At 38.3% G+C, this 115,343-nt stretch carries 105 protein-coding genes, 12 tRNA genes, 1 other RNA gene and 2 pseudogenes (2 of these 120 cut by a window edge); 71 read left to right on the top strand and 49 right to left on the bottom strand.

The genetic code is table 11. The annotated features are described in order from the left end of the window. The 8 genes in view from L3V46_RS16290 to L3V46_RS16255 are tightly spaced (at most 49 nt apart) and all read left to right on the top strand, a layout consistent with a single transcriptional unit that may run on beyond the window. A protein-coding gene (locus L3V46_RS16290; RefSeq protein ID WP_239046251.1) for a phage minor tail protein L crosses the window boundary here: on the top strand, positions 1-589 show its 3' portion. It extends 200 nt beyond the left edge of the window; only the last 589 of its 789 coding nucleotides appear in the window; the start codon falls outside the window, past its left edge; the stop codon is at positions 587-589. A gap of 2 nt (positions 590-591) precedes the next feature. Further along, positions 592-1,335, top strand: coding sequence for a Mov34/MPN/PAD-1 family protein (locus L3V46_RS16285; RefSeq protein ID WP_239046250.1), 744 nt, complete (start codon positions 592-594; stop codon positions 1,333-1,335). Continuing rightward, positions 1,328-1,957, top strand: coding sequence for a tail assembly protein (locus L3V46_RS16280; RefSeq protein WP_239046249.1), 630 nt, complete (start codon positions 1,328-1,330; stop codon positions 1,955-1,957). The genes L3V46_RS16285 and L3V46_RS16280 overlap by 8 nt, the downstream gene beginning before the upstream one ends. 49 nt (positions 1,958-2,006) lie before the next feature. Next, positions 2,007-6,407: a phage tail protein gene (locus L3V46_RS16275; RefSeq protein ID WP_239046248.1), complete on the top strand. Its 4,401-nt coding sequence runs from the start codon at positions 2,007-2,009 to the stop codon at positions 6,405-6,407. Further along, complete coding sequence (locus L3V46_RS16270) at positions 6,404-6,943, top strand: DUF4376 domain-containing protein (protein ID WP_239046247.1); 540 nt, start codon at positions 6,404-6,406, stop codon at positions 6,941-6,943. Before L3V46_RS16275 ends, L3V46_RS16270 begins: the two co-directional genes overlap by 4 nt. Before the next feature lie 44 nt (positions 6,944-6,987). After that, on the top strand, positions 6,988-7,254 hold the full coding sequence (locus tag L3V46_RS16265; protein WP_239046246.1) for a holin: 267 nt from the start codon (positions 6,988-6,990) through the stop codon (positions 7,252-7,254). Further along, positions 7,238-7,744: a lysozyme gene (locus L3V46_RS16260; RefSeq protein WP_239046245.1), complete on the top strand. Its 507-nt coding sequence runs from the start codon at positions 7,238-7,240 to the stop codon at positions 7,742-7,744. Before L3V46_RS16265 ends, L3V46_RS16260 begins: the two co-directional genes overlap by 17 nt. After that, positions 7,741-8,244, top strand: coding sequence for a hypothetical protein (locus L3V46_RS16255; protein WP_239046244.1), 504 nt, complete (start codon positions 7,741-7,743; stop codon positions 8,242-8,244). Before L3V46_RS16260 ends, L3V46_RS16255 begins: the two co-directional genes overlap by 4 nt. A gap of 129 nt (positions 8,245-8,373) precedes the next feature. Here the strand turns inward: L3V46_RS16255 and L3V46_RS16250 are convergent, their stop codons facing one another. Further along, complete coding sequence (locus L3V46_RS16250) at positions 8,374-9,597, bottom strand: integrase arm-type DNA-binding domain-containing protein (protein WP_239046243.1); 1,224 nt, start codon at positions 9,595-9,597, stop codon at positions 8,374-8,376. 346 nt (positions 9,598-9,943) lie between these two features. Between L3V46_RS16250 and coaD the strand changes: the two genes are divergently transcribed. The 4 genes from coaD (at position 9,944) to L3V46_RS16230 (ending at position 11,245) form a co-directional block, all read left to right on the top strand. Next, positions 9,944-10,435 (top strand): pantetheine-phosphate adenylyltransferase, encoded by a 492-nt coding sequence (gene coaD, locus L3V46_RS16245; RefSeq protein ID WP_004722475.1) that lies wholly within the window; start codon positions 9,944-9,946, stop codon positions 10,433-10,435. Position 10,436: 1 nt separating this feature from the next. Further along, positions 10,437-10,700, top strand: coding sequence for a YfhL family 4Fe-4S dicluster ferredoxin (locus L3V46_RS16240; protein ID WP_239046242.1), 264 nt, complete (start codon positions 10,437-10,439; stop codon positions 10,698-10,700). A gap of 26 nt (positions 10,701-10,726) precedes the next feature. Then, positions 10,727-11,104: RNase P RNA component class A (gene rnpB / locus L3V46_RS16235), an RNA gene on the top strand. A gap of 64 nt (positions 11,105-11,168) precedes the next feature. Then, positions 11,169-11,245, top strand: a tRNA-Met gene (locus L3V46_RS16230). Between the two features lie 80 nt (positions 11,246-11,325). Here L3V46_RS16230 and L3V46_RS16225 read toward each other — a convergent pair. Beyond that, positions 11,326-12,282 carry an RDD family protein gene (locus L3V46_RS16225; RefSeq protein ID WP_239046241.1) on the bottom strand — a complete coding sequence of 319 codons (957 nt, stop codon included), beginning with the start codon at positions 12,280-12,282 and terminating at the stop codon, positions 11,326-11,328. A gap of 240 nt (positions 12,283-12,522) precedes the next feature. Beyond that, positions 12,523-12,608 (bottom strand) — tRNA-Leu (locus tag L3V46_RS16220). 216 nt (positions 12,609-12,824) lie between these two features. On the opposite strand from L3V46_RS16220, the gene L3V46_RS16215 reads away from it, so the two are divergent. Beyond that, positions 12,825-14,591, top strand: coding sequence for an alkaline phosphatase D family protein (locus tag L3V46_RS16215; protein WP_239046240.1), 1,767 nt, complete (start codon positions 12,825-12,827; stop codon positions 14,589-14,591). 59 nt (positions 14,592-14,650) lie between these two features. Here the strand turns inward: L3V46_RS16215 and L3V46_RS16210 are convergent, their stop codons facing one another. From L3V46_RS16210 to L3V46_RS16200, 3 genes are all read right to left on the bottom strand, one after another. Next, positions 14,651-15,382, bottom strand: a complete 732-nt coding sequence (locus L3V46_RS16210; RefSeq protein WP_004722467.1) for a hypothetical protein — start codon at positions 15,380-15,382, stop codon at positions 14,651-14,653. 123 nt (positions 15,383-15,505) lie between these two features. Continuing rightward, positions 15,506-15,591, bottom strand: a tRNA-Leu gene (locus L3V46_RS16205). Between the two features lie 10 nt (positions 15,592-15,601). Then, a tRNA-Cys gene (locus tag L3V46_RS16200) sits at positions 15,602-15,675 on the bottom strand. A gap of 152 nt (positions 15,676-15,827) precedes the next feature. On the opposite strand from L3V46_RS16200, the gene folD reads away from it, so the two are divergent. Further along, positions 15,828-16,676: a bifunctional methylenetetrahydrofolate dehydrogenase/methenyltetrahydrofolate cyclohydrolase FolD gene (gene folD / locus L3V46_RS16195; RefSeq protein ID WP_004819653.1), complete on the top strand. Its 849-nt coding sequence runs from the start codon at positions 15,828-15,830 to the stop codon at positions 16,674-16,676. Positions 16,677-16,959: 283 nt separating this feature from the next. Further along, entirely contained in the window at positions 16,960-17,628 is a 669-nt protein-coding gene (locus L3V46_RS16190; protein WP_004819654.1) for a 50S ribosomal protein L11 methyltransferase, read from the top strand. A 38-nt stretch (positions 17,629-17,666) separates the two neighbouring features. Here the strand turns inward: L3V46_RS16190 and L3V46_RS16185 are convergent, their stop codons facing one another. Continuing rightward, entirely contained in the window at positions 17,667-18,092 is a 426-nt protein-coding gene (locus L3V46_RS16185) for a hypothetical protein (protein ID WP_004722461.1), read from the bottom strand. 146 nt (positions 18,093-18,238) lie between these two features. Then, positions 18,239-19,558 carry an MFS transporter gene (locus L3V46_RS16180; protein WP_034617278.1) on the bottom strand — a complete coding sequence of 440 codons (1,320 nt, stop codon included), beginning with the start codon at positions 19,556-19,558 and terminating at the stop codon, positions 18,239-18,241. A gap of 458 nt (positions 19,559-20,016) precedes the next feature. On the opposite strand from L3V46_RS16180, the gene L3V46_RS16175 reads away from it, so the two are divergent. Both L3V46_RS16175 and glpD read left to right on the top strand, forming a co-directional pair. Continuing rightward, positions 20,017-20,772, top strand: coding sequence for a DeoR family transcriptional regulator (locus L3V46_RS16175; RefSeq protein WP_239046239.1), 756 nt, complete (start codon positions 20,017-20,019; stop codon positions 20,770-20,772). Positions 20,773-20,938: 166 nt separating this feature from the next. Then, complete coding sequence (gene glpD, locus L3V46_RS16170; RefSeq protein WP_239046238.1) at positions 20,939-22,468, top strand: glycerol-3-phosphate dehydrogenase; 1,530 nt, start codon at positions 20,939-20,941, stop codon at positions 22,466-22,468. Between the two features lie 37 nt (positions 22,469-22,505). On the opposite strand, the gene L3V46_RS16165 is transcribed toward glpD, so the two are convergent. The 3 genes from L3V46_RS16165 to L3V46_RS16155 all read right to left on the bottom strand — a co-directional run bounded on the left by L3V46_RS16165 (position 22,506) and on the right by L3V46_RS16155 (position 26,202). Further along, entirely contained in the window at positions 22,506-23,216 is a 711-nt protein-coding gene (locus tag L3V46_RS16165) for a hypothetical protein (protein ID WP_239046237.1), read from the bottom strand. Positions 23,217-23,295: 79 nt separating this feature from the next. Beyond that, positions 23,296-24,174 (bottom strand): ATP-grasp fold amidoligase family protein, encoded by an 879-nt coding sequence (locus tag L3V46_RS16160; protein WP_239046236.1) that lies wholly within the window; start codon positions 24,172-24,174, stop codon positions 23,296-23,298. A gap of 195 nt (positions 24,175-24,369) precedes the next feature. Then, the gene (locus L3V46_RS16155) at positions 24,370-26,202 is read right to left on the bottom strand and encodes a phosphoenolpyruvate carboxykinase (GTP) (protein ID WP_004722449.1); all 1,833 of its coding nucleotides are present in this window, start codon (positions 26,200-26,202) and stop codon (positions 24,370-24,372) included. 407 nt (positions 26,203-26,609) lie between these two features. Between L3V46_RS16155 and L3V46_RS16150 the strand changes: the two genes are divergently transcribed. The 5 genes from L3V46_RS16150 (at position 26,610) to L3V46_RS16130 (ending at position 30,983) form a co-directional block, all read left to right on the top strand. Further along, positions 26,610-27,548, top strand: coding sequence for a diacylglycerol kinase family protein (locus L3V46_RS16150; protein ID WP_004819665.1), 939 nt, complete (start codon positions 26,610-26,612; stop codon positions 27,546-27,548). Further along, entirely contained in the window at positions 27,529-28,317 is a 789-nt protein-coding gene (locus tag L3V46_RS16145; protein WP_239046235.1) for a metallophosphoesterase, read from the top strand. Before L3V46_RS16150 ends, L3V46_RS16145 begins: the two co-directional genes overlap by 20 nt. A gap of 172 nt (positions 28,318-28,489) precedes the next feature. Further along, positions 28,490-28,780: a co-chaperone GroES gene (locus L3V46_RS16140; RefSeq protein WP_004722444.1), complete on the top strand. Its 291-nt coding sequence runs from the start codon at positions 28,490-28,492 to the stop codon at positions 28,778-28,780. Positions 28,781-28,858: 78 nt separating this feature from the next. Next, on the top strand, positions 28,859-30,493 hold the full coding sequence (gene groL, locus L3V46_RS16135) for a chaperonin GroEL (RefSeq protein ID WP_004819670.1): 1,635 nt from the start codon (positions 28,859-28,861) through the stop codon (positions 30,491-30,493). Positions 30,494-30,644: 151 nt separating this feature from the next. Further along, entirely contained in the window at positions 30,645-30,983 is a 339-nt protein-coding gene (locus L3V46_RS16130; RefSeq protein ID WP_239046234.1) for a hypothetical protein, read from the top strand. Positions 30,984-31,194: 211 nt separating this feature from the next. Here the strand turns inward: L3V46_RS16130 and L3V46_RS16125 are convergent, their stop codons facing one another. Together L3V46_RS16125 and L3V46_RS16120 are read right to left on the bottom strand one after the other, a co-directional pair. After that, positions 31,195-31,569, bottom strand: a complete 375-nt coding sequence (locus tag L3V46_RS16125) for a diacylglycerol kinase (RefSeq protein ID WP_004819673.1) — start codon at positions 31,567-31,569, stop codon at positions 31,195-31,197. Between the two features lie 140 nt (positions 31,570-31,709). Next, entirely contained in the window at positions 31,710-32,858 is a 1,149-nt protein-coding gene (locus L3V46_RS16120; RefSeq protein ID WP_239046233.1) for a glycerophosphodiester phosphodiesterase, read from the bottom strand. Between the two features lie 273 nt (positions 32,859-33,131). On the opposite strand from L3V46_RS16120, the gene L3V46_RS16115 reads away from it, so the two are divergent. Continuing rightward, positions 33,132-36,230 carry a multidrug efflux RND transporter permease subunit gene (locus L3V46_RS16115; RefSeq protein ID WP_239046232.1) on the top strand — a complete coding sequence of 1,033 codons (3,099 nt, stop codon included), beginning with the start codon at positions 33,132-33,134 and terminating at the stop codon, positions 36,228-36,230. 167 nt (positions 36,231-36,397) lie between these two features. Further along, the gene (mgtE, locus tag L3V46_RS16110) at positions 36,398-37,735 is read left to right on the top strand and encodes a magnesium transporter (RefSeq protein WP_239046231.1); all 1,338 of its coding nucleotides are present in this window, start codon (positions 36,398-36,400) and stop codon (positions 37,733-37,735) included. Positions 37,736-37,780: 45 nt separating this feature from the next. On the opposite strand, the gene L3V46_RS16105 is transcribed toward mgtE, so the two are convergent. From L3V46_RS16105 to L3V46_RS16080, 6 genes are all read right to left on the bottom strand, one after another. Beyond that, positions 37,781-38,230: a DUF2726 domain-containing protein gene (locus tag L3V46_RS16105; protein ID WP_096733454.1), complete on the bottom strand. Its 450-nt coding sequence runs from the start codon at positions 38,228-38,230 to the stop codon at positions 37,781-37,783. Between the two features lie 62 nt (positions 38,231-38,292). Continuing rightward, positions 38,293-38,368: transfer RNA gene (locus tag L3V46_RS16100), tRNA-Asn, on the bottom strand. Positions 38,369-38,610: 242 nt separating this feature from the next. Then, positions 38,611-38,686 (bottom strand) — tRNA-Asn (locus tag L3V46_RS16095). 5 nt (positions 38,687-38,691) lie between these two features. After that, a tRNA-Asn gene (locus L3V46_RS16090) sits at positions 38,692-38,767 on the bottom strand. Between the two features lie 360 nt (positions 38,768-39,127). Further along, positions 39,128-39,754 (bottom strand): superoxide dismutase, encoded by a 627-nt coding sequence (locus L3V46_RS16085; protein ID WP_004722425.1) that lies wholly within the window; start codon positions 39,752-39,754, stop codon positions 39,128-39,130. A 220-nt stretch (positions 39,755-39,974) separates the two neighbouring features. Beyond that, on the bottom strand, positions 39,975-40,733 hold the full coding sequence (locus tag L3V46_RS16080) for a Nif3-like dinuclear metal center hexameric protein (protein WP_239046230.1): 759 nt from the start codon (positions 40,731-40,733) through the stop codon (positions 39,975-39,977). 171 nt (positions 40,734-40,904) lie between these two features. Here L3V46_RS16080 and L3V46_RS16075 point away from each other — a divergent pair, with 171 nt between their 5' ends. Continuing rightward, positions 40,905-42,080, top strand: coding sequence for a trypsin-like peptidase domain-containing protein (locus L3V46_RS16075; protein WP_004722420.1), 1,176 nt, complete (start codon positions 40,905-40,907; stop codon positions 42,078-42,080). Positions 42,081-42,274: 194 nt separating this feature from the next. Here the strand turns inward: L3V46_RS16075 and L3V46_RS16070 are convergent, their stop codons facing one another. The 3 genes from L3V46_RS16070 to radA all read right to left on the bottom strand — a co-directional run bounded on the left by L3V46_RS16070 (position 42,275) and on the right by radA (position 45,746). Continuing rightward, entirely contained in the window at positions 42,275-42,622 is a 348-nt protein-coding gene (locus L3V46_RS16070) for an EF-hand domain-containing protein (protein WP_239046229.1), read from the bottom strand. A gap of 182 nt (positions 42,623-42,804) precedes the next feature. Next, positions 42,805-43,806 carry a Tim44-like domain-containing protein gene (locus L3V46_RS16065; protein ID WP_004819688.1) on the bottom strand — a complete coding sequence of 334 codons (1,002 nt, stop codon included), beginning with the start codon at positions 43,804-43,806 and terminating at the stop codon, positions 42,805-42,807. A gap of 554 nt (positions 43,807-44,360) precedes the next feature. Next, positions 44,361-45,746 carry a DNA repair protein RadA gene (gene radA, locus L3V46_RS16060; protein ID WP_004722416.1) on the bottom strand — a complete coding sequence of 462 codons (1,386 nt, stop codon included), beginning with the start codon at positions 45,744-45,746 and terminating at the stop codon, positions 44,361-44,363. 279 nt (positions 45,747-46,025) lie between these two features. Here radA and L3V46_RS16055 point away from each other — a divergent pair, with 279 nt between their 5' ends. The 5 genes from L3V46_RS16055 (at position 46,026) to L3V46_RS16035 (ending at position 50,527) form a co-directional block, all read left to right on the top strand. Then, complete coding sequence (locus L3V46_RS16055; protein ID WP_004819689.1) at positions 46,026-47,426, top strand: amino acid permease; 1,401 nt, start codon at positions 46,026-46,028, stop codon at positions 47,424-47,426. A gap of 155 nt (positions 47,427-47,581) precedes the next feature. Continuing rightward, the gene (locus L3V46_RS16050; RefSeq protein ID WP_004819690.1) at positions 47,582-47,812 is read left to right on the top strand and encodes a hypothetical protein; all 231 of its coding nucleotides are present in this window, start codon (positions 47,582-47,584) and stop codon (positions 47,810-47,812) included. A gap of 33 nt (positions 47,813-47,845) precedes the next feature. Continuing rightward, a complete protein-coding gene (gene lysA / locus L3V46_RS16045) occupies positions 47,846-49,090 on the top strand; it encodes a diaminopimelate decarboxylase (protein WP_239046228.1) in 1,245 nt (414 codons plus the stop codon). 13 nt (positions 49,091-49,103) lie between these two features. Then, complete coding sequence (dapF, locus tag L3V46_RS16040; RefSeq protein WP_239046227.1) at positions 49,104-49,949, top strand: diaminopimelate epimerase; 846 nt, start codon at positions 49,104-49,106, stop codon at positions 49,947-49,949. Between the two features lie 149 nt (positions 49,950-50,098). Further along, positions 50,099-50,527, top strand: coding sequence for a hypothetical protein (locus tag L3V46_RS16035; protein ID WP_239046226.1), 429 nt, complete (start codon positions 50,099-50,101; stop codon positions 50,525-50,527). 259 nt (positions 50,528-50,786) lie between these two features. Here L3V46_RS16035 and L3V46_RS16030 read toward each other — a convergent pair whose 3' ends face one another. The 3 genes from L3V46_RS16030 to L3V46_RS16020 all read right to left on the bottom strand — a co-directional run bounded on the left by L3V46_RS16030 (position 50,787) and on the right by L3V46_RS16020 (position 54,864). Next, complete coding sequence (locus L3V46_RS16030) at positions 50,787-51,164, bottom strand: VOC family protein (RefSeq protein WP_034617484.1); 378 nt, start codon at positions 51,162-51,164, stop codon at positions 50,787-50,789. 538 nt (positions 51,165-51,702) lie between these two features. Next, the gene (lon, locus tag L3V46_RS16025) at positions 51,703-54,132 is read right to left on the bottom strand and encodes an endopeptidase La (protein WP_004722406.1); all 2,430 of its coding nucleotides are present in this window, start codon (positions 54,130-54,132) and stop codon (positions 51,703-51,705) included. A gap of 147 nt (positions 54,133-54,279) precedes the next feature. Then, positions 54,280-54,864 carry a 5-formyltetrahydrofolate cyclo-ligase gene (locus L3V46_RS16020; protein WP_239046225.1) on the bottom strand — a complete coding sequence of 195 codons (585 nt, stop codon included), beginning with the start codon at positions 54,862-54,864 and terminating at the stop codon, positions 54,280-54,282. Positions 54,865-55,242: 378 nt separating this feature from the next. Between L3V46_RS16020 and L3V46_RS16015 the strand changes: the two genes are divergently transcribed. Both L3V46_RS16015 and L3V46_RS16010 read left to right on the top strand, forming a co-directional pair. Continuing rightward, positions 55,243-56,433: a putative solute-binding protein gene (locus tag L3V46_RS16015; RefSeq protein WP_224965497.1), complete on the top strand. Its 1,191-nt coding sequence runs from the start codon at positions 55,243-55,245 to the stop codon at positions 56,431-56,433. A 200-nt stretch (positions 56,434-56,633) separates the two neighbouring features. Next, positions 56,634-57,248 carry a YiiX family permuted papain-like enzyme gene (locus L3V46_RS16010; protein ID WP_239046224.1) on the top strand — a complete coding sequence of 205 codons (615 nt, stop codon included), beginning with the start codon at positions 56,634-56,636 and terminating at the stop codon, positions 57,246-57,248. Between the two features lie 85 nt (positions 57,249-57,333). Here L3V46_RS16010 and L3V46_RS16005 read toward each other — a convergent pair. The 9 genes from L3V46_RS16005 to pyrC all read right to left on the bottom strand — a co-directional run bounded on the left by L3V46_RS16005 (position 57,334) and on the right by pyrC (position 64,164). Next, positions 57,334-57,409, bottom strand: a tRNA-Glu gene (locus L3V46_RS16005). A 42-nt stretch (positions 57,410-57,451) separates the two neighbouring features. Beyond that, positions 57,452-57,527 (bottom strand) — tRNA-Glu (locus L3V46_RS16000). Between the two features lie 133 nt (positions 57,528-57,660). After that, positions 57,661-58,560, bottom strand: coding sequence for a hypothetical protein (locus tag L3V46_RS15995; protein WP_239046223.1), 900 nt, complete (start codon positions 58,558-58,560; stop codon positions 57,661-57,663). A 131-nt stretch (positions 58,561-58,691) separates the two neighbouring features. Further along, positions 58,692-60,116, bottom strand: coding sequence for an amino acid permease (locus L3V46_RS15990; protein ID WP_034618380.1), 1,425 nt, complete (start codon positions 60,114-60,116; stop codon positions 58,692-58,694). 335 nt (positions 60,117-60,451) lie between these two features. Continuing rightward, positions 60,452-60,527 (bottom strand) — tRNA-Glu (locus tag L3V46_RS15985). 271 nt (positions 60,528-60,798) lie between these two features. After that, the gene (locus tag L3V46_RS15980) at positions 60,799-62,226 is read right to left on the bottom strand and encodes an amino acid permease (protein WP_035370888.1); all 1,428 of its coding nucleotides are present in this window, start codon (positions 62,224-62,226) and stop codon (positions 60,799-60,801) included. Positions 62,227-62,389: 163 nt separating this feature from the next. Then, positions 62,390-62,465, bottom strand: a tRNA-Glu gene (locus L3V46_RS15975). A gap of 20 nt (positions 62,466-62,485) precedes the next feature. Then, positions 62,486-63,145: a ribonuclease T gene (gene rnt / locus L3V46_RS15970; protein WP_004722393.1), complete on the bottom strand. Its 660-nt coding sequence runs from the start codon at positions 63,143-63,145 to the stop codon at positions 62,486-62,488. Then, positions 63,130-64,164, bottom strand: a complete 1,035-nt coding sequence (gene pyrC / locus L3V46_RS15965) for a dihydroorotase (RefSeq protein WP_034618057.1) — start codon at positions 64,162-64,164, stop codon at positions 63,130-63,132. Before pyrC ends, rnt begins: the two co-directional genes overlap by 16 nt. Before the next feature lie 524 nt (positions 64,165-64,688). Here pyrC and L3V46_RS15960 point away from each other — a divergent pair. The 3 genes from L3V46_RS15960 to L3V46_RS15950 all read left to right on the top strand — a co-directional run bounded on the left by L3V46_RS15960 (position 64,689) and on the right by L3V46_RS15950 (position 66,873). After that, positions 64,689-65,720 carry a L,D-transpeptidase gene (locus L3V46_RS15960; protein WP_209826659.1) on the top strand — a complete coding sequence of 344 codons (1,032 nt, stop codon included), beginning with the start codon at positions 64,689-64,691 and terminating at the stop codon, positions 65,718-65,720. Positions 65,721-65,884: 164 nt separating this feature from the next. Continuing rightward, on the top strand, positions 65,885-66,466 hold the full coding sequence (locus tag L3V46_RS15955) for a DUF4112 domain-containing protein (protein WP_034618064.1): 582 nt from the start codon (positions 65,885-65,887) through the stop codon (positions 66,464-66,466). A gap of 53 nt (positions 66,467-66,519) precedes the next feature. Then, complete coding sequence (locus L3V46_RS15950) at positions 66,520-66,873, top strand: bleomycin resistance protein (protein WP_239046222.1); 354 nt, start codon at positions 66,520-66,522, stop codon at positions 66,871-66,873. 172 nt (positions 66,874-67,045) lie between these two features. Here L3V46_RS15950 and htpX read toward each other — a convergent pair whose 3' ends face one another. Continuing rightward, positions 67,046-67,951: a protease HtpX gene (gene htpX / locus L3V46_RS15945; RefSeq protein WP_239046221.1), complete on the bottom strand. Its 906-nt coding sequence runs from the start codon at positions 67,949-67,951 to the stop codon at positions 67,046-67,048. Positions 67,952-68,263: 312 nt separating this feature from the next. Beyond that, the gene (locus L3V46_RS15940) at positions 68,264-69,160 is read right to left on the bottom strand and encodes a lytic transglycosylase domain-containing protein (RefSeq protein WP_004819722.1); all 897 of its coding nucleotides are present in this window, start codon (positions 69,158-69,160) and stop codon (positions 68,264-68,266) included. Positions 69,161-69,653: 493 nt separating this feature from the next. On the opposite strand from L3V46_RS15940, the gene ttcA reads away from it, so the two are divergent. Both ttcA and L3V46_RS15930 read left to right on the top strand, forming a co-directional pair. Beyond that, a complete protein-coding gene (gene ttcA / locus L3V46_RS15935) occupies positions 69,654-70,562 on the top strand; it encodes a tRNA 2-thiocytidine(32) synthetase TtcA (RefSeq protein WP_004722379.1) in 909 nt (302 codons plus the stop codon). Between the two features lie 225 nt (positions 70,563-70,787). Further along, positions 70,788-71,171: an SCP2 sterol-binding domain-containing protein gene (locus L3V46_RS15930; protein ID WP_004722377.1), complete on the top strand. Its 384-nt coding sequence runs from the start codon at positions 70,788-70,790 to the stop codon at positions 71,169-71,171. A gap of 83 nt (positions 71,172-71,254) precedes the next feature. On the opposite strand, the gene L3V46_RS15925 is transcribed toward L3V46_RS15930, so the two are convergent. Then, a complete protein-coding gene (locus L3V46_RS15925; RefSeq protein ID WP_004722376.1) occupies positions 71,255-72,364 on the bottom strand; it encodes a transglycosylase SLT domain-containing protein in 1,110 nt (369 codons plus the stop codon). A gap of 554 nt (positions 72,365-72,918) precedes the next feature. Between L3V46_RS15925 and greB the strand changes: the two genes are divergently transcribed. From greB to L3V46_RS15910, 3 genes are all read left to right on the top strand, one after another. Next, complete coding sequence (gene greB / locus L3V46_RS15920; protein WP_004722375.1) at positions 72,919-73,392, top strand: transcription elongation factor GreB; 474 nt, start codon at positions 72,919-72,921, stop codon at positions 73,390-73,392. A gap of 111 nt (positions 73,393-73,503) precedes the next feature. Beyond that, positions 73,504-73,593 (top strand) — tRNA-Ser (locus L3V46_RS15915). Positions 73,594-73,761: 168 nt separating this feature from the next. Continuing rightward, positions 73,762-74,976: an integrase arm-type DNA-binding domain-containing protein gene (locus L3V46_RS15910; RefSeq protein ID WP_000235462.1), complete on the top strand. Its 1,215-nt coding sequence runs from the start codon at positions 73,762-73,764 to the stop codon at positions 74,974-74,976. Positions 74,977-75,031: 55 nt separating this feature from the next. Here L3V46_RS15910 and L3V46_RS15905 read toward each other — a convergent pair whose 3' ends face one another. Continuing rightward, positions 75,032-75,298: an AlpA family phage regulatory protein gene (locus tag L3V46_RS15905; RefSeq protein ID WP_000572501.1), complete on the bottom strand. Its 267-nt coding sequence runs from the start codon at positions 75,296-75,298 to the stop codon at positions 75,032-75,034. 177 nt (positions 75,299-75,475) lie between these two features. Between L3V46_RS15905 and L3V46_RS15900 the strand changes: the two genes are divergently transcribed. Further along, positions 75,476-76,396 carry a hypothetical protein gene (locus L3V46_RS15900; RefSeq protein ID WP_000022452.1) on the top strand — a complete coding sequence of 307 codons (921 nt, stop codon included), beginning with the start codon at positions 75,476-75,478 and terminating at the stop codon, positions 76,394-76,396. A 31-nt stretch (positions 76,397-76,427) separates the two neighbouring features. On the opposite strand, the gene L3V46_RS15895 is transcribed toward L3V46_RS15900, so the two are convergent. Continuing rightward, entirely contained in the window at positions 76,428-77,165 is a 738-nt protein-coding gene (locus L3V46_RS15895) for a hypothetical protein (RefSeq protein ID WP_000101621.1), read from the bottom strand. 184 nt (positions 77,166-77,349) lie between these two features. Here L3V46_RS15895 and L3V46_RS15890 point away from each other — a divergent pair. The 4 genes and pseudogenes from L3V46_RS15890 to L3V46_RS15875 all read left to right on the top strand — a co-directional run. Then, positions 77,350-78,453: pseudogene (locus L3V46_RS15890) on the top strand (hypothetical protein); the annotation flags it as partial. A 90-nt stretch (positions 78,454-78,543) separates the two neighbouring features. Continuing rightward, positions 78,544-79,676 (top strand): IS3 family transposase gene (locus L3V46_RS15885; RefSeq protein ID WP_225367773.1). Its coding sequence is split into 2 segments (ribosomal slippage): positions 78,544-78,796 and positions 78,796-79,676, totalling 1,134 coding nucleotides; the frame shifts between segments, so codons are not numbered across the junction. Positions 79,677-79,738: 62 nt separating this feature from the next. Next, a pseudogene (locus L3V46_RS15880) lies at positions 79,739-80,362 on the top strand (hypothetical protein); the annotation flags it as partial. 374 nt (positions 80,363-80,736) lie between these two features. Then, positions 80,737-81,687, top strand: coding sequence for an inovirus-type Gp2 protein (locus tag L3V46_RS15875; protein WP_000284561.1), 951 nt, complete (start codon positions 80,737-80,739; stop codon positions 81,685-81,687). Between the two features lie 57 nt (positions 81,688-81,744). Here the strand turns inward: L3V46_RS15875 and L3V46_RS15870 are convergent, their stop codons facing one another. From L3V46_RS15870 to L3V46_RS15855, 4 genes are read right to left on the bottom strand one after another with little or no spacing between them, the layout of a single operon-like run. Next, positions 81,745-82,398: a hypothetical protein gene (locus L3V46_RS15870; protein ID WP_000838342.1), complete on the bottom strand. Its 654-nt coding sequence runs from the start codon at positions 82,396-82,398 to the stop codon at positions 81,745-81,747. Positions 82,399-82,410: 12 nt separating this feature from the next. Next, entirely contained in the window at positions 82,411-82,638 is a 228-nt protein-coding gene (locus L3V46_RS15865) for a hypothetical protein (protein ID WP_001087629.1), read from the bottom strand. Next, positions 82,628-82,768, bottom strand: coding sequence for a hypothetical protein (locus L3V46_RS15860; protein WP_001259410.1), 141 nt, complete (start codon positions 82,766-82,768; stop codon positions 82,628-82,630). Before L3V46_RS15860 ends, L3V46_RS15865 begins: the two co-directional genes overlap by 11 nt. A gap of 2 nt (positions 82,769-82,770) precedes the next feature. Further along, positions 82,771-83,025: a hypothetical protein gene (locus tag L3V46_RS15855; RefSeq protein ID WP_000701730.1), complete on the bottom strand. Its 255-nt coding sequence runs from the start codon at positions 83,023-83,025 to the stop codon at positions 82,771-82,773. 604 nt (positions 83,026-83,629) lie between these two features. On the opposite strand from L3V46_RS15855, the gene L3V46_RS15850 reads away from it, so the two are divergent. The 14 genes from L3V46_RS15850 to L3V46_RS15785 all read left to right on the top strand — a co-directional run bounded on the left by L3V46_RS15850 (position 83,630) and on the right by L3V46_RS15785 (position 99,549). Beyond that, complete coding sequence (locus L3V46_RS15850) at positions 83,630-85,777, top strand: glycine zipper family protein (RefSeq protein WP_001009680.1); 2,148 nt, start codon at positions 83,630-83,632, stop codon at positions 85,775-85,777. Between the two features lie 215 nt (positions 85,778-85,992). Next, positions 85,993-86,280, top strand: coding sequence for a hypothetical protein (locus L3V46_RS15845; protein WP_000058781.1), 288 nt, complete (start codon positions 85,993-85,995; stop codon positions 86,278-86,280). A gap of 58 nt (positions 86,281-86,338) precedes the next feature. After that, on the top strand, positions 86,339-87,382 hold the full coding sequence (locus L3V46_RS15840; RefSeq protein ID WP_000951122.1) for a DUF932 domain-containing protein: 1,044 nt from the start codon (positions 86,339-86,341) through the stop codon (positions 87,380-87,382). A 168-nt stretch (positions 87,383-87,550) separates the two neighbouring features. Continuing rightward, complete coding sequence (locus tag L3V46_RS15835; RefSeq protein WP_001090272.1) at positions 87,551-88,594, top strand: lambda-exonuclease family protein; 1,044 nt, start codon at positions 87,551-87,553, stop codon at positions 88,592-88,594. 212 nt (positions 88,595-88,806) lie between these two features. Then, entirely contained in the window at positions 88,807-89,703 is an 897-nt protein-coding gene (locus tag L3V46_RS15830; RefSeq protein ID WP_000589670.1) for a hypothetical protein, read from the top strand. 156 nt (positions 89,704-89,859) lie between these two features. Further along, entirely contained in the window at positions 89,860-90,315 is a 456-nt protein-coding gene (locus tag L3V46_RS15825; RefSeq protein ID WP_002086797.1) for a hypothetical protein, read from the top strand. A 48-nt stretch (positions 90,316-90,363) separates the two neighbouring features. Further along, positions 90,364-91,563, top strand: a complete 1,200-nt coding sequence (locus tag L3V46_RS15820; protein ID WP_000039774.1) for a TolC family protein — start codon at positions 90,364-90,366, stop codon at positions 91,561-91,563. Between the two features lie 10 nt (positions 91,564-91,573). Continuing rightward, positions 91,574-93,049, top strand: a complete 1,476-nt coding sequence (locus tag L3V46_RS15815; protein WP_001041870.1) for an efflux RND transporter periplasmic adaptor subunit — start codon at positions 91,574-91,576, stop codon at positions 93,047-93,049. Between the two features lie 14 nt (positions 93,050-93,063). After that, entirely contained in the window at positions 93,064-96,192 is a 3,129-nt protein-coding gene (locus tag L3V46_RS15810; RefSeq protein ID WP_000460236.1) for a CusA/CzcA family heavy metal efflux RND transporter, read from the top strand. Positions 96,193-96,203: 11 nt separating this feature from the next. Next, the gene (locus L3V46_RS15805) at positions 96,204-96,575 is read left to right on the top strand and encodes a hypothetical protein (RefSeq protein WP_000181823.1); all 372 of its coding nucleotides are present in this window, start codon (positions 96,204-96,206) and stop codon (positions 96,573-96,575) included. Positions 96,576-96,580: 5 nt separating this feature from the next. Then, positions 96,581-97,294: a HupE/UreJ family protein gene (locus L3V46_RS15800; RefSeq protein WP_001165581.1), complete on the top strand. Its 714-nt coding sequence runs from the start codon at positions 96,581-96,583 to the stop codon at positions 97,292-97,294. Between the two features lie 11 nt (positions 97,295-97,305). Continuing rightward, positions 97,306-97,944, top strand: coding sequence for a hypothetical protein (locus L3V46_RS15795; RefSeq protein WP_000282061.1), 639 nt, complete (start codon positions 97,306-97,308; stop codon positions 97,942-97,944). An 80-nt stretch (positions 97,945-98,024) separates the two neighbouring features. Then, positions 98,025-99,332, top strand: a complete 1,308-nt coding sequence (locus tag L3V46_RS15790; protein ID WP_000895211.1) for an MFS transporter — start codon at positions 98,025-98,027, stop codon at positions 99,330-99,332. A 91-nt stretch (positions 99,333-99,423) separates the two neighbouring features. Next, positions 99,424-99,549: a YHYH domain-containing protein gene (locus L3V46_RS15785; RefSeq protein WP_000733641.1), complete on the top strand. Its 126-nt coding sequence runs from the start codon at positions 99,424-99,426 to the stop codon at positions 99,547-99,549. A gap of 31 nt (positions 99,550-99,580) precedes the next feature. On the opposite strand, the gene L3V46_RS15780 is transcribed toward L3V46_RS15785, so the two are convergent. Further along, positions 99,581-99,850 carry a metal/formaldehyde-sensitive transcriptional repressor gene (locus L3V46_RS15780; protein WP_000018740.1) on the bottom strand — a complete coding sequence of 90 codons (270 nt, stop codon included), beginning with the start codon at positions 99,848-99,850 and terminating at the stop codon, positions 99,581-99,583. A gap of 55 nt (positions 99,851-99,905) precedes the next feature. Here L3V46_RS15780 and dmeF point away from each other — a divergent pair, with 55 nt between their 5' ends. Then, positions 99,906-100,841: a CDF family Co(II)/Ni(II) efflux transporter DmeF gene (gene dmeF, locus L3V46_RS15775; RefSeq protein ID WP_001175951.1), complete on the top strand. Its 936-nt coding sequence runs from the start codon at positions 99,906-99,908 to the stop codon at positions 100,839-100,841. Positions 100,842-100,906: 65 nt separating this feature from the next. Here the strand turns inward: dmeF and chrA are convergent, their stop codons facing one another. The 5 genes from chrA to L3V46_RS15750 all read right to left on the bottom strand — a co-directional run bounded on the left by chrA (position 100,907) and on the right by L3V46_RS15750 (position 106,159). Then, positions 100,907-102,328: a chromate efflux transporter gene (gene chrA / locus L3V46_RS15770; protein ID WP_002040866.1), complete on the bottom strand. Its 1,422-nt coding sequence runs from the start codon at positions 102,326-102,328 to the stop codon at positions 100,907-100,909. A gap of 46 nt (positions 102,329-102,374) precedes the next feature. Then, complete coding sequence (locus L3V46_RS15765) at positions 102,375-103,313, bottom strand: chromate resistance protein ChrB domain-containing protein (protein ID WP_002065076.1); 939 nt, start codon at positions 103,311-103,313, stop codon at positions 102,375-102,377. Between the two features lie 333 nt (positions 103,314-103,646). Then, positions 103,647-104,525, bottom strand: a complete 879-nt coding sequence (locus L3V46_RS15760) for a TIR domain-containing protein (RefSeq protein ID WP_239046218.1) — start codon at positions 104,523-104,525, stop codon at positions 103,647-103,649. Between the two features lie 72 nt (positions 104,526-104,597). Further along, positions 104,598-104,885, bottom strand: a complete 288-nt coding sequence (locus L3V46_RS15755) for a hypothetical protein (RefSeq protein WP_001131666.1) — start codon at positions 104,883-104,885, stop codon at positions 104,598-104,600. 659 nt (positions 104,886-105,544) lie between these two features. After that, on the bottom strand, positions 105,545-106,159 hold the full coding sequence (locus tag L3V46_RS15750) for a DoxX family protein (protein ID WP_034617837.1): 615 nt from the start codon (positions 106,157-106,159) through the stop codon (positions 105,545-105,547). Positions 106,160-106,317: 158 nt separating this feature from the next. On the opposite strand from L3V46_RS15750, the gene L3V46_RS15745 reads away from it, so the two are divergent. The 11 genes from L3V46_RS15745 to L3V46_RS15695 all read left to right on the top strand — a co-directional run. Further along, the gene (locus tag L3V46_RS15745) at positions 106,318-106,626 is read left to right on the top strand and encodes a hypothetical protein (RefSeq protein ID WP_004819727.1); all 309 of its coding nucleotides are present in this window, start codon (positions 106,318-106,320) and stop codon (positions 106,624-106,626) included. Between the two features lie 70 nt (positions 106,627-106,696). Beyond that, a complete protein-coding gene (locus L3V46_RS15740; protein WP_004819728.1) occupies positions 106,697-107,560 on the top strand; it encodes a DUF692 domain-containing protein in 864 nt (287 codons plus the stop codon). Continuing rightward, positions 107,511-108,269, top strand: coding sequence for a putative DNA-binding domain-containing protein (locus L3V46_RS15735; protein ID WP_004819731.1), 759 nt, complete (start codon positions 107,511-107,513; stop codon positions 108,267-108,269). The genes L3V46_RS15740 and L3V46_RS15735 overlap by 50 nt, the downstream gene beginning before the upstream one ends. Then, on the top strand, positions 108,266-108,886 hold the full coding sequence (locus L3V46_RS15730) for an RNA polymerase factor sigma-70 (RefSeq protein ID WP_004819732.1): 621 nt from the start codon (positions 108,266-108,268) through the stop codon (positions 108,884-108,886). Before L3V46_RS15735 ends, L3V46_RS15730 begins: the two co-directional genes overlap by 4 nt. Then, on the top strand, positions 108,880-109,065 hold the full coding sequence (locus tag L3V46_RS15725) for a zf-HC2 domain-containing protein (protein WP_004819735.1): 186 nt from the start codon (positions 108,880-108,882) through the stop codon (positions 109,063-109,065). The genes L3V46_RS15730 and L3V46_RS15725 overlap by 7 nt, the downstream gene beginning before the upstream one ends. 397 nt (positions 109,066-109,462) lie before the next feature. Continuing rightward, positions 109,463-110,419, top strand: a complete 957-nt coding sequence (locus L3V46_RS15720) for an acyl-CoA desaturase (RefSeq protein ID WP_228128974.1) — start codon at positions 109,463-109,465, stop codon at positions 110,417-110,419. Between the two features lie 14 nt (positions 110,420-110,433). Then, entirely contained in the window at positions 110,434-111,720 is a 1,287-nt protein-coding gene (locus L3V46_RS15715) for an FAD-dependent oxidoreductase (protein WP_239046217.1), read from the top strand. A 9-nt stretch (positions 111,721-111,729) separates the two neighbouring features. Then, a complete protein-coding gene (locus tag L3V46_RS15710) occupies positions 111,730-112,524 on the top strand; it encodes a DUF1365 domain-containing protein (RefSeq protein ID WP_004819743.1) in 795 nt (264 codons plus the stop codon). Beyond that, a complete protein-coding gene (locus L3V46_RS15705; protein ID WP_239046216.1) occupies positions 112,521-113,717 on the top strand; it encodes a cyclopropane-fatty-acyl-phospholipid synthase family protein in 1,197 nt (398 codons plus the stop codon). Before L3V46_RS15710 ends, L3V46_RS15705 begins: the two co-directional genes overlap by 4 nt. Before the next feature lie 34 nt (positions 113,718-113,751). Then, positions 113,752-114,531 carry a DUF1295 domain-containing protein gene (locus L3V46_RS15700; RefSeq protein WP_239046215.1) on the top strand — a complete coding sequence of 260 codons (780 nt, stop codon included), beginning with the start codon at positions 113,752-113,754 and terminating at the stop codon, positions 114,529-114,531. Between the two features lie 8 nt (positions 114,532-114,539). Further along, positions 114,540-115,343, top strand: the 5' portion of a protein-coding gene (locus L3V46_RS15695; protein ID WP_004819750.1) for a cyclopropane-fatty-acyl-phospholipid synthase family protein. 246 nt of this gene lie beyond the right edge of the window; only the first 804 of its 1,050 coding nucleotides appear in the window; its start codon is at positions 114,540-114,542; its stop codon lies beyond the right edge, outside the window.

Raw genomic sequence — 115,343 nt, 5'->3', positions numbered from 1 at the left:
TGTTGGTACAGATAAAGTTTGGCAGCGCAATATTATTTTTAATGGTCAGACCTATGAACCAATGGCGTTGCAAGTCGATGGTCTAGAAATGCGCAGTGATGGTAAAGCGTCATCCCCAACTTTAAGTATGGCCAACAATATTAAAGGTATTCAAGGTGCGGTAACTGCATATTGTTTACAGTTTGGTGATTTTGCTGGTGCAAAAATCAAAGTCATTACTACATTAGCCAAATATCTTGATGCTGAAAACTTTAGTGCTGGTAATGCTACGGCTAATCCAAGTGAGAAGCGCGAGCAGATTTGGTTCATTGAACAAAAGACTTCTGAAAATGCTCAGCAAGTGACGTTTGAACTTTCTAATCCCGTGGATTTTGAAGGGCTAAAAATTCCTACCCGGCAAATCTCAAACTACTGCAATTGGGAATATCGAAGTGAAGAGTGCGGATATATCGGGGCTGCAATGTTTACTGAAAAAGATGAATCGACAGACAATCCAGCTTTAGATCGATGTAACTACCGAACATCAGGCTGTCGTTGCCGAGAGAATGAGCTTCATTTTGGTGGATTCCCTGCATCTTCAATGGTGTAAAAATGAAATTAAATAAAAAACTAAAAGCAGCGATTTTATCTCATGCTGAACAATGTTTCCCCGCAGAATGTTGCGGGGTTATTGTTTCTGGTACGTATATACCTTGTCGCAATGTGGCTGAAAAAGGTCAGTTTCAAATTCACCACGAAGACTTGGCGAGTGCTGAAGATCAAGGTGAGATTCAAGCCTATGTACATTCACATCCCAATGCTACAACACGTGCTTCTGATTTAGATTTATTACAAATTGAACTTCATGAAAAGCCATGGGTGATTTGTGCATATCCTGAAGTTGATTTTCAAGTCTATGAACCTTGTGGCTATAAAGCACCACTCATTGGTCGTGATTACCATCATGGATATCAAGATTGCTATTCAATTATTCGTGATTTTTATAATCGTGAGTTAGGTATTCAGTTGATTGATTTTGAACGTCAGGATGATTGGTGGAGTGATAAAGATCATCAATCCCTTTATCTAGAAAACTTAGACACAGCTGGATTTTATGAAGTCAGAGAACCTCAGTATGGTGACATGTTGGTGTGTAATGTTGGCCGTACAGAACACCCGAATCATGCTGTGATTTGGTTGGGTGATCAGTGGCAATTAAAGTCAGAAGAAAGCACAAGTTGTTTTGGTGGACCATTAATTCTTCATCACATGCCTAAAGCAAAATCAATGCGTGAATTATTTGGATCGCAATGGCAAGAGCGTGTTGTCAAAATAGTGAGGCACAAAGATGCTTAAAACGATCAAATTATATGGCGTACTCGGAAAGAAGTTTGGTAAGGAATTTAAGCTTGCTGTTGAAAGTACTCGTGAAGCTGTAAAAGCGCTATCAGTCCAAGTGCCCGGCTTTGAACAATTCATGCTAACCGCTCATGAACAGGGACTTACCTTTGCTGTTTTCCAAGATGATGAAAATATCTCTGAGGATCAGATTGATTTTGAGACTGGCGCCAAAGTTATCAAGATTTTGCCTAAAGTCATTGGGGCTGGTGGTGACAGTGGGGTTCTAAATTTAGTTTTAGGGGTTGTGTTGATAGTTGCTGGTTATTTTACTTTTGGAGCAACAACTCCTTATGGTGCAGCATTGATTGGTGCAGGTATTGGAATGTCCATTGGTGGTATTGCACAAATGCTTACCCCAAAAGTTGATGCACAAGATCAAAACCAAGATGGAAATAAGTCTAACTTTGGATTTGGTGGAGCAGTCACCACAATCGCCCAAGGCAATCCAGTTCCTATTCTTTATGGTCAGCGCGAAGTCGGTGGATTCATTGTAAATGCTGGTCAATTTGCAGTAGATACTTTCAGTTCTGCAGATGCTGGTTTTACAGGCGGTGGCAGCAGCGGTGGGAAGAAATAATTTAAGAATATAAGCGCATTAAGCGCTTTTTTATTGTGTGGGAAAAAGTATGCTTAAAATAGTAAAAGGCGCAAAAGGCGGTAGCAAAAACCAAAGACAACCAAAAGTTGCAAATGACACTACAGCCTCAAAAACCTATGCGCGCTTACAGTATGGCATGAGTGAGGGTGAAGTTGAGGGCTTGGCAAATGGCTTTAAGTCAATCTTCCTTGATGACACCCCAGTTGAAAACGATAGTGGTGCAAGAAACTTTCAAGATGTCACTCTAGATTTTCGCTCAGGTACCAATGATCAGGCATACATGGAAGGTTTTGAAAGCATTGCTTCTGAAACTGCTGTTGGTGTTGAACTTAAAAGTGATACGCCTTGGGTTAAAGGGATTACCAATCTTAATCTCGATGCCGTGATTGTAAGAGTGCGCTTTGGGGCTTTAAAACAGCAAGACCCAAGTAATGGCGATGTTTCAGGTATTGTTATTGATTACTTGATTGAAGTGCAGACTGATGGGGGATCATGGGAGTTAATGCTTGATACTCAAATGTCAGGAAAAACTTCAGCAAATTATGAACGTACCCATCGTATCGGCTTACCAAAAGCCAATAATAATTGGTTGATTCGTGTTACTCGGAAAACACCAAATTCAAGCTCTGAATATGTCAGCGATAAGATGTATATTCAAGCCATTACTGAAGTTGTCGATCTTAAGCTTGCATACCCAAATACTGCATTGATTGGCGTGCAATATGATGCTGAAACATTCTCAAATATTGCCAAAATTGCTGTAGATCTAAAGGGGGTAAAGATCAAGGTGCCAAGCAACTATGATCCTGTAAGCCGAACTTACATTGGAATATGGGATGGTTTATTTAAGCGTGCATACAGCAATAATCCTGCTTGGATTTACTATGATTTATGTACCAATAAGCGATATGCACTGGGTAATCGTTTAACCGAGCAAATGATTGATAAATGGTCATTGTATCGTTTGGCTCAATATTGTGATCAGTTGGTGCCAGATGGCAAAGGCGGTCAAGAGCCACGGTTCACTTGTAATGTGTATATTCAAAGTGCCGAATCTGCTTTCGATATTTTAAGCAAACTTGCAGGTTTATTTCGTGCTATCAGTTATTGGGATGGTGCATCGATCGTATGTGAGGCTGATTTGCCTCAAGATGCTATTTTTACATACACATCTGCCAATATTATTGATGGCGTTCTTGGTATTAATTACACTGGTACGCGTGCACGGGATCGGCATAATGCAGTCAAAGTTGCTTGGGATAATCCGCAAAATCGCTATAAGACTGAATATGTTTTTGTGCGTGATGAAAAATCAATTGCAGAGGCTAAAGCAGTACGCTTATTAGAACTAGAAGCATGGGGCTGTACATCAGAAGGGCAAGCACAACGTACTGGCCAATGGGCTTTAAAAACAGAACAACTTGAAACTCGCACTGTCACATTTAAAGTTGGGTTGGATGGCTATATTCCATTACCAGGTAAAGTGATTGAACTTGCTGATGAGTTGTTAGCTGGTCGTGCAAATGGTGGGCGTATTTCTTCAGTCAGTACTGATTTAAAACAAATCACCTTAGATCGTGATGACGTTGTATGCCGAGCTGGTGACCGTCTAGTTGTTAATGGTGAGAATGGAAAGGCACAAGCAAGAGTTGTATCAAGTATTGCTGGTCGAGTTGTTACTGTAGTATCAGCATTTGATAGTGTTGCACCACAAAATGTATGGGTGATTGATGCACAAGATTTAGCGACGATGAAATTTCGTGTAGTTTCGATCTCACAAGATGAGCCACACCAATTTACCATTACTGCATTACAACATGCTGATTCTAAATTTGATGCCATTGATCATGGTGCATTTATTGATGATCGCCCGATCTCAATCATTAATCCTACAACCCAAGCACCTGTTGAATCAGTCACGATTTCCAGTGAGCAAATGGTTCAGCAAGGAATGTCTGTTGAAACGATGGTGATCAGTTGGCCACAAGCCAAGGATGCCACCAAGTATCAAGTTGAATGGCGTAAAGATAACGGCACATGGTTAAAACTACCATTAACTGGAAGCAACTCAGCTGAGGTGGCTGGGATTTATGCAGGGCAATATGAAGCACGCGTATTTGCAATCAGTGCATATGATATTTCATCCTTGCCAACATATTCAGTTTTGACAGAGTTAAAAGGCAAGCAAGGAAAACCGCCAAAACTCGCCAATATACATGCTGAAGGTATTTTATTTGGCATGAAATTAACATGGTTGTTTCCAGCAGTTGGTGCACTTGATACTGCATATACAGAAATTGAAGTTTCACCAGACAGCACCTCAAACATTGCTCAACTGGGTTTGTTTGCTTATCCGACTACTGTTCACACCATTCAAGGGATGCAACCAAATTTACGCCAGTTTTATCGCGGACGTTTGATTGATCGCATTGGTAATATTGGCGATTGGTCTGAATGGGTCAGTGGTGTGACTTCCGCAGATGCTACCGATGTGCTTGAACTATTGAATGATCAAATCTCTGAAAGTCAGTTGAACAAAGACTTGCAGACAAAGATTGATCATATTGAAACGATTGATGCTGAAATCGGGCCAATTCGTCAAGATATTCAAAATACGAAAGATCAGATTTCGCAAGAAATTATTGATCGTCAGCATGCAATTCAGAATGCTGAAGATGGCTTATCTCAGAAAATCAATGATAGCGAAGAAGGTATATTGGAAGTCATTGATACAGTTAAAAAATCAAGTGATCAAGGTATAGCAGCTGCACAAACAGCAATCAAAGTTGTTGCTGATGATTTGAAACTGACTGCTGAAAAAACAGATGGTGTTTATGCGCAATTGAATCCTCCTTTAATTGGCTCATCAACTGATCTGATCGGTAGTGATCAAGGCTTTGCAGGAACCTGGTCAGTTCAATCAGCAATCATCGAAGGTGATCTCGCCCTTAGTAAACGAGTTGATACAACAGTTGCACAGATCAATGATGTGCAGGCTTTTGCACAGCAAGAAGTTGTTGCACGAGTCGAAGGTCAAAAGGCCACTGTTGATAAAATTGACACATATATCGCTGAGAACGATACAGCTTTAGCATCTGTACGTGATTCTGCAAAAATTGCTGTTGATACATCAAAAGCGAATGGCGAACTGATTCAAAGTATGGAATTAGAGTTGGATGATAAGGCATCAACAGGGCAATTGACGCAAGTTAAGTCTGAGATTGAAGAGGATTATAACGGCAAGATCACAGCACAAACGGCAAAGATCGACGGTGTTTATGCTCAAATCAATCCAACTTTAATTGGTTCAGAAACTGATCTGATTGGTAATTCTGGTGGTTATGCTGGCGTATGGTCTGAACAATCAGCACGTATAGAAGGAGATTTATCCCAATCGATTCGTACTGATCAGGTTGTTGCACAGATGAATCAGAACGATGCTTTATATCAACAACAGATTAAAGCAACAGCAGATGCGGTATCAGCCAATGTTTCAGCAACCACTACATTGCAAACAAAGGTTGGTGAAAATACTGCATCAATTCAGACTCAGCAATCATCTATTAATGGTATTAATCTTCAATATACGTTGAAACTACAGTCGGGTAATTTGATCAGCGGCATTGGAATGATGAATGATGGTAAAACTTCAGACATTATTTTTAATTCTAGTTCTGTGGCATTTGGTTCTGATAATTCTGGAGTTGTTACCTATCCTATTGTATTTCGGAATACAGCTTTTACTGATCCTGCAACAGGTGCAGTTTTTCCAGTAGGTGCATATATGAAGTCAGGTTTTTTTGATTATCAATCTGTTAAGACTTCACATATTGAGGATTTAGCGGTCAAGACTGCAAAGATTGATAACCTTGCTGTAACAAGTGGAAAAATAGATAACCTTGCTGTAACAACACTCAAAATCCAAGATGAAGCTGTTACTGTTCCAAATGGTATTTATAATAGTAATGTTCAGTCATGGTCATTTTCAGAAGTTAATTCACCGCAGGCTGGCCAGTTATATGGTGAAAGGATTTTGCAAGAATTTAACGTTCAAACCAATGGAGGAAAACTGAGGGTTGATGGCATGTTTACTTATGCCTGTGATGTGATTATAGGTACATTACCTAGTGGGCAAGATTCTAGAAAGTGCATTACCTTGGTGTGTCAGATGCTAATCAATAATACGGTTGTGTATACACAAGAGATTTATCCAATAGCAATTGGTAATAATTTCTTAGAGTTGGTTTATGTGGGAGCAACAGCCACACCCGTTTATATTCATCCATCCAGCACAACAACTTTGAATATTAAAATCAAAGCCGCAGTTATGCCTAAGATCAATGGGATGACCTTTGGTACAAACAGCAATGCAGGCAAACTCATGCGTGCATTAAATTGTTCCATTTCAACGATAGAGTTAAAAAAATGACAGCTATCATTTCTAAAAAAGGTGAAGTACTTCAATTGATTCATGCGAACCCTGAAACAATTAATTTAAACAAACCGTTAGGTTGTTTAGCTGTTACTCATCCACCACGGCCAAATATGTACTATCGTGGTTGGTGGGTAGATATGCCCAAACAGCCTTCTTCACATCATATTTTTGACTATGATTCAAAAAAGTGGATTGATCCAAGGCCATTGGAACAAATTAAATTGCAAAAATGGTCAGAGATCAAAATTGATAGAGATGCCGCCGAATATGGCGGTTTTTCTTATCTAAATTTTACTTTTGATTCAGATATTGCTTCACAGTCCAGAATAATTGTAGCAAGTGATTTGGGTGTTCCGATTGACTGGACACTAAAGAACAATGAAATTGTTTTACTTAGTACTGAGCAATTGAAAGCACTCAAAACTGCACTTGCTCAACATGTTTCAAATTGTCATGAGAAAGGTCGAATAGCGCGACAATTAATTTATGAAGCAGAAACGGTTGAACAAATAAATTCAATCAAATATTAGCACCCAACAGGGTGCTTTTTTATTGCCAAAAATTAGGAGGTTACATGTCTGATACACAGGCAACAATTGACGCGTCAGTAGCTATCGCTGCAAGCAAAACCGCAGCATATGGTGGTAGTACTGCTGGTGCTATTACTGCATGGCTTGGGAGTATTGATTTAGCATTTTGGATCAGTATTTTGATTGCAATAGCTGGCTTAATTATGAACTGGTATTTCGCTCGAAAGAAAGATAAGCGTGATGAATTAGAGCACAAGGCCTATATCGCATCACTTCAAATCAAGGGGAAGATTGATGTCAAACAAGACTAAAATCATAGTAACAACATTAAGCGCATCAGCGCTTTTTTTTACGTCTTTAATTGGCTATGAGGGGTACAAATCAAAGCCATATTTAGATAGCGCTAAAGTGGCAACAATCGGTATCGGGTCCACATCATACGAAAATGGTACTAAAGTCAAAATGACTGATAAGCCAATTTCTAAAGAACGTGCTGTTCAAATTGCAAAGGCTCATATCGCCAAAGATGAAGTTGCTTTCCGTAAGTCGTTGCATGGCGTGAAACTTACTCAGACTGAATATGATGTTTACCTAGACTTTGTTTACAACTATGGTCAAGCAAACTGGAATGGCTCATCAATGCTCAGAAATCTAAAAGCAGGGCAATACAAACAGGCATGTTCATCTTTACTGAAATACAAATATGTTGCCAAGCGTGATTGTAGTATCCGATCTAATGGTTGCTATGGTGTTTGGACTCGTCAGCAGGATCGTTATAGCAAGTGTATGGGGGCACAATGATGCAAGCATTCTTAGCTAAATTTTATGAAACCGTCATTATCGCAATGGCGGTTTTTTTATTGTTGGCCATAACAGTTATAGGCATTCAATCATGGCGAGTAAATCATTTTAAAAGTGAATACACGTTATTGAATGCAAAATACAAAACAGAAGTTGCTGAAGCCAAAGCACTGGCGGAACAAGCAAAAGCCTCAGCGGTACTTAAAGAGAAACGATGGTCTGAACAACAGTTAAAAGCGGAGCAAAACTATAATGCTAAAATTAAACAAATTGAGTCTGATGCTGATATTGCTCAGTCCAGCGCTGACAGCTTGTCAAAGCAACTCAAAATTGCAGGCAGTCGCTTGTCCAGTGCCTCCAAAGAAACCATCGTTGAGTACACCATTGCCAACAGTGACATACTCGAAAACTGCATTACTGAATATCGAACAGTGGCAGAAAAAGCTGATGGACACGCAGCTGATGCAGAAAGATTGAGGGATGCATGGCCCTCTGAGTGAGGGCTTTATTCTTAGGAATAATTTTGGAATAAAAAACCATTAAAAAGGCAAAAATCGTAATGACAATTTAGCCAAAACAACAATAAAACTTGCGTATCATGTATATAAAATCAATTTTTTATGAAGAATTCACTTTAAATCTTTCCAACTATCAACAATGTTCGCCCAGTCTTGAATCATCTCACGTCTTTGCTGCAAATGTTTTGAGTGATCATACGAAGCTTTGGTTTTATTTGATTCAGCATGAGCTAGTTGCTTCTCGATCCAATCTTCTTCATATCCTTTCTCATACAATAATGTAGAAGCTGTTGCTCTGAAATCATGTGTTGTAACGCCTTTTAAGCCAATGTATCGAAGCATATCATTAAGTGTTTCCTTGGCAATCATGCCATTGTCTTTTTTACTTCGATAAACAGATGGAAATACAATGTCATGATTGCCCGATATTTCATACTGGCTTTTCAAAATAGCACTCACTTGTTTTGAGATTGGCAAAATATGAGCTCTATTCTTTTTCATTACTTCTCTAGGGAATGTAATTGTCTGTTCATCAAAATCAATCCATGACCACTCCATTCTCCGAATTTCAACTGCCCTTAACATCGTATAGATTAAGATGAAACCAGCATTCTTCACTGTTTGAGTGCCGTTGTAGTTTTCTAGATTTACCCTAACCATTTTTCTTTCTTGCTTTGTTAGTGGCCTTGCATGATTAACTGGTGGGCGCTGAATGGCATCACGAACAGCATAAGTTGGATCATTCTCACATCTTAGTGTTGCAATAGCATATCTCGAAACAGATCCAATAAAGGTCCTATTTTGAATTGCTGCTGATTCACCAGAGTATCTACCACCACTTTCCTTTTTAACACGGGCAACTGTATTTCTTAATATTTTTAGAACATCTGCAGCGGTTACATCTCTAATATTCTTATTTCCAATAACAGGCAAAATATCTGTTTGCATTGATATGCCAAATTTTTCCTTATATCGAAAAGATTTACCAGTTAAGCGCTCATTAAAGTATTCGGTAGCAATTGCATCAAATGTATTTTTATTACTTTCTTTTTGAGCTTCTTTACCCTGGCGACGTTCTTCAACAGGATTTATGCCTTTAGCTAATTTTGCTCTCATTTCTTCTTTGAGAGTTCTGGCTTCGGCAAGAGTTATAGATGGGTACTCACCAAGGCTCATTGATGACTCTTTGCCATTTAAAACAAATTTAAATCGCCAAATCTTGGCACCAGAAGGACGTACTTCAATATAGAGTCTATCTGCATCAAGAATACGATAAGTTTTTTCTTGAGGCTTAAGGGTTTTGATTTTTGCGTCTGAAAGCTTAATTGATGCCATGATTAAATAGTATTCTTGATCGTTACCCGTATATTTACCCGTTTTGACTGGAAATTAAAAGAGCACCTTGCGAACTAATATGAACTCATATTTTTATTATTCAATAACTTAAAAGGATTTATGGAATTGTAACGAACTATAAAGAATATATACCATTATTTTTTTTAACGACAATGTTTTTCGACATAATACAAATATTCCAAGAATAGCCTTATTTTGCCTCAAACTTGGCTTCAGGTGAAGTCATTTCACAATTAAAGCCAAAGCTAAATCAAAAGAGGTTATTCGCTAATATTTAAGTTTTTGTTAAACTATAGCCCTACATAACAAACTAGAGTACAAATGGATGTCTAAAACTCGTGTCATCTATCCAGGAACTTTTGATCCAATTACCAATGGCCATGTTGATTTAGTCGCACGTGCTTCACGAATGTTTGATGAAGTTGTGGTCGCAATTGCAATTGGGCATCATAAAAATCCAGTCTTTAGTTTGGAAGAGCGTGTAGAGTTAGCAAAGATATCACTCAAACATTTACCCAATGTTGAGTTTGTCGGTTTTGATGGGTTATTGGTAAATTTTGCACGTGAACAACATGCTACAGCAGTGTTACGTGGCTTAAGAGCTGTTTCAGATTTTGAATATGAATTTCAGCTTGCGAATATGAATCGTCAGCTTGATCATGATTTTGAAACAGTATTTTTAACACCATCAGAGCAATTTTCATTTATTTCTTCAACGATGGTTCGAGAAATAGCACGATTGAAAGGCGATGTGGCAAAGTTTGTTCCTCAATGCGTTGTCGAAGCCTTCCATCGTAAACATCAACAAGGTTGGTAGCGTGTCTTTAATTATCACTGATGAATGTATCAATTGTGATGTATGCGAGCCTGTATGTCCAAATGATGCCATTTTTATGGGGGAGGAGATTTATGAAATCCATCCTAACCTATGTACAGAATGCGTCGGGCATTTTGATCAGCCACAGTGTGCGCTTTTCTGTCCAGTCGACTGTATTCCGCTCGATCCGAACCATGTAGAGAGCCAAGACGAGTTGATGGAAAAGTATAAAAAACTAATTGCTCAAAAAAGCGCAAGCAATTAGCCGAGAAATTTGTTAGGATACGCCCCGAAGTGAGCCAGACGATCGCTGCTGTGGAGATCTCCGTGATTGAAGCAGGGGAGGAAAGTCCGGGCTTCATAGGGCAAGGTGCCAGGTAACGCCTGGGCGGTGTGAACCGACGGAAAGTGCAGCAGAGAGTAGACCGCCTTCAATAACGTTTCTTTTCGGAGAAATGGAAGGTAAGGGTGAAAGGGTGCGGTAAGAGCGCACCGCATGGCTGGTAACAGTTCATGGCATGGTAAACCCCACCGGAAGCAAGACCAAATAGGGATCCTATAGGCATGGCCCATGCTGGATCCGGGTAGGTCGCTTGAGCGTATGAGTGATCATGCGCCTAGAGGAATGATCGTTCTAGACAGAACCCGGCTTATCGGCTCACTTCGATGAATTTTATTTTAATTAGTGCTTGACGTAACATTGTTTACAGCAGATAATGCGCGCACAGTTTTAGGCTATGTAGCTCAGTTGGTTAGAGCACCGCACTCATAATGCGGGGGTCACAGGTTCAAGTCCCGTCATAGCCACCATTTTTATAGACCACGTTTCCAAAAACGTGGTCTTTTTTTATCTACAAGATTTAAACTTTAACAGCGAGACTTGGTCTTGTTTAAAAACCAAGGTTCAGCCCTGTACTCTCCCCAATATAGCTTAAGCTACTTTTAGGCATCTTTTTATAATCATAAAGCGTTGTTTTTGGTAATTTAGCCAAGCCAAATTGATAAGAAAAGTTAAATTGCACTTGAGTGATGTGGTATTGCGTTAACACTTCAGCGTGTTGTTGATTAATCTTTTCTAGTAATGTTTCGGCACGCTCAAGGTCATCCAGATAATCTGGTTGATTCACATTTAAAATTAAAACCTGATTTGTGGATTCAGCTTCTCCGATGAAGGTATGGCGATTTTCAACTTGAGCATTTTTAATGTCATCGGAGATCAAACTAAAATCATTGGCTGAGATTGCTTTGCTTTGGAAATAACCCCATAAATTGACAGAAAAAATCACAATCGTTAACAGCGCAATGATGTAGTAATGAATACGCCATACAGACTGGCGTGGAATATTGGATTGAGCGTTTCTGAGGATTTGAGTTTCACTGAGGAGGTCGTGCAGAGATTGTTGGCTATTTCCATTAAAAATAGCCAAGTAAAAACAGGCAAAGACGATACTTTGAAAAAATGCCACAAGTAGGCTGAGTGAAAGATGCTGAGTTGAATATGTTTGTAAATAACCAGCAAAGCAAAATGGAATGATAAAAATACTTGATCTAACCAGAGAGCGCATAAATGGAATTGAAGCACCATTTAAGTCTTTTACCCTAATTTTACCCAAGATTTTCCCAATGGTTTTACCATTACCGATATGGCTGTTAAAAGCAGCAAAATAAAATAGACAGAGGAGCGTGCCTATACATTGGAAAATAAAAGGAGAATTTTCAAAATATGGGTAGAGTATTTTACCCATCACTAAACAGGCTACGCCGACGGTAATACAGTCGATGATAAATGCGAATATTCGAGGAAATATAGGGGCGGCTTTTTGAGTTTCAGTGGTAATTTCAGACATGGTTTTGGTTTAATTAAGTTTATGAAAATATTAATAATTAATATAAATTTATTATATTATAAGTTTTTTAATGAAAAATAACCACAAAAATATAGTTGAGCTATCACGCTTTTTAGCAAGATGTATTGAACTTTGCGTTATTTTTAAATTGGCGATTTATAGATGATTTACAAATTTTAGGCATAAAAAAATCAGCTTATCGCTGGGTTCTTTATTGCACCATTTTAATAAGATTTAAAATGGTGCCCGAGGCCAGACTCGAACTGGCACGCTTTGTGGGCGGGGGATTTTAAATCCCCTGTGTCTACCGATTTCACCACTCGGGCATGTGCGCAATAATAAAGGACAGTTTTTCTCTTGGCAAGCGTATTTATGTCGATTTGCTTTCTTTTCAATCAATTCATGTGCTTATGTTTGAAAATAAAGCATTTTAAGCCGTTGAATGGGTGTTTTGTCATGATTTTTTCATCAATTTGAGATTAAAGCGAAATATTAAGCCTTTAAATTGATTGGATAAAAAAACTTAGAGGAAACCTACTTCAATGCCAAACTCAATTTCACGCCGTGAACTTATTCAAAAGTCATTAGCCAGTTTTGGGGCATTATCTATACCAGTGTCGTTGACTGCTTGTGGGAGTGATAACAACGATTCAACATCTCCTACAACAAAAGTTGAATTTTTACATGGTGTTGCCAGTGGCGACCCATTAAAAGATCGTGTGATTTTGTGGACGCGTATTACCCCGCAGGATACGTCTTTACGTTTAGAGGTGGTTTGGGAAATTGCCACAGACGATAAATTTACGCAAGTGATCAATACTGGAAAAGTACAAACAGCATCAGCTCAGGATTTTACTATTAAGGTCGATGCAGACAAGCTTAAGTCTGGGCAAACTTATTATTATCGTTTTAAATTTGGTTCGGTGATTTCGTCAGTAGGGCGTACCAAAACATTACCTGAAACCACCAGCTCGGTGCAGTTTGCGGTGTGTTCATGTTCAAACTATCCTGCTGGCTATTTCTATGTGTATAAGGAAATGGCAAAACAAGAGGTTGATGCGATCATCCATTTGGGGGATTACATCTATGAATATGGTAAAGATGGATATGCCACAGAAGAGGCGGTAAAGCTGGGTCGTACCCTCGCTGCTGACAATGATAAAGAAATTATCAAGTTGGACGATTACCGTAAGCGTTATGCACTTTACCATACTGATGCTGATTTACAGGCTGCACATGCACGTCATCCTTTTATTGTGATTTGGGACGACCATGAACTGGCAAATGACGCATGGAAAGACGGTGCAGAAAACCATCAAGCCAATGAGGGTAATTTCTTAGACCGTAAATTGGCAGCTTTACAAGCCTATTTTGAATGGATGCCGATTCGCCCTGTATCTGCAACAGATCACTTGAATATTTATCGCCAGTTTGACTTTGGTTCATTGGTACAATTGACCATGTTAGATACCCGTATTTTGGCACGTGATAAGCAACTCGATTATGCCAATTATATGACGGCTTCGGGCTTGGATATTGCTAAGTTTCAGGCAGATTTAACCAGTACTACGCGTACACTGATGGGTTATACCCAACGTGAGTGGCTACAAAAGAAACTGGCACAATCTACCGCGACTTGGAATGTATTGGGTCAGCAAGTGTTGATGGCAAAAATGTTAATCCCTGCTGAATTGCTATTGTCTTTATCTGCAATTACCAGTGGAAATGTCACAGCCGAAACTTTGGCAAAAATGAATCAGCAGATCATCGAGTTAGTTACTTTAAAAGTTCGTTTGAAAAGTGGTGATCCAACATTAACCGCCGCAGAAAAAGCTCGTGTAACCACGGTAGCACCCTATAATTTAGATGCTTGGGATGGCTACTATGCAGAACGTGAAATTTTATATGGCACACTTAAAACATTAAATAAGAAAGTTGTGGTGTTGGCGGGGGATACCCATAATGCATGGTCTGCTGACTTGCATACTCAAGCGGGTGATTTTGTTGGGGTTGAATTGGCAACCAGTTCGGTCTCTTCACCTGGGATGGAAAAGTATTTAAGTATTCCTTTGGCACAGTTACAACAATTTGAAATGGCCTTCACCACGCTCATTGATGAATTGAATTACACCAATTTAAATCAGCGAGGGTACTTAAAAGTCAGTTTTACAGCACAACAGGTACAAGCGGATTGGATTTTCTTAAATAGCATCAAGGAAAAAACCTATACGGTGGATACGGCTCGTGCCCATCAAGTGGTTTTAAATAACAATTTGGTTGATGTAAAGACTGTTCAGAAAAGTGCATAAATTTTCAAGCTTAAAAAGCCGAGTTTAGATCACTCGGCTTTTTTAACGCTATAGATGGATTACATCATACTGTCCATATAGGCATCTAAATCTTCATATTTATAGGTTTTACACATTTCATTTTCATATTTTAATAGTTCTAAATGTAATTCTAAAAAGGTGACTAAGCGCTTTTGATAAAATTGATACTTCTCAGAATCTTTGGCCAAGAATCGCATTTTGAATTTGGCTTTCTTGGCTTGTTTATAAGCCCATAAACAGCTTTTTCGAATTTGTTGTAATTGGTAATATTCAGTGTCTTTGGTGCTATCTCTAAATAAATTTTCTTTATAAAATTTGACAAAACCAAAGCTCATCGCAAAGAAAAATAACAGGCCTTGCAGCAGGGTGCTTTCTATAAAATAAAGATTGAGTGCTTGCAGGACGATCAGTACCGCAAGCTTAAGCGGAATATTATTGAGTTGTTGGTATAAATGCGTCGAACTGTGTTTTATTTGTTTGATAATGATCGGAACAATAATCATAAAAAATAACATAATCGCTAAAGCGGCAATGCCATTGGCTTGAAAGCTATCGAATTGAGGAAAATGATTTGCAATATACTGACCTAAACTAAAATAGATGCTGCAAAAAATCATAATCGACAAAATCCAAGGAATAAATTCCTTTGCTTCATCTAAAAGCCCTTTGGTTTTAATTTGACTATAAAATAGAAAGTTGCGCTTAAATGCTTGTGGGTATTGTTGTTGTAATTGATTTAAATAGAGGGAAACTTGCTTGTTTTGAATCATATAGGCTTCGCTTATCTAAATTTCACTTTGGATATTAACATAAAAAACAATATAAAATTTTAGGCATAAAAAAACCAGCTTATCGCTGGGTTCTTTATTGCACCATTTTAACAAGAATTAAAATGGTGCCCGAGGCCAGACTCGAACTGGCACGCTTTGTGGGCGGGGGATTTTAAATCCCCTGTGTCTACCGATTTCACCACTCGGGCTTTACAAGATTGGAGGCGGAGGTCGGAATCGAACCGGCGTACACGGAGTTGCAGTCCGCTGCATGACCACTCTGCCACCCCGCCATGTCTTGGTGATGCACATATTAGCAATCTTTGAAAAAAAAACAATACTATAATTCATGCATATGCACATAAATTCAGCATATGAAAGAAAATTGTCTAAATAATCATGTATTATTTGCAAAATTGATTCATATCTACTTTGGAGATGTGCCGTGGCATTGGTATTGGATGGTCGCGCATTAGCGAAACAAATTGAAGCAGACTTGTTGACTCGTGTTGAAGCTATAAAAGCAAAAACAGGTCGTACCCCAATTTTAGCGACTATTTTAGTGGGTGATGATGGTGCATCTGCGACGTATGTACGCATGAAAGGAAATGCTTGCCGTCGTGTTGGTATGGATTCTTTAAAAGTAGAGTTAGGTAAAGAAACCACAACTGAACAATTATTGGCTGAAATTGAAAAATTAAATGCCAATCCTGATGTTCACGGTATTTTGCTCCAACATCCTGTGCCTGAACAAATTGATGAACGTGCTTGCTTTGATGCCATTTCACTTGAAAAAGATGTAGATGGGGTAACTTGCTTAGGTTTTGGTCGTATGGCAATGGGTGAGGCTGCTTATGGTTCGGCAACACCTGCAGGTATCATGACGATTCTTCAAGAAAACAAGATTGAAATTGCTGGTAAACATGCAGTTGTGGTAGGGCGTTCGGCTATTTTAGGTAAGCCGATGGCAATGATGCTACTTCAAGCCAATGCAACAGTGACAATCTGTCATTCTCGTACACAAAATCTTGCTGAATTGGTAAAACAGGCTGATATTGTTGTTGGTGCAGTCGGTAAAGCTGAATTAATCCAAAAAGACTGGATTAAGCAAGGTGCTGTTGTGGTTGATGCTGGATTCCATCCTCGTGACGGTGGTGGTGTGGGTGATATCCAATTGGTCGGTATTGAAGATGTCGCTTCAGCTTATACACCAGTTCCAGGTGGCGTAGGTCCGATGACGATCACAACGTTGATTCGTCAAACTGTGGAAGCTGCTGAAAAAGCGTTAGCTTAAGTCCTGTTTTATTCTGGGCACAGTGAAAGCCATGCATTCACTGTGTTCAAATCTAGCCTACATTTACATAGCAATGTTTATTTTTCAGTAAAAGTAGGCAATATTGTCATTAGTTTAATGGTCATTGGCTTAACGCGTTTAAGATCTACTTTTAAGTAGCAGTATCTGAGACTTAACAAGAAGTATCTTCTCGAACCTTAGCACATGATGTTACTGTCTATCGAATATGAGGAAGAAGCTGTATTTCCTCAATATCAAAATAATAATTTTGGTCATATTTTGCATGAGCTGTACTTATCAATTTCCTAAAGCCCCACAACATTTACTTGATGCTTTGCATGAAGTAATTCCTCAATGCGAATTATTGGCGCAGCAGTTGCCTGAAAGCCCAATTTCGTTATGGTTGATTCCACCAGTTTTTCCAACAGATCGTTTGGATGATGAGGTGATTCGCCGTATTTGGAATGATACACCGTATTGGATTTTTTGCTGGGCTTCTGGTTTAGCAATGGCACAATGGCTGATTGCAGAACCACAGCATGTAAAAGATAAAGTGGTGCTGGATTTTGGTGCTGGATCCGGTGTGGTTGCAATTGCAGCCAAAATGGCAGGTGCAAAACGTGTCATCTGTTGTGATATCGACCCGATAAGTTTGGATGCTTGTCGTGAAAATGCTTTGCTCAATGATGTTGAGCTTGAGTATCTAGATGATTTATATAAAGCCGAACAGGTTGATGTCTTATTAGCAGCAGATGTTTTATATGATCAATCTAACCGGTTCTTCTTGGATGAGTTTTTAAAATTTGCACCAGAAGTATGGGTGGCAGATAGTAGAGTGAAAAACTTTAGTCATCCAAATTACCAAAAATTGGATGAACGAAGTGCAACCACTTGGCCTGATTTAGATGAAGCCAAAGAATTTAGAAATGTGAGTTTTTATAAGACGCTATGACAGCGTCTTATTTTATTCTGCGATACACATAGCTAAAATCAAGAACAGGTATAACGTACCACATGTAAAGTGCTTGGGCGGGTATCTAAGGCTTGGCGTGTTGCATAATCTTCACTGTTATTTAGACTTGGCGTGTTGGAAAGCCCAAAAGATGTACGGCTATGTCCAAGTTGAACGCCAGCCTGATCTTTTGCTGTTTGCGGGTTGATAATTTCATTGGTACTTAATACAGAAATTTTATAGTTTTTGTTTGCACCCAATACTTTTTGACATGCGCGCTGTAATTTATCCGCATCCAAATCACGATCTGCACGACCTGAAAGGGTATACGCAAGGGTTGCACTATCTGCTGTTTGATTTTCAATTTGATAACCGGTTACGCCATTGTATTGACGAGGGGTTGTTTGACACGCAGATAAAGCTAAAACGATTAATCCTAAACCTGCATAAGTGATTTTTTTCATCTTTTAAAGTCCTAGCTTTTTGAATTATTTTTAGTATGCCATAGCTTTGCAATTTTCACGATAAGTGAATTGCTTAAATAAAACAGCTTTTTCATGTGAATAAAAAAGCTGTTTTAAATGAATTAGATTGCAAAGTTTATTTTGAATTAATCATCCGTAATCAGGCTATGTTTTTTCGTATCTTTCATAAACACATAGGTGATTAGAGATAAACCGATCATAAAGGTAATGTAATAGAAGAAATAGTTTTCATGACCGGCATTTTTAAAGCTTAGTGCAACTAATTCAGCCGTACCGCCAAATACAGTGTTGGCAAGTGCATAAGGTAAGGCTACACCTAAAGCGCGAATATGCGGTGGAAATAATTCAGCTTTTACAACCGCATTAATGGCTGTATATCCAGTCACAATGACCATACCACTCATACATAAGAAGAAAGCCGTTTTAGGGTCCGTTGTCGAGCCTAAACCATTGAAAATAGGAATGGTAAATAGCACACCGAGTACACCAAAAGTGATCATAATCGGTTTACGACCAATTTTGTCTGAAAGTGCACCGACTGCAGGTTGAATCAACATAAAAATAAAGATTGCGGCTGTGGTAATTTCAGTTGCGGTGGTTTTTTCAAAACCCGAAGTGTTGACTAAGTATTTTTGTAAATAAGTCGTAAATGTATTGAAGGCTAAGGTACCGCCTGCTGTTAGCATAATGACTGTAAATGCTTGTTTAGGATACTTGGTGAATAAGGCCAAAGCACCAGATGTTTCACCGCCATTTTTAGCTTGTTGTTGTGCTTGTTTAGATGATTCTGTTTCAACCAGACCACGACGAATCCAGAACACAACAATTGCAAGTAATGCACCGATAAAGAAAGGAACACGCCATCCCCATGCATGTAAGGCATCTTCAGAAAGATTATGTTGCAGGATAATCAGCACACAGAGTGCCAGTAATTGACCTGAAATCAGGGTGACATATTGGAAACTTGAGAAAAATCCGCGGTGATTTTTACCTGCCATTTCAGTTAAATAGGTGGCACTAGAGCCATACTCACCACCAACACTTAAACCTTGTAATAAGCGCGCAAATAAAAGCAGTGCAGGAGCAAACATTCCGACTGAATCATAAGATGGCGCACAAGCAATGATTAATGAGCCAACACACATCAATGAAACAGAAAGTGTTAAACCCGCTTTACGACCTTTACGGTCAGCATAAACGCCCATGATCCATGCGCCGATCGGACGCATTAAAAAGCCTAAAGCGAAAACTGCAGCAGCTTGGAGAAGTTTGACCGTTTCATTGCCTTCTGGAAAGAACACAGGGGCAAAATAGAGGGTAAATGCGGCATAGACATACCAATCATACCATTCGACTAAATTACCAGCTGAACCACCAAGTATAGATTTGAAACGAGTTTTTCTATCAAGTTGCGAAGTGGCAACTTGAGGAGATGAATTGGACAAGGCAATTCTCCAAAAGAATATGCAAAATACAGCCTGTTTAACTTTCATTTTGGATGAAAATCAAAGCAGAAAAATCAAACAGAGAGAATTTCAGTCAGTATGACGAGGGAGATACAAATAATTACAATGCTCGTTATACGCTTGAATGAAAGCAGACCTTATTAGACTTTGGTCTTAGCTGTGTTGAGGGTTTATTGTTGATCTAGAATGAGAAATTCTAGAAATAAATGAATAATTTTTTTAAAACAGCTATTTAATTTGAAATATTTTATAAATTATAAGAATTTAGCTTAAAGTTAAAGCATGTTTGCTTGCATCTAAATGTATGAAATATACACAATTTAATAAGCTGAGTTGGGAGAATTTAAAAATTTTATCTAGTCGTACAGTAAGCAGTCATGCTATTTATAGCAGCTAAATGTTCATTTTTGAAAATAAAACAATAAGGTTTCACATCTATGGACTTGATGATTCGACAACAGCAAACATTAGCATTGGTTAAGGCTCGGGGTTACGTCAGTATTGATGAGATTGCACAGCATTTTGCAGTTACCCCACAAACTGTACGGCGGGATATCAATCAATTGGCCGATGCCGGACTATTACGTCGTTATCATGGTGGCGCTGCGGTAGACTCAAGCGTCACCAATACCGCGTATAGCCAACGGATCAGCCATAATTTAGCGGAAAAACAGCGCATTGCAACAGCCGTCGCAAATGCAGTTCCAGACCATGCATCGTTATTTATCAATATTGGTACAACAACCGAAGCTATTGCGCATGCTTTATTGCAACATCGCGGTTTAAAAGTGATCACCAATAATCTAAATGTGGCGAAGATTTTGAGTATGAATGATGATTTTGAAGTACTGATTGCCAGCGGAAAAGTGCGCCCTGATGGTGGTGTGATTGGGCAAGCCACCTCTGAATTTTTTAAACAGTTTAAAGTTGATTATGCCCTGATTGGTATCAGTGGGATTGATGAAGATGGAACCATGCTTGATTTCGATTTTCAAGAAGTGTCTGTCTCGCAAGAAATTATTTTAGGTGCTCGGCAGGTATTTTTAGCAGCAGATGAGAGCAAGTTTGGTCGGCATGCAATGATGCGCTTAGGCCATCTTTCTGAAATAGATCGGCTTTTTACCAATAAAGTACCCACTGAAAATTATTTAAAACAAATTCATGCAGCAGAAGTGGTTTTAACTGTGGTTTAAGCTAATTTTAAAACCCATAGTGAAAATATGATAAACGTGAAATTGATCATTTTTTGATAGACATCGATTAAAAAACTATCTATTATTTTCTTAAATGAAAACAAACGAAAATATATTCTCAAAAATGATTGTGAATATATGCAAATGATCAAAGGTGGTGGCGTTTATGACACAAATCAATGAGCAACAAACTTATTATGATATTGCTGTAATTGGTGGTGGAATAAATGGCGTCGGTATTGCCAATGATGCTGCTGGGCGCGGTTTATCTGTGTTCTTGTGTGAAAAAGATGATTTAGCCAGCCATACCTCGTCTGCAAGCAGTAAGTTGATCCATGGTGGTCTACGTTATTTGGAACATAAAGAATTTCGTTTAGTGCGAGAAGCGTTGGCTGAGCGAGAAGTCTTACTGGCAAAAGCACCACATATCATTCGTCCTATGCGTTTTATCATGCCACATCAACCTCATTTGCGTCCTGCTTGGCTGATTCGTACGGGGCTGTTTTTATATGATCATTTGGGCAAAAGAGAGAAGCTTGCAGGTTCACATTTGGTTGAATTTGATCCTGATACTAGCCCACTAAAAACAGAGATCACACGCGGATTTGAATACTCAGATTGTGCTGTAGATGATTCACGCTTAGTCGTTTTAAATGCGATGCAAGCACGTGAAAAAAATGCCACTGTGGTTACGCAAACACGCTGTATTTCAGCACAGCGTGAACATGGTTTATGGAATATCCAGTTTGAAAATGAGCAGGGCATTTATCACATACAAGCGAAGGTTTTGGTCAATGCTGCGGGGCCTTGGGTTGCACAATTCATTAAGCAAGAGCTTCAGTTAAAATCGCAATATGGAATTCGCCTCATTCAAGGCAGTCATATTATTGTGCCGAAAATATATGACGGTGATAAAGCCTTTATTATGCAAAATGATGATCAACGTATCGTGTTTGCAATTCCTTATCTCAATCAATACAGCATGATTGGTACAACTGATCGTGAATATTTAGCAGATCCGAATAATGTTGAAATTAGTCAGCAAGAGATTGATTATCTGCTTGATGTATCCAATGATCATTTTAAAGTGCAACTGACTCAAGCCGATATTATTCAGACATTCTCAGGGGTGCGCCCATTGTGTGATGATGAGTCTGATAATCCAGCCGCAATCACCCGTGACTATACTTTGGCTTTATCGCAAGATCATGAAAATGATGCACCCTTACTTTCTGTGTTTGGTGGCAAGTTAACCACTTATCGACGCTTGGCTGAATCTGCCATGGAGCATTTGCAGAAGTTCTTCCCTAACGCTGGGAAAGCTTGGACTGAAAAATCCTTACTGCCAGGTGCTGAGAATTTAGTTTCAATTGATGGATTGGTTTTAGAAATTCAAAATAAAATCAAAGGGCTTGATCATGAAACTGCAAGCCGTTGGGCACATGCCTATGGTACTTATACATGGAAATTTTTAAATCATTCGACATCTGTTCATGAACTTGGTCAAGATTTTGGCCATGGTTTATATGCCCAAGAGGTCGATTATTTGGTTGACCAAGAGTGGGCGATCACCAGTCAGGATATTTTAAAGCGCCGTAGCAAGTTATATTTAAAATTTACCGAAGCTGAAATTCAAGCATTGGATGAATATTTGCTTGAATTGCATGAACGCCGCTTACAGAAAGATGTTGCCTAAGCAAAAGTGGAAAATATATAGCTTTGCACAAGAGTCGTTATGACCAATCAAAGGTATATAAAACGCGTCGGGTTTCAGGTTGGTAGTACATTAGAATCCAATCTGCCCCATGTGAACAATATTCCCAGCCAGCAACAGCTGCAATAAAATAATAACGCCTGCCATCACGGTCATAAATATGAACTTCTTGATCATCACGGTCTACGTTGATGTAGCGTAAATCAAAATGTTCATCAATTGGATAAGTCCAGTTTCCACCGCCACATTCACCCCCTAATTGGTCAAGCAGGGTTGTTGCAGAATCATTTTGGTATTCAATGCGTGATGTTGAAATGACTTTTTCAGTTTCAGCAAAGCGCTGTTTAAGCTGCAAGTAATCTTCATGCATTTCTCTATGATGGTTTTTTAGATCGGCCTCGCAATCAGGATTCTCTAAAGCAAAATATCTTTTGTTTGCTAACCATTCATATTGATTTTGTTGATTTAATTGCATAATAAACCAATTTTCATTGGCAAATGCATCAGAAAATTCTGTGGTATCACTTCCGATATAGCATTCATAAGGTTCAATCGGATTGAGCAAATGAATTTTTCCTTGCCATGCTGGATTGATTGCCGATAAATCAATTGAAATAAGTGGAAGTAAATGCTGAGCTAGAAATAGACTTGAAGGGGCGAAGACGACTTCGTGGTCAGGTAGCAGGGTTAGATAAGGTTGAGTTGTGGTAATGTTTTTAATTGCTGTCATTGCGCTTATTTTTAGATATTGAATGATTGCATTAAATCACAAAAAAGACCGAACACGTCGGTCTTTTTGCTTGGCTTAGTTAGTCAGTCAGCCATAAAGCGCCTAACTTTTCATCCCACTCACTTGGGGTGATGACCATACGGCCTGCATTGGGGGTTAGGGTGATCTCACTAAAGAAAACATCGTCTTGAGATAATAAGAAATCGATTCGGCTATAACCATATTTAAAACAAAGGTCTTCTGACAGTTGAAGCATTTTATTTAATTTTTGCGGTCGTGCTAAACAGCTTGGCGTATTGCTTTTTAGATCAACGGTAAAGGGTTGCAGTACCCAAAATGTGTCATACATATTTGAATAATCCACGCCTTGGCTGTCTTGTACATCGACTTCAATATATCGAGGCTGACCTTCAAAACAATGAACACGGCATGTTGTAATGGTCAGCTTATTGTCTTGATCAACAAACAAATCAATATGTTGTTCGGCCAAAATTAGAGGAACAATATCTTTGTAATGCCATTCTCGTTTTCTAAAATACATATTTTGTTTAAGGTGGTGATTGAGTTTGTGCTGCGCTTTTTTGATATCAAATTGCGCTTTATCATTACAAACAATTGCACTGCCACTGTCATGATTGCATTTTAAAACAAACTTGTTAGGAAGTTGATTAAAGTCAATTTCCTCAAAGCACTTATATACACCAATCAGTGGAACAAAATGGGAACAACAAATTTTCTCTGCAAGCATTTCGCGTACAGCAAATTTATCTGCTAATTTCGTATGTAAAGGTGCTCTTTCATAGATCATTCTGGCGGTGACTTTTTCATTGAAACTTTTAGGCTGATCAAAGTTCGGGGTATAACCCAATTTAGCAATAAATCTTTTGGTGAGATAACGTCTATCTGAGACAAATTTGGCTCTAATAACTTTTGCCGAATAAATAATATTTTCTAACATGATTAAAAAAAATCAATAAAATAAAGTAATGTTTGAATTATAGAGAAAATATGAATTTTGTACATGGAAACAGTAATCATTTGTATTTTTATTACATAATTGTAATGAATACCAGAGTAATAAAGTGAACTGTATCACACTAAGCAAAAAAGACCGCTATGTAGCGGTCTTTTTGTATGTCTTAATTTTTAGCGATTAAGCAGATTTTTTAACAGCCTCTAAAAGCTCATTTTGACGAGTTTTAAGTGCAGCTGGTAAGCGCTCACCAAGTTTATCAAATAACTCAGTGTGGCTCTCAATCTCTTTGATCCATTGATCTTTGTTTTGAGAAGTCACAAGATTAAATTGATCTTTAGTGAAGTCAGAACCTGTCCAGTTCAATTGCTCATAAGTTGGAACAAAACCAATCGGTGTTTCCACTGCTTCTGCACGACCTTCACAACGGTCAATGATCCACTCAAGCACACGCATGTTTTGACCAAAACCAGGCCATACAAAGTTGCCTTCAGCATCGCGACGGAACCAGTTTACGTTATAAATGCCAGGAAGTTTATTGCCTGCAGCTTTCGCTTTAGCACCAACTTCTTCACCCATTTCTAACCAATGAGAGAAGTAGTCAGCCATGTTGTAGCCAGCAAATGGAAGCATTGCAAATGGGTCACGGCGTACAACACCTTGTTGACCTACTGCAGCTGCAGTCGTTTCAGAACCCATTGTTGCTGCTTTATAAACACCATCAACCCAGTCAAAAGCTTCTGAGATTAAAGGTACTGTATCTGCACGACGACCACCGAAGATGAACGCAGAAATTGGTACGCCAGCTGGATTTTCCCAGTCAGCATCAATAGAAGGGCATTGACCCGCTGCAACGGTGAAACGCGCATTTGGATGTGCTGCTTTTTCACCAGCAACATGCGGTTGGCCTTTCCAGTTGGTCAAGTTAGCAGGCGCTTCTTTGGTTAAACCTTCCCACCATACGTCGCCATCTTCTGTTACAGCAACGTTTGTATAGATAACATCTTTGTGAAGTGTCGCCATACAGTTTGGATTTGTTTTGATGTTTGTACCAGGTGCGACACCAAAGAAACCAGCTTCAGGGTTGATTGCATATAAGCGACCATCTTCACCTGGTTTGATCCAAGCAATATCGTCACCTACAGTTTCAATTTTCCAACCTTCATAACCTGCTGGTGGAATCAACATCGCAAAGTTGGTTTTACCACATGCAGATGGGAATGCTGCTGCAATATAGTGTTTCTCACCTTGTGGATTGGTCACACCAAGGATCAACATGTGTTCAGCTAACCAGCCTTGTTGACGACCCATAGATGATGCAATACGTAAAGCAAGGCATTTTTTACCCAATAATGCGTTACCGCCGTATCCTGAACCGTAAGACCAGATCTCACGCGTTTCTGGATAATGCACGATATATTTTTCTGGGTTACAAGGCCATGCAACATCTTTTTGACCTTCAGCCAGCGGCGCGCCAACAGTATGTACGCAAGGAACATAGTCGCCATCAGTGCCTAGTACGTCATAAACAGCTTTACCCATACGAGCCATTTTACGCATACTTACAGCAACATAAGGAGAATCTGTAATTTCGATACCGATGTGAGCAATGTGAGAACCTAATGGACCCATAGAGAATGGAACCACGTACATGGTACGTCCTTGCATTGCGCCATCAAACAAACCGTTAAGGCGAGTACGCATCTCAGCAGGAGCTTCCCAGTTGTTTGTCGCACCAGCATCTTCTTGTTTTTCAGAGCAGATGTATGTACGACCTTCAACACGCGCTACGTCAGACGGATCAGAATTCGCTAAATAAGAACCAGGATGTTTTTCTTGGTTCAACGCTTGCATAGTGCCGTTAGCGATCATCAAGTCGATATAACGTTGATTCTCTTCTTCGCTTCCGTCACACCATTCAATTTTTGCAGGTTTAGTTAATTTAGCAATTTCTTCAACCCATGCAATGAGCTTGGGATGACGAACGAATTCTGGTGCGTTCACTTGGGTCATGGTGAGGCCTATCTAAAATATGTACAATTTTGTGTACAAATAATAATCTGAATGAAGGGATACTACATTCAAATTTAAGTATGAAAAAAAGTGGTGGTATTAAAACATATATTCATAAAAAAAATAAGACTAAAGGCTTAAAAGATACCAATGCTCGAATTTTCACTAAGTGTTTGATTTGTATTATCTAACATGGATTATTGTTTGATTTTTATTGGTATTTTTAAATAGAATGTAGGGTATTTTAATTGTAAATAATAATAGTTTACAATAAGTTGAAATTATAAGATTTACTAAATTAATTATTGATTTAATAAATGGGCATAATTCGAATTTTACATAAAGGTGCTTTTATTTGTTTAGAAAATCGACGAAATTAGTGCAAATACTTCAAAATAATCAAGCTTATGGACACAGAACTCAAGCCTCTTTCAATGATTTACAATGAAAAGTCAGGTTTTCATGCCAATCAGAAAGATGATATCTATGAAAAACTCATGACCATCTGGACCTCACATGGTTTTGAAATTCAAGTTTTTGATATTGGTTCAGAGCCTGATATAAAAACCCTGATGCAAAAAATCTTTCAACGTCATGCACAATACTCAGATTGTGGTGTCATTGTCGCTGCTGGTGGTGATGGTACGTTGAATGCAGTCGCCTCGCAAATGTTAAAGCAAAAAATTCCTATGGGAATACTACCTTTAGGTACTTTTAATTATGTGGCGCGTGTTCTACATATTCCTTTGAATATTTTAGAGGCAGCCAATGTGATTGCCACAGGGGAGCCGCGTGCCTCACATGTGGCCTGTATCAATGATCAAATTTATTTAAATAATGCCAGTTTAGGTTTGTATCCTTTGTTTATTAAAAAACGCGAAGAATATAATCGTCGGTTTGGACGCTTTCCTTTAAATGCTTATACGTCAGGTTTAGATGTCCTGATTCGTGATCGTAAAGAACTCAAATTAGAGATCGAAGTAGATGGGCAAAAGTATCCTGTAAAAACACCGCTGATTTTTTTTGGTAATAATCAACTGCAATTAAAAGAATTAAATTTAAAAATTTCGAAATGTGCAGAAGTGGGGGAAATTGCCGGTGTGGTGATCGCCAAAGGAGATAAAGCCACTTTATTTAAAACCTTGTTTCAAACCATTCGTGGAAAATTGGAAAACGCTTCCGATGTGTATAGTTTTGGTGCACAAAAAGTCATTGTCTATTCAAAAAAGCCTAAACTGACCGTTGCTGTCGATGGAGAAATTGTTTCAATGACGACCCCGTTAACCTTACACGTAGAAAAAAATGCTTTAAAAATTATGGTGCCGCATGTTATTGCATCTGTCTGATCTACATTTTGGTACTGAGCGTCCAGAGTGTATACGGGCGATTCAAAAGTTTTGTGCTGTGCATAAACCAGAAGTGGTTGTGGTGAGCGGTGATTTAACTCAACGTGCTAAATTTAAAGAATTCTATGCATGTAAGCAGTTTTTAGAATCACTAAACATCCCTTATGTTGTGGTGCCCGGCAACCATGATATTCCTTTGTATCATGTCTGGAATCGTGCCTTTAGACCATTTGGCTTATATCAACTGTTCTTTGGCAGTTTAGAACGCAGCTTATTTACAGAGCATTTTTATTTAATTGGCATGAACAGTATTCGTCGCCGTTATCATACACGCGGACATATTTCATTTGAGCAAATTCAAAATGTAAATCAGTTGTTGGCCAATGCACCGAAAAATAAATTAAAAATAATCGTTAGTCATCAACCTTTTTATACATCAAATGAAGACTATCACTTAAAAGATTGTCCAGCTTTAGGGCAGTTTGCCATTAAAGAATGGGGACAACATCAACTGTATGCTTTATTGCACGGTCATTTACATTTAGTTGCGGTCTATGATCTGAATCAAGCCTTTGCGCTAAATTTAAAGCAACCAGTTTATGAGGTTCATGCGGGTACAGCAGTTTCTCGACGTTTGCATAAAAATATACCCAATAGCTTTAATGTGATTCATCAAGATGGTGGCTTTGAACATTATTTTTTTGATGAACAATTACAGGAATTTATTGCCAAAACTGCGCTAAAAAATTCTGAATTAGACATGATTTGATACAAAAGAAGAAAAAACATACAAATTAAATAAATTTTTTTTCGTTTTCCCCTTGAAGCGTTTATTTCCATCCCCACAAATGTGACATACAAATATTTTGTCGATGACCTAGGAATAAGAAGTCATCTTCGCTGAGTAATCAATGACATTTTAAATGTCTATGGAGTTAGAAATGAGCAAGATTCGTCCTTTACATGACAACGTTGTGATCCGCCGTGTTGAAAAAGAAACTAAAACAGCAGGTGGTTTGATTTTAAGTACTTCTGCAGCTGAACAGCCTGCTCAAGGTGAAATTCTTGCTGTAGGTAATGGCAAAATCACTGATAACGGTGTACGCGCTTTAGACGTTAAAGTTGGCGATAACGTACTGTTTGGTGCTTATGCAGGTACTAAAGTTAAAGTTGATGGTGAAGAACTTCTTGTGATGAAAGAATCTGACATTTTAGCGGTATTGGAAGGTTAATCTTCTGCCGTTGAGATGAGTTTTCATCCAAACATATTGGTCAAAATTTAAAATTTATAAAGATATCTGGAGTTTAGTATGTCAGCTAAAGACGTAAAATTTGGTGATTCAGCGCGTTCAAAAATGATCGCGGGCGTAAACGTACTTGCAGATGCAGTAAAAGTAACTTTAGGCCCTAAAGGTCGTAACGTAGTTATTGATCGTTCTTTCGGTGCACCGCACATCACTAAAGATGGTGTAACTGTTGCGAAAGAAATTTCTTTAAAAGACAAATTCGAAAACATGGGTGCACAATTGGTTCGTGAAGTTTCTTCAAAAACCAATGATATCGCAGGTGACGGGACAACAACTGCAACTGTACTTGCTCAAGCGATTTTAAATGAAGGGATCAAATCAGTCACTGCGGGTATGAACCCAATGGATTTGAAACGTGGTATCGACCTTGCAGTTAGAGCTGTTGTTGAAAATATCAAAGCAACTGCTAAACCAGCTTCTGATACTAAAGCAATTGAACAAGTCGGTTCGATTTCTGCAAACTCTGATGAAACTGTAGGTAAGTTGATTGCGCAAGCAATGGAACGCGTTGGTAAAGAAGGCGTGATTACCGTTGAAGAAGGTTCAGGCTTTGAAGATGCGCTTGATGTTGTAGAAGGTATGCAGTTTGATCGTGGTTATATCAGCCCGTACTTTGCAAACAAACAAGATACTTTGACTGCTGAACTTGAAAATCCATTCATTCTTCTTGTTGATAAGAAAATTGGTAATATCCGTGAATTGATTACAGTTTTAGAAGCTGTTGCAAAAACAGGTAAACCATTACTCATCATCGCTGAAGATGTTGAGGGTGAAGCACTTGCAACACTGGTTGTAAACAACATGCGCGGTATCATCAAAGTATGTGCGGTTAAAGCACCTGGTTTTGGTGATCGTCGTAAAGCAATGCTTCAAGATATCGCAATCTTGACAGGTGCTACTGTGATTTCTGAAGAAGTGGGCATGTCTTTAGAGCAAGCAACACTTCAAGATTTAGGTACTGCACATAAAATCACGATTTCTAAAGAAAATACTGTGATTGTTGATGGTGCTGGTGATGCAAATCAAATTGCTGAACGTGTAACTCAAATTCGTGCTCAAATCGAAGAATCAACATCTGAATACGATAAAGAAAAACTTCAAGAGCGCGTAGCTAAACTCGCTGGCGGTGTTGCTGTAATCAAAATTGGTGCTGCAACTGAAGTTGAAATGAAAGAGAAGAAAGACCGTGTAGATGATGCGCTTCATGCAACGCGTGCTGCGGTTGAAGAAGGTGTTGTTGCTGGTGGTGGTGTTGCGTTGGTACGTGCAGCTAAAGTACTTGACGGTCTTGTTGGTGCAAATGATGACCAAACTGTAGGTGTGAACATCCTTCGTCGTGCGATTGAAGCGCCACTTCGTCAAATCGTGTCTAACGCGGGCGATGAGCCATCAGTTGTGATCAATGCAGTGAAGAGCGGTGAAGGTAACTTTGGTTACAATGCTGCAACTTCACAATATGGCGATATGTTAGAAATGGGTATCCTTGACCCTGCTAAAGTAACGCGTTCTGCACTTGAGCACGCTGCATCTGTTGCTGGTTTGATGTTAACAACTGAATGTATGATTACTGATATCCCAGAAGACAAACCTGCTATGCCTGATATGGGCGGCATGGGTGGTATGGGCGGAATGATGTAATATCGTTTCGATCTCAGATCAAAAAAATCCCCGCTTTATGCGGGGATTTTTTATGCAAGTTGTTTCATCCTTGTCTTTTTGTATATTTTTTATTATGCTTTTGTACTGTTCGGTAAATATAAATACAACACGAAAACTGAGGGGAACTAAAATGAAAAGATTAATCTTCATTATTGCAATCAGCCAGATGCTAACGGGATGTTTAAGTATCATGGGACAAAGACCCGAAACAAGAAATGATTTGATGCAGTCTTGGGTGGGAAGTACAGAAGAAAAACTGATCAGTAAATGGGGACCACCGTATAGAAGCTATGCACTCCCAAATGGTGCAAAAATTATTTCATATAATGATGGCTGGAATGCTTGTACAAGGAAATTTATGCTTGAACAAGGTAAGGTCACCAAATGGGGATATAGTAATTGTTCTATGCATATCGATCGACCTGACAAAATTGACAAGAATATCCCAATTCCACAACCATCACTTTAATCAATTATCTATAGAGATAACTTTAGGCTGAAAGTGCGCTGTTCGAGTTAAAATATCGCGGTGCTTAGACTGGATTAGCGCAGCAAAGCAAAATTAGGCTGTTATAAATTTTTATGAGTTGACATTTTACCTGCGATGGAATGTCACTATGCTCTCTAATTTTTTAAAAGAATACTTACCTAACAAGATTATTTGATCTAGAAAGAATAACCTATCTAAAAAGAATAATGACCCAGGTAAAGAAAATAATTGCTTGAGCTACGAACTGTGCAGCACTTCCCATATCTTTGGCATTTTTAGACAATGGATGGCGTTCTAAAGAAACACGGTCAACCACAGCTTCTAATGCTGAATTAAACAATTCTACAATGATTGCCAATAAGCACACCGCAATCATCACTGCCTGTTCAACAGAAGAGACATCGACAAAAAATGTAATCGGAATTAAAACGATATTAATCCAAACAATTTGACGGAAAGCCGCTTCATTTTGATATGCAGCTTTAAATCCTGCTAAAGAATAGCCTGTTGCATTGAGAATGCGTTTGAAACCCGTCGTACCCTTAAATGGAGAATAATCACTCATAAATCAAAGCAGCTAAAGTTTTTAAGAAGTGTATTATTCTAAACTTAAATCGGAATTAATTTTAAACAAAAAACACCAAGTTTAGAAAAAATTAAGCAAATGTTTGAATCATTTGCTTATTTGTTTGAAAAAATCAGCTGTTACTTGGTATTTGGATTGGCTTTCCAGTACGCATCCAAAGCTTTGCGACCTAAACCGGGATCATCGGTAAATACACCATCCACGCCAGCTTTAAAATACATCTCATATTCTTTGTTTGCGCCAGCTTCACAACGCTTGGCTGCATCTGCTTCAGCTGTGCTACATTTTAAATTGTTGGCAAGGAAATTATTTTCAGGACGGAAAGTATACGGATGGACTTTTAAGTTCACAGCATGTGCATCTGTAACGAAAGAAGAGGGTGCAGTATAGCTATCATTAAAAATATACGGTTTCCATGGACCTACACCATCAGCATATTTGGCGACGTCTTTTAAACCTTGTGCTGTGGCCATATCGCCATAAGTGGTTTTAATTCCTTGTGCGACATAATCTGCTGGACTGATTTTCTTATCATCATAAAGCTGAATAATTTTGGCATGCTTTAAACTTTTATGCGCTGTCAATTGGTCCTTAAAATACTTTAAATTATTGACTTCAAAAGACTGTAGATAAATCGGCGCAATTTCACGGCTATATTGGTACTTTGCCAAAGTCTTCAGCAATGGATCTTCCATGGCTAAATTTAATTTTTGAAAATATGTTGGGTGCTTGGTTTCGATATAGAGCCCAACCACTTTACCGGTCTTTTTATAATTCTTTTCCGCCAGTTCAATAATCTGCTCAAGGGTAGGGATATTCAACTGATCATTGTATTGGGTATTGTTTGGGCGTAACGCTGGAATACGCTCGCGGGCTTTAAGTTGATTTAACTCACTTAAAGTAAAGTCTTCTGTAAACCATCCCGTTAATGATGTCCCATCGATGATTTTTGTTTTCTTGCGATCTGCAAATTGGCTGAATGTGCTGACATTGGTTGTGCCACCAATTTCATTTTCATGACGTGCAACCAATACGCCATCTTTGGTTGATACCAAATCTGGCTCAATAAAATCAGCACCATCATCAATGGCTTTTTGATAACTTTCAAGGGTATGTTCAGGGCGTAAAGCACTCGCCCCTCGGTGACCAACAATAATGATTTTAGGTTCTTTGTATTCTGGTGTGACGTTTTCTGATTTTTTATCGTCATCATTACAAGCGGTTAATAGCGCCATAATACTGATCATTAACCCAGTATTTTTAATCATATTTTTCTCAAATTCTTATATGGAAACTGTGCATAGCTTATGTCATTAAATTGACACTGTGATGACATCAAGATGAAAAATTAATGAAATGCTTTTGGTAGATTTATGCCTAGAAGAAAAAAATTCTTCATAGTTTCTTCATATTTAAACTTATCATTCGCTTTTCTGTTATTTTTCCTTGAGTTTTTAGTTTAAGTCACAGAATATCCATATAAAGTCGATTTAATTGCTACAACAACTTTACCTCAATCCTTTGACGCAGAACCTACTCTGATGCTCTCAAAATTTTTTATTCAACGTCCTATTTTTGCCTGTGTACTTGCAATTATTGTCATGGCTTTAGGCGTATTTTCAGTCTTGAATTTACCGATAGAGCGATATCCAGATATTGCTCCGCCAAGGATTACTGTTTCTACAACCTATACAGGCGCAGATGCTGAAACTGTTGAAGAGAGTGTTACTCAGGTTTTAGAGCAGCAAATTAAAGGGATCGACAACCTGCTGTATTTTAGTTCGAGTAGTGACTCATCGGGTCGTGCCAGAATTAGTATCAGTTTTGAAAACGGAACGGATCCAGATACTGCACAAGTCCAAGTCCAAAATAGTATTAATGGTGTACTCAACCGCTTACCAGATGATGTACAGCGTCAAGGTGTAACAGTGAATAAATCGCTTGGCGATACCTTTATGGTGGTGGGTTTGTATGATGAAACAGGTAAAAGTAACAATATCGAATTAGGTGACTATTTATCTGATCATATAGAACAAGAAATATCACGGATTGAAGGGATTGGTGAAGTTGATGTCTTTGGTTCTCAATACGCCATGCGAATTTGGCTGAATCCGAATTTACTGCGTCAGTATCAATTGATGCCCAGTGATATTCGCACAGCAATAGAAGCACAGAATACACAGGTTGCTGCTGGTGGTGTGGGGGATTTACCGGTAACCGCTGACCAATATTTAAATGCAAAAGTCACCGCTGGTTCACGTTTAAGAACAGTCGACGAATTTAAAAATATTATTGTGAAATCCAATACCGATGGTAGCTATATCTATTTAAAAGATGTGGCGCGTATTGAGTTAGGTGCAGAAAATTATCAGTCGTTTAATACCATTAATGGTTATCCTTCATCGGGCATGGGGATTTCTTTATCTTCAGGTGCAAACGCTTTAGCAACCTCTGCATTAATTAAAGCCGAATTGGCAAAGATTTCTGAAAAATTACCACAAGGTTATAAGATTGTTTATCCGCGTGATAACACGCCGTTTGTGCAAGAATCGATTAAAGAGGTGGTCAAAACCTTACTAGAAGCCATCGTATTGGTGGTTCTGGTCATGTTTATTTTCCTACAAAGCTGGCGTGCTACGCTGGTTCCAACCATTACTGTACCAATTGTGATTTTAGGTACCTTTGCGGTACTCAATGTGCTCGGTATGAGTATTAATACATTGACTTTATTTGCCTTGGTGTTGGCAATTGGTCTACTGGTCGATGATGCTATTGTGGTAGTGGAAAATGTTGAACGTTTGATGCATGAGCAGGGCTTAACTGCAAAACAGGCATCTATCGAGTCTATGCAGGAAATGACAGGAGCTTTGATTGGGATTACCGTGGTTTTGACGGCGGTATTTATTCCGATGGCGTTCTTTACAGGTTCGACAGGTGTAATTTATCGTCAATTCTCCATCACCTTAGTAGCGGCAATGGGCTTGTCAATGTTGGTTGCATTGATCTTAACCCCAGCACTCTGTGCCATTATTTTAAAACCCAATCCTAAACCTATGCGTTGGGCTACTTGGTTCAATCTTAAACTCGAAAATCTAAGACAAGGTTATATTCGCCTGATTCAAAAGACCTTAAATTTGAAATGGGTAATTTTGACGATTTTTGTGGCTTTGATTGCTGTATTTTCACTGATCTATCGGGCTTTACCCACCAGTTTTATTCCAAGTGAAGATCAGGGCATGTTGAGTGTACAGTTCCGTTTAGCTGATGGTGCACCGATGTCGAGTAGTCAGGTGGTTGGGGAAAATATTCGAAAATATTTCCTTGAGCATGAAAAACAAAATGTTGATATTGTCTTGATTCGTTATGGGCGTAATTTTTCAGGTACAGGGCAAAATTTAGGAACAGGCTTTGTGGCTTTAAAGCATTGGGATGATCGCTCAGGTACACAAAATTCTGCGCAAGCAATTCGTGAGCGTGCGACAAAGTATTTTAGTCAAGATCGCAATGCCCGGATTACAGTCAGTTTGCCTGCTTCAGTAAATGGCTTGGGGGATAGTGATAGTTTAGAATTTTGGATTCAGGATATTAACGGTCAAGGACGGAAATATTTAGACCAACAATTCACTACATTGCAGGCACAAGCCAAACAATTCCAATCCTTTGAAAATCTGGATAAAAAATCCAATCCAGATAAATCTAAGTTAAAAGTTGATGTTAATCAAAAATTGGCTTTGGCAAATGGGCTGAGTCAAACCGCGATTAACAACACTTTGTCAGCAGCATGGGGTGGCTCTTATGTAAATGACTTTATTGATCGTGGACGAATTAAACGGGTGATGATGCAGGGCGATGCAGAGTTTCGTTCTAAGCCTGAAGATCTACAAGTATGGACGGTGCGTAATGCACAAAACCAAATGGTGCCATTTAGCAATTTCGCAACTACACGCTGGGAAGGTGGTCCCGACGTTGTGAATCGTTTCCAAGGTTATACCGCCTTACAAATGGAAGCCAATGCAGCGGCGCATACCAGTTCAGGTCAAGCCATGAAAGATATTCAGACCTTGATTAGTCAACAAGATGGAATTGATGTTGCGTGGAGTGGCTTGTCATTTGAAGAACAAAAATCAAGTAGCCAAGCATGGTTACTGTATTTGATTTCGATCGGCTTTATTTTCCTTTGCCTCGCAGCCTTATATGAAAGTTGGTCGATTCCAACTGCTGTGATTGCAGCAATTCCTTTGGGGATTGGAGGCAATATTATTTTTAGTAAATTGGCAGGTTTTCCAAACGATATTTACTTTCAAATTGCATTGCTGACCACGATTGGTTTGTCGTGTAAAAATGCGATTTTGATTGTTGAGTTTGCGGCACTATCACAGGAAAAAGGTAAAACAGCGATTGCTGCTGCATTAGAAGGCGCAGGGTTGCGGTTACGTCCAATTCTAATGACATCCTTGGCCTTTGGTGCGGGGATTATTCCCTTGGTTGTTGCATTTGGTGCAGGTGCTGCCAGTCGTCAAGAAATAGGGGTAAGCGTATTGGGTGGGGTGATCTTCGGAACAGTTTTAGTTTTGCTGTTTATCCCATTTATGTATGTGCTGGTTCGTTCAATTTTTAAATCAAAAGTACCCTCTGAGTAAGGGTGTTGATTGATGAGCTTTGCTTGCTCAATGTTCTTTGATGAAGATTGAGCAAGCTTCAAATCATATAGAATCTTTAAAATATGTTTCACAACAAAAAACATCTTTATTTTCGTGGGATTGCAGTCCAACATGTGGCAAAAGTTTGATGGAATTTGGATCATCCTATGCAATTTTCTTTGGCGCTCGTTTCAGAAATAGAAAAAGCCATTCAAAACCATCAATTTGATCTCATTGAAAAACAATTTGAACAAATCAATGATGCCGATATCGCGAAAATTTTGGCAGATTTATCTTTAAATGAACAGCTGGCATTGGTGGAGTATTTGCCCAATGCTGCCTATATTCTTGAGTTTTTATCACTCGAACAACAACTTAAAATTTCTGAACATTTACCAAAACAGATACTGGTCAATATCATTTCTGAGATGCACTCGGATGATCGTACAGATTTATTTAAGTACTTGCCTTATGCATTACAGCAAGCTGTTTATTCCGATTTAAGCCCTGAAATACAACAGCAGATCCAACATTTAGCCAGATATCCAGAAGAGTCTGCTGGTGCAATCATGAGTTCAGATTATGTGACATTGTCACCTGATTTGAACATGACACAAGCCATCAAGCAGATCAGAGCAATTGCCACAGATCGTGAAACGGTCTATTTGATTTATGTGGTCAATGTACAAGGCAAGTTACTCGGGGTTGTGTCCTTACGTGAAATTATTCTTGCTGAGCCTGAGCAAACCATTGCCGAAGTCATGAGTACGGATTTGATTGTTGGGGACGTTAATGAAGACCAAGAAAGCATTGCAGAGAAGCTGCATTATTATGACTTTATTGCACTGCCAATTGTTGATGAGCAACAACGGCTTTTAGGTATTGTTACTTATGATGATGCGATGGATGTCGTCACTGAAGAAGCTACAGAAGACTTTTTAAAATCCAGTGCAGTCTCATCGTCTCCTAAAATGAGCATTAAGACAGCACCGATTCATTACCTGTATAAAAAACGGGTATTTTGGTTGGTGATTTTGGTTTTTGGCAGCTTATTGTCTGGATTCGGGATTGCCCATTTTGAAGATATTATCGCAAAGAATATTGTGCTGGTATTCTTTTTACCGCTTTTGGTCGGGAGTGGCGGGAATGCTGGCTCACAATCGGCCACCTTAATGGTACGGGCATTGGCAACGGGTGATGTACATTTAAAAGATTGGATGTATCTGATTGGGCGTGAAAGCTTGGTCGGTTTATGTTTGGGCGGAACAATGGCAATTGCAGTGTCCATTCTTGGTTACTTTAGAGGCGATGCAATGGTCGCTTTGGTGTTAGCTTTAAGTATGATGGGTATTGTATTGATGGGTTGCTTAATTGGGATGAGCCTGCCATTTATATTGAATCGTTTAAAGCTGGATCCAGCAAGTGCTTCGGCACCTTTGGTCACCTCGATTTGTGATGCAACAGGTGTCATCGTTTACTTATGTATTGCATCGATTATTTTATAAGACATGGCTGAATGGTTAGCTTTAGAAATGCTTGGCTGATCATGTTCAATCCGCAATGTCTTTTCTTAAATCTCGACAACTGGGAATATCGGTATAGCGATATACCTGATAACCTGCTTGTTCTAACATCTCGTCACGTTGTGCATCGATATGTTCTTTGCCAAGGTGACTGGGATCATCGAGTTCAATAATAGCAATCACTTCAAGCTGTTTGTCGAGTAGGACAAAGTCGGTCACTTTACGATTGAATTTTGAACGCAATTTAAATTGATTACAATCAATTAACGCGCTAAACGCGACTTGCGCAAGTACATGATATTGTGGAAAGGCTTCATTTAAACGGAAAAACATTTTCTGTTCAAAAGGGGTGATCACACGTTTTGCATAATAATGTTTATTTCGAAATAAATACTGACCAAAGCAGGCAAGCAATAAAGCAATGGTTGCGATACTGCCAATCAATAAAAATAAAATTTGATGTAAATCGAGAGACATAAGCGATCGGTATCGTATAGACAAGAAAAAACCCACTCAATCATGAGTGGGTTTTTAAAATCTGGCTCTCCAACCTGGGCTCGAACCAGGGACCTGCGGATTAACAGTCCGTCGCTCTACCGACTGAGCTATTGGAGAATCTGGAACGCATTTTAGGGATGAAATGGGAATGGGTCAAGGAAAAATTGTTAAATTCATCATAAAAAAGCATTATTTGCTAAATATTTGATCATTCTGAATAAAAGTAAATCTGAATAAAAGCAAAGTTGTTTTAAGCGTTCTAAAATTTAGGTGTAAGCCGAAAAGCGCTTAAATCTTTTCTTTATAGAAAATAAAGATATAAAAAAGCCCACTTCATTATGAGTGGGCTTTTTAGAATCTGGCTCTTCCACCTGGGCTCGAACCAGGGACCTGCGGATTAACAGTCCGTCGCTCTACCGACTGAGCTATGGAAGAATAGATGGCTCTCCAACCTGGGCTCGAACCAGGGACCTGCGGATTAACAGTCCGTCGCTCTACCGACTGAGCTATTGGAGAATCTGATGCGCATTTTATGGATGAAAGCCAAAGTGGTCAAGTGAAATGATAAGAAAAAAGGCTTAAATGTTTTTTTATTGTCCGAATTTAAAGAGTTTGTATATATATTGATTATTTTTAAAGTTTTCCAGCTCTTTATTCGAGATTAAATGATCATAAGTGGTTAAATTTTATTGCAGTTGCAGAAGGGTTCATAGGATCTGAATGGCGCTAAGCACCGCATAACTATAAAAGATTTTTATTGGATCTGCTTTTACTGTGTAATTAGGATTGATCATATTCGAATTGAAAAAAATTAAATCGCATAAAAAAGCCATTCTAAAAAGAATGGCCTTTATACAAAAATAAAATGCTGAGATCTTATTTTTCAACACCAGCTTCTTGACCGGCATATTTCGCGTTTGCATAGTCCCAGTTTACAAGGCTTTCTAAGAAAGTCGAAATGTATTTAGGACGAGCATTACGGAAGTCGATGTAATAAGCATGTTCCCAAACGTCAATTGTAAGTACTGCTACTTTGCCATGTGCAAGTGGAGTATCTGCATTTGAAGTTTTAAGAATAGAAAGCTCGCCATTCACTTTATCAGCAACTAACCAAGCCCAACCTGAACCGAATTGAGTTGTTGCAGCAGCAGCGAATTCTTCAGCAAATTTTTCGTAAGAACCGAAAGCTTCATCAATTTTAGCAGCTAAAGCGCCAGTTGCTTTACCGCCACCGTTTTTAGCCATACAGTTCCAGTAGAATGTGTGGTTCCAAACTTGTGCAGCGTTGTTGAATACACCTGCTTTAGAAGCATCGCCAGCAACAGCAACAATGATCTCTTCTAAAGTTTTACCTTCAAGATCAGTACCCTTGATTAAGTTGTTTAAATTTACAACATAAGTATTGTGGTGCTTGTCATGATGGAATTCTAAAGTTTCTTTGCTGATGTGCGGCGCAAGATCTTCATAGCCGTATGGTAAAGCAGGTAAAGTAATGGTTGTCATGTTTTAAATTCCTTGCATTTAGCTGGGTTTTAACATTAAGTGGCTTTATTGTAATGGATTCTTTCAACAATTGTGCAAGATGTTAAATAACAATACACAATTTATTTCGATTTAATACGTATATAGAAAATCTAAAAAGTACATCGCATTTTTATGGAAAAGTGTCTAATCGGCAGAGCAATATTTACCAAAAAATACGCTACATTTTTTAGGATAGCGCTTAAATCGGGTTGTTGAGTTCGAAATAACTAGCGTCAATATTGAACTGTTCCGCGATCGCTTGAGCAAGTTGTTGAACACCATAGCGCTCTGTTGCATGGTGACCACATGCATAGTAATGCACATCTAACTCTTTGGCTTCATAAAAAGTACGCTCGCTGACTTCACCTGAAATATAGGCATCACAATTCATTGCTGCCGCTTTGCCAATAAAATCCTGTGCTCCACCTGTACAGAAGCCAACTTTTTGAATCAATGATTTTTCTGCATTGAGATGAATGGTATCAAAGCCTAATTTTTCAGTAAGAATATGTTTAAAATCCTCTGGTGAGATCGGGTTTTTTAAATAACCAATATTACCAATCGGGTTACGTTCGCTTGGGTCTAAAGCTTCAATGTTTTCCAGCCCAAGGATTTTGGCAATCATTGCATTATTCCCCAGTGTTGGATGCGAATCCAAGGGGAGGTGGTATCCAACAAGTGAAATATCATTTTGGATTAATGCTTTGATTCGTTTGCCACGCATACCTGTGATTGGATAGGGTTCGCCTTTCCAGAAATAGCCATGATGAACCAAGAGCAGGTCTGCTTGTTGTGCAATCGCTGCATCAATTGCATCCTGTGACGCCGTGACTGCACACAGGATTTTCTTTACTTCAGATCGTCCTTCGATTTGTAATCCATTGGGTGCGTAATCTTTAAATTCATGTGATTTTAAGGTTTGATCACACCACTGGATGATATCTTTGAGTAAAGCCATGAATAACCTTTATTTAAATGAAGTGTGTTAAGACCATCAAAACATATTTTAAATTGTAACTAAAGCTGAACAAAACTCTTTGTGTTTTTTATGTTTCTTGATTGAATTGCTTTACAATATACAAATTGCTTTTGCATCAACGAATTAAAAAATTCTTAGAGGAATAAAAACGTGCGGCGTTCATTTACTTGGCTCCCTTGGGTTTTACTGATACTGGTTATTATTTGTTTTGTGGTTTGGCAAAAACTTCAACAGCCCAAAGCACCGATTGCTGCTGATGGTGTGAAGATGCCTGCTGAGAAAGTTGAGCCTTTGGTCAATACATCTCGAACGGGTGGTGTGGTGTCCTATAGTGCTGCCGTTAAGGTTGCCGCACCAGCAGTGGTGAATATTTTTACCACTCAAAAAGTAAAACAAAATCATCCATTGCTCAATGATCCTGCGTTTAGAGAGTTCTTTGGAAATCAGATCCCTGAACAAAATCAAAACCAGAATGAAAACAGTTTAGGTTCTGGAGTGATTGTGCGTCCAGATGGTTATATTTTGACAAATAACCATGTGATTGCTCAAGCAGATCAAATCGTTGTTGCCTTGCAAGATGGTCGCCGTGCAGAAGCCACTGTAATCGGAACGGATCCTGATACAGATTTGGCTGTGATCAAGATTGAATTGAAAGAATTACCTGTCTTGCCATTTAAATTGAGTGGCAATGAAGTTGGTGATGTTGTATTGGCAATAGGAAATCCATTTGGTGTCGGGCAAACGGTAACGCAGGGGATTATCTCTGCGACGGGTCGTTCTGATCTCGGTATCAATACTTACGAAGACTTTATTCAGACCGATGCAGCCATTAATCCGGGTAATTCAGGTGGTGCATTGATTGATGTGGCTGGGAATTTGATTGGGGTTAATACTGCAATCTTCTCACAGTCAGGTGGTTCGTTGGGGATTGGCTTTGCCATTCCTGCCAAAATCTGTCAGCAAATTTTAAATTCGATTTTAAAAGATGGCCGTGTGATTCGTGGATGGATGGGCATTAGTTTAGTTCCACCAACGCAAGCGGATGTATTACAACCGCGTCAACCAGGTGTTGTGGTTGCTGATGTATTGAAAAAAGGTCCTGCGGCGGAAGCGGGGATTAAAGTGGGCGATCGTATTGTTAAAGTGAATAATGAAGATATTACTTCAACCTCACATTTAATTAATTATGTTGCGCTCCAAGCACCGAATACCGATATTCAAGTTGAAGTCATCCGTGGCGAACAAACCGTCAATCTCACGGTTAAAGTGGGTGAGCGTAAAGTTCAAAGTGCTGACTCACAATTTATCCCTTTACCACGACGTTAAGTATCGTGAAAATTTTAGCCCTGATGAATCAGGGCTTTTTTATTTGAGATTACGTATTTGAATGACTTTATCAATGTTGGCGAATAGAGTGTTCGTAGTTGTTGATTCATATCGGTATGCGATAACGACTGCATGTATGATTAAATGAATTAAAAAAGCAAAAACAGTTTAGGGTATATATGTTGAATGTTCACTTACCAAAATTTCCACCAAGCTTTATCAGGCCAATTGGCACAAGGATTAGGTAATAGGCTATGGATTGCACCAACTTCTTCATCTGAGAGCTTTGCATCTTTATTTTTATCTAAGAATTTAAATAATTTAATGTTTTTATCTTTGCCTTGAAACTGTCTGTCATCTGGCCATGGGAGTGGATCAAAGTCTTTGACTTTTAAGAACTCATTGAGTTCAAAGGTATCATTCTTATTTAAATCATAGGTCTTATGAAACTTCTCCCAGTCTAAAGAAGCCGGATCACAGGCAAAGCTAAAGCTTGAAAGTGCGCTACAACTGAGAATTAGACTATAGATTATTTTATTCATTTGTTTTATCCCATTTTTTTAATTAGCTTTGATTATAAAGACAAAGTGATTTTAAACGAATGGCTGTATCTCAACAAAACTATTTCCGTCTTGATTCAATCTATTCGATAGAAAATACTATATTTTTAAAACAAAAAAACAGTGCCGAAGCACTGTTTTTATTGCAATAAAACGCTATTCAATTAACTTTCTTGTTGAATTCCAGCAACTAACCAATCTTGAGTAGACCCTGCTGGTTTAACAAAGTGCCATACTTCTGAGAACGGTACAGGTTGACTATTTAAGTCTTCGCTGACAGTGCCAGTAAAACGAACACTCACCACGTATTGTCCATTTTCTGTTGCACTATCCAATACCAATGCATTTAAGTTTGAAAACTCAGCCACATCTTGATCTTGGTTTGCCATGATATCGCTGTACATTGACTGATAAAGATCAGCTGTTAAATAGCGTTGAATTTCAGCAATATTGCTCACTGAGTTCATTGACTGAATATGGTTAAAGCGTTGACGAGCAACACGTAAGAAAGCAGCAGGTTCAGTTCCATCTGGAAGTTGATTGCCACTTTGCATTGACGCTGCGCCAAACGGTGCTTGTGTTGCAGTACCACCATTGACAGACTGACCAAAAATATTGGTCGCGTCGTTTGAACTACGTGCCGTATTGTTTTGCCCAAATGGCGCAGATGTTGGACCTGTGCTATTTGGTGCATACGGATTATTGCTGGCTAATTTTTTTTTTGCGCCGAATTTACGGAACAAGAAGAATGCAGCACCTGCGATCAGGATTAACCAGATCCAGCTTGGAATTCCACCTTTTTTCTCTTCTTGTTGAGCAGCTGCTTGTTGTTTCGCTAATTCAGCATCATTGGTTTGTGCTTGGGCATTACCATTATGATCATCAGCCATTGCATTTGCCGCAATCGCACCTACTGCTGCACCTGCAACACCAGCAGCAACCATTTTACCTACACCAGAACCTGATTTTTGTTGTCCAGGTTGAGCAGGCGTTGGTTGTTGAGCAGGCGTAACTTGTCGAGGTTGAGAATAAGACTGACTTGAACTCGAAGAACGGCTCATGCCATGGCTTTTACCACCACCTGCACGTTTTGCTTCAGCCAAAGGTGCTACAGCCAAAGTTGCCATTAAAATACCTGCGACCAAGCCGCGCTGTCGAACTTCCATTGAATCTACCTATATTAAAAAAATATGTTGATGAATATGAGTGCAAGCACATTACTGTAATTGCTTTTCATAGTTCTCTTTATGCAGTCTTTTTAAGAGAATTTCAATGTTTTTAAGATTTATTTGCACATATATTCACATAAACATAACGAATATATTGTTGGGCTTTTAAAGCCCAATACGGATTTTCTAATCTATTGAAATAATTAAAACTATCAATTTAAAAAGGCTTTTATCATATCGGTGGAATTGTGCTGTGATATATAAATTTAGTGCAGCAATTTATGATAAAAATTCTCATGATTTAATGGATAATTTATAGCGTGCAGTATTCAGCCTTTATCTTTAAATTATTTGAATAAATATCGATCGATCAATCTGTTATAAAAATGATTAAAGCAAAACTATTGTTTTAACTTTAGTTAGAGATTTAATTTTTATTGGATCTGTGAGGGTTCATTTAATGAGGGAGAAGAGGAAATTTTTTATTTAAGCTCTCTATCAAAGCAAGCTTACTTCCTTGTAAGGCTTGGTCCTATTTTATAACGTGATAATTAGACCTCATCACTCAATTGCATGGCTTCTGTTAATGCCTCATGCAGTCGAGCCACTGCAATGATTTGTACACCTGCAATAGGCTTTTGTGGTGCATTGCCTCTAGGTACGATGATGTATTTAAAACCATGTTTTATGGCTTCTTTTAAGCGTTCTTGCCCATTGGGAACAGGGCGTATTTCACCTGATAATCCCACTTCACCAAACACAGCCAATTGTTGTGGTAAAGCTTTAGAGCGTAAACTTGAAGCACAGGCCAAAAGTACCGCAAGATCAGAACCTGTTTCGGTAATTTTTAAGCCACCCACGACATTGACATAAACGTCTTGTCCAGAGGTCTGTACACCACCATGGCGATGCATAACCGCAAGCAACATATTTAAGCGGTTTTGTTCTAAACCTAGTGCGACCCGACGCGGTTGTCCATGCGCGTCATCAACCAGTGCTTGAACTTCAACCAATAATGGCCGTGTACCTTCACGACTGATCATCACCACTGAACCGGGAATCGCTTCATCATAACGACTTAAAAAGATGGCAGACGGATTGGCGACTTCTTTTAAGCCCTTATCTGTCATGCCAAATACACCAAGTTCATTGACCGCACCAAAACGGTTTTTGACAGCACGAATCATACGGTAGCGGGAGTCAGATTGCCCTTCAAAATACAGTACGCAATCGACCATGTGTTCAAGTACACGTGGACCTGCCAAGGCACCTTCTTTGGTGACGTGACCAACAAGAAATAACGCTGTACCACTATTTTTTGCAAATCGAGTCAATAGTGCAGCTGACTCACGAATTTGCGAAACACCGCCGGGAGCAGATTGTAAGGTTTCGGTATATAAGGTTTGGATTGAGTCAAGGATGGCAACAGCAGGGCGCAATTGTGCGAGAGTATCACAAATTCGTTCTACACACGTCTCTGCCATGACTTGTAATTTATCGGTAGCTAAATCAAGACGATTGGCACGTAAAGCCACTTGTGAAAGTGATTCTTCTCCTGTGACATAGAGCGCTGAATTCTTCGCAGCAGCCATATGCGTTGCGGTTTGCAACAGAATCGTTGATTTACCAATACCAGGGTCACCCCCGATCAGGACGACAGAACCTGTGACTAAACCACCACCAAGTACTCGGTCAAACTCACCTATACCCGTAGCTAAACGTGTTTCATTGGACACGGTAATCTGGTTAAGCAAGGTGACATTGGCTGCTTGTCCAGCATACCCACCGCCCATAGGTTTGGCACGATGTGATACGACAGGTTCAATGCGCACTTCAGTCAGAGAATTCCATTCACCACAGTCTGAACATTGACCTGCCCATTTTGGATGGTCTGTACCACATTGTTCACAACGATAAACAGTTTTGACTTTGCCCATTTTGAGTGCGTTCACCTTTTGAATGATGTGCTGAATGTACCAATAGCGCCATTGAAATACAATTTTTTGCTTAACATCTCGCCAAAAACTATTTTGGCACGTAAACTGCAAATCGAAGGAACGGTAAAAATAAGAAAGGTAAGGGATAGTCGTTTGACTATTAAATAAGCTAAAAGATGAAAAAACTTAGATATTTTAAGTATTCATTGAAAAAGGCTTTTTTATTTTTTTTGTTTTAAGCTACTTTTGTACAACGAAATCTGAGAGAAGAATATAACAATGTCAAATGAAAACCTCAGTTCTTCTGCGGAAACAGGTGAACTAGCAAGAAGTTTATCGAATCGTCATCTACAATTAATTGCAATTGGTGGTGCGATTGGTACAGGCTTATTTATGGGTTCAGGGAAGACGATCAGTCTTGCGGGACCATCCATATTATTTATTTACATGATCATTGGTTTGATGGTTTTTTTCGTCATGCGTGCGCTTGGTGAACTGTTACTTTCGAACTTGCAATACAAGTCATTTATTGATTTTTCTACAGATTTGATCGGACCATGGGCCGGCTATTTTGTCGGATGGACTTATTGGCTGTGCTGGATCACTATTGGTATCGCAGATTTATCTGCAATCATCTATTACTTACAGTTCTTCAATAATGGGGTGCCCTTTACCCCAACTGAAGGGGCAATGATTAGTGTTGCCGCAATCTTCTTTATTTTAGGATTGAACCTAGTCACAGTAAAACTGTTTGGTGAATTGGAATTCTGGTTTGCGTTGATCAAAATTATTGCCATTGTGGTGTTAATTTTGGTGGGTTTCTGGATGATTTTTACCGGCTTTACTTCGGCGGCAACAGGTCAAGTGGCGTCATTTACCCATCTTTGGGATCATGGGGGAATGTTCCCGAAAGGCTTTGAAGGCTTCTTAGCAGGCTTCCAAATTGCCATCTTTGCTTTTGTCGGTGTTGAACTTGTTGGTACCACCGCAGCAGAAACCAAAGATCCAGAGAAGAACTTACCTAAAGCCGTTAACTCAATTCCAATCCGTATTATTTTCTTCTATGTATTGGCATTGGTGATTGTTATGTCAGTTACACCATGGAATATGATTGATCCTAAAGTTAGCCCATTTGTGAACTTGTTTAGTCAAGCGGGAATTGCTGCGGCTGCAATCATTATGAACTTGGTGGTCCTTTCTTCTGTAATGTCTTCAATGAACAGTGGTGTATTCTCAACAAGTCGTATGCTATTTGGTCTTTCTCGTGAAGATCAAGGTCCTAAAGCATTTGGTCTGTTAAATAAACGCGCAGTTCCAGCGAATGCTTTATATTTCTCTGGTGTATGTCTATTGGGTGGTGCGGCATTACAATATTTCGTTCCAAACACAGTCGAAGCATTTACTTTAGCAACCACACTATCCACGATCTTGTTTATCTTGGTATGGATCATTATTTTGTGGAGTTACTTGGTGTACTACAAAACACGCCCAGAACTTCATGCAAAATCAGTGTTTAAATTACCTGGTGGACCGATTACTTGTTATATCGTGATCATTTTCTTTGTTGGTACGATTGGTATTCTTGCATTAGAACCAGATACAATGAAATCATTGATGGTCAGTCCGATCTGGCTCATTATCCTTGCGATTGGTTATTTCTGTTTTTATAAGAAAAAATAGTCATTAACGATTTCAATGATATTGATAAGAAAACGTCAGTAATTTACTGGCGTTTTTTTTATTCTCATTTTAAGCTTTAAGGCTTCCGCTTTGGTCTATATTTTAGATTCAAGGTATAAGGTATACTGACGAAAATTTTGGAAATAGGTGAACAAATGCGTTTTGCAATTTGTGGCATCGGTTTAGTTTTAGCAAGTGCGGTGTTGGTGGGTTGTGGTCAATCAGGAAATTTGCAGTTGGCAAACAGTCAAGACTATGACAAACGTGCCAAATATTTGCTTTATTCAAAAGATGCCAATAAAGCTGCCCAAAGCAAGGCAAAAGTGCAAGATCAGACAGCCATTGCAGATCAATCTGTGCCAGCGTCTCAAGCCACTTCAAACTAAACCTAATTACACTTTCATTGAAAGGATAGATTCATGAGTTTCTCCCGCATTCATGGGGTATTGCATGCAGAGCAATGTTCTTTAGATCAACTCGCGCAGCAATATGGCACACCGCTTTATGTTTATTCAAAGGCAACTTTTGAAAAGCATTATTTGGATATGGATCAGGCATTTGGCTTTATCGATCATCAAATTTGTTTTGCGGTGAAGTCAAACTCAAATCTTGCGGTATTGAATGTATTGGCAAAATTAGGCTCAGGCTTTGATATTGTTACAGGTGGTGAGCTTGCACGGGTCCTTGCCGCAGGTGGAGATGCTACAAAAATCGTATTCTCAGGTTTAGGCAAACAAGAAGCAGATATTCAAAAAGCCCTAGAAGTAGGGATTGCGTGCTTCAATGTGGAATCTCATGCTGAACTTGATCGTATTCAGAAAGTTGCGGCAGGTTTAGGCAAAAAAGCTCCGATTTCGTTACGGGTAAACCCAGATGTAGATGCGAAAACCCATCCTTATATTTCGACAGGTTTAAAAGAAAATAAATTTGGTATTCCATCAGATTCAGTTTTTGAAACCTATCAATATGCAGCGTCTTTACCCAACCTTGATGTGATTGGGATTGATTGTCACATTGGTTCGCAATTAACTGAAACACAACCTTTCGTAGATGCGCTTGACCGCGTCATTATGATGATTGCAAAATTAAAAGAATTGGGCATCCAGCTGAAACACATCGATATTGGTGGCGGTTTAGGGGTGACCTATAAAGATGAAACACCGCCAAGTGTTGCAGAATATGCCAACGCAATGCGTCCAGCTTTAGAGAAATTAGGCTTAAAAGTCTATATGGAACCGGGGCGGAGTATTTCAGCAAATGCTGGGGTATTGGTGACGAAAGTTGATTTGTTAAAACCAACCAACCATCGTAATTTCGCGATTATTGATGCTGCAATGAATGACTTGATTCGCCCATCGCTTTACCAAGCGTGGATGGACATTCAAGCTGTGGTATCGCGTACAGATGTTGAAGCAAAGACTTGGGATATCGTGGGTGCCATTTGTGAAACGGGCGATTTTCTTGGTAAAGAACGTGAACTTGCCATTCAGGAAAATGACAATCTTGCTGTTTTAGGTGCAGGTGCGTATGGTTTTGTCATGAGTTCAAATTATAACAGCCGTGGTCGTGCTGCTGAAGTCATGGTCGATGCTGACCAATCGTATGTGATTCGTAAGCGAGAAACGATTGAATCACTTTGGGAAAATGAAAGCTTATTGCCTTAAGGAGCCATTTTAAATGTTATTAGAATTTACCAAAATGCATGGTCTGGGCAATGACTTTATGGTGGTTGATTTAATCAGCCAGCGTGCATTTTTTGATGCAATGACCATTCGCCGTTTGGCTGATCGCCATTTCGGGATTGGTTTTGATCAACTGTTAATTGTTGAACCACCAGATTTTCCCAATGTTGATTTTAAATATCGTATTTTCAATGCTGATGGTTCAGAAGTAGAGCAATGCGGCAATGGCGTACGTTGTTTTGCGCGGTTTGTTTATGAACGTCAGTTGACCAATAAAAAACGTTTTAAAGTTCAAACCAGCGCTGGTATTGTCGAACCTGAGTTGGGCGAAAATGGTTGGGTGCGTGTCAACATGGGCTATCCAAAATTTTTACCCAATGAGATTCCATTTCTTGCAGATGAACCAGATGCATTGTATGACATCGCATTGAAAGATAATGAATTGCTGACTATTGATGTGGTCAATATGGGCAATCCACATGCGGTGACAATCGTTCCCGATGTTTTAACTGCAGATGTTGCCAAAATTGGCCCTCAAGTGGAAGCACATGCGCGTTTCCCACAACGGGTGAATGCTGGTTTTATGCAAATTGTTGATGAAAAGCATGCGCGTTTACGGGTGTTTGAACGTGGTGTCGGCGAAACGATGGCATGTGGTACAGGCGCTTGTGCAGCCGCAGTCTCTGGAATGCGTCGTGGCTTACTTGCCAATAATGTAGAAATTGAGTTGGCTGGTGGTAAATTACAAATCGAATGGAAAGAAGGCGATGTGGTTTGGATGACAGGGCCGACTGCAACCGTTTATGAAGGTCGTTTAGATTTACGTTATTTCCAAGGTTGATCTCCTTTATTTTACAGCTTATAAAAAAGCCCTGAATTAATTTTAGGGCTTTTTTATCTTTAATTGCTTAGTTTTTGGATTAAAAAATATAAAATAAGTGTTTATACTGTTTAAAGATCTAAATAAATAATCACAAGGAAAAATAAATAATGGCAATAGATCGTATTGATTGGCATGGCGAATCCGCAGAGCAAGCAGGCTTTCCATATGAAAATGGTGGGACACATATTGGAATTTATTTAGCCTGGATTATCAATAACCAATTGGAAGGTGAGTTTCATCAAGAAGAAAGTGTTGATGAATTAGAACAAGTCCGCACACGTCAAATGACTGGACGACAGTTTTTGATCAATATGTGCGATGAAAAATTTTGGGAAGAAGATTTAAATGAACATGGCTTTGAATTTACCCAAGCCTATTATGAGAGCCATGAATATTTTAAAGATTATGGTGAAATCTTAGTTGATGCTAAAGGTTTGACGGATACCTATGCTGTGGATGATACATGGGATAATTATGATTTGATGGCAGTCGTGATTAGTCAAAAATATGCACAATGGCAGCAGAACCGGTCATAAATCTATACGCTTTAAGTCAATAGATCGTTTTTCTGGGATAAGCTTTTGTAATCAGCCCTAAGTTACCCATAAAAAAACACAGTCCAAAATGGGTAGGACTGTGTTTTAACGTTGATCTGTCTGGAGACCAAATCGACGTTAAGTAACCACACTTACAGCGCGCATACTTGTATAATTTATATATGAGGATGTTCGTATAATTTTCAACCAGTTTAGTTGCCAATTTTAAATTACCAGCAGTCGTTGAGTTCACTCACGATTAATTCATTGAGTGAATACCAAACATATTGCCTTCAGTATCAATCGCCAAAACAATATGCCCATGAGGCCCAATCGACATTTTTGTTTGATGAACTTGACCGCCAGCGGCTGCTACTCGGGCTTCTTCAATGGCACAATCTTCACTACTGAAATAGACAATTGTACTGTTTCCACCAGCAGAAATGCCTTCCATTTTAACCAATGAGCCTGTTGCACCGTATTGGCTCATATCCGATGGAAATGTCCACATTTCCACCGATGAATCGTTTGGATCACTGAGTAAACTCAGCTCAACACCAATCACCGTTTGATAAAATAATTTAGCTCGTGCCATATCATTGACATAGATTTCGAACCAACACACTGGATTTGACATAAACGTGTCCTTTTATTTTGCTGTTATCGGTTTTATGACCATATATGGCTGTATTTATAAGCTTAAGGGCAGTTGAGCCTTTAAACTCTATTTTTAGACTTTATTGTGATTAGCTTATGACAAACTTAACTCAAGAGCAGCTGTATTTTGTAAATAAGTTTATTTTTTAATCAATATTTCAAGAAAAACTTAAAGAAACAATAGGGTCTGTTGACAATTCGTCTATGTTTGCGACGACGTGTGTTTTTTAGGCGATACTAGGCGCGAAATACGAAATTTAGTCATTCTAAATGAGTAATTCGTAACGACGTAGCGGCAAAAAACACTCTAGTCCCGAAGGGTTGTGGCTAAAATTATCTCAGCCTACGTTATGAAACTCGAAAATAGTCTCGCTATTCTCTTCGTTTCCTGCTTTACGACGTATACGTCTCATGCTCAATTTTAACCTACAACGCAATCGATTTATGAAATGTCAACAGACCCTTGATTATAAACATAAAAAAAGAACGCCGAAGCGTTCTCTTTTTCGATCATTGGATCAATGACGTGCAGCTTTTTTGCCTTCATCAACCGCTTTAACGATTGGTGCTTTGACCAATGGCGTAGGTTGTTCAACCAAAGCAAGTGGAAGAATCTCATCGATGCTTTTCACTGCTTTAATTTCCAAACCATCTTTCACATTCTGAGGAATTTCAGCTAAGTCACGAACGTTTTCTTGCGGGATAAACACCAGTTTAACACCACCACGATGTGCTGCTAAAAGTTTCTCTTTTAAGCCACCAATACGCATTGCTCGGCCACCTAAGCTGGTTTCACCTGTCATTGCAATATCAGGACGAATTGCAATCCCAGTGAATGCCGAAACCAGAGCAGTGGTTAAAGCCAAACCTGCAGATGGTCCATCTTTCGGTGTCGCACCTTCAGGTAAGTGAACGTGTACGTCAGTTTCTTCAAAACGAGAAGCTTCAATACCCAATTCATCAGCACGTGTACGAACCACAGTCATTGCCGCAGTAATCGATTCCTTCATTACATCGCCGAGTGAACCCGTGGTAATAAATTTACCTTTACCTTTTACAGCTGCAACTTCAATAGTTAGTAACTCTCCACCGACAGAAGTCCATGCTAAGCCATTTACACGACCCACTTGAGCTTCTTCTTCCGCCATACCGTAATCAAACTTATGCACGCCTAAATATTCAGGTAAGTTTTCAGCAGTGACATCAATATGTAAGTTTTTCGCTTTCTTACTGACTGATTCTTTCACCACTTTACGTGCAATCTTCGATACTTCACGTTCAAGGCTACGTACACCAGCTTCACGGGTATAACGACGTACAATGTCACGAATCGCTTCTTCATGAACAGTCAATTCTTTGCCACGCAAACCATTGTTCTTGATTGCTTTTGGAACAAGGTAACGATCTGCAATATTGACTTTTTCGTCTTCGGTATAACCCGGTAAACGAATTACTTCCATACGGTCTAATAAAGCCTCAGGAATATTCATGCTGTTTGCAGTACAGATAAACATCACTTCAGACAAGTCAAGATCAAGATCTAAGTAGTGATCGTTAAACTTGTTGTTCTGTGATGGATCAAGTACTTCAAGCAGGGCAGAAGCTGGATCACCACGATAATCCTGTGCCATTTTGTCCACTTCGTCGAGCAAGAACAGTGGGTTTTTAACGCCAACTTTAGTCAACGACTGCACAATTTTACCCGGCATCGCGCCAATATAGGTACGACGATGACCACGAATTTCTGCTTCGTCACGGACACCACCGAGTGCCATACGAACAAATTCACGACCAGTTGCTTTGGCAATTGACTCCCCGAGTGAGGTTTTACCAACACCAGGAGGACCAACTAAACAAAGGATTGGACCACGAAGTTTTTTCACGCGTGATTGCACCGCAAGGTATTCAACAATACGTTCTTTAACTTCATCCAAACCATAGTGGTCTGTATCTAAAATTTCCTGAGCTTTGGCTAAGTTAATGCTGACTTTGCTGGCTTTATTCCAAGGCGTATCTAAAATGGCCTCGATATAGTTGCGTACAACAGCAGCTTCACTTGACGCAGGTTGCATGGCTTTGAGTTTACGGAATTCGTTTTCAGCTTTTTTACGCACATGTTCAGGTAAATCAGCTTCCGCTAAACGTTTTTCAATTTCAGCAACATCATCTTCCGCACCACCATTCATATCGGAAAGTTCACGCTGAATGACTTTCATCTTCTCATTGAGGAAGTATTCGCGTTGGTTCTTTTCCATTTGGCGTTTTACAGAGTCATGCAATGTTTGCTCAATCTGTTGTTCTTCAGATTGTTGCAATAAATAAGTCATTAGCTCTTGTAAGTGTGCTTCAAACTCATCGTGCTCTAGGAATTTTTGTTTTACATCGATATTTAAAGGTACACGGGTTGCAACAAAGAACAACAATTGTAATAAATCGTCGATTTTATTTGCTGCTGCAATCAATTCACGTGCATTACGTAATTTGGCTTCTGCATACTGTGAAAACAGTGCACGTAATTCTTCTACACGTGTTGCTTGAGTATCTTTATCTACAGATATGGTCATTGGGCTTAATGCATGTTCAGCCGATAAGTATTCATCATTGTCGATGATTTCAACCAGCTTAGAACGATGTAAGCCTTCAATCAGTACCTTGATACAGTTTTCATCATTTTCATGATTCACAACTTGTACAATCTTTGCGACGGTACCATATTGATATAAGTTGTCGTGATCAATTTCTTCTGTAAGCGAATCTTTTTGCGCAACTACAAATACTAAATTGTCACTGTTACGAGCCACATCAACTGCATTGATCGATTTTTCACGACCCACAAATAGCGCAATTTGCATATGTGGGTACACAACCACGTCACGCAACGCTAAAAGCGGTAATACACTTGGAACCTGTGGCTCTAAGTTTTCTTGATTCATAATAATCTCAGACATGGGCACTCCTAATGAGTGACAACGGTGTTGCCATGTTTTTTATAGTGATGTGTATTTCAAAAATTACAAGGGCTTTGCCAAATAAAAAGTTTAAAAAATCGCAACTATTTGATTAACAAATAAACCTATTTGCATTTATTGGTCAATTTAACGGCGAAAATAATAGGTTTTTGCTGGGGTAATTAAGCTATCTAAGGGCTGATCCCATGGATTTCTTTTTAACTCGTGGGTGAGTAACTGAAAATTATGGGCTAAACCGAGTCGATGTGGGCGGTGTGCAGCTGATGCAAGCGTTCGATCATAGAAACCGCCTCCCATGCCCATACGGCTACCTTTTAAATCACAAGCCAATAAAGGCATAACCACCAGATCGAGTATTGAAATATGTTTAGCACGACTTGCCATGGGCTCTAACATCCCAAGACGATGTAAAGAAAAGCGTCGATTGCGAAACTGCCGATTTGATATTTTGACCCAAACCAGTTTTTTGTTCATATTACATATCATGGGCAAATACACGGTTTTTCCAATCGCACAGCAATATTCGATAAGCAATTTGGTTTGAATTTCACCAAAAGCATCTAAATATAATCCGATTTTCTGCGCATTAAAAAAATGGCGATGGCGTAGCATCTGTTTAAAGCATTGCAATTCAATGACCATTTGTTGATTGCTGGTCAGCTTTTGTCGTTGTTGTCTTAAAGATCTACGCAGTTGTGAATTTTGATCCATGTTTTGAATGCTAAAACTAAACTGTTGCCAGTATACAATGAATTGATAAACAGCATTTATAACGAAATGGTCAAGATGTTATTTTGATTATCTTTTATTCACTAGAGTTTACGATAAATGGGCAGTTTTAAGCTATTATGCTAATCGTTTGATAAAACAAGATTAAATAGTGATGTTCTACATTTTAAGTCCAGAGTATCTATTCTGACAAATGTAGGATTTTGCTCAGTCAATTGCAAATGAAAGCACTTCAATTAGGCTGAGAAGAAATTCACGTGAGTGATGATTATGGATAAGCACGAAAATAAACAGGAAAACACCATGCAAAGTCAGCTAAAACAACAATCTCATACCTTGTCACGACGGTTTGTTATCTCAATGCTCGCATTGGCGAGCAGTTTACCGCTGATGAGCTATGCCGCTCCAGCAGCACCAAAATTGGATCTTGAGTTATCTGCACATTCAAAAAATAAAATTAAAACCTTAATGAATGATCCAAAAGTTTGGCAACAGATTCCCAAAACAGTCACGCTGTGTGTGTATTCTCCTGATGGCGCCAATAGTGAAGCTTTTGAACAAGCGACCAGTTATATCAGTGAACTACCACGAATTACACAGATTGCTAAGGAATTTGGGGTGGATATGAAAATTACCCGTCCAACCAAATTGTCGATGCATATTGATTTAAATTATCCAAAATTAAAGAAAACCGCTTCTACGGATATTAATTTAAGAGTTTATACCGATGAGCGTGTATTGACTGAGGATTTCCGCAGTAAACGTTGTGATGGTGCTGGAATCAGTAACATTCGTGCACGTCAGTTTAATCCGTTTGTCGGCAGTATTGATGCTATTGGGGCAGTACAAAACTATAAGCAATTAACCACCGTGATCCAGTTACTTGCACGACCTGAGTACGATGCAAAAATGGTCAATCGTGATTATGAAGTGGTGGGGATTGTTCCTTTAGGTGCTGCGTATATCATGGTCAATGATCGTCGTATTGATACCTTATCAAAAGCAGCAGGGAAAAAAGTAGCGGTCATGAACTTTGACGGTACTCAAAAGAAGCTGGTGCAAAATGTTGGTGCACAACCTGTTTCTGTTGATCTATTAACAGTGGGTGGAAAGTTCAATAACAAAGAAGTCGATATTATGGCGGGGCCTGCTTTGTTATTTAAGCCTTTAGAATTGAAAAAGGGTATGACTGATAAAAATGGCAATGTGGTTGGTGGTATTATTCGCTTTCCTTTGATACAGGTGACAGGCACATTAATCATGCATCGGAATAAGTTCCCTGCAGGTATGGGACCAATCGCACGGGAAATGATTTCTAAACAACTCAGCCCAGCATTTCAGTTTGTCGATAAACTGGAGCGAGAAGTTCCAGATAAATATTGGTTTGATATTCGTGAAGCAGACAAACCAGGCTATATTAAGATTATGCGTGAAGCACGTATTCAGATGACCAAAGAAGGCTTCTATGACCCAACAATGATGAAAATTTTGAAAAAGGTTCGATGTGGTCAAACCCCAAGTAGTTTTGAATGTGCTTTAAATGATGAATGATCGTGTTTTGCTCTTGTCTTGATGATGGATTAAGTTAAAAGCAAAATCACAAACAGCTGATGTTTTTGATTTGAATTAAAAGCTAAAGGAGCAAAATGAAAGTTTATTTTGCTCCTTTTTTATTGCAAAGTTTAGGCAATGCTTTACTACTCTGTTAGATTAAATCCAAGATAAATAAGATCAAAATTAAGATTTAAATGATGTTAAGAAAACCGTTCAAACTCTTGTTGCTGACAGTGTTGTTTTACGTTAACTCGATATATGCCGCAGAGTATCAGACAGGGGATATTATTTTTCATAGCTCTAAATCTGCACAAAGTCTTGTGATTCAAAAAGCCACCCATTCGCCATATAGCCACATGGGAATGATTGTGATGAAACAAGGTCAAGCTTTGGTTTTGGGGGCGATTCAGCCTGTGAAATATACACCGCTTCAACAATGGATCAATCGTGGTGTAAATAAAGCCTATGTCGTAAAGCGTTATCAACCTCAATTAACTGCAGAGCAACAGCACAAGTTAGTCAAACAGGCCGAGACTTATTTAAATAAACCCTATGATGTTTATTTTGAATGGAATGATGACGCAATTTATTGCTCTGAAATTGTATGGAAAGCTTATCAATACGCTTTAGGAATAGAATTGGCGCCCTTGGAAAAATTACAAAGTTTTGATCTCACAGATCGAAGTGTTAAAGCACTTATGCAACAACGCTATGGACAGCATATTCCATTGCAAGAAACTGTGATTGCGCGAAGTGCAATTTTTAATTCAAAGAAACTGAAAATGGTTGACTCGGTTGCTGGCTTGAATTGATTGGAAATATAGCAGGCATAAAAAAACCTGAGTCATGATGCTCAGGCTTTTTATAAGAAGCGGTATATACATACATTCTTGAATGTGGCGACCCTACGGGGATTCGAACCCCGGTTACCGCCGTGAAAGGGCGATGTCCTAGGCCTCTAGACGATAGGGTCAATAAATTGAGGCAGACACTTGAAACTAAACCATTAAATTAATGGCGACCCTACGGGGATTCGAACCCCGGTTACCGCCGTGAAAGGGCGATGTCCTAGGCCTCTAGACGATAGGGTCGTTTCAGAGGTGGGCGTATATTAGGGCGAATACTGGCAGGTGTCAAACTTTTTTCCACAATAAAAACTGAAATTGCGTTTATATGGATAAAAACAAAGCAATATGAGCAAAATGGTTAAAATTAAGACCATTATTACGGCTTGGGGTACAGAATGGGATCTAAAATATTTTGAATCACCGCAGGATGTTGTAAATAGCCTGCGATTTGATGAGGAGTATGAATAAACGTTGAAATCGCGGTATTTAAAATTGCGGGTTGAAAGTCAAAGGGTGCATTGATCAACGGAAAAGCGGTTAAAAAATCATCTGGTGAATAGAAATTATGCCAATCACCATTTAGACAATTTGGTCTTTTGATGGGTGGTGTTAGTTTAGACTGAATCACTTTAAAGGCGAGTGGTGAGCCTAAGGTAATAAAGCGTTGTATCTGGTAGTTTGCTTGTAGCTGTTGTAAAAGATTATAGGCAATCACGGTTCCTAACGAATGCGCAACAATAATATGCGGTTGATCGGGTTCTAAGCTAGCGAGTATCCGTTGATGGACTTCATCCATAAACTGAGGATTGGCGAGGTATAAATAAGTTTCGATCAGAAATTTATGAATCAGACTTTCATGAAGTTTTGGAAAATTATTTAAAATTAAAGAGAACTCTTTAAGCGCCTTATCTTTTAACAATTGCGAAGCCAAATACAAGCGTTTAGACAGTTTTAAGTCATGCTCAGGCATGAAGTAGGGCAGTATTGGAATTGTGGGAGCGACATTTAAAGTTGTCGTGGCTGGCGTTGTTGTATGTTTATGAAAGTGGAAGTTTACCCATGATTTAGGCAGAAAGCTTTCTAAGTCAAAGCGATTGCTTAATTGGTGCTTACTGATTAAATCACCATAAAAAGCCAAGCGAATATCTAATTGTGTTGTTGAAATAGGCAGTTTAAGTTCATCGATTCCCTGTTGAAGAATATCAACCCAATGTTGCTTTAAACTCTCAGCATTATAATTCTGCTGGTTCATACCGTGAATAAAAATAATCTTCATTGGGGTTTTTATAGATTGTTATGTTTGGCTATTAAATTACGAGTTTAAACTGATTTTGACTATCTATGAATGTACAAAAAGTGTAGCCAATGGCTACACTTTTTGTTTAGGCATGATCAGTTAGATCTTGTTTAGGGTTGTGATTGATCTTTATATAAAAATGCGTAGCTGATATAGCAAATGGCAATAAAGATTAAACAACAAATAAAGCCAACCACCATCTCAGGGTCAAATACCATACTGATACAGGTAATTAAACAGAAGATAAAACCTAAGATCGGCACAATTGGAAACAATGGCGCAGCAAAGCCTAATTCAGCTTTGGTATGACCTTGTTTGTACCATTGACGTCTAAAATTAAATTGGCTCAGACAAATACTCATCCACACCACAACCATGGTAAACGCAGCCACACCCAACAAGTTTTTAAAAATAGTTTCAGGTGCAAATTGCTCTGAAAGCAGACCAGGTAATGCACCGAACATGGTGACAATCACCGCAATATATGGAATACCGCGTGCATTGACCCTAGAAAATAATGCTGGAAGCTGTTTCTTGGCTGAGAGCGACCACATCATACGTGACGCTGCAAATAGCCCTGAGTTAGCCGCAGACAACAATGCAGTGATGATCACAAAACGGATAATATCTTCTGCGTATGGAATACCAATATGATCAAATACGGTAACAAATGGGCTGCTACTGACCCCTTCAGCATGTAATCCTGCCATTTGGTGAGGTAGCAATGCACTAATGACAATGATTGTACCGACAAAGAAAATCAATAAACGCCAAATAGCAGTATTGATGGCTTTAGGCACATTTTTCGCAGGATCTTCAGTTTCACCCGCAGCAACGCCAATCAACTCCGTACCAGAGAAGGCAAAGTTCACGATTAACATGGTGGTGAAGATTGGGAATAGACCTTGTGGGAACCAGCCTTCATCGGTCAAATTACTAAATAACGGTGCTGAAGTATGTCCCTGATAATTTAAAATCCCAAAAATTGCTAAGAGACCAAAAAGAATAAAAGCGATTACCGTGATGACTTTAACCAAAGAGAGCCAGAACTCAGATTCGGCAAACCATTTGGTTGAGCTCATATTTAAGCCAAACACGATTGCTGCAAAAATCAGGGTCCATAACCACATCGAGATATGCGGAAACCATTCTTGCATTAACAAAGCCGCAGCAGTAAATTCAGTGCCTAGTGTTGCTGACCATGTTAGCCAATACAGCCAAGTAACGGTGTATCCTGTACCTGGACCAATGTATCGTTGTGCATAAGTACCAAACGAACCAGACTCAGGCATATGAACCGCAAGTTCACCTAAGCACAGCATCACCATATAGGCAATTACACCGCCGAGGATGTAAGAGATAATGGCACCAATCGGACCGGTTTGTGAGATTACTTCACCAGAACCTAAAAAAAGCCCTGTACCGATTGCACCACCAAGCGAAATCATCACCAAGTGACGAGTACTCATTGCTCGTTTGAGTGGTGAAGAATTAGATGATACCTGAGCATCATTTTGATTTGGTGATGACTGCATAAGCTTCAGATGGAAATAAAACAAGAAGCGCGCTATTTTAGCCCAATTCATAAATAGTGCAATGATTGAGTGTTGCTAATGCTCAATAAGCAATACTATAAATCACCGTGATTTTATGGTTTTTATAAATAAATATTTAAATCAATTATTTATATTTAACTCTGTACTGATTATTTTAAATTAAAAATTCAGATTATTGGTGGAAAAACAATCTTTTAAATATGACGGGATGGTGGTTTTTAACTGCTTTAAAATACGATAGATATAAAAAAGCCTGAGTCGTATTGCTCAGGCTTTTTTACGAGAAAGTTTTGTGTTGGAAACAATCTCAAATATGGCGACCCTACGGGGATTCGAACCCCGGTTACCGCCGTGAAAGGGCGATGTCCTAGGCCTCTAGACGATAGGGTCGTAATGAGGTGATGCGTATATTAAGGATAAAAGATATTTTTGTCAAAATGGATTTATCGAAAAAGCGTTTAACTGATGAATCTATAAGCGAATCATCATGTATTTGTTTTTAATTTAGCCATAAAACTATTTTTTGTTTTTTAGAAGAATCCAAATCAAATAAAAACGGCTTGATTTATATATGAATCACTTAAAAATTATGCTGTTGGTTAAAAGTTTAAAATAGAAAAGCCCGTATGAATACGGGCTGATCAGTGATTTACACTGCGACTTAATTTTTCTGATGATAAAGCCAGTAATAAGTTGCATAACATGCTGCCATAAACACTAAACAACCAATAAAGCCAGAAAGCATTTCCGGATCTGCTGCCATACTTAAACCAGTTGCGGTACAGGTAATAAAGCCAAGAATCGGTACGACTGGATACCACGGCGTTTTAAATTTTAAATCAGCCAGTGTTTTACCGCTGGCCAGCCATTTACGACGGAAATTAAACTGACTCCAGCAAATACTCATCCACACGATAACCATGGTAAATGCTGCCACACCGAGTAAGTTTTTAAAGATGACATCTGCGCCAAATTGCTCCGACAGTAAACCGGGTAAACCTCCAATCATGGTCACAAAAATTGCAACAACAGGGGTACCTGATTTGGTCAGTTTGGAAAAAACTCGAGGTAATTGTTTTTGAATTGAAAGCGCCCACATCATACGAGATGCCGCATATAGGCCTGAATTTGCAGTGGACAAAAGTGCTGTAATGATCACAAAACGCATGATGTCTTCTGCGTAAGGAATTCCAATCAAGTTAAATACAGAAACAAATGGACTATTACTGATCCCTTCACCATGCGCGGCTAGGCCTGCATCTTGATAGGGCAATAATGAACTGATGACAATAATGGTACCAACAAAGAAAATCATTAACCGCCAAACTGCAGCATGAATCGCTTTTGGGACATTTTTTTCAGGATTTTCAGTTTCACCAGCAGCAATCCCAATCATCTCAGTACCATTAAAGGCAAAATTTACAATCAGCATGGTGGCAAAAATAGGAAATAAACCATTGGGTAACCAACCATGTGCGGTTAAATTACTGAATAAGGGTGCAGTTTCATGACCATGAAAGGGGATTAACCCAAATATTGCGGTTAGGCCGAGTAAGATAAATATCAGTACCGTTGCAACTTTAACAAAAGACAACCAAAACTCTGACTCTGCAAAAAAGCGTGTTGAGGTTAGATTGGAAATCAAGACGGCAACAATAAAGACCAAGGTCCATAACCAGATGGAGGTTGTTGGAAACCATTCCTGCATCAGCATGGCTGCTGCGGTAAATTCAGTCCCCAAGGTGGCAGACCAGCCAAGCCAGTACATCCACGACACCATGTAGCCTGTACCCGGTCCAATATTTTTAGCTGCAAAAGCACCAAAAGATCCGGTTACAGGTTGATTGACCGCAAGTTCACCTAAGCACAGCATCACCATATAGGCAATTAAACCACCGATGATATAGGCAATCACTGCACCAATCGGTCCAGCTTGTGCAATCACTTCACCTGAACTTAAAAATAAGCCTGTACCGATTGCACCGCCTAATGACAACATGATCAGGTGGCGTTTGGTCATGGATCTTTTTAAGACAATAGTTTGCCCATCAGCGACAGTGTGCTGATTCGATTGATCAGGTGATTGCATATTTGATGTCATTGAACTTTAAAGAGATATTTTAGATTAAAATGCCAAAATTGACAAAATAAAATAAACCGTCAGCTTCTAAAGTCTAAAGAAAAGGGATGAAATAAAATAATTGAATCAAGAAGATCAAAAAAGAGAGAAAGAAATTATAAGAATAATTAGATGGCGACCCTACGGGGATTCGAACCCCGGTTACCGCCGTGAAAGGGCGATGTCCTAGGCCTCTAGACGATAGGGTCGTTTAGAAGATGGCGATATCTTATTGATCCGCCACCAAATTGTCAAGTAAGTGAGGTGCCAGTTTGTTCAAAATATAGCAAAACAGTTCAGCCGTCTTTTGAGTATCGTACAAGGCCGAGTGAGCCTCTTTACCATCGAACTCAATTCCAGCTTGAATACATGATTTAGCCAAAACAGTTTGACCAAACATGACCGCACTTAAAGTCACAGTATCAAATACAGAAAAACTATGAAAAGGGTTTTGATTTTTACTGCCAGTTCGCGCAATTGCAGCTCTTAGGAAGCCTAAATCAAAATGGGCATTGTGTCCGACCAAGACCGCATGGGTACAATGTTGCTGACGACGCACTTCATTAACCGCCTTAAAAATACGCTTTAATGCTGTTTTCTCGTCTTCAGCCATTGCCATACGCATTGGATTAAATGGATCTACACCAATAAAGTCCAAAGAACGGCGATCTAAATTTGCACCTTCAAAAGGATTGATGTGTGCATGATGTGCTTCACCTGGAACAAATTTTCCTTCAGCATCATACACAATCGGGATGCATGCGATTTCAAGCAATGCATCGGTATCTGCATTAAAACCTGCTGTTTCAACGTCAACCACAACGGGTAAAAAACCACGAAAGCGTTGTCCAATCACAGGTAATGTTTCAGTTGTCACACCTTTCTCCATTGGATGGTTTTTCCAGCATAAAGTGGAATAATGTGTTCACCATCCAAATAATCTAAACTTTCAGGGATTACCTGCTCTTCTTTCACAAGGGTAATCTTATTTGTGTTGCGAGGCAAACCATAGAAGTCTGCACCAAACATACTGGCAAAACCTTCTAGGCGTTCGATTTTGTTGACTTGATCAAAAGCCTGAGCATAAAGCTCAATTGCTGTAGGTGCACTATAGCAACCTGCACAACCACATGCATTTTCTTTGGCATTTTTAGAATGTGGTGCACTGTCAGTACCTAAGAAAAACTTAGGGCTACCGCTTGTGGCAACTTCAAGTAAAGTTTGTTGATGAGTTTGACGCTTTAAAATCGGTAAACAATAAAAGTGCGGTTTTATACCACCGACCAACATATCATTACGGTTAAACATTAAATGTTGTGGTGTGATCGTCGCAGCAACATTACGATCTTGTTCAAGCACAAAATGCGCGGCTTCACTGGTGGTAATATGTTCTAACACCAATTTTAATTGCGGAAATTGTTTCAGTAACGGTGAAAGTACTTCGTCTAAAAAGCGTTTTTCACGGTCAAAAATATCCACATGCTGATGAGTAACTTCACCATGTAATAGTAATGGCACTTGATGTTCTTCAAGCTGTTCAATCACTGCATAGACTTTACGAATGTCACTGACACCATTATCCGAGTTGGTTGTTGCACCAGCAGGATAGAGTTTAATTGCATTGACGAATTGAGACTCTTTGATTTTGCGAACTTCATCTGGAGAAGTATGGTCGGTAAAATACAGTACCATACGTGGGTCAAAATCAACCCCTTCAGGGACATGTGCCATAATACGGTCACGATAAGCATTCGCTTCATCTACAGTTTTCACAGGTGGAACGAGGTTCGGCATACAAATCGCACGGGCAAATTGTTTGGCTAGATCTGGAACTGTACGTTTTAAGGCAAGACCATCACGCAGGTGGGCATGCCAGTCATCTGGCTGAAGCAAAGTGATCGTATTCAAGGCAATTCTTACTGACAAAATAAATGAGATGATAATCTATAACACTTTAAAATGATAACAGCTATTTCTAATCAATAATTCAAATTAAATGATTAAAAACAAATCTAAAGCTTATATTTTGTTCGGATTGGTCATGTGTGTGTCATGATTGGGTGCTAATGCTGAGTAGAAAATCTACAACTGTATAACATGGCAATGATTTTCAATTGCTTAATTTGAATTTATTTTAAAATTACCGTTTTTAAATGATTAAATAGTCAAAATGTACTATTGCATATTTTTCTTAAAAAATGATAATAAAGTCATACAAAGATAAACTTCCAGCATACATAATTTTCATTTTATGAATAAACACACTATTGATCTTATACAATTGTGTTTAAAGCCTTGAGAATATAAATGATCGTTCAAGGTGTGTGTGACGTCGCTTTTATTGTTCGAGATCAGTATACTATGTGTCTGTAATACAATAGTTTATTAGATAAGTACATCAATTATAATATTGAGTTAATAGAGAGCTTTATATGGGCAAGTTTCTGCCAAACCTGATTTGCATCATGTGTCTTGTGGGTTTAAATATTCAAAGTCAAATTTTTGCCAAACAAAATGTTAAAGCTGATAAAAGTCAAGAAGCGATAAAAGCGGACTTAAAACAAGATTGGTCAGTCAATAGTATCAATACAGCCAATTGGACAGAAAATATTGGCAGAGGGCAATTCCCCGTTTATGCCCGTGCACAAGTGATGCTCAATAATTTACATGCTTCGCCAGGGCCAATCGACGGTAAAAGTGGCAAGAACTTTTTAAAAGCACTTGCTGCGTATCAACAGATTAAAAGTTTACCGATTAGTGGTGAACTGGATAAACAGACTTGGGACAGTTTGTTAAAAAATCAAAAATCTGCAGCGTTTGGAACTTATCAAATTACTGCAGCGGATATTAAAGGGCCTTATGCCAAATCAATTCCGCGAAATTATGCCCAACAAGCAAAAATGCCGGGTCTGTATTACACCCGTGTGACTGAAATGTTAGGTGAAAAGTTTCATATTGATGAAGACTTTCTTAAACAACTCAATCCAAAAGCTAACTTTAAAAAAGTAGGCGAAACCATCAATGTACCGATTGTACGCAATGATTTGCCTGAAGGTGTGGCCTTAATTATTGCGCATAAGCCTGCTCGACAACTTTATTTATACAATAGTGCAAATCAAATGATTGCATCTTTTCCTGCCACAATTGGGGGTTCTGGTACACCATCCCCGAAAGGAACGCATAAGGTCATTAAAGTTGCCGCAAACCCTGTCTATGGTTATAACCCGAAAAACTTTGTTCAAGGGAGCAACCGTCAAAAGCTGGCATTACCGCCTGGTCCAAATGGTCCTGTTGGCAATATGTGGATTGCTTTAAGTAAACCGACATTTGGTATTCATGGTACGCCGAATCCTTCATTAATTTCAAAGACTGCTTCTCATGGTTGTATTCGTTTGACCAATTGGGATGCCAATGATTTAGGTCGTAAGGTTCAACCGGGGACTGTGGTTAAGTTCTTAGATTAATCCCGTTGTATATCCTAAAAGGCTGAGTAGTTTAAAAGAGCGCTCAGCCTTTTTTATTGTATTGATAAGATTTTGCTACTGTAAATATTAAACTTATACACAACATACTGAATTTATTGGGTATGATCAATTTAACTTCACCATGTCAAAAAATTGAAATCTTTATGGGTACAGAAAAAAAATTATCTACTCAAGAAGTCATTAAACTTGAACGAGATTTGGCTAAATTTGCCAATATGATGGATTCAGTGGTGCGTATTCCATTTACCAAACAAGGGGTAGGGGCAGATGCAGCACTCAGTACCATACCGATTGCTGGTGATGTCGCGGGTTTTGTGTTGACCTGTTATGCGGTTTATAAAGCCAAACAGATTGGCGTGCCTCAAGCAAAACTCAATGGGGTATTAAAACTGGCTGTGATTGACGGTGTCGTGGGGTGTATACCGATTGCTGGAACCTTATTTGATATTTTTATCCGGCCCAGTCGTAAAGCCCTAGACGTTGTACATGACCATATTCAAGAAGAATATCAGATTTACAGCGATGATCATGTGGTTCACCCATTTTTACATGAGAAGCTAGAACAAAAGCAACAGCATTCAGCATTTTGGCGTAATCCTGTCATTGCTTGGATTTGGATTCATATTCCCGATATTTTAGGCTTGATTGTTTTGATCCTGATTGGACTTGCGATGTGGTTTGGCGTAAATATGTTATGGGATTGGTATCAAAGCTATCGTGCATAGATTCCAACATTGAATTGATTTGAAAATGTAGATATTAAAATACAGAGGTGATCATGCAAGATTATATTTCGGCAAACCTTCCTGCTATTGATTTTGATCATACTCGTAAATTTTATGCATTCTTAGGTTTTCAGTGTGATTATCAGTCTGCAGAATGGATGATCTTAAGTAAGGACAGTTTGCTGGTTGAGTTTTTCCATCACCCCGATTTAAATCCAAAAGAATCATGGTTTAGTGCCTGCTTAAGAACACATGTCTTGCAAGATCTGTTTCATTTTTGGCAAGGTTTAGATTGGGCACAATTCCCAGAAGCACGAATAACAGAAATCCAGTATCTCGAAGAAATTGATATGTTTTGTGTGATTGATCCGAATGGAAGTTTAATCCGTTGTATCCAATTAGATTAATTCCTCGTATTGGTATTGAAATAAAGATAGTAAATAAATAAGAAAGATAGCAATTGCAGGTTAAATATCGAACAAGCAAAAATTAAGAATATGATGTACCCATAAACAAAGCCTCCATATTGGAGGCTTTGTTTTTCTATTAGATCACTGCGATTGAGCGAGCGTGTATAGATTAAGGCAAATTAAGTTGACGTAAAGCGGCAACACGTTGCTCGATGCTTGGGTGAGTTTGGAATAAAGCAGCCAAACTAAAACCTTGCTCTTTACCTTCTGCGATCGCAAAAGCTTTCATTTCTTTTGGCATTTGATCTGGCATTTCAGATTCAGCCTGTAGACGCAATAAAGCGGAAATCATGGCTTCTTTACCTGCAAGTTGAGCACCAGCTTCATCTGCACGGTATTCACGATAGCGAGAGAACCACATTACGATTGCCGAAGCCAATATACCGAAGACGATATCAAGCACGATGGTAATTGCAAAATAAGCCAATCCAGGCGCTTCACCATCTTGACGACCAAAGACATTACGGTCAATAAAATCACCAACCACACGGGCAAAGAACATTACAAAGGCGTTCACTACACCTTGAATAAGGGATAATGTGACCATGTCACCATTGACAACGTGACCAATCTCATGCGCAAGCACGGCACGCAATTCATCTTTGTTCATGCGTTCGAGCAAACCTGTTGAAACCGATACCAGCGCATCGTTTTTGTTCCAACCTGTAGCAAATGCATTGGATTGATAAGATGGGAAAATACCAACATCTGGCATTTGAATACCAGCACGTTGTGAAAGTTGAGCAACCTCTTGTAATAACCAAACTTCGGCTTGGTTACGAGGAGCATTCGGGTCGATTAATTCAGTACCTGTGGTTTTTAGCGCCATCCATTTGGACATAAATAGGGAGATTAAAGAACCTACCATACCAAACACTAAACAGATGACCATCAGGTTGCCTAATTTAAGACCGCCAGCGCCGTAGTAACTACCAACACCTAATAATGATAGGATAATGCCAGCTACAACCAGTACCGCGAGGTTGGTTAGCAAAAACAAACCAATCCGCATCATGGAGAGAATCCTCTTATAAATAATAAATAATATGACGTATTAAATAAATCATGAAATTCAATATGAGGTTTAGATGATTAAAATTCAAGAATAATGGGAAAAATCTAGCGGGCAAAAAATAACAACTTCAAATGAAATGGATAGTGGATAAGCAATTTATTTAAAAAAATAGGCAAGTTAAAAAAAGATTCTCTGTATTAGAGAAAACATTATTTTTTTCAGCAATTTGTTGAAAATATGTAATTGCACAAATTAAGTGCATTATTTTCTATTTTAGCAACATAATTTTGGGGATATTAAGCGCTTAAGTGATTAGTTGCCAATGGTGATTTGTGCTGTCGCACTGGCATGTGCTGTTGAATAAGAACCCGCAGGAGCATCTGTGTAAGTCCCATCAGAAGCAATAATAATTGGTCGAGAACTATATTTTACGGGTTGAATATTTGAACTGTTGCTGATTTGTGGTGTCGGCTCGACTTGATTGGAGAAATCATTTTGATTTGATTGGGCAATGATCTGTCCAGTACTGGTTGAAGTGCCAAGATTATTTGCAGATAAATTTAAACCACCAGCATATAGGTTGTTTAAACGACTGGTGACACGTTTGACATAGTCTTGGGTTTCACGGAAGGGAGGAATACCGCCGTATTTGTCGACATTCCCTTCACCCGCATTATAAGCCGCTAAAGCTAAACTGGTATTGCCATTAAAGCGTTTCATTAACCAACTGAGATATTTGGCACCACCAAAAATATTTTGCTGTGGATCATAAGAATTAGACACATTGAAGCGACGAGCCGTTGCAGGCATCAGTTGCATTAAGCCTTGTGCACCGACAGGAGAACGGGCATTGGTATTAAAGCCAGACTCAGTATGCATTACTGCTTTGATTAAGCCTTCAGACACACCATGCGTCTGCGCAGCTTGGCGGATAATACTGTCAAAAGAGTTTTTACTTTTACTATAACTTGGCAGTACTGCGGATTCTGAGCTGCCCCAGTTGCTATAACTGTGAATATTACTGTCTTTATAATAAGTCACTTTGACTTTTTGCAGTGAACGATCCGAATTTTTGCGATTGGTTAGTAAGGTTGTCCCATTTTGGTCTTTGTAGAAATAAATTTGACCTGCAAACGTTTGCGATGTAAATGAAGCAAAGCTCATACACCCTAAAATAGATACTAGTGAACCCGTAATTAATTTTTTCATTTTGTAGTAATTAAAATATTTCCCCAATTTTTGGGAGTTTAACAAAGTTATTGAACAAGAAAAACTATGAATTGAGTTTTAACAATACAATCGCGAAAAAGCAAGTGCTATTTGTTGGCATATTAATCAAAAAAAATTTTATATTTTTTTTAAAATATATTTATTGACTATGCTAAACAATTGAAAAATATATATAAAATATAATGGTTAAAAAATGATCAATCTAAAGAGAATGCCCATCATTGCGTGAGAAAACTTTGTCAAGCCCCAAACAATCCACAATTTTATCCACAGGTTTTGTGGAAAACTGTGGAAAAGTCCAAAAGATAAGCACTTCGGCTAAAAAATGAACTGAGCCGTCTATTTTAAATGTGGAAATACGACAGGAAGATGACCAGATAAAAATTGATGCAAAATAAAAAAATCTTTAGATGCGGTTAACGTTCAAATCAGATAAAATTGCCCAGTATTTTTTTATGGGTTTATCTCGTCTATGTACTCGCCAGTTGAGTCCGAACAAGGATTTAATTTTAAACCAGAGCTTCCAACAAGTTCAGCTTATTATCGTCTTTTGAAAAAACTTCGTCGTCAAGTCGGCCATGCAATTCGTGACTTTAAAATGATTGAGGAAGGCGATAAGGTAATGGTCTGTGTTTCTGGTGGGAAAGACAGTTACACCTTGCTTGATATTTTGTTGCAATTTAAACGTATTGCACCGATCAACTTTGATGTTGTCGCAGTGAACTTGGATCAAAAGCAACCTGGTTTTCCTGAAGATGTGTTACCGAAATATTTGGAAGAAAATAATATTCCTTATTATATTTTGGAAAAAGACACCTATAGCATCACCAAACGTTTGACACCTGAAGGGAAAACTTACTGTGCAGTGTGTTCACGTTTACGCCGTGGTTCACTCTACGGTTTTGCGCAAGAGATTGGTGCGACCAAAGTGGCATTGGGTCATCATCGTGATGATATCATTGCAACGTTCTTCTTGAATCTATTCCATGGTGGTAGCTTAAAAGCGATGCCGCCAAAATTATTGTCTTCGGATAAAAAGAACATTTTGATTCGTCCTTTGGCTTATGTCGAAGAAAAAGACATCATCAAATATGCTGAAATTCGTAAATTCCCGATTATTCCATGTAACTTATGTGGTTCTCAGGAAAACTTACAACGTGCCATGTTAAACGATATGCTACGTGGTTGGGATAAACAATATCCAAAACGTTTGCACAGTATTTTTGGTGCATTACAGAATGTTTCACCATCACAATTGGCTGACCGTGATTTATTTGATTTTGAAAAATTGGATGAAGAACGCGAATTCGATATGAAATGTGATACGGAAGAAATGAAAAAGCGTTTAGATGTTGTAAATCTTAGTTTTGCAGCAGATTGATCTTTTTTGCCAATTAAATGAACGAATCGGGCATTCATATTGAGATGAGTGCCTGATTTAAAAAAATAAAACGATAAAACCGATAAAACATGAACAGTCCGTACAAAAAACTTTAGCCCAAATTGAAATTATCATGCTATAACATTGGGCAAGCAAAACTGCTTCAACCTGATGTTGTCTGGATAGATAACACAATAAATTGAATAAATAATTTGAGGAATGAACATGCCTGCATTTTTAACTGATGATTGGTTTGCAAATGTTGAAAAATTAACTGCTGAAGCAGGTGATTTAAACTTACCACCAGCACTTTCAGGTTTAGCAATTAATTTGGTTGTTGCAGATGCAGATGGCAACACAGAGCTTGCTTTAGACGGCGGAAAAATCGTCAAAGGTAGTTCTGCAAATGCGAAAACAACATTGAACATGGATGCTGAAACACTTCGTAAAGTATTCTTAGAATTTGATATGGCTGCTGCAATGCAAGCATTTATGACAGGCAAAATCAAAGTTCAAGGTGATATGTCTCAATTGATGGCTTTACAAACTGCCAAACCAAGCCAAGAGCAAAAAGATTTATTTAAGAAAGTATTAGAGCAAACTGCTTAATCTTTTTACAATAAAAAAGCTTACCCGAGAGTAAGCTTTTTTATTGCCTGATTTTTACAAATCCAATCGATTTAAAATACAGATTAAATTTCTAGTAATCGAGGTGTGGTCTTAATGTGTTCTAAATAAGCTCGAATACGTGTGACATACTGTACTGCTTGTTTATAACGACCATTACTTGCTTGATTACGTGTCAAATAATTATAAAGATTCATCCAGTCATTGGGATCTTTACCTTGTGCTTTGATGCGCTTTTGAATACCTTCAACTGCACCAGGACCCATATTGTATGCAACCAAAGCATACCAATGACGATCTGGATTACGAATATAAGAATAACGACTCAACATCATATCAAAATATTTTGCACCGCCTTGGATACTCTGAGCGGGATCACTACGATTACTGACACCCATTTCTTTGGCGGTGGTATTGGTCAACATCATCAAACCACGGACACCTGTGGGAGAAACAGAGTCTGGTTTTAAATATGATTCCTGATAACCAATTGCAGCAAGTAGGTGCCAATCTAGGCCATATTGCTGCGCAGAGCGCTTAAAGCTGGCTTTATAAATCGGTAGACGAGAACTTAGGTCACGTTGGATCACGTTCCAATCATCTTTCTTAACGACATTACGATTATAAAATGAGGCAAGTTGCTGGGTTGAACCATTTTGTTTGCTTTGGCAAATGAAACCACTTGCTGTTGCTGTTAATGGATCTTCAGCTTGTTTAAATACCCAATTTAATTCTGGGTTTAAACCATTACTTTTTAAACTGTTGAAATCACCACAGCTTGCTGAAAATGAGGTTAAGCGTTCTGCTTCGATGCTTTGCATATTTGCGGTGGTAATCGCAAAATTCGCCTTACCTTGAGCAACCATTTTCAATGCTGTTGCATTGTCAGAAACAGTTTTAAGCTCAAGTTTAACGTTTAAACTTTCAGCATAGTTATGGGCTAAGTCATAGCCGAAGCCATGCTTATAGTCTCCATCCTTAAACACGATGCTTGGATTGGAAACCGCAACTACAGTCAATTTACTCGAATTAACTACAGCATTGTATTGATTGTTCTTACTCGCATTAATACTAAAAGGGATTAATGCAGTGGATAAAACTAAAGTTTTGATTGGCAGCGCACGAAAAAATGAGTTAAGGCTAAGCCTCGACCCAGAGGTTGAACTACTGTGCATGTTGTCTCCGCTACAAGTAATTTATTGCCCTAAAAAGTAATAAGCACAAAAACGCTTAAAAACTTCTTATAGTTGGTAAATTCAATAAGGGTGGGCAGTCATGAACGTCATTCAAAAAATGACATGTGGGATAGAAAGATTTTGCAGAAAAACTACAAAATTAAAAAAATAAACTCATAAAACATGTGCGCATAATATAGGCGGTTTTTAGATCTGTCAAACTTTGTATGAAAAATGATCAATTTAAAATATTTAAGATAATGATTTTTAACAGAATATTTTTTTAAAAAATGCAGAAATTTTAAAACTGAAATACGCTGCCAAAAACTGTAAGCAAATGTTCCAAATGTAAGTTAAGAATTACCACTTTTAAAAGATTTTCTGATTGAATTTTCTGTCTGAATTTAAATAGGAAAAAAACGATTTTATTACTTTTTAAAACTTAAAATGCGCTATTTTTGAGCTGACATCTTTACGCTATTGGCTGTAGACTGTAGCAACATTTTTTAAAAAATAAGTATCAAGTGCATATGTATTTTAAATGGTTTTAAATCATGAAATCTAATTTAATTACCCGTTCAGGGCATGATCTGTTGGTCGCCGAGTTACAACATCTCTGGCGCGAAGAACGACCTGAAATTACCAAGAAAGTGACATGGGCTGCCAGTCTGGGTGACCGTTCTGAAAATGCCGATTACCAGTATAATAAACAGCTGCTTCGAAAAATCGATCGTCGTGTACGTTATTTGGGGAAGCGTTTAGAAGAATTACGAATTATCGATTTTTCTCCGGAACAAGCAGGTAAAGTGTATTTTGGTGCTTGGGTTGAAATAGAAAATGACGAAGGTGAACAAAAAACCATACGTCTGGTCGGAGTAGATGAAATTTATGACCATCATCCGCAACATGTCTCAATTGATTCACCGATGGCAAGAGCTTTACTGTCTAAACAAGTTGATGATGAGGCAGAAGTGGATACACCATCAGGGAAAAAACGTTGGTATATCAATTCAATTCGTTATGAATAGCTTGAATATTCATCAAATTAGCGAGATTTGACTTTATTTTGTACATTTGATTGAAGAAATACTGAAAAAGATTTGCCAAGTTGCAATTTTATTTATATGATAGCCGCCATTGGAAGCGTGGCAGAGCGGTTTAATGCACCGGTCTTGAAAACCGACGAGGGTGTGAGTCCTCCGTGAGTTCGAATCTCACCGCTTCCGCCAAATTCAAGTTTCTGACACTGTTTAACACTATATAAGTTTATGATTTATAAGGTTAAAGTTGGAAATATACGATATGACAAGCCGTGACGCACTACGCCAATCGGTAGTTATAAAGTAGTAAAAAATGCAGTAAGATTATTTCTTACTGCATTTTTTTATGTCTGAATTATGGCGACTCGTGGAATCAATAAGCTTAGTGCTTTACAAGTTAAAAAAGCTAAACCTGATCCTGACAAGATGTATAAGCTGTCTGATGGGGGAAACCTGTACCTGCGTATTGATCAGAGTGGTAGCAAGTACTGGATATTCAATTACACACGTCCATTTTTAGCCAAACGTAATGATTTATCTTTAGGTACTTATCCTGAAGTTTCACTGGATGATGCTCGCACTATTCGTGATGAATATAAGAAGCTCATTAAGCAGGGCATCGATCCAGCAATGGAGCGGATTGAAACCAAGTCCCAGAAACAGAAAGAAGCAGAAAATACCTTTCGTATTGTTGCTGAAGCATGGCTATATAAACGTGAGCTAGAGCAAAAACAGGATGAAGAGACGATCCGTCGTTTAAAGCACGATGTCTATCCCTATATTGGTGATTTAACCTTTCCACAGCTTACCTTGGAAATTCTTGAGATTAAGGTCTTTAAGCGCATTATTGAACGTGGTGCATTGTCAGTTGCCAAACGCCTAAAATCGGACTTGAACCAGATATTTAAGTCAGCACGTAAAAAGAAGCTGATTCAATACAATCCTATTGAGGATATTGAACTGCCCAAACCACAGGGTGGGAACTTTGCAGCCGTGACAGAGGAGCAGGAACTAGCTCCAATGCTCAATAAAATTTGGAACTACTCCAAACTTTATCCACGTTGTTCACATATCACACAAGTGGCGTTAAAAATCTCCGTGTTGACCTTTCAGCGACCTGGGGAGATACGCAAGCTGAAAAAGGAGTATTTCTATTGTGAAGAAAGATGCTTTAAATTTACAGCTAGTAAAACCAAGCAGCTTCATATTGTACCATTGTCAGATCAGGCCTTTGACTTAATTGATTCAATTATTGATCTGCACCCATACAGTGAATACATTTTCGTGGGTCGGGATGGTAAAACTTTTATTTCTGATAATACGATTAACTCAGCGTTAAAACGCTTGGGCTATGCTGGGAAGCAAACGGCACATGGATTACGTGCAACCGCACGAACCATGTTGGATGAAATATTAGAACAACGTGTAGACTTTATTGAGCATCAATTGGCACATAAAGTAAAAGATAATAATGGTACAGCCTACAATCGAACCAAATTTTTAAACAATCGTCGGGAGATGATGCAGGAGTGGGCGAATTACCTAGAATCATTGCTGGATCAGCAACAGTAAAAAGATGAAAATCCAATGATAAAAAAATAGCCTGTCAAACGACAGGCTATTTAATTTATGCTGCTTTAAGCTCTTTGAGTTCAAGCCATTCAATAATCTGGCTTTCAGCCCATGTGGGCATACTTGCTGTTAAATAGGTAGGTTCAGGAAAATCACCCCGACGAATCATTTTCCAGAAGGTGGATTCTGCAATATTCAATATCCCTTTGGTTGCAGGCTTATAAGATAGCTTTCGTCTGCGACCACCACGATCTACATAGTCCTTGGCAGGGCGTTCAGGGTAGTTGACTAAGTCTTTGACACGATAATGCTGTTCTATCATTTTCCACCTCTAGGATTTTATACACATAAATATTAACAGTATGAAAGTATTGATATTGAACATTGCATACTTTCATATGGCTCATGATAGACAGTGGTATACAGTGATAAAAGAACAGTGCATAATTATAAAAAAACATTACTATTATACATTGTTAACATATTGGAATATAAAAATATGTCTATTATAAAATTTGAAGACTTAAATGAATTGGAACAGGAGTTCATTGATTGTCTGTTTACTTATTATGAATCCAGTTTTTTACAAAATGAGGCATGTGGAAATATAAAAACAGCTGATGAGCCAGAAAAAAGAATCATCGTTGCTGAGTTAAGCGATATACAGCGAAAGGTGCTGAACGAGCGACTACACCTCAATGATTTAATTCTGAAAGAAATAAATGAATTTCATCAACTGATTTTAGGTGAGAATACTGTCATTTCACCTATGCAGATAGTAGTACTATTGGAACAGCTAAATGCATTAAAAGACGAGTTTGATACGCTTTCAAATACAATTCAAAAAAAACGTTATAGTGTCATTTTACAGGCTTATCAGGCTCTGGATGAAAATATTTGCACCCAACGCAATTTAAAGATTTTGAAACGAATGAGAGGTATTCGGGCAGTCAAAGTTCGTAATGATAAGAATGTATACCCACGGCATCAAATTCTGTATCGGGTTTTAAGGGATGAAGCTCATAAAAATGGTCGGTGGGAGAATTTATCACAGGCGGTAAAATCAATTTTGCCAATACTTAGACTTGAATATCAAAAAAATAATCTGGTCTGGATTCAGAATGAAATAGATTCTAAGCTGGCATTGATTGAAGAATTGGAAAAGGGACGACTCATTAATTCCCATAATAAACAGAATGAAAATTATCATGGAAAGGTTTATCAGAATCGTAAATATCAGAACAGGATCGACAAACTTCAGTTAGAAATAAACGAATTAATCATTGCTCAGAAGTCAACTGACCCTGCTTTGCTGCTGGGGAAAAAAATACCCTATAACACCATTTATAATGATGAAAGTATTCTTCACCACTTAAGGGATTGTACTGAACTGTTACAGGATATTCTTATTCAAAAGTGATAAGAAGTACTCATAAAAAACAATCATCAGCTTATTCATTACCAAAAGTATCAGAAGCAATTTGATCAACGGATAGGTGCCTGATTTGCTCTAGCTGAATATTTTTCTGTATTTCCTTTAAAAACTGGAGTTTTAATTTCTGAATTTCACTGGCGTCCTGAAGGGGGCTATTGGTTAATTCATTAATGGTAATTTTACTGTTGATTAATTCATTAATGAGATACTTCTGGATGACTTCATCCTGTTTGCGTACCTGAAGCTGTTTAATATAAAGCATTTTATCAAGGGCTTTGATGCGTTGGTTCAATTCCTCAATAATCATGTCTTTTTCATTTAATTTTTGCTTATAGGGTGGAGGGAGCGTTTGCTTTGCCTCATACGTATTCATCAGGAATTCTAGACACTCTGCCTCAGTTTTAAGTTTGAGCTTTTCAGTCAATGCCTCCATTTTTTTGGCTGTATGTGAGGTTAGATAAAATTGCTTTCTCACATTCGCATGATTTTTCTTGGAATATTTGAAATTTCTGAATCTATTTTTTAGATCGGAAAAATATTTTTCATTGAGTAAAAGTACCCATTGATTCGTTATTTCTGCTACGAGTAATGGGTGGATCATGGTTTCGATGGGCTGAATTTGCAATCGTCCATCAGGAAGCTGAACTATCTGCAGTAGTGCCTGCTCTTTGTTACATTCGTGCTCTAAAAACAAGGATTTTAATGTCTGATCTTTATCAAGCCATTGTTGCAATGTCAGTTGTTTTCTTGCCATTTTGATGTTCTATGATGTTTGAAATTCTAATATGATTATAGATTTTAATTAAGGTGGAATAAACATTTCTAAATACGTTTAGTAAATGTTTATTTGTTTTAAATTTATTTTATAGTAAATATTTGTGCCTATCTAAAAATAATTCTAAAATTTACTAATAGCAATGTTGAATGAATAAAAATGTATGGATGAAATGACAGAAGAGCATAAGCAGCTCATTTTTAATTTTAATGAGTTATCACCACATAGATTAAGTTCCTACGCTAGACTGGTGCTGATTAAATTTATTAGTCTCTTTGGTACACAAAAAACCAACGATTCATTGTTGGAATTGTCTGAAAAGATAGGTGTGCAACATAAAAAATTAAAACTGGTATTGGAGGAGTTATCAGGCTTTGAGATATTGGAGTTTTCATATCCAGAAACAGGTCGGCGGGCAAGAGTTAGAACAATACAGCTGAATTTAGATTATTTAAATCTGCTATTGAGTAAAGTTAATCAACATGAAACATCCCATCATAGGTATGTCCGCCTTAAGAGAGCGATTAAGCAGTTTGACCTTTTAATGCTTATTTTAATCAAATTATCTCAAGTCAGAGTGACCACTAAAAAGTTTGATTTACTACCCGAACAAAAACTGGATTTTAGGGTATTGTTGACATTATCAAACTTGACTCGCTCATGTGATGCTTATGGGGTGATACGTAATATAGGTACAACACAACTGGTTGCTAAAACAGGGTTAAATAAGCAAGCAATATTTGATTCGATCTACTTTTTGAAAAAGATAGGTCTGCTTCGGGTACATGTGCATGGGACGATCAATAACAAATTTATAAAAAATATAACGCCAACCTACGTGTTGAATTTATCTCATACCTTTTGGGGTAATCATGCTCGGTATGGTCGGTTTTATATATTGGAAGCGAGTGAAAGACATCATTTTGAAATAAAAATGATTGCTGATATTTTTACGGTAATTTCTGAGCAGGTGCAGCCGTTGGATTCTGACAACTCACGCGATCTCAATCACCTTACGACATTGGTTCTTAAGGGGCTTGATTCAGATAAAATCAACATTATTTCTGGAACAATGATTGAGCGTATCCAGTCTTCATCACAAGTTCAGGAGACGATTTCTAGTTTCATTAAAGAATGTCTAATTCATTATTTGCAATTACAACAATGCCATCAGGAACAAGGAGATTTGACAGTATTTGCAAAAGTGTTCAAACAAGCATTAATCAATAAAAAGAAGCAACATATCAAGTTGAATGATTTGGATTCAAAAGAGGTGGATCAGGAAATTTGAACAACACTTATAAGTGATATTTTGCTCCCCAAATGATGTTATAAACATCAATATATGGAGTATTTTATGGCACGTAGACCAAGAAGAAATCATTCAAATGATTTTAAAGCTAAGGTAGCACTTGCTGCGATTAAAGCAGAAAAAACACTTGCTGAATTGAGTGCTGAATTTGATGTTCATCAAAACCAAATTATCGACTGGAAAAATCAACTGATTTCAGCTTCCTCGCAAGCTTTCGATCAATCAAAAGCTCCAACAGAACCACCCATCGATCTAAAAAAACTACATGCAAAAATCGGTGAGCAGGCATTAGAAATTGATTTTTTAGAAGGTGTGTTGAAGAAACTGGGCCGCTTCAACCACAAAAGTTAATCGATGACTCACTTCAGATTTCAGTATCTAAGCAAGCTCAGCTGCTGAAAGTCTCCCGTGGTTGTTATTACTATCGCCCAAAACCTGTGAGTGCATCAGATCTGAAGCTGATGCGGTGTATGGATGAGTTACATATGCAATACCCTTTTGCAGGTAGCCGTATGATGCGTGATTTGTTGAATCGTCAAGGACATCATATAGGACGACGTCATACACGTACTTTAATGAAGAAAATGGGCATTAATGCGTTATATTGCAAACCAAATTTAAGCCAGGCTAATCAAGCTCACCGCAAATATCCATATCTGCTCAAAGGATTGGCTATTCAGCGCAGTAATCAAGTGTGGTCTACGGATATAACGTATATCCCTATGGCAAAAGGCTTTGTTTATTTATGTGCTGTGATTGATTGGCATAGCCGCAAGGTACTTGCGCATAGAGTATCGATTAGTATGGAGGTTACATTTTGCATAGAAACATTAAATGAAGCTATTGAAAAATATGGTCGACCTGAAATATTTAATACAGACCAAGGCAGTCAGTTTACCAGTGATGCATTTATTGATGTATTGAAATCAAATGACATCCAAATCAGCATGGATGGTAAAGGTCGATGGGTTGATAATGTGATGGTTGAACGATTATGGCGGAGCGTTAAATATGAAGAGGTGTATCTCAAAGCCTACAGCAATGTTTTGGATGCGAAGAAGCAATTAAACGCATATTTTGAATTTTATAATTTGAAACGACCTCATTCGAGTCTGGACAAAATGACTCCAGATGAGTTTTACTATGACCAGCTACCACAACAAAATAAGGTAGCTTAACTAGAGCAGAGTATCACTTATAAATAAGCTTTTAGTTGTTCAAACATGTGGGACCACCTCTAAATTTGACAATGATGCAATGCTATTTTGAATCATGGTGTTGCAGACTGCTTGATCAGCGGGGTTTACGTCAGCATATCTTACAAGGTTCACTGTTATATGGTGTAGATATTTTAAATCGGACTACAATTGAAAAAGATATTTATCCTTTTGTCTTTCAAGAAAAATACCGTTTGGAATTGATTACAAATCCTGACTTAATCAGAAACAGCGATCCAGATGCGGACATCCAAATACAGATTCAGAAGCTAGAGAAACAGGAGCAACGGTTCATCCTAGAATTCTTATTATTTTGTTTGAATTTGATTGCCAAAAATCAGATTTTACCATTTTTAAAAAGTACGCGAAGACTCAGTCATGTAGCAGGCAAGTTTTTTCAAATTATACCAAAAGTCGAGTCGCAGAAAATGTATAGTTGTATCTATGTGCCCGATTCAACACTCACTAAAGATGAGTTTTTTCTGATCGATATCCCTCATCCAATTCGTGGGAAAGAGGAGGAATATTCGAACGAAGACTATTTGCTGAAATTCATTGAACCTAGTGTTGATGACATGAAAAAATATGGATTGCTGGATCAGTTTTATACAGGAGGAACTGAATTGCTGAATAAAAAAGTAGCGTAAGTTTAGCTTCTGTAATATTCCCATAATTTGGTTATTCTCGCTGTATGGCGCAGTGGTGTAATGGTCAGTCTAGACAGGTTTGCTTAACAGGTAATATATATTATTATCTATTAATAATATAAACAATAACTTATATCGTTGATTAAATACAGTGAGTTATTTAGTTAAGTATAGCCCATACTCAAATGGGTTATAGACAATGTATCAATATCAAATCACTAAAAGCATTCTAAATTAACCCTATAGTATGTTCCAAAGTCTCTAAGCATGTTCAGCTAAGCAGGATGACCACAACATCCTGCTTTAGAATCATGATCAGTAAAATTTTACATCTCTCACTTAGATATGAACCTTATGTTTCAGTGAGAACCTAAATGTACCAGAATAATCCATTAGAAAGTGAATCATCCATTCTTATCTCAATCGAAGATTTTATGGTTAGTACATGCCATGAGCAATTTGTTGATGATCATGAAGAATTCAAGCGAGAGCTGTTGGATGCTGTGTGTGCTTTTAAGGTGATTTACAGAGAAGATTTTACTTATTCCAGAATCATTAATGTTTTCAAAAGAGTGATTAATCTCGTAGATTACATTATGGATAAATTGGACTCCCATCTTTATGAAGATATTTTACGATTTGAACTAAACCACATCTTCCATATTCAAGGCATAATTCAACATGAGATGAAAAATACAATACGAGAACAATTCGATTTTCAGCGTCAAGAACAACGTAATCGCTTTAAACTGGAATGCTACCTAAATAAACTGCTTACACACTATGCTAGATTACAGTTTGTTCGAGTAGATATCTCTATTCTTAAAGAATATCAAATCCATTGGGGTATTCAAGACTTTAAGTATGCATTGGATATTCTATGTAATCGTATGTCAAATAAAGATACCTGTTTTAAGCACTTACAAGGTTATGTATGGGCATTAGAGCAGGGTGTAGAAAAAGGCTATCACTGCCATTTATTACTCATCTATGATGGGAATAGTCGTATAGAGGATTCAGGTTTAGCAAAACTGGTGGCTGAGTATTGGAAGCACATCACCAATCAACAGGGTACTCACTACAACTGTAATACCAAAGACAACAAGGAAAAATTTGATAAAAATGGATTGCTTGGGGTTGGAATGATTCATCGTGATCAACCAATACAAGTTACAAATGCGATTCGTGCAGCGATGTACTTGGTCAATCCTGAAAAAGAAGATCAGCGCTTACGGGCTAAAACCTCTCCACAGATGCGGACTTTTGGTACAGGTCAGTTTGAAGTAAAATGGCGCAGAGATATTGAACAAAATGAGTCATTATGATATTAAAAATAGAGAACACGACTATCAGATGTATTCTCTATCTTGTACAGTTTGACATCAAAAAGACAAACTTACATTTCCTTGATCGGTGATTAATTCAGCTTCAAGCACCTGATCACCACGGCATTTCAATAAGTACGATACTGTAGAGCTATAGCTCATTTGCACAGGCATCTTGCTATGAAAGTCAGCGGTGTAATAACCACAACGACCACGATTAATTTTCATGCCTTGTAGAACAAAAGGCTGATTGCTGGTCGATTGAATTTCAAGAATATATTCAATTGCCCCTTGTACATTAAAAGCAGATTGAGATTCTCTAGCACTAATGCGAGCCTTAACATTTAGATCGCTAACTTGTGCAGATTCATTCTCAAGCGGAATGTCAGCAGCTTCCTGAGTGTTGTTTGGATTAAGGTCAGTTTCCATCATGGCTTTCAGCACATCAGGATACTTATTCCATCCACTGATATAAGACTCCGCTTCCTTGACCTCAGCAGGTAAATAGACATGACCATTGTCAATAATCATCTGCATTTCATTGAGTTTAGCTTTAACTGCTTCCTCGGTATAAGGAGCATAGATTGATTGAGTATGCTGAGCAGCATTATTGGTAGGCTCACCTGAAGTATCAGTTTTTGGTGGTTGATTGTTCTGGCTACATGCCATTAACAGGGAACACAAGGCAATGGTGGAAAATAATGATTTCATGATTGCACTCCCTTATAATTTAGGACGAATAACAACAAACCAGACGAATAGTAGAATCAAAATTCCACCAACAATTTTACCGATTACAGGAAACATCACCGCAGGCCACACTAAGCCTTGCCCTAAATTGTAGGTAAATGGCTTATAGTTATACTGCCCCCAGAAATGTTGATAGATGGCAAAAAAGAATCCAATGACCAGATAAGTGCTGATCAGTCCAGCTTTAAGATTAGAATTCATTTACTTCCCCCCCAGTTGCAAATTTTGCCAATGCAATAAAAATTCCCATCACGATCATGAAGCTAATGAAGGGTAGACCCAGTACACAAATCACAGCGATGACGCAGATAATGCCTGCAAGTGTTCTCATGGCTACTCCTTCATACACTGATAGGACACATTGACCATATCCATCTGGAAGGATTCAGTTTGTTGTAAGGTGTAGATATTTTCTTTCAGTCCACCCTCACCATATTTCTTTTCAAGTTTGTCGTAGATGCATGAACAAGTGCTGTCATTAATGCCGCCTGTTTTACAACCACTGATAAACTGGCGTTCGGTTTTGCTGGCACAGCCTGATGCTAGAAGTGCAACTGAGACAACAATGAGTGAAGTTTGAATTTTCATCATTTCCCCTAATTTTTATTGTGTTATTTGATGTGTAATATATTTTGCTGAATTGACTAAAGTGTAGATCTGAAAAAGCTTTCCAAGGCTAGATAGCGTTTAGATCAGTCAAATAAGCAAAAAATTTTGAAAGTTGCTATTGCAACAGAGGAATAGAAAATCGTTTTAGGGAAAATAATATAGATAGAAAGTGCTGAGTCATGGTGACTACTCCTTTTGTATGAAAGAGAGTCTTACCAAATTACTGTCAAATAATGGTGGCAAGACTGGGCGGGTTGACAGACTGATACAAAAGGAAATCAGCGCACGCAAGCGTGCCCCTCCCAGTCTCACCGTAAAGGCGTGACTTAAGAGAACGCACAAAACCATCACAGCGTTGTTGTGCGCCTTTTGTAAACGGTCTGTCAAAACCGACTGACGATGTAGGTCAGCAGTCGAATGATAAAATTAAGGGTGAGTTTAGTCAATCGAGGTTATGAAAATATATAAATAAATCAATAATTTTATTATTTTTAATACACTAGTACTTTTTCAATTTTAAGTAATATAATTCTGGTGTCTAAAATAGTAAATTATCTGAAAATTCAAAAAATTAGGGGGATATATGAATTTTAAATTACTTAAAGTACGACTAGATAGAATTAAAACTCAAAAACATACACTTACTCCAGAAGATATGTTGATGTTAGTTACTCAAGAAAAAGCTGATCTTAATTCGGGGTTTTTCTCTCGCTTATTTAGTGTGACTATTCCACAAAAATGGGAATTTTCTATCAATTCATCTGAGGAAATTGGCGTTGCTTTAGAATTGGTTGAATTGATTGAAACAGTATTTATCCCTCACTATCAGGGGCATGCAAAAAATTATGCTTGGTTAGAGCAATGTATTTTATTCAAACTCAAGCATCAAGCGTCGATGAATATTTCTGAATTAGTCAGTCGGTATTTATCGAAGATTGAAAAAAGTGAACATTTACAGATTAGTCGAGAGATCTTAAAAATTTTATTTGAGCGTGAGCCTAGCAATGCTGTCATTAAAGCACAGGCGATAGTGTACAAACGTAGTCAAATCTATACTAGCGCTATAGAAAAGTTTGAGTACTATTTTGAGCATTGTTCTTATCAAGAAACATTATATTTTGATTATCTTGAATGTTTAATAATGCGGAAGAATGTTATCTATAATCAGGAAAAAGGAGAGTTTGGTGATTTGCAATATGCTGTATATTTACTTTGCTCTATAGACGATGCGAAAGATAGAGCATTACAAGGGAATCTACTCAATCGTGCTATAACAGCCCTTTTACCAGAAGACGTTATTGCAACTCGTCCTGAAGATACGAATTTCTTAGCTGACATGGGACGTGGGCTAAATAGTTTTAGTAAGGGAGTTGGTACATTTTTTGGAGGGCGTGATTCGCAGATTCCATATAGTGAAGGAATTATTGCGAGTGCACCAAAACTTTTGAAAAATAAAAAAATTGTTGAGTGTCTTAACCAAAATCAAAAAGCACAAAAAGAGCTAGAAAAAATATTATCTGATCAAGGGCTAAAGGTGGGTGTGGGCTTAACGGCATCCGCATATTCTTTAGGATTAATTTGGGATTATGCACATATTGATCCATCTGTATTAGATGCATTGAGCTTTGCATCAAAAGGAAATCCTGAAAACTTAAATACTTTACAAGACATTTCAGCGAATACACTAGATAGTGCAGGAGCAGTGACTCGTTTAACTGGTTATGTTGCTGAACAACAGGTTGCACTGAATTTACAACAACAAGGACATACAGTTGAATTTCCCGATAGCGCAAACCAAGCTGGTTATGATTTGATTGTTGATGGCACACCGATGCAAGTTAAGTGCTCAATGGATGCTGATTATGTATTAAGTCATTTTGATAAGTATCCAGATATTCCAGTGATTGTGAACAGTGAACTTGCAGAGCAGCTAGGTAATCATCCGATGGTGTTAGTGGATACCACTTTAAGCTATGAAGCTGTTCAGGAAACTACTGGTGTAGGACTAGAGCAAGTTTCAGATTTTGCGGATGTAGGAGATATGCTACCAATCCCACTATTAACGATTGGTTTAGCGGCATATCGTAATTATGGTGATTTTAATTCAGGTAAAGTGGATGGCGAGCAATACTTAAAAAATGTTGGCAAAGAAACTGCTGCAATTGCTGGAGGTGCAATGACAGGGTCAATGCTACTCGGCGCATTAGCAGGTCTTGCTACAGGTGGTGTTGGAGTCATTGTTGCGAGTGGTATTGGTGCATATATGGGAGGGGTTGCTGGTTCTACAGGTGCAAATAGTATGAATCGAGAAGCCTTGTGTAATCAGAGAGATATCGTAGTGAAATTACTCATTGAATTCGCAGCGTGGTTCAATGAAAATTTATTGGTTCATCGAACAAATGTGCTATTCAAACAGCTACAAAGTTTTGAAACTCATATGTTGAATAATGCTGATCGTATTATTACTTTTAGTACTTTATTGATCTATCAACATGAAGCTTATATGCGTGCCTATCATCTGAACCAATGGATATTACATAAGTTGCAAAAAGGTAATGAAATGGAAAAGGTTCAAGCTGGTTGGGTGGCTATTGATGAGTCAAGTAATTTTATATCAGTTGATCTACAGCCAAAAATTAATGAAATTAATCGTCAATTAGAGATTTATAGGGAACTTGCCAAACCTGATTCAGCACAGCCTAATCGTACTCATCAGCTTAAACCTGCTTGAGTGTTGGAATAATATTGATAGTTGTATTTGAAATAAAAAATTGGAGAGATTATTTACTAATTGAATTAGTAAATTAAAAGTTATTCCAAATAATTTCAGACACATAATATCCTAATGAGAATCATGAAACTCTTTTGAGTTCTTCATGAAAATATGAAAACAAAGTCTGCCATCGAGCAGGCTTTTTTTATGCACAAAATTTAAGGAGTCGAGCTATGAGCTTGAGCTGTCCCTTTTGCCATTCAACGAATGTGATATTGGTTGAAGCAAGTACACAACAATCAAATACGACCTTAACCAATTTGGTCACACCGACCACATTGGGTGCATTGGGAACCACGGTCGCAAAGTCTTTCAATCTGCCACCGATTGTCGGTGGAATAGCAGGAACGGTACTCGGCAGTGTGTTGAATTCATTTACCGAACAAAGCACACCACCACAGCAGAATTTATGCTTCTGCCACAACTGCTACCAAAAGTTTCCAGCGCACCTTTTGCATTAAAGATCGTTAGTAACCACACAAATTCAAATTTCATTTTCAAATTAAAAGGAATAAAACTATGGCACATCAACTTGAACAAATGGCGTATGTCGGAGAAACCCCTTGGCACGGACTAGGGAATCAACTGACACAAAACCAACCGATTGAAGTCTGGGCACAGCAGGCAGGTATGGATTGGCGGATTGAATCTTCTAATGTCAGTTATATGGCGCAGAATGACCGTGGGCAAAGCATCATCATGCCTTATGAAGAACAACGAGTTTTATATCGCTCTGATACCCATGCTCCACTGTCAGTCGTCAGTCAACGCTTTCAGGAAGTGCAACCGAGAGAGATTTTAGAATTCTATCGTGACCTCACCGAGCAATCAGGTTTTGAACTTGAAACCGCAGGTGTACTCAAAGGTGGCAAGAAATTCTGGGCACTAGCACGTACAGGGCAAACATCCATGTTGAAGGGCAAAGATGTCAGTAATGGCTATATGCTCTTGGCAACAGCATGTGACGGAACCCTTGCCACCACCGCACAATTTACCTCGATCCGAGTAGTGTGCAACAATACTTTAGCGATTGCCTTAAAAGGACAGAACAGCAGTGCAGGTGTGGTCAAAGTTCCACACAGTACTAAATTTGATGCTGATAAGGTCAAACAGCAACTCGGTATTTCAGTACGTGCATGGGATGAACACATGTATGAAATGAAGCAACTGACACAACGTAAAGTGAGTCAGATGGAAGCATCCGCTTACTTTGATGCCGTGTTCAATAACAGCACAATGAACAACGTGGTGGATCAGGAGGACAACATCATCCAGTTCTACCGTGATGTAGCCTTACAAGCCCAAGCCAATGGCAAGGACAAAGCTGAACCAAATGCCAAATCGATGAGTCGAGCTATGGAAATGTTTAATGGTCAAGGACGAGGTGCGGAGCTAAGTTCAGCCAAAGGAACAGCCTATGGATTACTGTGTTCAATCACAGAATTTATAGACCACGAACGTCGTGCCATGAGTACCGATCACCGGCTTGATTCAGCTTGGTTTGGTGCTGGCGCATCGATCAAACAACGAGGATTGGAACAGGCACTTAACATGCTTGCATAGTGCGGAATATACATTTTTCAATCATGGAAAGTTAGACCTAACTAAGCATTTTTAAATGGAATTTCGAATTTTAAAAATTATTAAAACCATAGCTTCGGCTGTGGTTTTTTTATGCCCATTTTTTGTGATCCCCATCATTTTACATAGCAAAATAATCAGGACTTCAATATGAATACCGCAATTTTAAATCCATCTATGCAACAGGCAAGTACCCCATTTATTGCCCCAAAATTATTCACAGCCAAACGCTTGGTCAATACAAAGAATATGACTCAAGCAGAATGGCTTGAAGTCAGACGCCAAGGTATTGGCAGTAGTGACTGTGCCGCAGCCTGTGGACTTAATCCCTATATGTCGATGCTAGAACTGTGGATGATCAAGACAGGTCGAGTTAAACAATCCATTGAAGATGAAAGCACAGGTCATGCCCCTTTATATTGGGGTAAACAACTTGAACCTTTGGTCGCTGAATACTACAGCATGCATACCAACAACAAAGTTCGTCGTATCAATGCCGTACTACAACATCCTGATGAGGATAAGCATTTTATGCTGGCTAACTTAGATTACTCGGTGGTAGGTAGTGAGGAAGTACAGATTTTAGAATGCAAAACCGCAGGGGAATATGGAGCAAAGTTATGGCGAGATGGTGTGCCTTTATACGTATTGTGTCAGGTGCAACATCAACTCGCTGTAACAGGCAAAAAGGCAGCGCATATTTGTGTGCTGATCTGTGGTCATGAAACTCGTATCTATAAAGTGGCACGCAGTGAATCAGTCATTCAACATATTGTGAATGCAGAGCGATACTTTTGGGAGTGTGTGGAAAATGACACGCCACCTTCAGTCGATGCCAGTGAATCGGCAGCTAAAGCCATTCAGCAACTCTATCCTCAACATATTCCACTCAGTGTCGAAGATCTCAGTCAAAATGAACAAGCCAATCAGTTGTTTGCTCAACTGATTCAAGAAAAGCATCATATTGAAAAACACCAAAACAGCTTTGATGAAACTAAGCATCAAATTCAGATGTTAATGAAAGATGCTGAACGAGCAACTTTTGCCAATGGTTCAGTGACGTGGAAACGATCTAAAGACTCCATTGCTTTAGATAATAAGGCTGTATTGAAAATGCATCCTGAACTAATCAATGAGTTTCCACAAAACAAGGTGGGGACACGACGTTTTCAAATCTATAGCAATGATGACTGACCCGATCAAAACCATGCATCTATATCGCTAACTATATATGCATGAAATATCCATTCTTCCCAAAAGCGCAAAAAAACCACCCCCGATCTACCGACTCCCGAAGGAGCGGTAGACCAACAATGGCGGTTTTTGCGAAGTCGTAGCTTTTCATATTTCTGTTTACTTACATAGCAAGGGGTAATCAGTAAAATTTTACTTATAGGACAAACAACATGATCAAAGGTTTAGCGATTACACCGCCAATACTCGGCAGAATTAGTATCGGTAAAGTGGTCGAAAAGAATGGTAAACGTCTGCCTGAAAAAGATGATCAATTTACGATTACTAGCCAAATTCAGAATAAGGATGGCTGGGTGAAACACCCACTGGATGAGCAGCTAAGAGCCAAGGCACAAAACCAGAAACTCAGAACCATTCCTGTCCGGATGATTTTTAATGATCCTGAACTCAACTTGCGAGCTGAGTACACTCTATTCGACCGACAAACTGGTCGGCCCATCTGTACTGGTAATGGTGAAACCTGTCAGCGACTTGGACAAAACGGGGTTGAACAGCATCCATGTCCATCACCTGATTTATGCCCCTTGGCCCAAGGTGGACACTGCAAGCCTTATGGGCGGCTTTACGTCAATCTAGATGAGTCGGATGAGTTGGGTACATTCATTTTTAGGACTACAGGTTTCAATAGCATTCGTACCTTAGCTGCACGGCTTCGTTATTACCATGCGGCTTCAGGTGATTTACTTTCATGTTTGCCATTGCAACTGACCTTACGAGGAAAAAGCACAACGCAAAGTTACCGTACCCCAATTTATTACGTGGACTTAACCTTACGTGATGGAATCAATCTACAAGAAGCCATTACTTCAGCCAAACAGATCGATGGACAAAGCAAGACAGCAGGGTTTTATCAGGAGGCTTTAGATCATGTGGCAAGGCTAGGTTATGGTAATGCCAGATTTGAGGTAGGAGGTGAGGAGGGACTGGATATTGTTGAGGAGTTTTATATCAATGAACCAAAACCAGAGCAGGGTCAGCAGCTTAGTGATTTAACTCATGTTCAAGACATTCAGAAAGGGTTGCAGCATTCTGTGCAGGCTCTCAATTGAAATGGACCTAGTTAGAAAAGAGTACTTGTACTCTTTTTTTTGCAGATTTTGGACTGTAGATAAGAAAATACTCACTCCTAGAATTTTTGAGAGATGGATTTACTTTAATAACGCTTTTTAGTATTTTGGTAGCAAATCAGAAGTATGTTCATGACTATGCGTTCAAGTAGGTTTTCTAAGCTTATACTCGCATTTGTCCTGTTTTTGTTTACCATAACAATTACGGGAGTTCATGCGTGGGCGCCTGTTCTACTTGAAAATATTGAACATCAGCATGAGTTGAGTATCATTGTAGAGGATGATGCTTCTAGTCATTGGTCTTTACAGCACTCAGATGATTCTCTAAAAAGTTCTGCTGATCATGATGCAGAAGCACATACGTGGAAGAATTTTGATGAGCCGATCTATCATCATTCAGTAAAGCCAATTTCTTCTGATAGTGATTTCAGCATAGATCCAATCTTTATTCTTAGTTTCGCACTTCCACTAGTTTTATTCTTTTTCCAGCTTTTTGAAAAGCCCGTTTATCGAGTCTTTTTAAAGCGGCGATCCCCTCTAGTATTTAGTAATTCTTATACTTTCTCTAAAGATTTAATCGTCCTACGTAATTGATCTTTCTATACAAAAAATAGTTTTTAATTTTTTTGTATAGGTAAAGTCATGTCTAAAAAATATCAGATATTTCTTACCTGTGGATTTGTAGCAACAGCAGCAAATGTATTCGCAGAAACGAATTATGCAGAACTACAAAAGCAGGTAATCGCAAATGATGCTGTACTCAATAGCTTACAGCAGTCCGAGCAAGCTTATGAAATCAATCAAAAGTTTGCTGGCAGATTAATTAATCCGACTTTCAATATGGAGTTGGATAATCTCGGTAATTCAAAATTGAAAGATTTGGATGGCCCAACAACCTTGCTGGGGCTATCACAAGAGATCCCCCTCAGTAATAAACTTTCCTTGAGAAAACAGATTGCGAGTTTTCAAGGTGATCGTAATCAGTTCGAAATAGCAAAGCGTCAGGCTGAACTCAAAGCAGATTTAAGAATCTGTATGGCGAACTGGTATGTAGCTACTCAGCGTGCTGAAATTTATTCTTCTGAGAGTAAATTGAATGCCAGACAAGCTAACGTTCTTTCCGAACGTCTTAAGTACGGGCGAGTAATTCCTTCCGATGCTCAACTAAGCATAGCACTTTCATCTGAGTCGAAATTGCGCCATCAAAATGAAGTGAAGAAGATTCAGTTCCAGAAAAATCTATGTTCTAAGTTCACTTCCAACCTGCCCAGTAGTGCATTGGAGGTTCCGCTAAGCTTTAATTTCACAGACAAAATAAGTTTGTCTGAGCAAGAAGCAACTTTAAGTTCAAAGCTGAAAAAAGCTCAGTTTGAGTTGGCTCGTAAAGAAGCAATACCAGATATTACTTTGGGAGTAGGGGTTAGAAACTACCAAGAAACCAATGACAAAGTCTTTCAGGTTTCGACATCAATACCCCTCAATATTTTTAGTCGAAATAAAGGCAATATTGCGATCGCTCAAGCAGAGCATACGAAAGCAGAAACACAGTCGGTGCTTGTGAATCGTAATTCTAAAATTGAATTGGAAAACAAGGCTATTGAGGTTTCCAACTTGATTGATGCGATTAAGCAATATGATCAAACGGTTTTGCCCGCAACAAATGAGAGTCTCCGAATTGCTGAAATGGGATACCAAGCAGGGAAAAACTCTTTACTTGAATTCAATAATATTAAGCAAATTTGGTTAGACAAACATCTTGCTCGATTCGATATGTGGTTGGCTTTGCAAACTGAAATTGCAGATGTCGAACGTAACTACATTACTCATTTAGATCAAGAATAAGGGCAAGAATATGAATAAACAAACCAATACATTGATTGCAACTGGTGTCGTTGCCTTACTTATCGTCTTATGTGCAATTGCTTGGTATAAATCGGGCAATAAAACACAAGCGAGCGCACATGGTGAGGTCGCCGAAGAAAAAGTAGCTGTGGCTGGAGATGAGAAAGGGCCTCACGGTGGTCGTTTATATCGAGATGGAGATTTCTCTGCTGAGGTCAAGATATTTGAGGAAGGAGTGGAACCACACCTCCGTGTTTATGGGTATTTGAAAGATAAACTACTTAAACCTGAAGACTTAACAGCAAATATCTACATCAAACGTTTGGATGCCGAGCAAAATATTCAATTTCAACCTGAGAGTGATTACTTAATTGGGAATGAAATTGTTTACGAGCCACATTCCTTTTTAATGATGATAAACGTTGATTATCAAGGGAAAAAGCATACTTGGAAATGGGATACGAAGGAAGGCCGTGTCACCATGTTGGACAGTAGTATTAAGAGCAGTGGATTAGAGCTTTTAAAAGTTGAATCAAAGATGTTTGAAAATGCTTTGGAGTTAAAAGGCGAACTGAAGTTTCCTGATAATTTTGAAAGCTTTATTACGCCTAAAGCCAGTGGGACATTGATCAAAACTTACCGTAATCTAGGTGATAAGGTGAGTCAGGGAGACTTACTTGCTGTAGTTCAAAGCCAAGATGTAATTCGTTTGAATGCCGATCGTAAAGTTGCTTTGGACAGCCTACAGTTTGCTCGTCAAAAAATGGAACAGGAACGAGCGCTATGGCAAAAGCGTGTATCACCTGAAATTGATTATATTTCAGCAAAACGAGACTTTGACGCAGCACAAACTCGTGCAAATGAGTTGAATAACTTAATCAACTCTTATGGTGGTTCTAGTAATGGTACTGTTGAAGTTCGTGCTGCAATGTCTGGAACAATATTAGAAGTCCTTGGTGCTGTTGGATCAAATGTAAGTTCTTCAACACCTATTTTTAAAATCGCAAATACTTCTCAACTTTTAGCAGTTGTTAATGTTCCCGCTGACAGGCTAAATGCTATAAATCCTAACAATAAGGTTAAAGTTAAACCTCAAAGCCCTGTGGATACAGAAGAAGCTTTAGGACGAATTAAATATATCAGTGATGTCATTGATCCAAAGACACGTACAGCACAGGTCTTTATTGAAGTACCAAACCAGTTTAAGTGGCGCTCAGGACAGTTAATCACGGCCCAAATTTTTGAAAATCAAAGTTTGAAGCCGATGGTTGTGCGTGAAGATGCTCTACAGAGCTTCCGTGATTGGGATGTTGTATTCATTCGTGTTGGCAATGATTTTGAAGCTAGGCCTCTGGAGCTTGGTGAAAAGTACAATGGGTATGTGGAAGTTAAATCTGGATTACGCGTAGGACAGGTTTATGCCGCTGGAAATTCATATCTTTTAAAAGCAGAGCTAGGGAAATCTGGCGCTACTCATGACCACTAAGGGGAGTAGCGACTATGTTTGACCAGATTGTTAAGCTCTCGATTAAGAATCGTTGGCTTGTACTTATCGTATTTTTATTTGTTGGTGCATTAGGGGTTTATAACTATTTCAAGTTACCGATTGATGCAGTCCCTGATATTACGAATGTACAAGTCCAGATTAATAGTGAAGCTCAAGGACTCTCTCCAATGGAGATGGAGTCTCAAGTGACCTATCCCATTGAAACTGCTTTGGCAGGTATTCCAAATTTAGACTATACACGCTCCGTATCTCGATATGGTCTATCTCAAGTAACGGCAATTTTCAAAGAAGGGACGGATATTTATTTTGCCCGACAATTAGTCAATGAGAAGCTACAAGGAGTGACACCAAATCTTCCCGTTGGAATTGCAACTTCTATGGGGCCTGTTTCTACAGGACTTGGCGAAATCTTCATGTATACCGTTGAAAATGCCAAGAACAATCCTAATCCACTTTCACCAACGGAATTACGCACCTTACAAGACTGGGTGATTAAACCTCAGCTTCGAAATGTAGAGGGTGTTAATGAAATCAATACCATTGGTGGTTATCTCAAACAATTTGTAGTTCAACCTGATTATGCTTATTTACGTAGCATAGGGCTGGATCAGAAGACAATTTTAGAGGCTATCTCTAAGAACAGCATGAATAAAGGCTCGGGGTATATTGAGAAAAATGGTGAACAGTATTTAATTCGTTCTGATTCTCAAATTAACTCGATTGAGCAAGTCCAGAATATCCCGATTACGACGAGCAATGGTTATATCCTCAGATTGAAAGATGTTGCCAAAATATCTATTGGTCACGAATTACGTACAGGTGCTGCAACTAAAGATGGGCAAGAAATTGTACTGGGTACAGCATTCATGCTTATTGGTGAGAACTCACGAAATGTTGCTCACGCTGTTGATCAAAAGCTACAACAGGTTCAAAAATCATTACCAGAAGGTGTGGAAGCAAAAGCTGTCTATAACCGTACAACTTTGGTTGATGCAACGATACAGACGGTGAAAAAGAATCTTTTAGAAGGTGCGATTCTGGTAATCGTTGTTCTGTTTGTATTTCTTGGTCACTTCCGTGCTGCGCTGATTACCGCTTTGGTCATTCCTTTATCCATGCTGATGACAATCACAGGTATGGTGAACCAGAAAATTAGTGCAAACCTTATGAGTCTTGGGGCACTAGATTTCGGGATTATTGTAGATGGTGCTGTTGTAATTGTTGAGGCCTCCTTAGCAAAGTTGGCAATTAAACAAAAAGAGCTTGGGCGAGTTTTAACAAGGCAAGAACGCTTTACGACTGTGTTTGAGGCGACTAAAGAATCCCGCAAAGCGATTCTCTATGGTCAATTGATCATTATCTTGGTGTATCTACCTGTAATGACTCTGACTGGTGTTGAAGGAAAGATGTTTACACCAATGGCTGCAACAGTGGTTATGGCTTTAGTGGCAGCAATGATTCTTTCAATTACGTTTGTCCCTGCAATGGTGGCATTGGTCACTACTGGTGAAATTAAAGAAGAAGAGTCAAAAATCGTCCATGGCATCAAAAGATTTTATAACCCAATTCTAGATTGGTCTTTAAATCACAGATATTTGCTAATCGCTTTTGTCTCTATTTTCTTTGTTTTTAGTGCAAGTCTTTCGACTCGTTTAGGCTCAGAGTTTATACCTTCCTTGGATGAGGGAGATGTAGCACTACATGCCTTGCGTATCCCTGGTACGTCGTTGACTCAAGCAATTGAAATGCAATACACGTTAGAAAAAGAGATTAAGAAAATTCCAGAAGTTCAGACTATTTTTGCCAAAGTGGGGACTGCTGAAATTGCGACTGATCCTGTTCCACCTAACGTAGCAGATAACTTTGTCATGCTGAAACCTCGTAGTCAGTGGCCTAATCCTGATAAGGAAAAGTCTGCGGTTGTTGCTGAAATTGAACGCGTATCTAAAGGCGTATATGGAAACAATTATGAGTTTACACAGCCGATTCAAATGCGTTTTAACGAACTTATTTCAGGTGTCCGAACAGATGTTGCCGTAAAAATTTATGGTGATGATTTAGAGCAGTTGCTTGAATCAGCAAACGCTGCCGCTAAGATTTTAGAGGGAGTCAAAGGTACTGCTGATCTTAAAGTCGAACAGATGTCTGGTTTACCCATGGTTTCTGTTGAGCTGAAAAAAGACATGATTGCCAACTATGGGCTTGATGCAGAGGATGTACAAAAACAGGTTTCTAGCCTAATCACAGGTGAGACAGTAGGTAAGGTGTTTGAAGGAGATCGAAAGTTCGACATTGTGGTACGTATGGATCAAAACTCGGTAACAGATCTAGAAAAGCTGTATCAGATTCCTGTGAGCTTAGCTGATGGTTCGAGTGTTCTTTTATCAGAATTGATCGAGTTAAAAAACGTTCAAGGACCAAACCAGATTTCTCGCGAAAATGGTAAACGGCGTATCGTCATTACAGCAAATGTTCGTGGAACTGATATTGGTAGTTACATTTCAGAAGCACAATCTAAGCTGAATGCTGATTTTAAATTACCAGATGGTTATTGGCTGACTTGGGGCGGTACGTTTGAGCAAATGGAATCTGCTTCAAATCGTCTTATGGTTGTAGTACCGATTGCTTTAATTCTGATCTTTGCCATGATCTATATGGCTTTAGGTAATGTTAGAAACAGTATCTTGGTATTCACAGGTGTGCCATTTGCACTAACAGGTGGTGTGATTGCTTTAGCACTACGTGATATTCCATTCTCAATTTCTGCGGCTGTGGGTTTCATTGCCTTATCGGGTGTTGCTGTGCTGAATGGTTTGGTTCTTGTTTCAGCCATTCAGCGACTTAGAGTTCAAGGTGAAAGTGTCATTGATGCAGTGAAACATGGTGCAATGGAAAGACTCCGTCCCGTGTTGATTACAGCTTTAGTCGCTTCATTAGGTTTTATTCCGATGGCCTTAAACGTAGGCATTGGCTCTGAAGTTCAGCGCCCAATTGCAACTGTTGTTATTGGTGGGATTATTTCATCAACCTTACTGACTTTGATTATTTTGCCAACCTTATATGTGTGGTTTAACCAAGGTAGGTCAAGAAAATCAAACGAAGCTGCTAAACAGGTTGTTTAGGGGCATCTTTAATGACAAATATATTGCGAGATAAACAAAACAAATTTGTGATGATGTTGCTAGTCTGCATGATCAGTCTCGCTTTATGTTTGCACTTTAAAGAGCATGTAACTGAAAATGAATTTCAGAGACACGTTTCAATTGATGCAATTAACTCTCACCATCATGAGATAAGCCAACAACATTCACATAGTCACCAAGATAATTACTATGAACATTTTGTTGGCTATGACGTACTTAAATCGGCCGCTTTAGCTCATCTCTTAAAAGGGATTTCGATTTTAGATTGGTCAAAAGAATATGTTTATCTGATGGTGAGTCGTATTTTTAAACCGCCCAAAAAGTTAATGGATTTTCAATTCATTTTAAATTTTGGAGTTTGATATACATGCAAATTATTGCTTCACACATTGTGAAATTAAGTGCTTACATAAAGCTATTACTTGCTTTATTCATTACATTGGTAAGCCCTACACTTTTTGCTCATGGAGTAGCGGAAGGTGATAAGGGCTATATTCAAGAAATTTATGGCATTCATGTGATTCCATTCATCTATTTGGGTGCGAAGCATATGGTCACTGGATATGACCATTTACTATTTCTTGTTGGCATTATCTTCTTCTTATACCGAATGAAAGATATCGGCTTGTACGTCAGCCTATTTGCACTTGGGCATTCGATTACGATGCTGGTGGGTGTTTATTACAATATCTCGATAAACGCCTACATCATTGATGCAATCATTGGTTTTTCGATTGTTTATAAGGCTCTAGATAACTTGGGGGCTTATCAGCGTTGGTTTGGTTTTCAACCAAACACGAAAATCGCGACTTTAATTTTTGGTCTGATTCATGGTTTTGGACTCGCAGTAAAAATTCAGGAATATGAAGTTCCGAGTGATGGACTGTTGGCAAATTTAATCTCATTCAATATTGGGGTTGAATTAGGCCAGTTTATGGCTCTGTGCATCATCTTGTTATTAATGACGTTTTGGAGAAAGACACCTTATTTCTTTAAAACAGCTTATCAAAGCAATGTCTTCCTCATGTTCCTCGGTTTTTTACTTGTTGGCTATCAACTTACTGGCTTCATTACTCAATAAGGATCTAAATTATGTATAACGCTGAAATTCCAAAAGATATCGAATTACCTTCATCAAAAAAGTTAATTAAATCAACAGCAATTGCTGCCGTAAGTGCCGTTATTGTGCTAGTTACCTGTGTCATGCCTGCGGAGTATGCAATTGATCCGACAGGTATGGGTAAAGTGCTTGGTTTAACGAAAATGGGAGAAATCAAACAATCACTAACTGAAGAGTCAGAAAATGGTATCAATGCTGCACAGGCAGTGAATAGTGTTGAACAAATATCAGTAGAAACTTCGACTCAAACGGCAACTGATAATGCTCAAATGATTATGCCTGCTATTAATAAAGAGAGCATTAGTATTGAGCTTAAACCGGGCCAAGCAACCGAAGTGAAACTGACGATGCCACAAAGTGCAAGTGTCAACTTTGACTGGAAAGCTGTTGGAGGTGGTCTTAATTATGATACCCATGGTGATCCAGTGAACGCTCCTAAAGGGTTCTATCATGGCTATGGAAAAGGAAAGAATGAAACAACTCAGCAGGGTGTCTTAAAGGCAGCTTTTGATGGCAAGCATGGTTGGTTCTGGCGTAACCGTACGGAAAATCCAGTGACTGTAACTCTACTTGTAGAAGGGCAGTTTAGTGAAATGAAGAAAGTCTTTTAAGTTTTGATCAATCTCCTTGGAATAATATTCCAAGGAGATTCAATTGCTAAAGAAGTCAGGTTCTAAAAGGAATCCATAAGATGCTAGAAGTACTAAAAAACACAACATATCGGCATTTGTTTTTGGCCCAAGTAATAGCGCTAATCGGAACGGGGTTAATCACAATCGCCCTAGCTTTACAGGCGTACGATATTGCAAAGGGGGAAGCAGCCCAAGTTCTTGGTATTGCATTGGCAATTAAGATGATTGCTTATATCGGTGTAGCGCCTATAGCATCTGCATTTGCTGAGCGATTACCAAGAAAAAAAGTATTGGTTGGGCTAGATGTTATTCGAGCATTAACAGCATTGTGTCTACCGTTTGTGACACAAATTTGGCAAATTTATATTCTCATTTTTATTTTGCAATCTGCTTCTGCTGCATTTACACCAACATTTCAGGCAATGATTCCAGATGTTTTACCTGAAGAAAAAGACTATACCAATGCGCTATCATTATCACGATTGGCCTATGATTTAGAAAATATTATTAGTCCGATGCTCGCGGCATTTTTATTAACTTTGATGAGTTATCACAACTTATTTTTGGGAACGGTATTAGGTTTTATCGGTTCTGCTTTGTTTGTGGTAAGTGCGAAATTACCAGTTGCCAAAGTACCTGCGTTTAGAGGTGTTTATAGCCGTATTAAGCAGGGAGCTAAAATTTATTTTAATACGCCTAGACTTAAAGCATTGCTTGCTCTCAATTTAGCAATTGCGTCAGCAAGCGCTGTAGTGATTGTAAATACCGTGGTATTGGTTCAATCGACATTTAAGCTAACTGAAAATGCGACTACTTGGGCTTTTGGTTTATTTGGATTTGGTTCAATGCTTTCGGCTTTCATTTTGCCTAAGATATTGGATAAGTTCCCAGATCGATCAGTGATGTTGACGGGAACAACAATTCTTGTAATTGGGCTGTTAAGTGGTTATTTCATTACATCTTATAATGGTTTGCTTGTACTTTGGTTTGTGCTTGGTATTGGATATTCTGTTTCACAAACACCTACAGGCCGTTTGATTCGAAAATCTGCATCGAGTGAGAGTAGGACCTCTCTATTCGCAGCGCAATTTGCGTTTTCACATGCTTGCTGGTTAGTGACTTATCCCTTGGTTGGATGGCTCACTACTAACATAGGAACATTACAAACTTTTATACCGATGGCAGTGATTGCAACGATTTCTTTATTACTTGCAATGCGTTTGTGGCCATCACAGGATGAGGCTCTTTTACCCCACAGTCATGATGATTTACCTCCAGATCATGAGCATTTGCAGCAGCATCGAATCAATGGAGTACACGTCCATGAATATATTATTGATGACTATCATGAAAAGTGGCCTAAATAACTCTTTTTCGACTAATGACTTAGAAAGATTCCGTTTGTTTGTTGTACAATTATAAGCTTATTTTATTGTTCAATAAAAAAAGGGGAACAACATGAAAAAACTAATCTTGGTATGTTTAATGGGGCTTGCGGTAACAAATGCTTTTGCTCATTCAGGTGGTACTGATTCTTCAGGCTGCCACACGAATAGCAAGACAGGGGATCGTCACTGCCATTAATAATAAAAATGAGTAGAACATTTTGTTCTACTCATTTTGAATAACGATCTAATAATAATAAGTACTGTTTCATTTCTTCTTCATCAAAATTTTGATCCCCTTTCAATACATGTTCTCTTAAATGTTGTTCAAGAAGTTGCTGCATTAACCCATTAACAGCACCTTTAATTGCTGCAACTTGTTGTAATACTTCAAGACAAGAGCTTTCAGGTGTTAATAATGACTTTTCAACAGAAGTAACCTGTCCTTGAATCCGCTTGATGCGATTAAGTATTTTTTTATCTTGATGCAAATGAGACATGATTTTTCCTAAAAAAAATATATACTGGGGGGAGTATCTTGGAAAGATAAAATTTATGCAACTTCATAGTAACTTAGATCGTCGTCATTCTCATCAATTCGATGAAGGAAATCCTTTAGCACAAAAGAAAATACTGATTGCGACAATTCTTACAGCAATCATGATGGTACTAGAGATATTGGGGGGATGGATTTTTAATTCGATGGCCTTACTCGCAGATGGCTGGCATATGAGTTCACATATGGTTGCTCTCGGCTTAGCTTATTTCGCATATCGAATGGCCCGACATTATGCTCATGATCAGCGATTTAGTTTTGGTACTTGGAAAATTGAGATTCTAGCAGGGTACAGTAGTGCTATTTTACTTATGGTTGTAGCACTTTTAATGGGTATTCAATCTATCGATCGATTAATGAATCCCGTGAATATTCATTACAATGAGGCAATACCAATTGCAATTGTTGGTTTATTGGTAAACTTGGTTTGTGCATGGTTATTACATGACGGAGGCCACCACCATCACCACGAGCATGATCATCACCATGAACACGACCACCACCACGATCATCATGACTTAAATCAAAAGGCGGCGTTTCTGCATGTAGTAGCTGATGCGGTTACTTCTGTATTGGCAATTGTTGCATTGTTTGCGGGGAAATATTTTGGTTGGAGTTTCTTAGATGCACTATTAGGTGTAGTTGGAGCTATTCTTGTCGCTAAATGGTCATGGGGATTATTAAATGAGACAGGAAAGACACTACTCGATGCAGAAATGTCTCACCCTGTGGTTGATGAAATCAAAGAGGTTATAGAGGAATTTCCTCAAGTTAATATTACTGATTTACATGTTTGGAAAGTTGGTAGAGGCAAGTTTTCTTGCATCTTGGCTTTAGAGAGTACAGGTGTAGATTTAACACCAGATGTAGTGAAACAGGCACTCTCTATCCATGAAGAAATTGTGCATGCAAGTGTTGAAATACATTTTATTTGAATTATTGAATGGTTTTAGTTGGACAAATAAGTCCAACTAAAACATTTTTATATAGTTATAAGTGATTAGCCGCTTATCCCGAAAAAGTGAAGAATAATTCCTATAGCGCAGCAACCAGCTAAAGTAGTCATCATTCCAAGTTTGAAACGGAATAAAGCAAGCATAGCTATGATTGATAACATTAGTGACCATGGGTTAATGCTGGATAAAACTGGAACTTGTAAAACCATTCCATATTTATGAATTACATTAACTTCAGCAAATAATGTATGTAATGCAAACCACACTGATAGATTAAGGATCACTCCAACAACAGCTGCTGTAATTGTCGAAAGTATGGCATTTAAAGCCTTATTATTTCTTAATGCTTCAATATATGGAGCACCAATAAAAATGAATAGAAAAGAGGGTACAAATGTTACCCATTTCGCTAATATACCTCCAAGAGTACCAGCCAAGGCAGGATTCAATGATCCTGGGTCTCGATACGCTGCCATAAAGCCTACAAACTGAACTACACTAATCAGGGGGCCAGGGGTGGTTTCAGCCATACCAAGTCCGATCAGCATTTCACTAGGTTTAAGCCAATGGAAGTTTTCGACGGCTTGCTGTGCAACATAAGATAAAATTGCATAAGCACCACCAAACGTAAGTACGGACATTTTGCTGAAGAATAGAGCGATATGCGTATAAACATTATCTTTGCCCATTAAAGTAATAAAAGCTATAAGTGGGCCGAGCCATAAGACCAAACCAATGAGAGTAATTTTTAGAGCTCTTGTATGGGAAGGTTGTACATGCTCTGGGATCTGCTTAGCAAAAGCAGCATCAATAGCTGCTAATGAAGCATTAGAGCTATTAGCGTCAGAATGAGATGAGGAGGCGTTAAATGCTTTACTTCCACTTTTATTTCCGATGTAACCGATAAGCGCAGCAACTAAAATAATAAATGGAAAAGGCAAAGCAAAGATAAAGATGCCGATAAATGACAAGATAGCGACAATGACCATCACCTTGTTTTTTAAGGCTCGACGACCTACACGCATGACAGCTTCAAGAACTACTGCAAGTACGGCTGCTTTTAATCCAAAGAATAATGCTTGAACAATACTAATCTGACCATAACTTGCATAAATCCAGCTTAGTATTCCTAATGCAAGTAGACCCGGTAAAATAAAGAGAGTACCCGCAACGAGTCCGCCACGTGTTCGGTGTAATAACCAACCTATGTATACAGCCAACTTATGTGCTTCAGGACCAGGAACAAGTGTACAGTAATTTAAGGCATGTAAAAAACGCGTTTCACTAATCCATTGTTTCTCTTCAACTAAAATTTTATGCATTACTGCGATTTGCCCCGCAGGTCCACCAAAGCTAAGCGCAGCTACTTTAAGCCATACCCAAAAAGCTTCACGAAATGAAACACCATGAAGTTCATGTGGGGGAATGCTTTCAGCTAAAGCAGTGGAATCTTCATTTGTATTCATTGCTATTTCACCTAAATTTTTGAAATTTAAAAAGTATTTGATGCGTTTAATCATTCAGTACAGAGCTATTTTTATTAAAGCTAGACAATAGGCCATTAAAGATTGCATTTGATGCGACTAATAATTGGTCATCATCTGTAATGTTTTCATGTATTCCTGCAAAGACGGTTTCTATGCCTGAAGCTTCGGGTGGCTCAATCCCGCCAATATCAAGATAGTGGACAATCTCTGCAATTTTTTTCAAAGCAGGTGTTTCTAAATTAAAACTATGTAAAAGAACTTCGAAGGTAACCCAGTGATTGATATGACTGAAAGCTGCACCATCAAAATCGAATCCTAAAGCTTCTTCTGGACATTCACTTGGTGTTTCTAACCAAATAAATGTAGGAGTTGAATCAATAAAAGTCTTGATTAGCCATGCAGAGGCTAGACGATCAATCCAAGGTCTCTTACGAGTTGCCCATATTTTGTTTTGATAACTATTTTTATCTAGAAGTTGAATATGTGCTTGTATTGCTTGAGGCTCATTCACTTCACCAAGTCGAGCTATTGAAAGCTCTAAAGCAGAAAGTTCATTTAGTACCTGTGCTTGAGTCTCATCGGGGTAATAGTCAATTTCTACGAGTGCATCGATACTTTTTCTTAATTTACGGATTTGCTTGAGCAGCTCTTTCTTTTCATCTTTAGATTGACGATCTCTTAACTCAGAGAGTTGTTTATAGAGGACATCGTATTCTTCTTTTCGACTGAAGAAAGGAGCTAATTCAAGGTTTAAAGGCTGCTCCGCATGGAATACATACGCAGAGCCTTGCTCTGAAATAACGTCACTTGCAATAGGATCAAATTTCTCGCTATGAGAAATGGGAAGTAAATACACACCATCTCTAAGGATTGCGGCTCCACTTGCTTTAAGAGAACGCCATACTCTCATACGTGTAGATGTGTTCTGTGTAGGCAAAGAGGATATGAGTAAAGATATTTTCATGTTGTATACTCAACTTATTTGTTAAATATATAACATTAATTTGGCTTGGATACAAATATGAAGAATCGATTTCTTATATCAAAAGAAATATTAAAGGGCGGAAATGGCTAAAGAAGAATTTTTTAAGTTTTTGATTTTATATAAATTATTTGGTTTTATTGTTTCAATATACATCAATATTTGTGAATTCAGTATTACTCATCACAAAAAAAATTGTTTTAGTTATAATTAAATTATTGATTGTAAAGTGTCTAAATTGTAGGGTGTTCAAAAGTTGACTGAGAATTAGGTTATTTGTAAATCTCAGTCAAAATTTTAATTTTTAGAAGGCGCTTATCGATTTAAGATAACATCAGCTAATTGATGGGCAATTTCCTCAATACTATTTACAGAAGTATTTAAGGCGAGTTTATCGGCTAAATTCGGACTATAATCTAAAACGTCATTTTTAGTAATTTTGTGCCAAATCGGTAAAATCATTTTATGGCCATTCATTTCTCGAGCTACTAAGCCATCAAGTTCATAGTTGGTCCAGTCTTTCTTAATAAAGTCAGTTGAAAGAACAACGGTACCGTATTTAGAGTTTCGGAGACCACTATCAATTTTTTGACGTAAACTGTCCCCAACTTTTAACGTGAATTCATCGTACCAAACGTTTACTCCAAGTTGCTGTAATGTCTCTGCAAGCGGTCTGACAAAATCTTCTTTATCTTCTGAAGCGTGTGAAATAAACAAATCATATTCTGGTTCCGTCTCAGGTATTGTATTGTTGTAAGATGATATTGAAACATCAGTAATATATTGGGTAGAAGCTTTAATAGCATCAATTTCACGTTTCAGCTTCTTTTGATGTTCAATTTCGTCTTTCTGCTGTTTTTTAGTCAGGACCTCTAATTTTTTTCTTTCCAGTATTTCTTCTTTTATAAGGTTCTGCTTTTCTTTCAGCAGCTTATTATCAATATCAATCTTTTTCTTTTGTAAGTCTGAAAGTTTTGATTGTATACGAGCGTTTTCTTGTTCTTTCCTACTAATTTCTGATAACTTTGTTTTTAATGTAGAGGGGCTAGTTGTCTTCCCGATAGAATTTTGAATTTGTAAAATTTTAGAAATTATATCAGCTCCCTTTTTCTGCTCTAAGCTCATTCGATGAGTAATATCTGCTAACTCCTTATTTAACCTTGTTATGGTACTGCTTATAGTTTGTATTGACATGTTGGCTCTATGATAAATATAAAGGGTAAGATTATTATTTGGTTAGGCGAAATACAAGGTTTATGTGTTACATCACTCTGTAAGCGTAGAGCAGTGCTCTGCCCAATCTGCCATTAATTCTTTACGTTTATCTAGATAATCTCCACGCAAGTAAGAAGCTTCAACTTTATCTGGTAGTTTGTGCGCTAATACATGTTCACAGACTTCACGCGCATAATTAGTTTTTTCCGCAGACCAGTCACGAAAAGTAGACCGAAAGCCATGTGTGGTAATTATACGATTCTGTTTTGGATCAATATAGCCTAAGCCATTTTTTAGTTCTTGTTCATGCATACGCTTGATTAGTGTAGTCAATGGCATGTCGGAAAGCATTTCACCACTACGTGGGGCGGGGAATATAAAATCTTCTAATTGAATATATTCTCGAATGAACTCTTAATTGAGGTAAAATTACATGAACTGTCTTAGAATGGGTAGTTTAAGATGATTTGTAATTTACAATCATTAGCTTACTAAGCAAGAATAGTGTCAGGTGAATGAAATATAAACAAATGATTGGTTGAAATTTTATTGTAGTAAAAATAACAGTAAAAAACTAAAATTAAATTATTTTTTGTATGTTTATCAGTGGTTTGGTTGTTTAATTTGACTAACACCGCTTCCGCCAAATATTTAAAAAGACCCTTAAATTGTTAAGGGTCTTTTTTTTGCTTTGATTTTATTTCACGTCTCCTATATAAATTTTGGATTGAATAGAGCGGAATTAGAATGGATTAGATAGATTTAGACTCCAGTTTAATTCTCTGTTTTATAATTAACTTTTTGAATCTAATTCCTGAACTTTTATCACTGAAATTGCTTCTTCTATTTTTATTTTAATATCTCCATATAGCTTGTCTCATTTGGGCTTAATCAAATGGCTTAATATCAGATGGTAAGGCTGCTTTAGTAATGCAAGTTTTGAGATGAGTTAAATTAAAGCAATATTCGATACCTTAATTATTTAGCTATAATTCTTTTTACACTTTTTCTTTTAAAAATAAACGCTTCACACAATAATCTAGACTTAGGTAGCGCCCACCGCCCAACACAATTAATGCTAACAGCATGACTAAGTAGGTTACGGCAAACTCAATACCATTATTTAAGATGACAAATGATCCACTTGAGGTTAACCAATCATAATTTCCACACGTTTCTAAGATTTGACGCGCCTTTTCTAACTTTTCAGTTGAAGCGAGGACTTGAGCACTAGCAAATGGAGCATTGGAATCAGCAATTGCTTGCCATCCATTTGGTAAATGTACTGTAACGATGGCAACAAGCATGGTGATAATGAGTGGAATGCTAATTAAGCGGGTCAAGAAACCAAGGGCTAATAGAATTGCTCCTATAATTTCAACTGAAGTAGCAAGGGTTGCTAACAGCATCGGGAATGGTAAACCTAAGCCCCAATCTGTATTACCAAACCATTCCACTGTTTGTTGAAAATGCACAAGTTTGTTTGTACCTGCCATCCAGAATATAGGGACTAAATAAAGTCTCAGTGTAAGTGCTGCGATACCATCACCATGTTTTATGAGACTACAAAATATTTGGTATTTTTTTGATAAAGCATAAATAAAATTGTTCACGATAATTTCACACCGACTGCGATTGAATAGTAATTAGTCGGGTGATAATTGTGTTTCTTACACAATTTTTAATTTGGACTGTAATAAATGGCAGTTTAAGTCGTCTAACTATATGTACCTGAGTACAACACGGTAAATTATCTTAAAGGAATAGAACAATGAACAAACTCAACTCAATCACATCAGTTGCAGCACTGCTAGCTTTATCTGTAGCTGGTGTAACTCAAGTATCAGCAGCCCCAACAACGCATGCGACAGAAACCCATGCGAAGAAAGCCAGTGATGCAAAATGTGGTGAAGCCAAGTGTGGATCGAACAAAATGACGAAATCACAAAAAGCGGCTGAAGCAAAATGTGGTGCTGATAAAAAAGTAGCAGATGGTAAATGTGGTGCAACGAAGAAAGCAACGGATGCGAAATGTGGTGCTGATAAAAAAGTTGCTGATGGCAAGTGTGGTAGTAAATAGTCAATCAGTTAAAGAATGATGTCGCTATGAATCACATAGACGGCATCATTTCCAAAGTTGGAGTATCACCATGGTTAATTTGGCTGGTGTAGGGCTTGGGCTAAGAAGGGATTTTATTGATGAGTTTCTAAGTGCTAAAAAAGTGCCAGACTTTATTGAAATCGCGCCTGAAAATTGGATAGGTTTTGGTGGTCGGCATGCAAAGTTATTAGCTCGGTGTGTAGAAAAAGCACCTTTAATCTGTCATGGGCTGTCTTTATCCGTTGGTGGGCCACATCCACTCAATTTAGAATTTATTCAAAAAATTAAAGGGTTTTTAGAAGATTATCATATCCCAATTTATTCCGAGCATTTAAGTTATACCCATGATCGTGGCTACTTATACGACTTGATGCCAATTCCAATGACTGAGGCGGCAGTTAAATATGTAGCCGAACGTATTTTACGTGTCCAAGATATTTTAGGTAAAAGGCTGGTGATCGAAAATGTCTCAACCTATTTGATGCCAAATGCTGAAATGAGTGAGGCCGATTTTGTATCTGAAGTGCTTCAGCAGGCGGACTGCGAGTTATTACTCGATGTGAATAACGTCTATGTAAACAGTATAAACCATAGCAGTGATGGGTATGCCTTTATTCGAGCAATGCCAAAAGAACGGATTCGTTATATACATATTGCTGGGCATGAACAAGTTGAACAAAATCTATTGATTGATACGCATGGTACTGAAGTATGCGATTCCGTCTGGCAATTATTACATTATACTTATCAAGTGTGTGGTGTAAAACCAACATTACTTGAGCGTGATTTTAATATTCCGTCATGGCAAGAGTTACAAGATGAAATGACGAGAATTAAAACAATTCAGCAGCAGGAGGGCAGTGATGAAAACAGCACAAATATCTTTCCAAGCTACGCAGCAGCAATTTTGTAATTGGATTCGCTTTCCTCAATCTGAGTTATCAAAAGCTCTTCCTGCGGAACGAATGCAGATTTATCGAGATTTACTTTTTAATAATGTTTGTTCTTTTATTGACTTGGTCTTTCCTATTACTCGTGCAATATTGCCTGCGATACAGTGGCAAAAGTTATTAACAGAGTTTTTTCAAAAAGCGCAATGTGAATCACCGTTTTATAATGATATTTCGCTACAATTTAGAGAGTATCTGACAGATTGTCAGCATCCCAGCTTACATGAATACCCCTGGTTAGCTGAGCTATTACAGTTTGAATGGCTTGAACTCTATCTAGATACATTTCAAATTGAAAAAAAACTCCTTACTCGGCAGAGTGAATGGCAGTTAAATACTCAAGTCTGGGTGCTCGTTTATCAATATCCAGTCTACCAATGGTCATCAAGCACGATCATTGCTGAAGTTGAGCCTATGCCTAGTGTTATATTGGTTTGGCGAAATGATCAAGATAATATCTGCGTAGAAAGCTTATCTGTTTTATTCGCTGCGGTGATTGAACAACTCAATCAACAAGAGTTAGTTGAACAAGATATTAGAAGTTTAATAAAAGCGACGTTTCCTGATTTTTCTAGCGTTCAGATTCAAACCCAGATCGATGAGTTAAAAGTACTATTAATTCGATTGAAATTGTTAGATCTACCCCATACAAATGATGAGGAAAATGGATGAGCGTAGAGCCTGAAAATGCGAATCAAGAAATATTACAACAACTACAAAATCCAGCCTTTGTAATAGAGTTACGACAACAAATGCTGAAGTTCGCAATTCTACAACTGTCATCATTACAGCAGGCTGAAGATGCTGTTCAAGAAGCATTAATGAGCGCATTTCAACATATTGATTCTTTTACTGGCCGAGCAGCTTTTAAAACGTGGGTTTTTGCGATTTTAAAAAACAAGATTTTTGATTTAATTCGGCAAAAATCTCGTTTAATGACGATGAGTGAATTGTTTAATGATGAGGACAGTGAACAAAGTATAGATGCATTATTTGATGCTTCTGGGCATTGGAATAAATATGAAGTACCTCAAGTATGGCCCAGTCCAGAAGAAATATTGGAGCAACAAGATTTTTGGATTATTTTTGATGCCTGTTTGAATCATTTACCAGCCAAATATGCACAAGTTTTCATGCTTAGAGAAATGATTGAACTAAGTTCAGATGAAATTTGTGAAAAGCTAGGACTGACTGTGACTAATTTAAATGTGCTCATGTATAGAAGTCGAACAAGATTGCGTGAATGTTTAGAAAATAAATGGTTATTGAAGGATGATTGCTCATGTTAACCTGTCGTCAAGCCACCCAGTTATTATCTGAAAGATTAGATCGAACACTTCAATTTCGAGAGCAGGGCAATTTACAAATTCATTTATTGCTTTGCCGTTCATGCCGCCGCTATGGAAAACAAGTTAAAACACTAAGTCAGCTCTCTAAAGCATTTAAAAATATTGATGATGGTAAGTAGGTAGCGAGACTCTTTAATATAAAGTTGCTTGCGCTCAAGGTGCTGTGAATAAGGTAAACAAGCCGTTATTTCGAGCTTTCATAAATTTGATTTATTTTTTTATGATCAGCATCAGTTTAAAAATTTGTTTTATTCTTTGAATCTACAGCTAAGTTAATAATTTTATCATATCAAGTTGATTGTTTTTTGTTCATGATGTTTTGTTCGCAGCCTTATAGGGTATCTTATTAAAGTGAATATAAAAGGTCTAAAAACTGATGTTGCTAGCTCCATTCACTTGTCAGTACCATTAAAAAAAATTATTTACTTCACATAAATTTCATTTCGAATTGATTAAACTCTTTCATACAAAATCTGATGATTAGAAAATTAGGATCAGTCTATGTTGAATCGTGTTATGCAATGGATAGACAGTTGGTCCAAACCGGTTCAGGCACAGACCATTTCACCTGATAATAAAAAAATTCAATGGGTGCGTATTATTCCTTTTATCCTTCTGCATCTTGCATGTCTGGCGGTTTTTTACGTAGGGATATCCTGGTTTGCCCTTGCTTTTATGTTGATGTTTTATCTGATTCGGATGTTTTCAATTACTGCATTTTTCCATCGATATTTATCCCACAAGACTTTTAAAACTTATCGAGTCGTTCAATTTATTTTTGTATTGATTGGAACAATGAGTGCCCAGCGTGGGCCTTTGTGGTGGGCAGCGCATCACCGTTATCATCATCGATTTACGGATACAGCACAGGATCCACACTCGTCTACACATGGCTTTTGGTACAGTCATGTAGGGTGGTTTTTAAATGATTATAATTTTGCCACGCGTAAAGAAGTGATTAAAGATTGGCTCAAATATCCTGAACTAGTTTGGTTGGATCGTTTTAGTTTGATCATTGTGCTTCTGACTGCATTAGCAATTTATGCTTTAGGTGAATGGCTCGCGGTCGTGTATCCATCACTTGCAACAACTGGTTTACAGCTGTTGGTTTGGGGATTCGTCGTTTCAACCGTTTTATTAATTCACGCGACGTTATGTATTAACTCTCTGGCACATTTATATGGAAGTCGAGATTTTGAAACAGAAGATCAAAGTCGGAATAACTTATTTTTATCCATTATTACTTTGGGCGAGGGATGGCATAACAACCACCATTTTTATGCGGGGAGCGCACGCCAAGGTTTTTATTGGTGGCAAATTGATATTACCTACTATGTTTTAAAAATTATGTCTTGGGTCGGTTTGGTCTGGGAATTAAAGCCAATTCCTGCACGAGTGTATGAGGTCAGTAAAATTGCTCAATCAGCAAGTAAAGTAAACATATTTATTAAAACAAAGACCAAGAAAAGTTAAACTGGGGAATCTTCATGAAAATTGCGATTATTGGTTCAGGTGTTTCCGGATTGTATGCCGCATGGAAACTTTCAAAACATCATCAGGTAACTGTATTTGAGAAAAATAATTATTTTGGAGGACATACTGATACTCACGACTTGATGATTGATGAGCAAAAACTTGCTATCGATAGCGGTTTTATCGTATTCAATAATTACAATTATCCATTGTTTAGCCAAATGATCACCGAGTTAGGGGTAAAAGTACAAAACAGTGATATGAGTTTTTCAGTCAACAATCTGGTCACTGGGTTACAATATAATCCGTCGAAAAAAATTTCTTTGCTGAGTAGACCACAAAACTTTTTAAATTCTAATTTTAGAGCCATGCTCTCTGATCTTTTTAAATTTTATGCCGCAAATAAAGACGTCATTGTGGATGAGCATGATACGACATTGAGTATTGAAGACTATTTAAATCAAAACGCTTATTCCGATGCTTTTCGCCGAGAGCATTTATATCCAATGTGCGGGGCATTATGGTCATGTCCAATTGATCAAGTGGGAAAAATTCCTTATAAATTCGTTGTGAGCTTTTTTCAACATCATCGCATGTTACAGCTTAGAGATCGTCCACAATGGCAAACCGTCAAAGGTGGTTCTGCACGTTATGTTCAAGCCATCCAGCAGCAGTCAGCAAATATTGAGTTTAAAAAACTGGCGGTAATCGGTGTGTCTCGCTTAGCTGATCAAGTGATTGTGCAAACAGAATGTGATACACAGCAATTTGACTGGGTGGTTTTGGCTAGTCATGCCGATGATAGCCTAAAGTTATTAAATGATCCTACCGCACAAGAGCAAGAGGTGTTGTCTAATTTTACTTATCAAGATAACAAAATGGTGCTACATCGTGATTTGACTATTATGCCAAAGTGTAAATCTCAATGGGCGAGTTGGCATGTGCATGTTACTGCAGATCAAGCTAACTTTGATAGGCGAAGTTCGAAGTCCACGGTTCATTACGCGTTTACTTATTGGATGAACAAACTACAAAATTTATCCTGTCAAACACAAATATTTGCCACGTTAAATCCTAACTTTCAAATTGATCCAAAGCAAATTTTAGTCAAACGTGATTATCGCCATCCTGTATTTAATGCCCAAGCTATAGAAGCGCAACAACGCTGGTCAGATATTAATGGCCAAAATCGAACATCATTTTGCGGTGCTTATTGGGGCTGGGGTTTCCATGAGGATGGGGTACGCAGTGCTGCTCAAGTAGTAGAGCAATTAGAAAAACATATGGCTGATGTGATTTAGGAGTAGGCAATGTTGATGACTAAACTCGCTGTAGCCCCTGTAGTGATACGGCATCGACGCTATTTGCCTAAGTCACATAAATTTGAAGCTCAGTTGAATTATTTATGGTTTGATCCAGATCAAATCCTATCGATTACCCAGCAATCTTATTTATGGTCATCTAGCCGATGGAATCTGCTTAAACTTGATCCAAATGATTTTTTAATCGAAGAACACGGTTCAATTCGGCAAAAAATTCAAAAAATAATATTAAAACAAGCCAATAGTTTAGTGGCTTTAGATACGCAGATTCGAGTTTTAGCGTTACCACGGACTTTAGGTTTTCGTTTTAACTCAGTGGTATTTTATTTTATTTTTGATGCCAATGAAAAGCCGCTGTTTATTCTGAGTGAAATAACCAATACGCCTTGGGATGAACGTAAAGTATATGTGCATGATTGCCGTAACAACGTAGTACAACATTCGCAGTTTAGCAGTTATCAATTCAAGTTTAAAAAATCATTTCATGTCTCGCCTTTTATGCCAATGGACATGAATTACCTGTGGAATTTTAATTTTTCTACTCAGCAAAATGTCATTCATATGCAGCTTTTTCAACAGGATGTACTGCAATTTGACGCGACTATGCGATTTATATTAGTGCCCATCACAGTTTCTTCACAGCAGCATCGATATGCTATTTATAGTGTCTTTGAACCTTTCAAAATGATGGCAGGAATTTATCTGAATGCTTTTCGCTTATGGAAGAAAAAAGTACCATTTTATCGACATCCTAAAAAAGACAAAGGAAAAACAATGCCATGAAAGCACTTATTTCCACTGAACAAGACTCACTGCCTTTGGTTTTACAAAGTTTATTAAAGCTACGTCATGGTCAAATTATATTTCAAGGGGTGTGGAATGGTTTTGTCGGCGACAATATGGAGTTAATTGCGGTTGTTCAGGTCCATGATAAAAAACTGGTGGAATTGATTTTTAAGCATGGCGTATTAGGTGCCGCCGAAGGCTATATTCGAGGTTATTGGAGTACTGATCATTTGGTTGAGATGGTTCAAATTTTGGCACGTAATCGTGATCTTTTGGATACGCTAAATCAAAATATTATTGCTCAGGCGAGTCAATTTTTTTTAAAAGCTTGGTATAAAAAACGCAGGAACTCAATTGACGGCAGCCGTAAAAATATTGCAGATCATTATGACCTGAGCAATGATTTCTTTAAATTATTTCTAGATCCATCAATGATGTATTCCAGTGCTGTGTTTAAAGATGCTGAAATGACTTTGGAACAGGCTTCTGAGTATAAAAAAGAATTGATTTGTCAAAAATTACAACTAAAGCCGATGGATCATTTGGTCGAAATTGGGAGTGGTTGGGGCGGTTTTGCCCTTTATGCTGCACAAAACTATGGTTGTAAAGTGACTACGATTACTATTTCACAAGCGCAATATGATGAAGCAGTAGCCCGGATTCAAGCAGCAGGTTTAGCACCTCGGGTAGAGGTGCAATTAAAAGATTATCGCTTACTGGAAGGTAAATTCGACAAACTTGTTTCCATTGAAATGATTGAAGCTGTAGGTGAGCAATATTTATCAACCTATTTTAAACAATGTCGCAATTTGTTGAAGCCGCAAGGGCTAGGACTGATTCAAGCGATTACCATTGAAGATGCGCGTTATAAAAAAGCCTTAAAAACTGTGGATTATATTAAACGTTATATTTTCCCTGGCAGCTTTATTCCGTGCATCAGTGTATTAACTCAAACTGCATCTGAACAAAAATTGCGTTTAAAACATTTAGAAGATATTGGGCAAAGTTATGCACAAACGCTACATCTTTGGCGGAAAAACTTTTTAGCTGCCCGTGAACAGGTTCTAGCGCTTGGATTTGATGAAAAATTTATTCGGATGTGGGATTTTTATTTGTGCTATTGCGAGGGTGGTTTTAAAGAAGGAGTGATTAGTGATGTGCATATGTTGTTTGAAGCCAACGTTTATTAACTTTTAAGCATCCAAATGCCAAGGAGTGAGCAAAATGTTACTCAAGTTGTTGTTACTTGATGTCGTGATTATGCTGATATGCTGGCTCATCGTGACCTATAACAGTCGTGCTGGTTTAGTCGATGTTGCATGGAGTTTCTGTATTACGCTGAATGTCATCATTGCAGCATTTTTGCTGAATACAGCACCCTTAGCTGTACGTATCTTTATTGGGCTTGCTAGTAGCATTTGGTTCTTACGTCTGACTTGGCATTTATTACGCCGTTACTTGCATGAAATAGAAGAAGACCGTCGTTATGCCAATATGCGTCGTGCAATGGGACAATTTAAACATTTAGGCTTTTTGTGCTTTTTTATGTTTCAAGCAGGACTGGCGCTTTTGTTTTCCTACCCGATGCTGTCCTTACTGAGTTTCCCCGCAATACAGTGGAATGAATGGACGAATTGGGCGCTGATCGTTGCGATAATCATTATGCTACTGGCTTTCATTGGTGAAAGCACTGCTGATCAACAGCTGTATCATTTTAAACAGAACCCAGATCATCGCGGTCAAACCATGGATCAAGGTTTATGGAAGTATTCACGGCATCCGAATTATTTTTTTGAATGTTTACATTGGTTTGCTTACCCCATTTTAGGTTTGGCCGCAGGGCTTTATCTGTTATGGATTTATCCATTACTGATGTGGGCATTTTTATATTACATCACAGGTATTCCGTTTAGCGAACAACAAGCATTACGTCATCGTGGTCAAAATTACCGAGATTATCAACAACGAACGTCAATGTTTATTCCGTGGCAACCTAAAGAGTAGATCACAACATGGATTTTATTATTCAGCAGTCTTTAAAACTGGTCGAAAGTGGATTGGTTCCAGATCAGGCGATACGTGCAGCGATACGGAGCTTAAGTAAAAAGCGCTTAATTCAAGAAGGTCGTTATGATCCTGAACAGGGCAGCAAGCGTTATATGGATGTCCTCCGTATGCTAAAGCGCAGTGAAATTGCGATTGAAACTGATAAAGCCAACCAACAGCATTATGAGCTTCCCACTGAGTTTTTTCAGGCAGTACTGGGTAAACGCTTAAAATATAGTGCGAGTTTATTTAGCGATGCTCAAACGAGTTTGGACGAAGCTGAAGAGTTAGCCTTAGCAGGTTATTGTGAACGGGCACAATTAAAAGATGGTCAACACATTTTAGAAGTTGGTTGTGGTTGGGGATCTTTAAGTTTATGGATGGCAGAGCATTATCCAAATGCAAAGATAACTGTTGTATCGAACTCTTCAACGCAACGTGCCTATATTCAACAACAAGCCAAACAACGACAGTTCAATCATTTGACGGTCATCACTTGCGATGTCAATGTGTTAGAACTTGAAGGTGGCTCATTTGATCGCGTGGTGTCGGTGGAAATGTTTGAGCATGTGCGTAATTATCAAAAGCTATTTGAAAAAATAAATACCTGGCTTAAACCTGATGGATTATTGTGGTGTCATATTTTTTGCCATCGATTTTTGCATTATCCATTTGAAATTAAAAATGAATATGATTGGATGTCGAAATACTTTTTTAGTGGTGGATTGATGCCGTCTGCGTCAACTTTCTTACATTTTCAAGATCACTTG

The sequence above is a fragment of the Acinetobacter sp. AG3 genome (assembly GCF_022343575.1).
Classification (GTDB): domain Bacteria; phylum Pseudomonadota; class Gammaproteobacteria; order Pseudomonadales; family Moraxellaceae; genus Acinetobacter; species Acinetobacter guillouiae.
Note: the sequence above shows the minus strand (reverse complement) of the source record. Positions and strands in the feature narration are given on the sequence as shown.

Excerpts from the sequence above, each read along its gene's own strand:
- L3V46_RS16145 (WP_239046235.1), top strand. The coding sequence starts at position 27,529 with ATGTTATTGCATCTGTCTGATCTACATTTTGGTACTGAGCGTCCAGAG.
- L3V46_RS15765 (WP_002065076.1), bottom strand. The coding sequence starts at position 103,313 with ATGAAAATATCTTTACTCATATCCTCTTTGCCTACACAGAACACATCT.
- L3V46_RS15810 (WP_000460236.1), top strand. The coding sequence starts at position 93,064 with ATGTTTGACCAGATTGTTAAGCTCTCGATTAAGAATCGTTGGCTTGTA.
- L3V46_RS16035 (WP_239046226.1), top strand. The coding sequence starts at position 50,099 with ATGGCAATAGATCGTATTGATTGGCATGGCGAATCCGCAGAGCAAGCA.
- L3V46_RS16055 (WP_004819689.1), top strand. The coding sequence starts at position 46,026 with ATGTCAAATGAAAACCTCAGTTCTTCTGCGGAAACAGGTGAACTAGCA.
- L3V46_RS15850 (WP_001009680.1), top strand. The coding sequence starts at position 83,630 with ATGAATTTTAAATTACTTAAAGTACGACTAGATAGAATTAAAACTCAA.
- L3V46_RS15955 (WP_034618064.1), top strand. The coding sequence starts at position 65,885 with ATGGGTACAGAAAAAAAATTATCTACTCAAGAAGTCATTAAACTTGAA.
- L3V46_RS15790 (WP_000895211.1), top strand. The coding sequence starts at position 98,025 with ATGCTAGAAGTACTAAAAAACACAACATATCGGCATTTGTTTTTGGCC.
- L3V46_RS16030 (WP_034617484.1), bottom strand. The coding sequence starts at position 51,164 with ATGTCAAATCCAGTGTGTTGGTTCGAAATCTATGTCAATGATATGGCA.
- L3V46_RS15900 (WP_000022452.1), top strand. The coding sequence starts at position 75,476 with ATGTCTATTATAAAATTTGAAGACTTAAATGAATTGGAACAGGAGTTC.
- dapF (WP_239046227.1), top strand. The coding sequence starts at position 49,104 with ATGTTATTAGAATTTACCAAAATGCATGGTCTGGGCAATGACTTTATG.
- radA (WP_004722416.1), bottom strand. The coding sequence starts at position 45,746 with ATGGGCAAAGTCAAAACTGTTTATCGTTGTGAACAATGTGGTACAGAC.
- L3V46_RS15735 (WP_004819731.1), top strand. The coding sequence starts at position 107,511 with ATGAAAACAGCACAAATATCTTTCCAAGCTACGCAGCAGCAATTTTGT.
- L3V46_RS16105 (WP_096733454.1), bottom strand. The coding sequence starts at position 38,230 with ATGTCTCTCGATTTACATCAAATTTTATTTTTATTGATTGGCAGTATC.
- lon (WP_004722406.1), bottom strand. The coding sequence starts at position 54,132 with ATGTCTGAGATTATTATGAATCAAGAAAACTTAGAGCCACAGGTTCCA.
- L3V46_RS16285 (WP_239046250.1), top strand. The coding sequence starts at position 592 with ATGAAATTAAATAAAAAACTAAAAGCAGCGATTTTATCTCATGCTGAA.
- L3V46_RS16270 (WP_239046247.1), top strand. The coding sequence starts at position 6,404 with ATGACAGCTATCATTTCTAAAAAAGGTGAAGTACTTCAATTGATTCAT.
- L3V46_RS15820 (WP_000039774.1), top strand. The coding sequence starts at position 90,364 with ATGTCTAAAAAATATCAGATATTTCTTACCTGTGGATTTGTAGCAACA.
- L3V46_RS15730 (WP_004819732.1), top strand. The coding sequence starts at position 108,266 with ATGAGCGTAGAGCCTGAAAATGCGAATCAAGAAATATTACAACAACTA.
- L3V46_RS16130 (WP_239046234.1), top strand. The coding sequence starts at position 30,645 with ATGAAAAGATTAATCTTCATTATTGCAATCAGCCAGATGCTAACGGGA.
- L3V46_RS15895 (WP_000101621.1), bottom strand. The coding sequence starts at position 77,165 with ATGGCAAGAAAACAACTGACATTGCAACAATGGCTTGATAAAGATCAG.
- L3V46_RS15705 (WP_239046216.1), top strand. The coding sequence starts at position 112,521 with ATGAAAGCACTTATTTCCACTGAACAAGACTCACTGCCTTTGGTTTTA.
- L3V46_RS16250 (WP_239046243.1), bottom strand. The coding sequence starts at position 9,597 with ATGGCATCAATTAAGCTTTCAGACGCAAAAATCAAAACCCTTAAGCCT.
- L3V46_RS15870 (WP_000838342.1), bottom strand. The coding sequence starts at position 82,398 with ATGAAATCATTATTTTCCACCATTGCCTTGTGTTCCCTGTTAATGGCA.
- L3V46_RS16165 (WP_239046237.1), bottom strand. The coding sequence starts at position 23,216 with ATGACAGCAATTAAAAACATTACCACAACTCAACCTTATCTAACCCTG.
- L3V46_RS16215 (WP_239046240.1), top strand. The coding sequence starts at position 12,825 with ATGCCAAACTCAATTTCACGCCGTGAACTTATTCAAAAGTCATTAGCC.
- L3V46_RS16080 (WP_239046230.1), bottom strand. The coding sequence starts at position 40,733 with ATGGCTTTACTCAAAGATATCATCCAGTGGTGTGATCAAACCTTAAAA.
- rnt (WP_004722393.1), bottom strand. The coding sequence starts at position 63,145 with ATGGAGAAAGGTGTGACAACTGAAACATTACCTGTGATTGGACAACGC.
- L3V46_RS16020 (WP_239046225.1), bottom strand. The coding sequence starts at position 54,864 with ATGGATCAAAATTCACAACTGCGTAGATCTTTAAGACAACAACGACAA.
- L3V46_RS15830 (WP_000589670.1), top strand. The coding sequence starts at position 88,807 with ATGATCAAAGGTTTAGCGATTACACCGCCAATACTCGGCAGAATTAGT.
- L3V46_RS15845 (WP_000058781.1), top strand. The coding sequence starts at position 85,993 with ATGAGCTTGAGCTGTCCCTTTTGCCATTCAACGAATGTGATATTGGTT.
- L3V46_RS16175 (WP_239046239.1), top strand. The coding sequence starts at position 20,017 with ATGGACTTGATGATTCGACAACAGCAAACATTAGCATTGGTTAAGGCT.
- L3V46_RS16155 (WP_004722449.1), bottom strand. The coding sequence starts at position 26,202 with ATGACCCAAGTGAACGCACCAGAATTCGTTCGTCATCCCAAGCTCATT.
- L3V46_RS16015 (WP_224965497.1), top strand. The coding sequence starts at position 55,243 with ATGCTCGCATTGGCGAGCAGTTTACCGCTGATGAGCTATGCCGCTCCA.
- L3V46_RS15815 (WP_001041870.1), top strand. The coding sequence starts at position 91,574 with ATGAATAAACAAACCAATACATTGATTGCAACTGGTGTCGTTGCCTTA.
- L3V46_RS15760 (WP_239046218.1), bottom strand. The coding sequence starts at position 104,525 with ATGTCAATACAAACTATAAGCAGTACCATAACAAGGTTAAATAAGGAG.
- L3V46_RS15700 (WP_239046215.1), top strand. The coding sequence starts at position 113,752 with ATGTTACTCAAGTTGTTGTTACTTGATGTCGTGATTATGCTGATATGC.
- L3V46_RS15710 (WP_004819743.1), top strand. The coding sequence starts at position 111,730 with ATGTTGATGACTAAACTCGCTGTAGCCCCTGTAGTGATACGGCATCGA.
- L3V46_RS15725 (WP_004819735.1), top strand. The coding sequence starts at position 108,880 with ATGTTAACCTGTCGTCAAGCCACCCAGTTATTATCTGAAAGATTAGAT.
- L3V46_RS16210 (WP_004722467.1), bottom strand. The coding sequence starts at position 15,382 with ATGATTCAAAACAAGCAAGTTTCCCTCTATTTAAATCAATTACAACAA.
- L3V46_RS15995 (WP_239046223.1), bottom strand. The coding sequence starts at position 58,560 with ATGAAGATTATTTTTATTCACGGTATGAACCAGCAGAATTATAATGCT.
- L3V46_RS16275 (WP_239046248.1), top strand. The coding sequence starts at position 2,007 with ATGCTTAAAATAGTAAAAGGCGCAAAAGGCGGTAGCAAAAACCAAAGA.
- L3V46_RS15840 (WP_000951122.1), top strand. The coding sequence starts at position 86,339 with ATGGCACATCAACTTGAACAAATGGCGTATGTCGGAGAAACCCCTTGG.
- L3V46_RS16260 (WP_239046245.1), top strand. The coding sequence starts at position 7,238 with ATGTCAAACAAGACTAAAATCATAGTAACAACATTAAGCGCATCAGCG.
- L3V46_RS15875 (WP_000284561.1), top strand. The coding sequence starts at position 80,737 with ATGTACCAGAATAATCCATTAGAAAGTGAATCATCCATTCTTATCTCA.
- L3V46_RS15930 (WP_004722377.1), top strand. The coding sequence starts at position 70,788 with ATGCCTGCATTTTTAACTGATGATTGGTTTGCAAATGTTGAAAAATTA.
- L3V46_RS15855 (WP_000701730.1), bottom strand. The coding sequence starts at position 83,025 with ATGAAAATTCAAACTTCACTCATTGTTGTCTCAGTTGCACTTCTAGCA.
- L3V46_RS15715 (WP_239046217.1), top strand. The coding sequence starts at position 110,434 with ATGAAAATTGCGATTATTGGTTCAGGTGTTTCCGGATTGTATGCCGCA.
- ttcA (WP_004722379.1), top strand. The coding sequence starts at position 69,654 with ATGTACTCGCCAGTTGAGTCCGAACAAGGATTTAATTTTAAACCAGAG.
- L3V46_RS15835 (WP_001090272.1), top strand. The coding sequence starts at position 87,551 with ATGAATACCGCAATTTTAAATCCATCTATGCAACAGGCAAGTACCCCA.
- L3V46_RS16010 (WP_239046224.1), top strand. The coding sequence starts at position 56,634 with ATGTTAAGAAAACCGTTCAAACTCTTGTTGCTGACAGTGTTGTTTTAC.
- L3V46_RS15785 (WP_000733641.1), top strand. The coding sequence starts at position 99,424 with ATGAAAAAACTAATCTTGGTATGTTTAATGGGGCTTGCGGTAACAAAT.
- L3V46_RS16265 (WP_239046246.1), top strand. The coding sequence starts at position 6,988 with ATGTCTGATACACAGGCAACAATTGACGCGTCAGTAGCTATCGCTGCA.
- L3V46_RS15940 (WP_004819722.1), bottom strand. The coding sequence starts at position 69,160 with ATGAAAAAATTAATTACGGGTTCACTAGTATCTATTTTAGGGTGTATG.
- L3V46_RS16140 (WP_004722444.1), top strand. The coding sequence starts at position 28,490 with ATGAGCAAGATTCGTCCTTTACATGACAACGTTGTGATCCGCCGTGTT.
- L3V46_RS15755 (WP_001131666.1), bottom strand. The coding sequence starts at position 104,885 with ATGCCATTGACTACACTAATCAAGCGTATGCATGAACAAGAACTAAAA.
- L3V46_RS16085 (WP_004722425.1), bottom strand. The coding sequence starts at position 39,754 with ATGACAACCATTACTTTACCTGCTTTACCATACGGCTATGAAGATCTT.
- L3V46_RS16070 (WP_239046229.1), bottom strand. The coding sequence starts at position 42,622 with ATGAATAAAATAATCTATAGTCTAATTCTCAGTTGTAGCGCACTTTCA.
- L3V46_RS16255 (WP_239046244.1), top strand. The coding sequence starts at position 7,741 with ATGATGCAAGCATTCTTAGCTAAATTTTATGAAACCGTCATTATCGCA.
- L3V46_RS15860 (WP_001259410.1), bottom strand. The coding sequence starts at position 82,768 with ATGAGAACACTTGCAGGCATTATCTGCGTCATCGCTGTGATTTGTGTA.
- glpD (WP_239046238.1), top strand. The coding sequence starts at position 20,939 with ATGACACAAATCAATGAGCAACAAACTTATTATGATATTGCTGTAATT.
- L3V46_RS15780 (WP_000018740.1), bottom strand. The coding sequence starts at position 99,850 with ATGTCTCATTTGCATCAAGATAAAAAAATACTTAATCGCATCAAGCGG.
- coaD (WP_004722475.1), top strand. The coding sequence starts at position 9,944 with ATGTCTAAAACTCGTGTCATCTATCCAGGAACTTTTGATCCAATTACC.
- chrA (WP_002040866.1), bottom strand. The coding sequence starts at position 102,328 with ATGAATACAAATGAAGATTCCACTGCTTTAGCTGAAAGCATTCCCCCA.
- L3V46_RS16190 (WP_004819654.1), top strand. The coding sequence starts at position 16,960 with ATGAGCTGTACTTATCAATTTCCTAAAGCCCCACAACATTTACTTGAT.
- L3V46_RS15980 (WP_035370888.1), bottom strand. The coding sequence starts at position 62,226 with ATGCAATCACCTGATCAATCGAATCAGCACACTGTCGCTGATGGGCAA.
- L3V46_RS15740 (WP_004819728.1), top strand. The coding sequence starts at position 106,697 with ATGGTTAATTTGGCTGGTGTAGGGCTTGGGCTAAGAAGGGATTTTATT.
- L3V46_RS16150 (WP_004819665.1), top strand. The coding sequence starts at position 26,610 with ATGGACACAGAACTCAAGCCTCTTTCAATGATTTACAATGAAAAGTCA.
- L3V46_RS15925 (WP_004722376.1), bottom strand. The coding sequence starts at position 72,364 with ATGCACAGTAGTTCAACCTCTGGGTCGAGGCTTAGCCTTAACTCATTT.
- htpX (WP_239046221.1), bottom strand. The coding sequence starts at position 67,951 with ATGATGCGGATTGGTTTGTTTTTGCTAACCAACCTCGCGGTACTGGTT.
- L3V46_RS15805 (WP_000181823.1), top strand. The coding sequence starts at position 96,204 with ATGACAAATATATTGCGAGATAAACAAAACAAATTTGTGATGATGTTG.
- L3V46_RS16225 (WP_239046241.1), bottom strand. The coding sequence starts at position 12,282 with ATGTCTGAAATTACCACTGAAACTCAAAAAGCCGCCCCTATATTTCCT.
- L3V46_RS16160 (WP_239046236.1), bottom strand. The coding sequence starts at position 24,174 with ATGTTAGAAAATATTATTTATTCGGCAAAAGTTATTAGAGCCAAATTT.
- lysA (WP_239046228.1), top strand. The coding sequence starts at position 47,846 with ATGAGTTTCTCCCGCATTCATGGGGTATTGCATGCAGAGCAATGTTCT.
- L3V46_RS16125 (WP_004819673.1), bottom strand. The coding sequence starts at position 31,569 with ATGAGTGATTATTCTCCATTTAAGGGTACGACGGGTTTCAAACGCATT.
- L3V46_RS15720 (WP_228128974.1), top strand. The coding sequence starts at position 109,463 with ATGCAATGGATAGACAGTTGGTCCAAACCGGTTCAGGCACAGACCATT.
- L3V46_RS16050 (WP_004819690.1), top strand. The coding sequence starts at position 47,582 with ATGCGTTTTGCAATTTGTGGCATCGGTTTAGTTTTAGCAAGTGCGGTG.
- L3V46_RS16280 (WP_239046249.1), top strand. The coding sequence starts at position 1,328 with ATGCTTAAAACGATCAAATTATATGGCGTACTCGGAAAGAAGTTTGGT.
- L3V46_RS15950 (WP_239046222.1), top strand. The coding sequence starts at position 66,520 with ATGCAAGATTATATTTCGGCAAACCTTCCTGCTATTGATTTTGATCAT.
- groL (WP_004819670.1), top strand. The coding sequence starts at position 28,859 with ATGTCAGCTAAAGACGTAAAATTTGGTGATTCAGCGCGTTCAAAAATG.
- L3V46_RS15990 (WP_034618380.1), bottom strand. The coding sequence starts at position 60,116 with ATGCAGTCATCACCAAATCAAAATGATGCTCAGGTATCATCTAATTCT.
- L3V46_RS16115 (WP_239046232.1), top strand. The coding sequence starts at position 33,132 with ATGCTCTCAAAATTTTTTATTCAACGTCCTATTTTTGCCTGTGTACTT.
- L3V46_RS16185 (WP_004722461.1), bottom strand. The coding sequence starts at position 18,092 with ATGAAAAAAATCACTTATGCAGGTTTAGGATTAATCGTTTTAGCTTTA.
- dmeF (WP_001175951.1), top strand. The coding sequence starts at position 99,906 with ATGCAACTTCATAGTAACTTAGATCGTCGTCATTCTCATCAATTCGAT.
- L3V46_RS15960 (WP_209826659.1), top strand. The coding sequence starts at position 64,689 with ATGGGCAAGTTTCTGCCAAACCTGATTTGCATCATGTGTCTTGTGGGT.
- L3V46_RS15795 (WP_000282061.1), top strand. The coding sequence starts at position 97,306 with ATGTATAACGCTGAAATTCCAAAAGATATCGAATTACCTTCATCAAAA.
- L3V46_RS15865 (WP_001087629.1), bottom strand. The coding sequence starts at position 82,638 with ATGAATTCTAATCTTAAAGCTGGACTGATCAGCACTTATCTGGTCATT.
- L3V46_RS15825 (WP_002086797.1), top strand. The coding sequence starts at position 89,860 with ATGCGTTCAAGTAGGTTTTCTAAGCTTATACTCGCATTTGTCCTGTTT.
- L3V46_RS15745 (WP_004819727.1), top strand. The coding sequence starts at position 106,318 with ATGAACAAACTCAACTCAATCACATCAGTTGCAGCACTGCTAGCTTTA.
- greB (WP_004722375.1), top strand. The coding sequence starts at position 72,919 with ATGAAATCTAATTTAATTACCCGTTCAGGGCATGATCTGTTGGTCGCC.
- L3V46_RS15800 (WP_001165581.1), top strand. The coding sequence starts at position 96,581 with ATGCAAATTATTGCTTCACACATTGTGAAATTAAGTGCTTACATAAAG.
- L3V46_RS16065 (WP_004819688.1), bottom strand. The coding sequence starts at position 43,806 with ATGGAAGTTCGACAGCGCGGCTTGGTCGCAGGTATTTTAATGGCAACT.
- L3V46_RS15905 (WP_000572501.1), bottom strand. The coding sequence starts at position 75,298 with ATGATAGAACAGCATTATCGTGTCAAAGACTTAGTCAACTACCCTGAA.
- L3V46_RS16120 (WP_239046233.1), bottom strand. The coding sequence starts at position 32,858 with ATGATTAAAAATACTGGGTTAATGATCAGTATTATGGCGCTATTAACC.
- mgtE (WP_239046231.1), top strand. The coding sequence starts at position 36,398 with ATGCAATTTTCTTTGGCGCTCGTTTCAGAAATAGAAAAAGCCATTCAA.
- L3V46_RS15910 (WP_000235462.1), top strand. The coding sequence starts at position 73,762 with ATGGCGACTCGTGGAATCAATAAGCTTAGTGCTTTACAAGTTAAAAAA.